Origin of the sequence: Cohnella sp. OV330, assembly GCF_900112065.1 — a bacterium.
Lineage (GTDB): Bacteria > Bacillota > Bacilli > Paenibacillales > Paenibacillaceae > Cohnella.
On record NZ_FOKE01000008.1, the window covers coordinates 115,344 to 230,686 of the forward strand.

The following is a 115,343-nucleotide window of genomic DNA, read 5'->3' on the forward strand; positions in this document are numbered from 1 at the left end:
GTCGCCGGATTGACGGGATATTTGACGTCGCAGATCGCATCGCATGCCGCCGGCGCGGGAGCGGACGCGAATCCGCTCGGCGCCGTCGTCGCGGGTTACGGCGACACGTTTTTCTTGTCCGCGTGCATCGTGACCGGCGGCGTTGCGCTGACGCTGCTGCTCCGCAAGCCGAAGCAGCAGGAAGAAGGCGCTGCAGGCGGGGACAAACCGGATCCCGCCATGATGGCGGGACACTAAGTTCGGTTGTCGTCGCGGGAACCGTTCCAGGAGGTTCGGCGAATATCGGTAGCGGTGCGTCCCGTCGTTTCCTTGACCAAGCGGGCCAAATGGTGCGAGGTTTTAAAGCCGCACCTTAGCGAGATCTCCGACACGGTCAGGCCCGTATAGGTCAGCAATTCAACGGCGCGGTTTACGCGATATTGCCATAAATATTGAATCGGGGACGCTCGCTCGTGCTTCTTGAACAAGCGGACGAGATGCTCGGGCGACGATCCGGCGGCGCTCGCGAGCTGGTTTAGAGACATTTCCTCGGCATAATGATCGTGGATCATCGCGAGCGCCGCGTAGACGGCAGGGTGCTTTTCGCGCTGCAGCATCGCCTTCGCGGATTCGCGCGGATAAAGATGCATCGCGGCGAGGCCGAGGCTCCGCACGTCCGCATCCGTCTCTGAGCCTTGGCGATTCAAGCGGATCATGAGATCGGTAAGGAGGTTCATCTCTTCCGATAGCGGCAGGCATTCGGGCAGGCCGTCCAGCGCTTCGACGGCCGCTGCAGGCAAGTCCTCGAAATGAACGGCGATCCAGCGATGCCAGGTGTCTTCGCTTTTCGAAAAGAAGAACGTCTCCTCGAAGCCAGGCTTCAGCAGGATGACGTGCCCGGGCTTTACGCGCAGCTGGCGGTCCGGCAAGGTCACGGTCATCTCTCCGGAATACAGCATGACGAGCTGGATGTCCTGCTGAACGCGCGGTCCGAACCTGCTGCCGGGCGGATAAACGATTGAACCGGCAACGGCATGGGTCAACCGGTCGAACGAAAAATCGGGCATTCCGGACGTCATGACGATCACCTCAATGCCTATCATAATGAGGTTTGCGCATCGAATCAACGAGAGATACAATGTTTGATTCGAGTAGCAAAAGAATGTCAATGACAGATACAAAAATGCTAATCCGATGCATGGAGATCTTCGATGAGAACCTTTACATTGGTACTATTCCGACCAGTAAAGGGAGCGTGTCCGGCATGCCTGTCTTCTATACGCCAAAATCGAGAGCCCATGATCGTCATCTTGTAACCGTCGAGGAATACAAGCATTATCATCGCGAAGGCTTTCTTATCGTCCGAGGGTTGCTCTCCAATGAAGTCATCGGAGAATTGTACGAGTTAGCCGAGCGGACGCGGTTGCAGAAAAAGCAGCAGGCCGCCGTGCAGGAAAACAGCCGGGATCCGTTGAAAGAAGAGTTTGCGCAAGCGACGCGCGTGCATATGCTCTCCCGGATCGATGCCGCCGCCGAGCGGGGCATGCTGAACGCTCGCGTTTTGGACGTCGTCGAAGCGCTGGTCGGCCCCGACGTTTACGCGCTGCAATCGATGATGTTCCTGAATCCGCCCGGCAAAGGCGGACAAGGCTGGCACCAGGACGCGTGCTACATCAAGACCCACCCGGACACGCTGATCGGCGCGTGGATCGCGCTCGAGCGGGCGGACGAGGAAAACGGCTGTCTGTGGGTCGTTCCCGGCTCGAATCATGAACCCGTTTATCCGCCGGAAGAGGTAGGCGGCGGAAACGTTCACGCGGTCGATGCCTTTCAGGATTTGCACGCGGTACGCAACGTCAGCCATCTGAACGACGAAGTGAACACATTATCTCGCGTAGTCGCCCGGTATCCGTCGCCGATACCGGTCGTGCTCGAGCCGGGAGACGTCCTGTTTTTCGATTCCCATCTGCTCCATCGCTCGTATCCGAACAAGACGGCGGATCGGTTCCGCCGATCCTACGTGTGCCATTACTGCAATGCGAGATCGTGGGTGCCGTGGGATCATGACGGGTTTGAAGGAGACTCGGGCAACGCCAAGCAGATACTCGCGCGCGGCGCCACGCATCTGCCGTATGCCTCGCCATCGTTCGGAACGGAGGTATATTTGGCGGAAAAGGGAGAGGAAGGCGGCGACGTGCGCATGATGGGGATGCCGAACGGCATGATGATGCCGGTCGCGGAAAGCAAGGACGAATAGCGATCGATCAAGAGAGGATGAATCGGGATGCGGCTTCTATTTTACAAAACGCTGTGGGGAATGGAAGGCCGTTTGGCCGAACAGACGACTCGCGCGGCCGAAGCGGGATATGACGGTATCGAAGCGCCGGCGCCGGAACCTGGGCTGGCCGAGGCGTTTAGCGCTTTGCTCGAGGCGCGCGGGCTCGGCTACATTGCGCAAATCTTTACGAGCGGGGATCACGCCGCCAGCTTCTCGGAGCAAGCGGCGTACGCCGCCGGCTTCAAGCCCGCGCTGATCGTCTCGCACAGCGCGCGCGACAGCATGACGGAAGCGGAGCAGGATCGTTTCTTCGAGGCCGCGCTGGAGACGGAGTCGCGTATTGGCGTTCCGATCGCGCACGAGACCCATCGGCAAAGAGCGATGTTCACGCCGTGGACGACGGCCAGGCTGCTTCGCAAGTTTCCGGAGCTGCGCATTACGGCCGATTTCAGCCATTGGATGAACGTGTGCGAATCGCATCTCGAAGATCAAGAAGAGCATCTGGCGCTGGCGATCGAACGCGCCGTCCATATTCACGGACGGATCGGCTATCCGGAAGGGCCGCAGGTGCCGCATCCGGCGGCTCCGGAATATCGAACGGAGCTTGCGATCTATCTCGGCTGGTGGGAAAGGATACTGGAAGCGAGGCGTAAAAGCGGTGCGGCGCAAGCTACGTTTACGGCCGAATTCGGACCCCCGGGCTATATGCACACGCTGCCGTTTACGAACGCGCCGGTCGCCGACCTTTGGGAAGTGAACCAGTGGATGACCGATTGCGTCCGCGAACGATTTGCCAAATAAACGAGGGCCGCCTTGCAGGTTGCAGGCGGCCCTTTTTTTTGCGTCCGCTTAGGCGGCATGCTCTGCCGGACGATCGTACGCCTCCGCCTCGGAGCGCATATAAAGCGTCAGGCCCGCGATGACGAACGCGCCGCCGGTCAGCTGCCAGACGCCGAGCGCTTCCCCGAACAGGAAAAAGCCCAAAATGCTCGCCCCGACCGGCTCCGCCAGCACGCTCATGGAGATCGTCGCCGGCTTGACGTAGCGAAGGAGCCAGTTGAAGATCAAGTGGCCGAAGACGGTAGGCACGATCGCGAGTCCCGCGAAGACGAGCCATTCGCGCCGGGGGTATCCGGTCATGTCCGCGCCCGTCCCGACATTATACAAATAGAAGCAGAGCGCCGTAACGGCGAAAACGACCAGGCTGTATAAGAAGGAAGGCACGCGCTCCAATATTCGTTTGGCGAGCAGCATGTTGACCGCGACGGCGACCGTGCCGAGCAAGGACAGCAGGTCTCCCGTAAGCGCGTCTTTGGAAAGGCCCGAATCGCCGGCCCCGACGATCGCGATGCCGATCAACGCGGCGGCAAGCCCTGCGAGCGCTTTGCGCGAGAGGCGGTCCCTGAACAGGAAGTAGGCGCCGATCATGACGAATACGGGCTCGAGCGACAGAATCAGCGTCGAGCTGGCGATCGACGTGTAGCTGAGGGAGGCCATCCAGAGCAAAAAGTGCAAGGCAAGAAAGAAGCCGGCCGCGAGCAGCAGCCACCAGTCGGCAAGCTTGATCGCCCGGAGCGCGCGAAACTGCTTGCCGCCGGTAAACGGCAGCATGAGGACAAGCGTGAACAGCATGCGCCACATGCCCTGCACGGATACGGGGGCGTCCGAATAGCGGACGAGGATCGGCGCGAACGAGATGGCGATCATGCCGACAAGCAGCGGAATGGCGGGGGCGACGGGCGGTTTTTGGGATATGGGGTTCAAAGAAGGCACGTTCCTTTCGGCAGGCAAGCATAAATTAATCATTTTATATGCGAAACGAGTCGTTCGCAACTGGAAGTTAAAACCAGAGAGCCGGGCGCGATGCGATGACGCCGGGGACCGAGTCGGTTGCTATTTTGCGCAGAATATCCATAATAAAAGGATCGGCTTCATCATTCTTTTTCAGTGGAAGTGATCGAAAACAGTGACTTCTTTTTTGCAAATGAATACGATCTTCATCAGCATGATCATGGAGGCCATCCCGTTCGTGCTGATCGGCGTGCTGGTGTCCGGCGTCATCCAGACGTTCGTGACGGAGGCGTGGATCGCCAGAATCATGCCTCGCAATGTCCTGCTGCGGACCTGCTTCGGCTGCGGCATCGGCCTGCTGTTCCCTTCCTGCGAATGCGGGATCGTCCCGATCACCCGCAGGCTCGTCATGAAGGGGATGCCGCTGAACGCCGGCGTCGCCTTCATGCTCTCGGGGCCGATCATCAATCCGATCGTCCTGTTCGCGACCTTTATCGCCTTCGGCAACGACTGGCGGATGGTCGGCATTCGCGCGGGACTCGCGATCGCGGTCGCCTTCTGCGTATCGCTCGCCGTCGCGCTGATCTTCCGCGGCCCGCAGCTTCGCCAATCGCCGGAGACCGCAGGCGCGTTCGTCGCGCCGGTCGCGGCCGCGCTCGAGCCGTCGATCGCGATCGCCGCCAAGCCGACGGTCGGCGCCAGGCTGTCCTCGGTCGTATCCCACGGCATCGACGAATTTTTCGATGTCGGCAAGTATCTGGTCATCGGCGCTTTTCTGGCCGCGGCGATGCAGACGTACATTCCGACATCTTACCTGCTCGAGCTGGGCAGCGATCCGCTCAAGGCGTCGCTCGTCATGATCGTGCTCGCTTTCGTCATGTCGGTCTGCTCGGAGGCGGATGCGTTCATCGCCTCGTCGTTCCGCAGCAGCTTTACGGTCGGATCGCTCTCCGCCTTCATGGTGTTCGGCCCGATGATCGACATTAAAAACACGCTCATGCTGCTCAGCGCCTTCCGCACGCGGTTCGTCGTCTCGTTGATCGCGCTCGTGGCGGTGTTTACGATTGCCGGCTCTTTGATCGTAGGGAGGTTGTTCGGATGATCCGATTCGCGATTCTTTTCGGCCTGGCGTTCATGTTTCTGCTGCTGCACCGGACCGGAGATCTCGACAAATACATCAACATGAGATACGCCTATTTGTCCGTCAGCGCGATCGTGCTGCTGGCGCTGCTCAGCCTTTATCAATTCGTCAAGGTGTACCGCGCGGAACGAAAATCCGAGGAAGCTGCGGCGCAAGCGGCGATGGCGGAAGCGGCGGGCGTCGTCGTGCGCGATGTTGCGCATTCGGACCATGACGATCACAGTCACCATGATCACGATCAACACGATCATCACGGTCATCACGATCATCGTCACGGCAACGATCATGGCCACGATCATGATGCGCATGCGGGCCACTCGCATATCGGACGTACCAAATGGCGGCGCGGCTTCACCTATCTCGTGCTTGCCGTACCGATCTTCACCGGCATCTTTCTACCCGTCGCGACGCTGGATTCAAGCTTCGTCAAGGCGAAAGGCTTTTCCTTTCCCGAGCTCGATCAGCGCCGCAAGGATGCCGGCTATCACCAGTTTTTGCGGCCGGATACGAGCGTGTTTTACAGCACGGAAAATTACGACAAGGTCAAGCAGAAGGACATGGCCGACTTTGCGGACCTGCCATCCGTCGAATTGAACGATACGAACTACTTGAAAGGCATGGAAGTCCTATACAATTACGCGGACGACTTCGCGGACAAAACGATAACGTTCGACGGCTTCGCCTACAAAGGAGAAGAGGTCGGGGCTTCGTCATACTTCGTGTTCCGCTTCGGCTTCATTCACTGCGTCGCCGATTCCGGCGTGTTCGGCATGCTCGTGCAGATGCCGGCCGGCACGAAGCTGTCGGACGACGATTGGGTCCGCGTTACCGGCAAGCTGACGCGCGAATATTACCAGCCGTTCAAGCAGATGATTCCGGTCCTCAAGGTCAAGGAATGGGAGCCGATCGACAAGCCCGACGATCCGTACGTCTATCGGAATTTCTGACGAAGAGCGCTTTCACTTCTCGGCGCGGGATGCTATCATGGTAGCAAGGCAAGGAGATGAAGAAGATGACAACCGACAACGAACTTAAAGAAGAGCAGCAGAACCCGGACGCGCAGGCGGCCGGATCGGACAAGACCGAAGCCGATAAGGCGCAGGAGCTCATCGCGGCCGTCCATTACAACGGCATGACGGCCTTGAAAATGGAATTCGGCGAGCAGCAGGTCGAAGGCCAGGTGATGAACCATGAGGCATACGGTCCGATCTTTACTTATATGGTGAAGTCGCCTGAGGGCAAGCCTTACGTCAGCGGATTTTTCCTGCGCGAGATGATCGCGGGCTTCCAGACGAAGCAGGATCCTTCGCAGTGGCTGTCATCGTTTTTCGTCGATTTGATGAAGTCGCCGGAGGGCAGGCTGCTGCCGATGCCTCCGCAGTCGGAGGACGAGGCGAAGGCGCTGATCGACAAGATCATCGTCCCGCATTGCGTCAAGTCGGTGCGCGAGGAGTTCGCGCCGGAGCCGGTGCATGCGGATCTCGAGCTTCACGAGGAGCACGGTCCGGTCGTAGAGGCGGGCTTCCCGTCGATTACGGAGGGGAACAACGTTTGCGCGATGCCGCTGCATTTTCTGATGGCGCATTATTTGCTTAACCGCGACCCGGCCGATTTGTTGATTCAAGGTTTGTACCGCATCCGCGAAGAGCACGGGCTCGATTGATTCGGCGGCATGCCAAGCCGGCGCCCCCTTCGATTAGCGAAGAGGGCGCCTTCTTTTTGCCGATCCATCGTTGCATTTGGCAGGAGAAAGGGGATTTTGCATGAACGGAACGATCGAATGGCCCTCGGGCGCGAGGCAGATCGTAGAGGAGGGGGCGGGCGAGGCCGGCGCAGCTGCCGGATTTTCCCTGTCGGCCACCATCGTATTCGGCATCGGGTTGATCGTCACCGTGCTGATCGTTATCTCGATCTACAGGAGACGCAGGAAATAAAAGAGACGAAACGATACATAGGCAAGGTATATTCGAAGCGTTCTCGCTGTAAGTTGGAAGGGCAAAGAACATCCGTATGAATCGGCAGGCGACCATCGCGACGGAGGTACGCAGGATGAGGCAGCTTAGCAGGCGGACAGGGCGAGCTTGGATCGCCATGACGACGATGTTTTTGGCATGGGGGGGCTATGCCTCGGCAGCCGTTCCGGCAGACGCTTCCGCGCCGCCGTCGGCGCAGAGCGAAGCCGCGATCCTCGTCGAACAGCATACGGGCAACGTGCTCTACGTTAAACACGGCGACGAACGGCTGTACCCGGCCAGCATCACGAAGATCGCGACGGCCATCATCGCTTTGGAGCAATCGTCGATGAGCGATATCGCGACCGTCTCCAAGACCGCGCGCGGCGAGGAGGGCACCCGCGTTTATCTTGCAGAAGGCGAACGGGTCACGATGGAGAAGCTGCTCTACGGCATGATGCTCAACTCGGGCAACGACGCGGCGACCGCGATCGCCGAGCAGATCGACGGCACGAAGGACAAATTCGCCGAGCGGATGAACGCATTTATGCGGGACACGATCGGGGCGTACGACTCCAACTTCGTCAACCCGTCCGGGCTGCCCGATCCGAATCAGTACACGACGGCTTCGGATATGGCCATGCTGGCCCGTTACGCGATGGACAACGAGACGTTCCGGCAGATCGTGTCCACGCGGAAGCTGCCTTGGTCGGGTCTGGAATGGACGTCGACGCTCGAAAACCACAACAAAATGCTGACCGACTATCCGGGCGCGACCGGCATCAAAAACGGCTACACGATCGCGGCAGGCAACACGCTTGTCGGATCTGCCGAGCGGGACGGCATGTCGTTAATCGGCGTCGTGCTGAAGGCCGGTTCGAAAAACATCGCCTATGCGGACATGGCCGCAATGCTCGATTACGGATTCGCGAACTTCGGCGTTCGGATGCTGTTCGCCGAGGGCGAGCGCTACAAGCTGCAGGACGAGGCGGGTGACGCAAGGGAGTGGATCGCCGACAAAGCGATTTGGGGCGTCTATCCGAAAAACGCATCGCCTGTATTGAAGGTCGACATGAGCGGTCAGGTCGTTTTAGAGAGCGAGCGGGGGACGTTTTTCGCCGGCGAGCTGTCGCCGGTCAAAAAAGAAGTCGCGATTTCGGCTTTTTCGGGTCAAGCCGAGGCGGAAGGAATGCAGGCCGAAAATACGGCCGCCGAGTCATCGAAGTCCCCGATTCCCGTCTATGCGCTCGGCGCCGGCGTTTTGCTGGCCGCCAGCGCAGCCGCAATGGCGCGTCGGCGCGCCAGGCGCGCCCGATATCCATTCATGCGCCCTTACGATCGCGACTAATCGATTTATAGAAGAGGAGAGCCGGCCTAAGCCAGCTCTCCTTCTAATACGGAGGCTTCCGCGTAGCTGATCGTTTTCCGAAGCGCGTTGGCCATGTCCCGCTTGATTTCTCCTCGCTCGTACAAAGCTTGAATCTCATCCCGTTCGACCTGGTAAGCCCGCAGCTGAATTTCCTGACGGAGCTTGCGCTGAAGCAGCTCGTCTTCCGGATCTTCGTTTTTGCGGGATATCGCCCGTATGATCTCCCGGTATTGGCCGATGACGTTCAGCGAAGCTTTGCGATTATCCTTCGTCATCTGCGCGCGGATCGAGCCAATGGCAGCCTGGCACGTTTTCAGCTTCGTTTTGCGGATGATGCTTTTGTCCAATCGGGGCTCGATTTCCTTCGGCTTGATAATCGCCGAACCCAGCTTTCTAAGTCCCCGCGTCAGGAGGAGAATGCGCATTCTCGAGCGCCGCGAGAGCGCCTCCTCGAGCGCCACGAACGAATCGTTGAACCGGTTCGCCACATAATCTGGAATTTCGCCGGCTTTGAACATCCGCGCGATTTCTTTGCGTTCCGCCTGGAGTCCGGTCAGGCGGGCCTGGTTTTCGGCGACGGCGAGCTCGATGCCTTCCGATTGTTCTTCTTCGTGCAGGGACAAGCGTCGCATTCTGGCTTCGTATTGGGCGATGACGGCATGTGAGGCATGGCGATTGTCCTCGTTCATCGATTCTGCAAGGAACCGCAGTGCTGCCTTGATCGTGGCGATGCGCGCCGCGTTGAGCTTTTCCTCTTCGTCTGTCGGGCCTTCGTCCGCATTGCGCGTAAGCAGCGGCAGGCAGATGCTGGCGACGAGGAGGCTCATCAAGATGACGCCGGCGGCCAGAAACAAAATGAGGTCGCGTTCAGGAAACGCGCCGCCGTTGTCCAGCACGAGCGGAATCGAGAAAGCGCCGGCCAGGGTGACGGCGCCTCTCACGCCGGACAGCGACGTCAGCACCGACATGCCGAGGCCTTCGCGCATCGAACGTCCGTTTTTCCGCGAAAATCGGTTTTCCCAGAACAAGTACACCCACAAAAAGCGAATGACGATGAGCGATACGAAAATGACGGCGATGTAGCCGATGACGATGCCGTTGTTAATCGGATTCTCGAAAAAGATGACGTTGACGACGTCGGGCACCTGCAGGCCGAGCAGCAGAAAGACCAGTCCGTTTAAAACGTATATAATGACGGACCAGGTGCTTTTCGATACGATCTGGAGCTTGACCATGCGGGACTCCATGCGGTCCTTCTCGACGGCATGGACGACGCCGCCGGCGACGACGGCGAGAATGCCGGACAATCCGAGTTCCTCGGCCGCGAGGAAGATGAGGAAGGGCGTAAGGATCAGAATGAGCATATGTACGGTGACGTCCTCCATGCCCCAACGCCTTAAAAACAGCCGCAGCCGGATGAGCAGCGCAGCGATAATCGTGCCGCACAGCAGGCCGCCCAGCGAGATCAGCAGGAAGCTCCAGGTGGCGTTAATAAGCGAGAAGGATCCGGTGACGGCGGCGGCGATCGCAAACTTGAACGCGACGAGACCCGATGCGTCGTTCATGAGCGCTTCGCCTTCGAGCAACCGCATGATGCGCTTCGGCAGCGATACGCGTCCGGCCATCGACGTCACCGCGACAGCGTCCGTCGGCGATAATATCGCGGCGAGGCCGAAGGCGGCGGGAAGCGGGATCGATGGAATCATCGCATGAATGATGTAGCCGACGCCAACGGTCGTGGCAAAAACGAGGCCCAGAGCCATCAGCAAAATGGGAACGCGAAGCGCCCATAGCTCGTCGCGCGGCGTCCTTTGTCCGTCGTTGAACAGCAGCGGAGCGATGAACAGCACGAAAAACAGCTCCGGATTCAGCGTGAAATGATGTTTGAACGGCAGCATCGCGAGCGTCATGCCCAGCGCGATTTGCACGAGCGGCAGGGGGACGGCGGGCAGGAGCCGATTCACGATGTTGGATAATGCGATGATCGCGAGCATGAATAAAATGATTTCGAACACTTCCATAAGCTAAACCTCCGCGCGCGATATCGGATAAATGATTTCCTACATATACTACCCGCAAACGGAAATTCAGATCAATTTCATGCATAGGAAAAGGACCGCCGGGGGCGGTCCTTCAGATGCGCTTAGATAGCACGCGACGCGTTATTTGGATTCGCCGTTCAAGTAATTGAAGAAGGGGACGTCCGTCCAGAAATCGTAGCTCTCCACGGACACGCTCGGATCGACCTCCCGGAAGCCAGCGGCCACGGCTTGCGAGTCGCTTTGAAGCGAGAACGACTGCGCATAATAATGGCCGTGCTCGATTTTGTTGTTCGCGATCTTCCGGTAGCCAGGCAGCTCCGTCAGGGAATAATACAGCGGCTGCCACCAAGAGCCGTACAGCAAGCCCTGTTGGTCTTCTTCGTTTTTCTTGGCATAGGCCGCCACGATGCCGTCGAACCGCTGCTTGTCGGCCGCGTTAGCGAATTCGAACGCGAGATCGTATTCCTTGGCATATTCAATGTAGTTGCCGTTCGCGATTTGCTTGACTTTGTACAGATCGGACTCGCCCGGTTCGCCCCATTCCTTCAGATAGATAAAGGCGGACGTTTTAGGCTCGAACTGTACTTTGGCGTCGATGCCTTCGCTGCGCAGCAGTCCGATCAGCTGAAGGGCGTGCTTCAGGTCGGAGTGGCCGTATACGAGGGACAGGCTGTCGACGAAGTTCGCTTCGTACCGGCTGTCCTTGAGATTGTAGCCGGTGACGATATCGCGTTCTAGCGCGGCATCCACGACCGCCTGCAGTTCTGGCGACTGAATGATGTCCGACTGTGAAAAGGCATCCTGAAGTTTAGCGTAGATATCGGCGTCGGAGGCATAGCCTAGGAAGTGCTTGTAGAGACCTTGAACGGTGATCGTCTGGCCGATGAGCACTTCCGCAAGCTCGCGAGATGCGATGCCCTTGAGCTTAATCTCTTTGTAATAGGAGGAAGGCAGGAGACCGGCGTCGATCGCGGCCGCCAGCTCTTGCGCGGCCGTCGTGCCGAGCCATTCGGGCTTCAGCTTGACCTTGGCCAGCGCGGCCGCCGTCTTGGAAGCGGGATAGGTATAGGCCAGCTCCTTGAGGCCGGCCGCTTTGACCGCGATTTGGACGGCGTTGATGGCGGAGAGTCTTTGTCCAGCGGCTACCGTATCGGACGTGATGACGCCAAGCGCGTACAACGCCGCCGCATCCGCGTAAAGCGGATCGGAGGCGCCGAGGTCGGCGAAGGTATGGGGCTTCTCGGCGGGCTGCGCCTTCAAGGCTTCGGCCAGCGCGGACAAAAACTCGCCTTTGGTCAGGCCTGCGGAAAGCGCGATCGAATATTTATCCTTTAAAAAAGAAGCGTACTCGGAGGCTTGCACTTCGTGCGCTTGGACTTGCGAAGCGGCCGGAGCCGCGGCCCATGCTTGCGAACCGCCGGCGATCGTCGCGGCGACGAGCGCGGATACGAGCAGCTTGCGAGAATCGATCGCGATTGTTTTCATGAATGTAGTCTCCTTCTCGACGTTAATCTGATAAAATATGTAGGAATAATTTGTTTAACATATTAGCAAGCCTTGCCTGTGTTGTCAATGAAATGTTGGCGTCTGCATCCATTGTTTTAAGCTTAAGCGAGGCGGGTATGGGATAAAAATCGGATTTTTTTGAATCTAAACCGGCTCTTTTTGCGTATGTATGAATTAGATCAATTTTGGACAATCCATTTGGAGCAGGAGGAGACTATCGTACGTGGACACAGAATCTGATTTACGCAGCTTAAGACCGCAAGTCAATCGCGCAGCAGCCATCGCCCGGCAGGCGATCGAAGGGGGTGACTGCGCGTGCTAGGACTGAATCTGGTTTGGGTTGCGTTGCTCATTCTGCTTACTGCCTTCTTCGTCGCTACCGAATTCGCGATTATTCGTATCCGGTCAAGCCGCGTCGACCAACTGGTCATGGAGAAAAGGAAAAACGCAGTCGCCGTACAACGGGTCATCGCGAATCTCGACGGCTACCTGTCGGCCTGTCAGCTCGGGATCACGATCACCGCGCTGGGCCTCGGCTGGCTGGGCGAGCCGACGGTAGAGAAACTGCTCGAACCGCTGTTCCATTCCCTGCATATCGGGGAGAGCGTGTCGCACGTATTGTCGTTCATCATCGCGTTCGCGCTCATCACATACTTGCACGTCGTGCTTGGCGAGCTGGCGCCTAAGACGCTGGCCATCCAGAAGGCCGAGGAGATCTCGCTGCTCGTCGCGCCGGTTATCGTCTGGTTTTATAAAGTCATGTACCCGTTCATCTGGGCGCTGAACGGCTCGGCCAACGGCCTTATCCGCATGTTCGGCATGAAGCCGGCCAGCGAGCACGAAGAGGCGCACTCCGAAGAGGAGATCCGGCTGATCCTGTCGGAGAGTTACGAGAGCGGCAAGATCAACGAAGAAGAGTTCGGCTACGTGAACCGGATCTTCCAGTTCGACAGGCTGCTCGCTCGCGATATTATGATTCCGCGTACCGACATGGTCTGCCTGTACCGCAATAAATCGCTCGCGGACAATCTAGCGACGATCAAGCGAGAGCAGTACACGCGCTTCATGGTCGCAGGCGAGAGCAAAGACGACATTATCGGCTTCGTCAATACGAAGCAGTTTTTCTTGAGTTACGACAACAATCCGGACTTCGACTTCGGCGCCCTGCTGCAGCCGGTGCTGTCCGTGCCCGACGCGATGCCGGTCAAGGATCTGCTCATCCGCATGCAGGCAGAGCGCAAGCATATCGCGCTGCTGCACGACGAATACGGGGGCACCGCCGGCCTCGTGACGATCGAGGATATCCTCGAGGAGATCGTCGGCGAGATCCGCGACGAGTTCGACGAGGACGAGATTCAGCCGATCGAGGAGATCGGCGAGGACAAGTATCTCGTGGACGGAAAGACGCTCGTCGACGAAATCGGCCGTTTGTTCGAGGTGCAGCTGCCGAGCGACGAGGTCAACACGATCGGGGGCTGGCTGTTCGCGATGCAGCCCGACTTGCCCAAGAACGTGCCTTGGATTTACGAGGAGGAGAACCTGGCGTTCATCATCCGCGACAAGGACCGCAACCGGATCCGCAAGCTGGAGATCGCGCGAAAACAGGAAGGTCAGGCTAGATTGACGTTGGTTGAAGGTTAAGTGAACGGACTGCCCTGGAGAGGGCAGTCTTTTTTATTGTAATTAAGATTAAAATATGGAAAATAAAAAGAAAGGAGTGAGCTTCGTGAAAAATAAATCGCTTATTGGATCGGCCGTATTCGGATGCCTCTGCGGCATGTTGTTCCTCGCATACGATCGCGACACGAGTGAGTCCCGCATCGTCACGCCGCTAGAACGAATCGAAAACGGAACCGCGCATATTCAATACGCATCTCCTTTGTTTGACGACATGCCGCCGGAACTTGCGCAAAAAATAAAACGAAACTGGTCCGTCGCAAAAGACCTTCTTTTACAAAATAACGTCATCGATAAAAACACGGCAGCGGAATGGAAATTGGTCAGCAGCGGTGATACGGCGATTGGAATCACGAATCAAATGCCGATGGAGGAAGCTTTCTCTTTTAACGACGCGATGATGAGCGACGTACGTAAAAAAGGCTTGCAAAAGGGCGACGCTTATCCAGCGATTTTGTGGAACGAGAAGGCTGGGAAAGCGATCTTTTTCTGGCTGCGCAGCAACGGCCATACGGCTGCCTATTTTACGATCGAGGCAGAGCAGGGGGAGAAAGAGGGCAAAGTGTGGAGAGTTACGAGCGTCCTGAACGAAGTTCAAAAGACATAAGTTCAAACTTCAAGCGAAGGACAGGGCCAAGCGCTCCGTCCTTTTTTGCATGAATTGATTTGAACGAAGGGCGTTCATCGTTTATTGTTATTCTCATCCGAAGTATCGCGGTTAGTACGATGGACATGTCAAAAACGACGTGCGTTCGCATACGATAAGGAAGCCGCGAGGCGTTCGCTTCGTTTTTGAAAGGAGAGCTAACGATTGGAAACGGCGCTGCTCGGCAGCTTCATATCCGCGATGGCGACGGTGCTCGGGGCCGTCCCGATCTTGTTCATCAAGCAGCTGTCGGAAAAGTGGAAGGACATGCTGGTGGCGTTCACCGCCGGCATCATGGTGTCCGCTTCGATGTTCGGACTGATTCCGCAATCGCTTAACGAATCGGGCATCGCATTGCTGACTTTGGGACTGCTCATCGGCATCGTTTCGCTCGATCTGATCGAGAAAAACATCCCGCACGTGGACGTCGAGAACGGTTCGCGCATACGAGGCTTCGACAGCAAGGCATTGTTAGTATTGGTAGCGCTCTTTATACACAATATACCGGAAGGGCTGAGCACGGGCTTCAGCTACGCCAGCGCTAGCGAGGGGCTCGGCACGATGGTCGCCGTCGCGATCGGCGCGCAAAATATGCCGGAAGGACTCGTGCTGGCGGTGTTCTTGCTCCGGTCCAACGTCGGGAAGCTCAGGCTTCTGGCGCTCGTGACGCTAACGGGATTGATGGAAGTCGTCTCTGCGGTCATCGGCTACTTCACGGCCAGCTACGTCGATTCGTTGATCGGGATCGGTCTTGCCTTCGCTGCCGGCGCCATGCTTTTCATCGCCTATAAGGAGCTCATTCCGGAAAGCCACGGGCACGGCTACGAACGTCCTTCGACCTATTCGTTTATCATCGGCTTGATCGTCATGATCTATATCGCGCATTGGTTCGGCTAGAAATGGAGGGAGTCGCATGGCCTTCGAATGGCCGGGTTACGATCCGCCGGGGTATGGCGACACGCGGTCGCTATTAGCGTTCATGGGCGACGATTTGGCGGGACTTCACGGGGCTCGAATTTGCAACGTTTATTCGGCCTGGGACATTCAAGCCGAGCGATGGTGCGCTTCGTCCCCGGTCGTATTCGAGCTGGAGGATTTTCGTCTGGAGATCGGGTTCGCAGGCGGTTTGCGAATTCGGTTGACGATCGACGAGATTCAAATGAGCGCCTCGATTGCGGGCGGCTGGTTCGCTGCGGCGGGCGTGCGCCGTCTGCCCTTCGAATGGCGGACGGATCGAAGCGAGCTGGCACCCTATGTCGGACGGTTCATACTCGGCGCCGACTTCTTGGAAAAGAACGACGGCGGGCAGGGGATCCTCGGCATCTGTATCCGAACCGACGGCGGGACGCTCGAGCTCGTCAATGTCGCTTCGGCGGGCGGCGTCGCGGTCGGGATTAATCCGCCGGGCTACGACACTGCCGCCATCAAGCGCATCATCGCGATTTGATAGATGAAGCGACCGGCCGCGTTAGAAGCTGACGAATATCATATGTTCTTCGGCCGGAGCGGTTTTGTCGTTTCGGTTATTTTCATATCATGTGAAGCGAATTTATAGAAGCTCCGATTGTGGTATAATGGATGCTTCGGCATTTTGAGCTGCCATATACGAGACAAGGTTGGAGGCAACGAAGCTTGAGCAAGCGCTATCCCTTCGAAGTCGTGAGCGGCAAACCTTTCGCCCTGCAAGTCGGGGAATGGGTCGCGGACGTTTTTTACGATATTTTGCCCGAGGCCGGGTTCGAGGTTCGGGACGAGCAAATTTATATGGCCTACCAAGTGGAACGGGCCTATGCGGATAAAAAAACGATTTTCGCCGAGGCGGGCGTCGGCACGGGCAAAACGCTCGTTTATTTGCTGTACGCGATCTGCTATGCGCGCTATACGGGCAAGCCGGCGGTCGTCGCATGCGCGGACGAGTCTCTGATCGAGCAATTGGCGAAGCCCGAAGGGGACCTCGCGAAGCTGGCGAAACATCTGGATCTGACGGTCGACGCCAGGCTCGGCAAGTCGCAGGACCGCTACTTGTGCCTGCAAAAGCTGGACGACGCGCGGCTCGGTTATGCGGATACGGAGCTGTACAAAGATATTTACGAAAGCTTGCCGCCGTTCGTGAGCAAGACGGAGGCGCTTCAGTCCTTCCATGCGTACGGCGACCGCAAGGAATATCCGGATCTGGACGACGTGCAGTGGGGCCGCATCGACTGGGACAGCTTTCGCGACTGCTTCGTCTGCGACAAGCGCCACCGCTGCGGGATGACGCTGTCGAGAGAACATTACCGCAAGGCGGCGGACATCGTCATCTGCTCGCACGATTTTTATATGGAGCATATATGGACGTACGAGAGCCGCAAGCGGGAGGGCCAGCTGCCGCTCCTGCCCGAGCATAGCTCGGTCGTCTTCGACGAAGGCCACCTGCTGGAATCCGCCGCGCAAAAGGCGCTCACTTATCGGCTCAAGCATGCGGCGTTCGAGGAGCTCGTCACGCGCCTGCTTAAAAACGATATTCGCGAGTCTCTCGCCGTACAGATCGACCTGGCGATCGAACGCAGCGAGCTGCTGTTCGATGCGCTGGCGGCGCGGAGCAACAAAGTCGCGGGTTCCGACCGGATGGAGATCAAGACGGATGCGGCGTTGCTTCGGTCGGTCTCGGAGCTCGATGCCGTCCTGGAACGGATCGAGGAAAATCTCGTGTTCGAGAGCGAGCTGTTCAATCTGGACGGTTATCAGCTGCGGATCGTCGAGGAGCACTTGGAAATGATGCGGACCGCGCTCGGCCTTTTCTCAAGTCCGACGCCGCCGATCTGCTGGACGGTCGACGCCTTGACCGGACTGACTTTGGTCATCATGCCTCGCACCGTTCGAGAGGTGCTCGGAGAACGAGTGTTCGCGAAGCCGATGCCGGTCGTCTTTTCTTCGGCGACGTTATCCTCGGGCGAATCGTTCGACTATCTCGCGCACAGTTTGGGCGTATCGCAATATTTGTCGTTCAGCGTCGCTTCGCCATACGATTATCCTGAACGGATGAAGGTGAAGGTCCCGCAAGCGCACCCCGTTTCTATTATAGAAGACATCGATTCGTTGACGGATTGGAAGGCCGCGTCGGCGCTCGCGGCCATTCGCCGTTCCGAGGGCGGCGCTTTGTTGCTGTTTCCGTCCAAAGAAGCGCTGGCCGCGTTTAAGTCGGCATACGGACGGGCGCCGGAAAAGGACGGGCGCCGGTTCCTGTTCGAGGGCGATCGGGAGATTACGGTATTGATTTCAGAGTTTCAACGCGATCCGAGCAGCGTGCTGTGCGCGGTCACGCTGTGGGAAGGGCTCGATGTCCCCGGACCGTCGTTATCGACCGTGATCATGTGGGCGCTGCCTTATCCGCCGAACGATCCGGTGTTCGACGCCAAGCGCCGGGAGGCGGGCGATCCCTACCGGGAAGTGGACTTGCCGTACATGCTTCTCAGATTCAGGCAGGGGCTCGGCCGTCTCATCCGAACGCGGGAGGACAGCGGAGAGATCGTCGTTCTGGAGCCCGCGCTCGCATTCGACGAACCGCTCGCGGCGGAGCTTCGCGCAGCGCTTCCAGCCGGCGTCGACCTGACGTTCGAATAACCGTTTGGCAAGCCGGAAACGATAAGAAGCAACCGAAAGCGGCCTTTAATCAGGCTGCTTTTTGGCTTGTTTAACGGATGTTCATAAAAGATAACGTCAATAAAGTTATGTAAACTAAATGCGAATCGATCTCGCATAAATCGTGCATCCGCATCCTTAAAAAAGTTTTAAAGAGCCAAGGATCGAGTGTTTCAGACAGAAGTCGCGTGGGTATATAACCGTGACAGCTGTGCGATGAATCCGACTTATGTTTTTGCTCGATATTCTATCGAAATCCAAGGAGGAGCGGAATGGAAGACGCCGCCCATATCTTGCTAGTCGACGATCGTCCGGAAAACCTGATGGCCATCGAAGCGATATTAGCCGGAGAGCCTTACGTTTGCGTACGGGCGTATTCGGGGATCGAGGCGCTGCGCAGTTTGCTCGAAAAGGAATTCGCCGTCATCGTCATGGATATACATATGCCCGACATGGACGGGCTGGAGACGGCAGCCATGATCAGAGCACGGGAAAAATCGCGCGTCGTACCGATTATTTTCGTTTCGCAGGACGCCCACGAAGGCCAATACGATTTCGACGGCCATGGCGGAGGCGCCATCGATTACTTGACGAGGCCGCTGGCACCTCATATTTTCAAATCGAAGATCGCCGGTTACGTCAGCATGTACGAGACGACCAAAGCCTTGCAAAGGCAGAGCGAGCTGCTGCAGCAGCAAACGAAACAGCTCGAGCGAACGAACCATGCGCTCGTGCAGGCGAAGGAGACGGCCGAGATCGCCCTTCGGGTCAAATCCGAGTTCCTCGCGGTCATGAGCCATGAGATCCGAACGCCGCTGAACGGCATCATCGGGATGTCGGACCTGCTGCTCTCGTCGGATCTGCCCGAAGAGTTCGCCAGCATGGTCGGCATCATACATACCAGCGGCAACGTGCTGCTGTCCGTCATCAATCATATTCTCGATTTTTCAAAGATCGAGTCGGGTAAAATGGAGCTGGAGGAAGAGCCGTTCGACCTCAGGCTGTGCCTCCTCGAGACGATCGATTTGTTCACGGCGGCTTCGCGCGAGCGCCATCTGGAGCTGATCGTCGTGCTCGATCCCGAGCTGCCGTCGATTTTGACCGGCGACAAAAACAGACTGAGACAAGTATTGATCAACATCGTAGGGAATGCCGTGAAATTCACCAAAAGAGGCGGCGTTTACATATTCGTCAAGCAATTGTCGGAGGAAGACGGCCGTCTGGTCGTCGAATTCACCGTGCTGGACACGGGCATCGGCATTCCCGCGGACAAGATCGGCCAGCTTTTCCATCCGTTCGCCCAGCTCGATACGTCGATGAACCGCAAGTTCGACGGCACCGGCCTCGGGCTCTCGATCAGCAAATCGCTCGTGGAGTTGATGGGCGGCGCGATCCGAATCGAGGATACGAAGGAGCCGGGCGCGATGTTTGTATTCACGGTGAAGGCGGGACGGGTGCCCGGGGACGCGTCGGACCCGATGCGACCCGAAGCGCTGGCCGTATTGCCCGAGCGGCAGGACGGGGATGCGAAACGGCTGCCGGAAGGATTGCGCGTGCTCATCGGCGAGCCTTGTCCGATCTACCGCGCCTTACTAGTACATATGCTGGACATGCTCGGTATCGGCGCGTCGGTCGTCACGGATGCGGAAGCGATGCGACAGGCGCTGCTCGGCGATGTCTTCGATCTCGTATTCGTCGACGAGGGGCTGGTGGCGACGGCCGTATCGCCGGGCGGCGCGGATCGGAAAGGGCGAACGAAATTCGAACCGAGAGAGCCTCCATACGTCGTCGCCTTGTGCTCCAGGCAGGAAGAAGCAGTGGATCGCGCAAGCAAGGCACCGGCAGCCGCCAATATCGATGACTATATACAAAAACCGATTTCCCTTGAGCGACTAAAACGCTTGATCGGCAACCTTTCAAATTAGAAAAGTTATTACTTATGCTTCATGGGGGATGAGGATACATGACGGATCGGGATTTGGAACAGCTGTCCGGGGACAATCTGCCGGACACCGGAGAACTGTTGAATGCGCTGATGGCTTGGAAAAAGGGGAATTTCTCCTATCGTATGCCTTATCACTATACTGGCGTAGCGGGCAAGGTCGCCGATACGTTCAACGAGATCATGGATATCCAAGAATCCATGGTTCACGAGATTCAACAGCTCGCGCGAGTCGTCGGCAAGGACGGCAATCTGTCTCGGAGATTCGCGCTGCAGCACAAAGGGGGAGCTTGGGACCAGACGGTCGAATCGTTAAACGGCCTGATCGACGATCTTACGCAGCCGACCAGCGCGATGGTTCGGGTCATCAACGCGGTCGCGCAAGGGGATCTTTCGCAAAAGGTCGAGCTTGAATTGGAAGGGAGGCCGCTGACGGGGGAATTCCAGCGCACCGCAGCCAATATCAATACGATGGTCGATCAGTTGTCGATGTTCTCGTCCGAGGTCACCCGCGTGGCGCGCGAAGTCGGCACGGAGGGCAAGCTCGGCGGGCAAGCGGACGTCAAGGGCGTCTCCGGCACCTGGAAGGACTTGACCGAGAGCGTCAACAACATGGCGAGCAATCTGACCGACCAGGTGCGCAACATCGCGGCCGTGACGACCGCCGTCGCAAAGGGCGACCTGTCCAAGCAGATCACGGTTAACGCAAAGGGCGAGATTCTGGAGCTGAAAAACACGATCAACACGATGGTCGACCAGCTGTCGATGTTCTCGTCCGAGGTTACGCGCGTGGCGCGCGAGGTCGGCACCGAAGGCAAGCTTGGCGGACAAGCGGACGTCAAAGGCGTGTCCGGTACTTGGCGCGACCTGACGGAGAGCGTAAATTACATGGCTTCGAATTTGACCAACCAGGTGCGCAACATCGCCGTCGTGACGACGGCCGTCGCGAACGGGGATTTGTCCAAGCAGATCACGATGGACGTTCAAGGCGAGATTCTGGAGCTGAAGGTCACGATCAATACGATGGTCGGGCAGCTGTCGACATTCGCTTCGGAAGTCACGCGGATGGCGCGCGAGGTCGGCACCGAGGGCATCCTCGGCGGCCAAGCGGAGGTCAGCGGCGTCGCCGGCACCTGGCGCGACCTGACCGAGAGCGTTAACTACATGGCTTCGAATCTGACTAACCAAGTGCGCAATATCGCGGAGGTCACGACGGCCGTCGCGAAGGGCGACCTGTCGAAAAAAATTACCGTCGATGCGAAGGGCGAGATTCTGGAGCTGAAGAGCACGATCAACACGATGGTCGATCAGCTCGGCAACTTCGCGTCCGAAGTTACGCGCGTCGCGCGCGAGGTTTCCAACGACGGCATCCTCGGCGGCCAAGCGGACGTCAAGGACGTCTCCGGCACCTGGAAGGACTTGACCGACAGCGTTAACTTCATGGCCGGCACGCTCACCGATCAGGTGCGCAACATCGCGGAAGTGACGACGGCGGTCGCGAAGGGCGACCTGACCAAGCAGATCACCGTCAATGCGAAAGGCGAGATTCTGGAGCTCAAAAATACGATCAACACGATGGTCGATCAGCTGTCCACGTTCGCGTCCGAAGTTACGCGCGTAGCCCGCGAAGTCGGCACCGAAGGGATGCTCGGCGGACAAGCCCAGGTTAAAGGCGTGGCCGGCACTTGGCGCGACCTGACCGAATCGGTTAACGACATGGCGTCCAACCTGACCGACCAGGTGCGCAATATCGCCGTCGTCACGACGGCGGTCGCGAACGGGGATCTGTCCAAGAAAATCACGGCCGACGTCCAAGGCGAGATCCTCGAGTTGAAAAACACGATCAATACGATGGTGGATCAGCTGTCGACGTTCGCATCCGAGGTTACGCGCGTGGCGCGGGAGGTCGGCACGGACGGCAAGCTCGGCGGCCAGGCGCAGGTCAAAGGCGTCGGGGGCACCTGGAAGGACTTGACCGAGAGCGTCAATAACATGGCCCGCAATCTGACCGACCAAGTGCGCAACATCGCGGACGTCACGACCGCCGTCGCGCGGGGCGACCTGTCCAAGAAAATTACGGTCGACGTCAAGGGCGAGATTCTCGAGCTGAAAAACACGATGAACACGATGGTGGACCAGCTCGGCAACTTCGCGTCCGAAGTCACGCGCGTCGCCCGCGAGGTCGGCACCGAGGGCAAGCTGGGCGTACAGGCGGACGTCAAGGACGTCTCGGGCATGTGGAAGGACCTGACCGATACGGTTAACTACATGGCGAGCAACCTGACGATCCAGATGCGCAACATCGCGGGCGTCACGACGGCGGTCGCGAACGGCGACCTGTCCAAGAAGATCACCGTCGACGTCAAAGGCGAGCTGCTCGAGCTGAAAAACACGATCAATACGATGGTGGACCAGCTCAACTCGTTCGCGTCCGAAGTTACGCGGGTGGCGCGCGAAGTCGGCACGGACGGCAAGCTGGGCGGCCAGGCGCAGGTTCGCGGCGTCGGCGGTATCTGGAAGGATCTGACCGACAACGTTAATATCATGGCCGCCAACCTGACCGACCAAGTGCGCGGTATCGCCAAGGTCGTGACGGCGGTCGCGAACGGCAACCTGAGGCTGAAGCTGACCGTCGACGCGAAGGGCGAGATCGCGGAGCTGACCGAGACGATCAACAACATGACCGACACGCTGGCGATTTTCGCCGACCAGGTCACGACCGTGTCCCGGGAGGTCGGCGCGGAAGGGAAGCTCGGCGGACAGGCGAGCGTGCCGGGCGCCGCGGGAACCTGGCGAGATCTGACCGACAACGTCAACTACATGGCGAGTACGCTCACGACGCAGGTGCGCGCGATCACGAACGTCGCCACAGCGGTTACGAACGGAGACCTGTCGCGCACGATCGACGTGGCCGCCGCCGGCGAAGTCGAGACGCTGAAGGACAACATCAACGAGATGATCCGGAATTTGAAGGAGACGACCCGGATCAACACCGAGCAGGACTGGCTGAAGACGAACCTCGCGAAGATCTCCCGTCTCATGCAAGGACAGCGGGATCTGTACGCCGTCTGCCGCATGATCCTGTCGGAGCTCGCTCCTCTCGTCTCGATGCAGCACGGCGTCTTCTATATGAACGATGTCGTGAACGGGCAAACGGTGCTGAAGCTGTTCGCGAGCTACGCGTTCCACAATCGCAAGCATTTGTCGAACGAATTCCGCGCGGGCGAAGGCCTGGTCGGCCAATGCCTGATCGAGAAGCAGCGCATCCTGCTGACCAACGTGCCCGGCGATTACGTGGTGATCTCCTCCGCGCTCGGAGAGGCGACGCCGCTCAACATCGTGCTGCTGCCGATCATTTTCGAAGAACAGGTGCTCGCCGTATTGGAGCTGGCCTCGTTCAGATCGTTCAGCGAGATCGATATCGCGCTGCTGGACCAGCTCACGGACTCGATCGGTATCGTCATCAACACGATGCAGGCGAACCGGCGTACCGAAGAGCTGCTCATCCAGTCCCAGTCGCTCACCGAGGAGCTGCAAAAGCAGCAGCTCGAGCTGCAGAACACGAACGAAGAGCTGGAGGACAAAGCCAAGCTGCTCGTCATCCAGAAGGCCGAGGTCGAGAGCAAGAACAACGAGGTCGAAGTCGCGAGACGCTTCCTCGAAGAAAAAGCCGAGCAGCTGGCGCTCACGTCGCGCTACAAGTCCGAGTTTCTTGCCAACATGTCCCACGAGCTGCGCACGCCGCTCAATTCGCTGCTGCTGCTCGCCGAGCAGCTCGCGGACAATCTGGACGGCAATCTCGCCGAGCATCAGGTCAAGTTCGCCAAGACGATCCAGGATTCCGGTCACGAGCTGCTTAATCTGATCAACGATATCTTGGATTTGTCGAAGATCGAGTCGGGCACCGTGTCGGCGGAGTACAGCGAGCTGAACATCAGGGAGCTGACGGACGGGCTCGACCGGTCGTTCCGCCATATGGTGGACGAGCGCCTGCTCGCGTTCCGCATCAGGGTCGAACCCGAGGTGCCGACGCGCATCGTCAGCGATCCGAAGCGGCTGCAGCAGATTTTGAAAAACCTGCTGTCCAACGCCTTCAAGTTCACGGATAAGGGAGAGATCTTGCTCCGGGTCCGCAAGGCGACGGAAGGCTGGAGCCAGGGCGCGGAGCGTCTAAACCGCGCGGCATCCGTGCTTTGCTTCACGGTGAGCGACACGGGCATCGGCATCCCGAAGGACAAGCAGCAGATCATCTTCGAGGCGTTCCAACAGGCGGACGGGAGCACGAACCGGGTTTACGGCGGCACCGGCCTTGGCCTCACGATCTCGACCGAGATCGCCGAGATGCTTGGCGGGGAGATCACCCTCTTCAGCGAGCCGGGCAGCGGCAGCGTGTTCAACCTGTACCTGCCGATCGACGCATGGGACGTTCAGGCGGAGCCCAAGACCAGGCATATGCCCGAGGTCATCGACGTCTCCCCGCCGAAGCGCATCCGGTTGACGCCGCCGACGCAGGGAGAAGAACTACAGGACGATCGCGACGCCATCGAGCCGGGCGATCCGGTCTTTCTGATCGTCGAGGACGACTTGAAGTTCTGCGAGATCGTCCAGGACGCGCTCGGCCGAAAGGGCATCAAGACGGTGATCACGTCCAAGGGCCTTCAGGCGCTCGAGCTGGCTAAAAAGTACAATCCGATGGCGATCACGCTCGACCTTCACCTCGGGGATACGGACGGCTGGCTCGTGCTGGAACACCTGAAAAACGATATGTCGGTCCGCCACATTCCGGTATGCGTCATTACAGTCGACGAGGATAAGACCGAGCTGCTGCGAAAAGGCGTGTACGATTACCTGTGCAAGCCCGTCACCAACGACGAGCTCGATCTCGCGCTCGAGAGCCTGAATGCGTTCGCGTCCCGCGGAGATCGTCAGCTGCTCGCCGTCGTGAAGTCGCCCGAGCGGAGGAAGCAGATCGTCGATTCGCTCGCGGGCGGCACGCTTAAGATCACGGCGGTCGACACGGCGCGCAAAGCGCTGAACCAAATCGGCGTGAAGCCGTTCGACTGCGTCGTCACGGAAGGCGACCTGACCGATATGCCGATGCCCAAGTTCCTTCGGGAGATCCAGAAGAAGTCGGCGGGCAGGCGCATTCCGATCGTCGTGGAAGGCGGCATCAAGCTGAGCGGCGAAGAACATGAGGAATGGGAAGAAATTTTGAAGACCTCCGTCGTGAAGGAGGTGCGCTCGGCCGTTCAGCTGATGGACGAGACGACGCTGTTCCTCCACCGGAGATCGGACGAGCTGCCGGCCGGTTCAAGGGAAGCGCTCGAGCGGATCTACCAGTCCGACGAGGCGATTCAATCGCGCAAGGTGCTCGTCGTGGACGACGACGTGCGCAACATCTTCGCCTTGACGACGATTCTGGAGCGGCACCAGATGACCGTGCTGCCGGCGGAGAACGGCCAGGCGGCGATCGATATCCTCGAGCGGACGCCGGACGTCAGCATCGTGCTGATGGACATCATGATGCCGGTCATGGACGGTTATGAGACGACCCGCGCGATCCGCGCGAACCCGGCGTTCGCTGAGCTGCCGATCATCGCGCTCACGGCCAAGGCCATGAAGGGCGACAGGGAGCTGTGCATAGAAGCGGGCGCCTCCGATTATATCACCAAGCCCGTCAACAGCGCGCAGCTGCTGGCGATGATGCGGAGCTGGCTGGACCGCGGAGACGGCAGCTAAGCCGTATGACGGTCTGTGCATTTTATTGAACGGGACTTACGCTTTTATAGAAGCAGGAACGCCTCCCGAATCATCGGACCGATGAAGGGTGGCGTTCCTGTTTTTTTTGCGTTTTGAAGCCGGTGGCGTGGCAGGCGCCGGCCGGCGAATGCGCAGCAGCAGACGACACGGCCCGCCAGCGGGACCGGATACTTGCAGGAATCCGTTGAATGACAACGCATGGAAAGGGAGAAGACGCGTTTTCGCACGCTTCGTCGACAAAGGAAATCTAAATATTCGTTGACGAATTGACATGTTTTTCAGGGGGCCGTCTGTACAATCTATCCTATATTCACGATTCGCTCGTCCTTCATCAAAAGAAGAGAGGTGCAGTTATGCGTGGAGATAAGAAGCGGTTCCCCCTTGTCGTATTGATCGTCGCGACGTTATTTGCAACGCTTGGCCTGACCTCGCTCGCAGCCTTGCAGGATCGCGCTCCGCTCGCCGTCGCCGCCCCGATCACGCAGCCGTCCCCCCTCGCGTCCGAGGCGCAGCGCGTGATGACAGACCCGCCGAAATCGGAAACTTCGCCTATCCTACCGCTCCCGGCCACGATAAATATGTCATACCTGGACGGCCCTTCCTCCGCCAATCCCAATGAACTGCCCGAAGATAACCGAAAAAAACCGCTTAAATTCACGCTCGACGAGGAGCTCGGGACGCTCAATGCCGGGACGATCGCCGACTACGACGAAAAAAACGGTTCGGATGCGCCGAAGACGACCCCGCGCTCGCCGTCCGTTTCGATATACGAAGTTACCGCTTATTATTTAAACGTGCGGGCCAATCCGTACAATGGTTCCAAGGTGCTGCGCGTCGTAGAGCGGGGCACGCGTCTTGAGGTTGCGGCGGTCACGGAGAAAGGCTGGCTTCGCCTGAACGAGGGCGGCTACGTTCACGGCGGATACGCATCGTTGATCGATCCTGACGAGCCGGTCGGTCGTGCCCCTGGCGACACCCCTCCGGTTCGGCAGGCGGAGCCTGCGAATACAGTGACGGAGAAGCTGGTTGAACCGAAGGAAGCTGTCGCGGCGGATCCGGACAACGCGAAGCAAGACCTTTCTGATCCGTCAAGCCCGACCAATCGGGTTCGATCGGACTCCGGATTGACCGAGGAACATATCGCCAAGCTGTTCAAGGGGACGGCGCTCGCCGGACACGGCATCGAGGACGTCGTCCTGGAGATCGAAGACGAGTACGGCATCAACGCCTTGTTCACGATCGCGGTCATGAAGCTCGAGAGCGGCAACGGCAAGAGCAAGCTCTCCCGCACCAAGAACAATTTGTTCGGGTTGAACGCGACATCGGGAGACCCGAACAATAAAGCGTTCAGCTTCAAGACCAAAGCGGATTCGGTGCGCAAGTTCGGACAGCTGCTGGCGGATAAATACGTGGACAAAGGGTTGACGACCATCGACAAGGTCGCCGCCAAATACTGTCCGGCGAGCTCAAGCTGGGCCGGGAAAGTCAGGGGAATCATGAAAAGCGATTACCGTAAACTGTAAACATGCGTTATACTTGCATTAGCATGAGGACTGTCGATTATTCGACAGTCTTTTTCGTTTTTCTTCAAGATGTTTGAAAATGGCTCGTTAGGGGTATAGACAGTCCGTGTAGACTTGAAACAGATCGGCGGACATGCGAAAGGGGTAAACGCGATGTCAGGCTTGCCGCAGTCCTTGCTCGGCACGGGGGAACACTGGTTTAAATTATCGCGTCACGGCATCGGGATCGCGGATGCCGCCGGCAGGTGGGTCGCGGTAAACGAAGCGCTGGTTAGCATGCTGGGATACGCCGAATCCGCGCTAGTCGGCCGCTCGGTCGAAGCGCTCTTCGATTCGGCCGTACGGGAGGGAGACGACCGTAGGGAGGCGCAGGATTTGGATAAGGGCGCCAAGGGCAGCGTAACGCTTATCGAAAGCGGCGGCAAGCCGGTGAGGTTCGACGCGACGGCATCGAAGTTCGTACCGGACGGCGGAGGGCACCCGCATACGTTATGGCAATTTTACGAGACGGAAGACAGAAAGCGTACCGAAGAAGAACTGGAGACGCTTCGGGAACGACAGCGTATCATCGGAGAAAATATCGTCGATCTCTATTACATATGTGACCTTGAAGGCCGAATCGTCGAAGCGGCGCCGAATGCATACGTGCTGTTAGGCTATCGGCAGGGCGAACTCGTCGGATTGCACGAGCGCATGCTTTTCGACGAGCAGGACCTGAAGCGCTACGAGATCCAAAGCCTCCAGACGTACGCGCTGAAGGAATATCGGCTCAAACGCAAGGACGGTAAAACGCTTTGGTTCGAAGCCGGCGTGAAGCGGATTCAAGATAAAGCCGGAAAGCCGTTCAAGCTGTTCGTCGGCCGCGAGGTCACCGAACGCAAAAAGCACGAGAGCATGTCCGCGGAGGCCGAACGAATCGCGGCGATCGGCAGCTGGGAATGGGAGGCGGAGAGCGGACGTTTCTCGCACTCGTCGAATTTGGCCCGCATTTACGAGAATGCCGGCGAGCGCGCGGCGGGCGACGAGCTGACCCTGCTAGGCTTGGTCGCCGCAGAGGATCGCGAAGCTTTTGCCGAGCTTGCTAACGAAGCCGCGAACGGCGGCGAACTCAGCTTTGAAACGCGCCTGCTCATGCAGGACGCTTCGATTAAGCACGTTCATATTCGCGGGACGGCCGTCTATTCGGATCAAGGAGAGGCATTAGGCCTCGTCGGCACCGTGCAGGATATCACCGACCGCAAGCTCGTGGAGCTTAAGCTGCAGGAAAGCGTCGAACGCTATACGTCGCTCAAGAAGTATAACCACGATGCCGTCGTGTCCATCGATTTGGAGGGGCGCGTCATTAACGCCAACCAGGTCGCCCAAGAGCTGACCGGGTATATGGTGAGCGAGATGATCGGTTATCCGATCGCCACGTTCACGGGCTGGAGGCGATTCGTCCCGCATCGCGGCAACGTGGACGCTTCCGAAGCGGAGATTCGCCAGAACGACAAAATCACGCATAAAGACGGCACCACGCGCGAAGTGCTGACGACTTTGGCGCCCATCATTATTCACGGCGAAATCGTCGGCTACTATTTGATCATCAAGGATATCACCGAGCAGAAAAAGCTGCTCATCGAAAAAGAAAGCGCCGAGTCGACGAACAAAGCGAAAAGCGAGTTTCTCGCGATGATGAGCCATGAGATCCGTACGCCGATGAACGGCATCATCGGCATGACGGACCTGCTGCTCGACGGCGACAACTTGACCGAGACGCAGCGGAGCTATCTGAACGTCGTCCGCAAGAGCGGAGAGACGCTGCTGGCCATCATCGGCGAGATCCTGGATTTTTCCAAGATCGACTCGGGGAAAACGGAGCTCACGATGGAAACGTTCGACATACGCGCCTGCGTCTTTGAATCGGTCGACGTCGTCTCGGCCAAGGCGAGAGACAAGGGCCTCCAGACCGAAGTGTCGGTCGATCCCGGCGTACCGAAGCTTGCCGTCGGCGACGAGAGCCGATTGAAGCAAGTATTGATGAACCTCCTCAGCAACGCGGTCAAATTCACGACGTCCGGCGGCGTGTACGTGACGGTCGTCCGGAGTGAAGCCGAGCGGGGCAAGATCGGGCTCAAGTTCACGGTGAAGGATACGGGGATCGGCATTCCGAAGGATAAGGCGTTCAAGCTTTTTCAGCCGTTCTACCAAATCGACAACCAGTTCACGAAAGAGACGGAAGGAACGGGCCTGGGCCTCGCGATCAGCAAAAAGCTGGCCGTTCTAATGGGCGGCGACATCTGGCTCGAACAGAGCGTGGAGCAGGGCGCGGCGTTTTCGTTTACGGTCGTGCTCGACCCTGCCGATACGTCCGGCGACTCGGCGGTCCAGCCGGCGAGCACGGCGCAGGATTTTGACGTCGCACGCCCGCTGCGGATTCTAGTCGCAGAGGACAACAAGATCAATCAGCTCGTCATGCTTAAAATTTTGGAGAAGCTGGGTCATCGCGTCCTAATTGCCGCGCATGGCATCGAAGCGGTCGAAGCGGCGACGCGCGATACGTTCGACCTGATCTTCATGGACGTGCAAATGCCCGGCGTCGACGGCATCGAAGCGACGCGGATGATCCGAGAACGCCTTCCCGCGGAGACGTGCCCGGTTATCGTTGCGGTGACGGCGAACGCTCTTAAAGGGGACCGGGAGCGGTTCATGGCCGCGGGCATGGACGAGTATATGAGCAAGCCGATCTATACGAGTCTCGTCAAGGAAATGATCGGCAGATTTTTCGGACGATGATCATGAACCAAGAAAGAAGCGATTGCGTTGACTGAGGACAGCAAGCTGCCGTTCCACCCCGTACTGTCCGCCTGGTTCGCTTCGACGTTCGGGGAGCCGACCGACGTACAGACAAAAGCCTGGGCTTCGATCGCCGAAGGACAGCACACGCTGATCGCCGCGCCGACCGGCTCCGGCAAGACGCTGGCGGCGCTGCTGCCGTGCCTCGACCGCATCGCGAGAAGCGATGCCGCAGGCAAGCGGCAGCCTGCCGTGCGAACGTTGTACATTACGCCGCTGAAGGCGCTCAACAACGATATTCACCATCACGTGACGGACTTCGCGCGCCAGCTCGACGCATGGGCCGCGGAGCGGGGCGAGCATTGGCCAGGCATCCGGAGCGAGGTTCGGACCGGGGATACGACGCCGGCGAAGCGGGCTGCCATGTTGCGCCGCCCCCCGGATCTGCTGGTGACGACGCCGGAGTCGTTCTATTTGCTGCTGACTTCGGGCAAAGGCCGGGACATGCTGGCGACCGTCGAGCAGGTCATCGTGGACGAGATCCACGACCTCGCCGCGGACAAGCGCGGCTCGCATCTGTCGCTCTCGCTGGAACGGCTGACGGCGCTATGCGCGCGTCCCGTCCAGCGGATCGGCGTGTCCGCGACGCAAAAGCCGCTGTCTCGCGTCGCGCAGTTTTTGGGCGGCTGGGAGGAATCGCCGCAGGAGAGCGCTGAGGAGGCGATGCAGCCTCGGCCGGTGGCGATCGTCGAGAGCGGCATGACGAAGCGCCTTAGCGTCAAGGTGACCATGCCCGAGCCGACGGTTCCATCGGCAGGACGGGAGGCCGTATGGAAGCCGTTGCTCGACCGCATCATGGAGGCGATGTCGGATAGCCGGTCCGTCCTGCTGTTCGTGAACAGCAGGCGGCTCTCGGAGCGGCTGACGCTCCGGCTTAACGACCATGTCGGCTACGAGATGGCGCGCTCTCATCATGGCAGCCTTGCGCGGGAGCGAAGGCTCGAGGCCGAGCGTCTGCTCAAGAGCGGCGAGCTAAGATGCATCGTCGCGACGTCTTCGCTCGAGCTGGGCATCGACATCGGCCATATCGACCTCGTCATACAGATCGATACGCCGCTCGCCGCCGACCGCGGCATTCAGCGGATCGGCCGCGCGGGGCATGCCGTGGGCGAGGAGAGCCGCGGGTTGATGATCGTCCGCGCCAAGGCGCTGCTGCCCGAGGCCGCCGTGCTGAGCCGGCTCGTCTCGCGGCGCGAGATCGAAGATATCGAGATCCCGTACGGGCCGATGGACGTGCTGTCGCAGCAGGCGGTGGCCATCGTATCGATGGACGATTGGCGCGCGGACGATCTGCTTCGCCTCGTTCGGCGAAGCGACAGCTATCGGGATTACGACGAGCGGCGGTTCAAGGAAATGCTGAAGGTGCTGTCCGGGTTTTATCCTTTCTTTAAGCCGCTGCTCGATTGGGACGCGCGCTCGGGCCTTTTGACGGCCCGGGCGGTCGGTCGCGCCGCTGCCGTGAGCGGGGCGGGCACGATTCCGCAAAGCGGCGGATACCCGGTGCATCATATGGACAGCAGAGCGCATCTGGGCGAGCTCGACGAGGAGTTCATCCAAGAAAGCCGCGTCGGAGACGTCTTTCAGCTCGGCGCGGGCTCGTGGATGATCCGCGAGATCAAAAACGACCGCGTGTACGTCGCCGAAGCGGCGAACCGGTTCAGCGAGGTGCCTTTTTGGCGCAATGAAGCGGGCGGGAGATCTTATGCGCTCGGCGAAAAAATCGGCGCGTTCTGGCGGGAAATCGCCGGGCGGCTGGGGCTTGAGGCAGAAGCGGAAGTCGTAGACGACACGGACGGCGAGAATGCCGCGCGGGAGCGAGCGTACGATGACGCGGTCGCGACATGGCTGCGCGACGGGTTCGGCATGGACGCGGCTGCTTCGGAATCGCTGATCGGCCATGTGCGCGCACAACATCGCGCAAGCGCGGTGCCGACCGATGCCCGTATCGTCGTCGAGCACTATCGCGACGTGATGAACCAGACGCATATGGTCATCCACAACTTTTTCGGGCGCAGCGTGAACCGGGCCTGGCTGCTGGCGCTTCAGCGGCAGTTCGAGCTGCTCATGCCTTACCGGCTGTACGGCAACGCCAAGGACAACGGCATCGAGATCGTGTTGCCGGAGTGGGATGCCTCCTGGCTGCGAATCTTGAGCCAGGTATCGACGGCGAACGTCGAGACGCTGCTATCGGAGGCGGTGACCGGCTCGCCGCTGCTCGCGGTCGCTTTCCGCAAAATCGCGGAAACGTCGCTGCTCCTCGCCCGCAGCTTCACGCGCACGCCGATGTGGCAGAAGCGTCTGCGGAGCGAGGAGCTGCTGCGCAAGGCGCTTCCTTACGGCGCGCAGTTCCCGTATCTCGGCGAAGCGATGCGCGAGGCGCTTCACGATTACCTCAGCTTCGGCGATCTGCGCCGGATGCTGGAGGCCGTAGACGAAGGGCGCATCGAGATCGTCGTCCGCGAGACGCCGTATCCTTCGCCGCTCGCCTCCCAGTTCATGGCCGATTACGTGAACATGCGGATCTACGAAGGGGACGGCCTGGACGAATCGACCCGGCGCCAAATCTTGCAGATCAACCACGAACTGGCCCGCGATCTGTTCGGCGGGGCGGATGCCGGCCCGGCCGTATCCGAAGAAGCGATGGCGCAAATGCAAGCGAGCCTATCGTCGCCTTCGAGAGATCCCGAAGGTCCGGCAGACCTCGCATCGCTGCTCAAGACCAGAGGCGATCTCACGGCCGGCGAGATCGTCAAAGCCGCCGGCGAACGCAGCCTGGCCTGGCTGAGCGGGCTTGAAGAGAGCGGAGCCGCCGTCGCGATCCGCATGCCGGGCGACGAGGAGCCTCGATACATCGCTTCCGACGAAGCGGAGCTGTACGCGCGATTCCCGGCTGACCCGGCTTCGGTCCTGTTCATCCTGGGGCGATACGCGGACCACCGGATGTCTTTCACCGAGGCGGATCTCGTCGAGCGGTATCCGATGCTGGACCTGCCCGGGGCGGCCGAAGCCGTACGACTGCTGCTCGAGCGCGAATTGATCCAGCGGGCGCCGCACGCCTCCGGCGAGGACGAGCGTTTGTGGACGAGCGTGCAGGTCGCCTCCAAGCTCGTCCGCTGGTCGGTTCGGCACGCCCGGTCCCAGGCCGAGCCGGCGGACGCGATCCGCTGGTGCAGCCAGATCGCGATGCTCCAGCATGCGCTTCCGGGCTCGCAGATGCAGGGGGGCGAAGGCCTGCTTGCCGCCATCGGCAAGCTGCAGGGCATTTTCCTCCCGCTGTCGCATTGGGAGACGCTGATTCTGCCCGCGCGCGTGCAAGGCTACCGCAAGGAAGACTTGGACCTGCTCTGCGCGACGGGCGAGGTGCTCTGGATCGGCCGTCGCGAGGAGGAGGAGCGGGAGGGCAAGATCGCCTTCTTCCTGGCTGACGACAAGGCGCTGTACGAACCGTATGCGGAAGCGGCGAAGCGGCAGGAAGCGAAGACGCGCCATCCGCAGCTGGCGAAGCTCATTCGGGAGAGCGGGGCGAGCTTTCTTACGAAGCTCTCCAGGGAGACGGATATGCGGCCGTCGGAGCTGCTGCCCGCGCTCATCGATCTGGCTTGGGAAGGTCTCGTCTCCAACGACCAATTCGCGCCGCTCCGGCTTCACACCGACCCCGCCGGGGCCAAGCGTCAGTTCCAAGGCCGGACGGGTTCGGGGCTTGGACGCTGGTACGCCGTGTCCGGCTTGCTTGAATCCGCGAGCGAAGACGATAATATCGACGACCATAGTCCGTCAAGCCGCAGTTCTTCCGAAGCGGAAGAATCGCCGGTGCTCGCCTGGACGAAGCACCTGCTCGATACTTACGGCATGGTGAACCGGGAGCTCGTCTCCAAGGTGTCGCCCTATCCGTGGGACGTCCTTCAAGGCGTGCTGCGGCAGCTGGAGGACTGGGGCCTGGTGACGCGAGGCGCCTTCATCCGCGGACTCGACGCTTTGCAGTTCGCTACGCCGGCTTTCCGCGATGCGGTCAAGCGTCCGGCCGGCAGCGGCGACGGCCAGCTGGCCGTGTTGTCCGCCGCCGATCCGGCCAATCCCTTCGGGCTGATCGCGGAATGGCCGTCCGGCGGCCAAGGCGTTTCCTTCGCGCGCAAGCCCGGCAATTTCCTGCTGCTGGACGGGGAGAAGTGGCGCTATTGGATCGAAAACAACGGCAAGCGCGTCTTCAGCCTGGAAGCGGATGCCGTCGATCTGAAGGCGCGGGGAGAGGCGGAGCGGCTTCAAGCCGCGTTCCAGACGATCATTCGCCGGCAGAAGCTCGTCAAGCTCAAAATGGACGAATGGAACGGCAAAGCAGCCGCCGAAACGGAAGCGGGACGCGCGCTGCTGTCCCATGGCGCGGAGAAGCAAATGCGCTCGCTCGTGCTTTGGTTAAAGACGTGACGCGCGATTGCGCTTAATGAAGGGGGATGCGCCGCCCGAATCCTGCTTCTCAATCGAAAGGGGTGGACGAATGAAAACCGATTATGTCGACGTTCTCGCGAAAATCTCCGATAAACTATACAAGTCCGGCATGGACGTGATGCAAACGGCCAGCCGGATGATTCCGGCCAATACGTTCTGCATCGCGAATCTCGATCGCGTGTCCACCGTCGTCCTCAATGCTTTCAACCGGGACAAGACCATCCTCACGGAAGGGCTAGTCGTAGCCAACGAGGAATCGTATTGCGCGTTGGTCACGGAGAAAGCCCGCGGACCGCTCCTCATCGAAAACAACCTGACGCATCCGTTGACCAAGGATATGCCCGCGACGCAATTCGTGGGCGGCTGTTCCTTTTTAGGCGTGCCGTTATGGACGCCCGGCGGTCAGATATTCGGATCGTTATGCGCTTTCGACGACCGTTTTTATTCATTCGAAGAGCGCGATGTCGAACTTATGCTGTCTTTGTCCAAATTTTTCACGGACGTGCTGGCCTTGGATGAATCCGTCAAGCAGCTGCAGGCGGCCCAGGCGCAGGCGATGCGCGCGCTCGAAGAAAAGGACAATCTGCTCGCCGTGTTGAGCCACGAGATCCGCACGCCAATGAACGGGGTGCTCGGGATGGCGAATCTGCTGCGTTCGACGGACTTGACCGAGGAGCAGCGGAACTACGTTTCCGTCATCGAAGACTGCGGCGACGGTCTGATGGCGATGCTGAACCAAATTTTGGAGCATTCCAAGATCGCGGCGGGAAGGATGAGCGTCGAGTCCGAACCGTTCAACCTGGCGGAATGCGCGGAGCAGGCGCTGCAGATCCATGCGTTCGAAGCCGGGAAAAAGAATATCGGGCTCCGCCTGTCCATCGACGACAAGCTGCTTGGCAATTATGAGGGGGACGGTCTGAAAATCAGACAAATCCTCATTAATCTCGTAAGCAATGCCGTAAAATTCACCGAACGGGGAGAAGTGTCGCTGACGATCGAGCGGTTAGACCGGCCGGTCAAAGACGGGAGGGTTTGGTTATCCTTCAGCGTGTGCGACACGGGGATGGGCATCTCGCCGGAGCGCAAGGATCAGCTGTTCCGCTCGTTTTCCCAGGTCCACGACAAATCGATCAAATGCAACTACGGCGGCATCGGCCTCGGATTGTCGATCTGCCGCCGGTACGCCGAGCTGATGGACGGGACCGTCGAGCTGACGGACACCGGTCCGGGCGGCTCTTGCTTCACGCTCACCGTTCCGCTTCGTTCCCGGCAGAGCAATCAAGCTTTTAACGCCGTCTAAGCACGCAGGACGACCGAGGTCGCCTGCGCGCTTGGACGGCTGCCGGCGCACGGCGCCGATTCGCCTTAACCCCACTTGATGCCGGTTTTAAAGCCCGCGCCGTGACCCGCCGCCTGGCCGCCGAGTTGAACGCCCGCGCCTTGCGGGCCCACATGCGCGCCGGCTTCCAGACCGACCCCGTACTTGCCTCCCACTTGGCCGCCAGCCTTCGCTTCGAGGCCTGCGTTGGCGCTCAATTGACCTTTCGCCTGAAGGCCCGCACCGTATTGGCCCCCTAGCTGGGCGCCGCCCTGGAACGAGGCGACTTGGCCGCCGCCGACTTGGGCGCCGGCCTGGATGCCCGCGCCGTTCGCGCCGGCGAATTGACCGCCTATATTGGCGTGAATGCCATGTCCGCCGCCGATCCCGCCGCCCGCTTGAAGGCCCAGGCCGTACTCGCCGCCTAAGTATGCTCCGGTATGGACGCCGGTTCCGTATCCGCCGCCGTAGTAACCTTGCGCGTGCATGCCCGCATCAAGCGGACCGATATGGCTCTGTGCCTGAAATCCCGCATGATGAGCCGAGCTGTCTGGACCGGTCTGCGTTGGCGGGAGCACGGGCATCGGCATCTGTTCGAGGCCAGGATATGGGGTGCCGGGCTGATACGAATCGGCGTAATAAGGACGGGAAGGGTAGCCCGCGGAATAAGAGAGGCCCGGATATCCATAATAATCGGGAACGAAGCCGTTATAGGATTGAACGTAGCCATAACCGAAGCCTTGACCGAACGAGCCTCGCGGATTGATGTGCATGGCGCTAGCCTCCATTGGTTTTCATGATGGGTTAGCCTATTCCGCGAATGCCGCCAAGGACACCCGCCCGGATAAAAATGGGCGTCGGCGGCAGGGTAGCAGGCGACGTCTTATCGGGTAAGGGACAGCATAGGCGCCCACAAATCGCCGCGAAAGAAGGGAGGAGCCGGCATGCCCGCATCGATCGCAGATGTCACGCAATGGCTCGAATCGCAAACGGACAAGGAATTGGTCGTAACCAAGCATGAGGATCGCGACCTCGACGAGGTCAGAATCCGGCTCGAGCGCATCGAGGGAAGAGGAGAGCGGAGCGAGGCCCTTGACGACTATACGAACGGCGCCTCGCTGCTGCTCATTGGGAGCGGGACGGTCGTCACGGAAGGCAGGGAAGAGCGCTTGCCGTCCGACGCCTTCGAGATTCCGCTCGAAGGACTGAGCCTGACGGAAACGGCCGAAGGCGTGGCTTTGCTCGTGACGGAGCGCGCCCGCTATTCGATCAAGGTTCTGGATTGAGCGATGAAAAACGCCCGCTGCCGAAATGGCGCGGGCGTTTTACGTATGGGATGGACGGGAAAAGGGGCTGCGCTTAATCCCCTGCGTCGATAGCGCTCTTGCCGCCGAACACGATGACGCCGCCGCCTACGAACATGCAGACGATCAGAATAATGACATAGGCCATTGCCAACACCTCCGGTTTTGGTTACCCTTATCGTAACTTATTCTTACCCGGTAAGGGTACCGACGAATTCGTGACAAGATCAGGCTGCCCGGCCGCTCGCACTCGCCCGAAGCCTTGCATCTCGCCGCGAATCGCTCCTTGGAGGAATGAAGATGACGGTCTATATCGCGCTGCTGCGCGGCATCAATGTCGGAGGCAACAATAAAGTGAAGATGGCCGACCTCAAGACGGCCTGCGAGCGGCTTGGGCTCGAAGGCGTGCGCACGTATATCCAGAGCGGCAATATCGTCTTCCGCTCCGACCGCTCCGAAGAAGCGCTGCGCGAGATGCTCGAGGCGGCGCTGCGTGACGAATTCGGCGTTAAAAAGGCAACGGTGTTGCTGCGAACGAACGACGAGCTGCAGCGTTTGCTGCGCGACTGCCCGTTCTCCGAAGCGCAAATCGCGGCCGCCAGTCAGCTGTACGTGAATCTGCTGGACAAGCCGCTGGATAACGATCAACTGTCCCGAATCGGCGAACTGTCCGCGGAGGGCGAACAGTGCGTCATCGGAGATCGGGCGATTTATTTGCTCCTCACGCCGAGCATCTTGGATTCCGCTTTCGCGGTCTTGTTTCAAAAGATGAAGCTCACGCTCACCTCCCGCAACTGGAACACGATGAACAAGCTGGGCGAGCTGGCTGCGCAAACGGAAATATAGCGCACAGAATCAGGGCTGCGTCTCGATGACGCGGTCCACGATGCCGTACGCGACCGCTTCCTCGGCGCTCATGAACGTGTCGCGGTCCATGTCCTTTTCCACCCGATCGAGCGGTTGCCCCGTTCGATCGGCGGTGATCTGGTTCAGCCGTTCCCGGATGAGCAGAATGCGCTTCGCGCTGATGGCGATATCGCTCGCCTGGCCTTGTACGCCGCCATGCGGCTGGTGAATCATGATCTCGCTGTTCGGCAGCGCGAAGCGCTTGCCTTTCTCGCCGGACAGCAGCAGGATCGCGGCAAACGACGCGGCCATGCCGGTACAGATCGTGTGCACCTCGGGCCGGATGAATTGCATCGTGTCGTAAATCGCCATGCCCGCCGTCGTCGATCCGCCGGGGCTGTTGATGTACATGTTGATCGGCTTTTCCGGATCTTCCGCAGCCAGGAATAGCATCTGCGCGACGATGGAGTTAGCCATCATGTCGTCGATCGCCGCGCCGAGGAATACGATACGGTCTCTCAGCAGCCTGGAATAAATGTCGTACGAGCGCTCTCCGCGCGCCGTCTGGTCGATCACGTAGGGGATATAGCCGTTCATTGGAGGTTCCTCCCGTCGGTTGGTGTGGACGTTCGATTCGGTAATCGTGCGTCCGCGGCGAAAAGATACGGCAGGCTCTGTATTTTACTGCACGTATCTTTTTTGCCTAGACGTTCGTTTACTTGTATAAACGGGCGAATCAGCTTAGGAAGCCCATCGCCATAGCCGTGAAAGGAGGATGTATGCATGATCGATACTGTCATTGACGTAGAGCGGCTGTCCGCCAGCGTAGGGAGGTATAGCTTGTCGCTCGTTCGTTCGAAGCCCGCTGCCGAAGACCTGGCGCAGGAGAGTTGGAGCCGCGCGCTGCCCGCGCTCCGGGAAGGCGGCGGCCATGCCAATCCGGAGGCGCTCCTTCTGCGCGTCGCTCGGAACGTATGGATCGACGGCTTGCGCCGCGACGCGCGCAAGGCGAAGCTGATGAAGGAGGCCCACTCGGAGGAAGCGGCGATCGATCGTCCGCTGCTGGCTATGGAGCTGGCGCCGGTGTTCGCCGCGTTGAACGCTTTTCTGCCGAAGCTGCAGCGGACCGTGTTTTTGCTGCGCGACGTCCTTGGCTATTCGATCAAGGAGACGGCGGCACGGCTCGGCACGTCCGAAGGCGCGGTCAAGGCCGCGCACGTCCGTGCCCGCAGGTCGCTCGCGCTTGTGCAGGGCGCGCTCTCGCGGGAGGAAGGGCCTGGACTTCCCGCGGACGAGAATGAACGGATCGAAGCGCACTTGATGGCCGACGCCTACGCGAGAGGCGATATCGGCACGCTGGTGGCGCTTGCCAACGGAGAGGCGCGCATGCAAGCGAGACAGATGCCCATGCAGGGCGCCGCGTCGCACGCAGCGCCCCGGAATCGTCGGGCAGCGCCCACCGAAGCGATGTGGTCGGCGGGAAGCCTGTCGCAAGCGGCTTAGCGAATGGACATCGCAATAAAAGAAAGCCGGAAGCGCGCATCCGACAGGATGTGGATGCGTTCCGGCTTTTTTTGCGTGGTACGATGACCCCGCTGCCAACCTAAACTTTTCCTAAATCTCTCTTTCCATGGATTGACAATACAGGTGTATGAAGGGCATAATACACACATGGTGTATGAACCGCTTAGTACACACACTCCAAGATAAGGCGAGGCAGAGCGATGGATAATCACGGCGGCTGGATGGAGACGGCGTTCAACACGCGAGATCCGGTATACCTGCAGGTCGTCCGGCTGTTCAAAGAACGGATCGTTACGGGCCTGCTGGCGGCGGGGGAGGCGATCCCGTCGAGGCGCGAGATCGCTTCGCTGCTCAAGATGAACCCGAATACGGCACAGCGAGCTTACAAGGAAATGGAGGAACAAGGCTTGATCGTCACGGAAGGCAATTCGCCAAGCCGAATAACGAGAGACGAAGACGTGCTCCGCAATATCCGGTCGGAGCTGCTGGGCGAAGCGGTCCGGACGTTCGTGGGCTCGATCCGCAACATGCAGGTGCCGCTCCAGGAGATTGTGGCATTGGTCCAAGAGGAATACGAATCGGATGCGCAGCGCCGGGATCGGAAGCCGGGAGGTGAAGGCGCGTGATTCGCATCGAAAACGCCCACAAGCGCTACCGCTGGCGCAAGGTGCTGGACGGCGTGACCTTTTCCGCGGAGAAGGGACAGATCACCTGCCTCGTCGGCATGAACGGCGCGGGCAAGTCGACGCTGCTGAAGGCGATCATGGGGCTAACTCCGTTGTCCAAGGGAAGCATCCGCGTCGACGGCGTCGGATCGAAGCGGGAGCTCTACGAGAAGGTTTCGTTTATCCCGGACCATGCGGCGATGCCGGGCGGCTACAGGCTCGAAGACGGCCTTCAGTTTATGGCGGACTACTATAAGAGGTGGAATGAAGCGCGAGCGAACGAGCTGATGGCATTTTTTCGGCTGGATCCGCGCGATCGCGTCGGCAACCTGTCCAAAGGGACGGCGGCCAAATACGGGCTGGTACTCGGTCTGGCTGCGGACACGGAGTTCGTGCTGATGGACGAGCCTTTTTCGGGGATCGACGTGTTCAGCCGGGAGATGATCGGCGAAGTATTCTCGAGCCGGCTGATCGAGGACCGCGGCGTGCTGGTGACGACGCACGAGATCGGCGAGATCGAGTACCTGCTGGATCGCGCCATCCTGCTGAAGGACGGCAAGGTCGCCCGCGACATCGATTGCGAGCAGGTACGGGACGAACAGGGGAAATCCGTGCTCGACGTGATGCGGGAGGTGTACCGGTCATGAGCCATTACTTCAAGCTGCTGGCGCTGGAGGTTCGCAGGTTCCGTTATATCCTGGCCGGCATGATGGCGTATGCGCTAATCGTGGAATGTCTGGCCGTGGCAAGGGAGATTCATAACTACGCAAACCGCTACGGCATCAAGGAAGGAACCCGCGAGCCTGGCGTCTTGCCCCAAACGTACTCGTTCGCGGACGTCATCGGGAATGTCCAGAGCGGTTTCGCGCTTGCCGTCGTCTTGCCGCTGGCCGCGTTGCTCGCCTACGTATTGCTCATATGGTACAGGGATTGGTTCGGGCGACATCCGTTCGCTTTCAGGCTGCTGATGGTGCCGGGCGGACGCATCTCGCTTTACTTCGCAAAGCTGACCGCGATTTTATTGTTCATTTTTTCGATGCTGGCCTGGCAGCTGGTTGCCATGGCGATTTTAAAGCTCGAATATGCGGTGGTAACGCCGGAGCTGTTGAAGGAATCGAGCAGGTTCACCGACGCCATGTACGCCAGCGAGATTTTTAAGCTGCTACTTCCGCTGCGCTTTACGCAATTCCTGATCAATTATGGCATGGGCCTGCTCGCCGTGATGCTCGTTTTTGCGGGGATCTTACTGGAGCGCAGCTACAGGATTCGAGGCATCGTTATTGCGGCGCTTTACTTGGCTCTTAACGTTACGTTGCTTGTCTTGGCGTCGATGTCCATCGAGCTTCCGCTTTACCCGTCGGAAACGGTGGCCGTGTGCTTGACGATATTCGGATTGGAGGTCGCTGGGGCGATATGGCTGAGCTTAAAGCTGATTACCGGCAAAGTGTCCGTCTAAAACGTAAGAGAATTTTTAGTTACGCGTGGGTTGGGCTGCTAGCGGCTTTTTCAATTGCTGCGCTGGCCGTTTATTACGGCTACGCTTCCGACGAACGGCTTCCGGGATTTCATCTGGAAACGATGGAGGGCGACGCTACGATTGGCTCGGCGATTCAGTTGGACGGCAGCTATGTCGGACGCAAGGGCAATCGAACGATGACGGTAGACGCCGAAGGTACGAATTACACCGACGCCAATAGGGTGGGCAGATTATTTATTTTGCCTTTCTCTAAAACATACAGCGCGGCGACTGCAGCGTTAATCAAAGAGCATCGCACATTTATGCGAGGCAAGGAATACGGTACGTTTGAACAAACCGATGACCTGCTCTTATATGTCGAGGTAGTCCCGAAGAAAGGCGAGGCAATCGTTAAGCTGTCCGTCCTGAACAAGAAAACGGAAAAGGCAGTGGAATATTCATGGGCAGCAGGCACGTGGAAACCGAGAGAGAACGTCGGACTCGCGGATCTGCAGATCGAAGGCAAGCATGCCCACTTCCTGCTAGAACGCTATGGCACGACGCAATCCAATATGCAGAGCGATCCGCAGCTTTTCGATTACGTATTCGATCTAACGGCCGGCCAGTTGATCGACACGCGAGAGATCAAGCTGCCTGTTCAAGCGGGATTTCACTTGTCGGTTGCCAATGATCGAGGGACAAGTATAAATTTGCTTCATGTCGTTCTCTTTGCTTCAAGGGAAGCGGGGGCGGGAAAAGAAGCAGGAGGCGATCAATCGACGCCTGCCGCTTCCGAAAAGGCGCAGATTATCGAATATGAACCGTTTATTTACGATTATGCCGACGGTCGATTACAACCGCTCGCTTTGACCATTCCAGTCAATATGGAGCATACGAACAACTATGTTGATGGCGATAAAATGTATTCAGTTACGATATCGGGCAATTCTACCGGATGGAGAGGGGAAAGCTTCGACATTACGGAGACGGATCTCCGAACCCAATCGGAGACCGCTGCTTACACGCTTCTTGCCTCGGAGCTAGGCGGCAAAGAGCTTCTTATGCCGAGATTCATGGACGGGAAATTTTACTTTGTCGTTCCAGGCGCGCAAGTGAACGGAGCGATGGGAAGAGTCTCTACGAAGGTGACCGTCATCGAAGCCGCGTCAGGGAAATCACTTTATCAAGGCCAGGTCGCGTACGACGGTCCGAGCAGCGAAGCTACCGCCGAGCTAAAAGATACTGTGCTGCTCAATCTGGAGCTGCGATCGTGAATCGCCGCATCGACATCCTCCGAGGCCTAGAACTCGAAGCCTACCGGATGGCATACTATTTGCTCGAGGCGGAGGAGCCGGCCTGCGAGGCGGCCAAGCGGGCGCTGCTCGCGCTCCACGGCGCGGGAGAGCTGGCGAGAGCGACGCAAGAGGAGCGCCGCAGACTGCTCAAGCGGCTCGTCATGCGCGAGGCGGTCTCGGGTTTCGGCCAAGCGACGGCCCGGGCGAACTAGCGATCAACGCAAGAAGGACGTGTCCGGACCCGGACACGTCCTTTTAACGTTTGCGGCGAGCTCTTTTCGCGGTGCGCGTCCTGCCCGCCGTTCGCGCGGCGGGGATGCGGCCGAGCGCCCGCGCGTACCGCATGACTTTGCGGTGCGTGGACTTATCCTTCAGATGCCTGAACAGATACGGATCCGGCGACGTGTTCAGCTCGATGATCCACGGACGAAGCTTGGTATCGAGGCCGATGTCGGCGCCGACCATGTTGATCTTGGGGTGGGCCCTCGCCAGCGCCCTCGCGGAACGAAGGCCGAGCGCCTTCAGCTTGCTTTCAGCTTGCCTCGCGCCGTTAGAACCTAATTTGGGCCGAAGCAGTCGGCTTAAGGCGACAGGCGTGCCTCCGTCATGATAATTCGTGACGGCCTTGCCTCTCTGGGCGACTCTCGCAATGACGCCGGTCGGCTCCCAGGCGCCGGCCGGATTTTTTTGCACCATGACGCGAATGTCGAAGCGCCTGCCGTTCGTCTTGAGCAGGTGCACGCCGCGCTGCGCGAGATACGGACGGCGCCGCTTCATCCGCGAGACGTGGCCGTAAAGCTTGTCGATGGACGAAAAGCGCTTTTTGCTTAGTCCCGCATGACAGCTATAAGGCAGCCGTTGCCCGGGCGTCCGTTCGATGCGCATCACGCCGCGGCCGCACGTGCCGGCGACGGGTTTGACGTAGATCATGCCGTACCGGTTCAGCATATTCGCGAGCGTCGTCCGATTCATCCTCCGCGTATCGGGCACGTGCGGAGCGACTGAGGGATCTCGCAGCGTCGCGACCGTTTTGACCCATTTGTTCGCGATATGCACGCCCTTGCGGTTTATCAAAGCGGCTCCCCCTCCGATCGCCATACTGTATGCTTGCCCGCCGTCGCCCGACACGGACAAGAGTTGGAAGATTCACGTCCCGCCGGCTTCGGTTAATGAATGATACCGGATCGATAGCGGCAACAATGCAAAGGGGGAGCGCGCGATGCAAACGATATGGAAGGGCGCGGTCAGCTTCGGGCTGGTCAACGTGCCGGTCAAGATGTTCACGGCCACCCAGGACAACGATCTACAGATGCGCATGCTGCACAAGGAGCTTAACGTGCCGATTCAATACCATAGAACCTGCCCGAAGTGCGAGGAAGAAGTGAAGTGGAGCGATATCGTCAAAGGCTACGAATACGAGCCCGGCCACTTCGTGACTTTCGACAAGGACGAGCTCGAGGAGATCGCTTCGGAGACTTCGCGCGAGATCCGCATTCTCGATTTCGTGGACCTGGAGGAGATCGACCCGATTTACTATCAGAAAACCTACTACCTCGCGCCGGAAAGCAACGGCACGCACGCTTACAATCTGCTCGTGCAGGCGCTGCTCGATACGCGCAAGATCGGCATCGCCAACGTCAGCATCCGCTCGAGAAGCAGCTTGGCGGCGATCCGCATCGTGGACGGCGTCCTCTCGATGTCGACCATGTTCTACGCCGAGGAGATTCGCAGCAAAAAAGAAATTCCGAACCTGCCGGAAGAGACGAAGGCGGACGAGCGGGAGCTTCAGATGGCCCGCATGCTGATCGACCAGCTCAGCGCGCCCTTCGAGCCCGAGAAGTACGAGGATGTCTACAAGGAACGGCTGATGGACGCGATCGAGGACAAGGTCAAGGGCAAGGAAGTCAAGTTCGCACCGGAAGAGAAGAAGACCAATGTCATCGATCTGATGGAAGCGCTGAAAGCAAGTTTGAAGCAGGCAGGACCGGATAAGGGACAAGCGGCCGACGCGGCCGCCGACAAGGAAGCAAACAAGAAAGAAGCGAAAAAGCCCGCGCGTAAGCGCAGCGCGACCAAAGCAGAAAAGGACGAGCCGAAGACGAAAGAGGGGAAACAGGAGGCCTCCGCCTCCAAGACGAGGACGAAGAAAACAGGGAGCTGACCGATGGAGCCATTCACCCCGATGTCTCCCGTGGCGGAGGAACGCACGCCGACGGGGAGCGCTTGGGTACACCAGCTCAAATGGGACGGTTATCGACTCATCGCCGAGGTGCGGGGCGATCGCGTCCGGTTGTATTCCAAGCGCATGCTGCCGCAAAACGATTCTTACCCCGAGCTGACGGCGGCGCTAGCCGGCCGTCCCGGGAACTACATACTTGACGGCGAGGCGGTCATTCTGGACCCGCATACCGGCAAGCCCAGCTTCCAGCTCATGCAGCAGCGGGGCAAGCTGCTCGGTGACCGGTTGGTCGAGGCCTCGGCCAGGCGTCATCCCGTCCAATATATTTTGTTCGACCTGCTCGAGGCGAACGGCGAGGATCTTCGGCGGCTGCCCTACGCGGAACGAAGGGAGCGTCTGATCCGCCTGACGCAGGGCTGGCAGTCGCCGTTTTACGTCGCGGACGAATTCGAGGACGGCGAAGCGCTTTGGCGATGGGTCGAGGCGAACGGCTGGGAAGGCGTCGTCAGCAAAAAGAGGGCGTCAGCCTACAAAGAAGGCAAGGAGCATCGCGATTGGATCAAGCGGAAGACCGTCCACCATATGGATGTCGACATCGTCGGCATCATTTGGAAGGAGGGACGCGTATCGAGCCTTGTCATGCGAAAAGGCGATCGGTATATGGGCCGCGTGTCGTCGGGGCTTAACGAGAAGGCGAAGGCTGCTCTGCGTAGGCTGCCCGCCGGCCGCTCCCGCGCCGACTATTGGGAGAGCTCGCCCGAAGGCTTGCGAGGCGCTGACGTCCGGTGGCTGGACGCGCCGCTCGCGGGCAGGGTCAGCGGCAGGGAGATGACGGATGCGGGCTTGCTGCGGCATCCCAAACTGATCGATCTGGAGGGGATTCCGCTATGAGTGCCGCGGAGAACTATTCGATCGAAGTCGAAGGCTTCGAGATCAAGGTGACAAACCCGGATAAGCTGATGTGGCCCGAAGCCGGCATTCATAAGGCGATGTATTTGCAAAAGCTCGTCGCGTTGTCTCCTTACTTGCTGCCCTATTGCAAAAACCGGTACATGACGGCCATCCGTTACCCGGACGGAGCGGGCGGGAAGGCTTTTTATCAAAAAAACGCGCCGGAGCCGTTGCCGCCTTTCGTGCGCACGGCGATAAAGGACGAAGTTCGCTATATCGTCGCGGACTCGCTGCCGACCTTGCTGTGGATGGGCAATCTCGCCGCGCTCGAATTCCATCCATCGTTCGAATACGTAGGCGGAGAGGAGCCGGCCGAATGGGTGCTCGACATCGATCCGAGCGAGGCGCTCCGCGGACGGCTGATGGAGGCGGTCTCGCTGATCGGAGAAGCGCTGGCTGGCATGGGCATCGCCTCCGTACCCAAGACGAGCGGCGCCACGGGCGTGCAAATTGTCGTCCCTGTGCGACCTGGCTACAGCTTCGATGAATTGCGAAAGGCGGGAGGTTTCGTCGGCAAGTATTTATCTGAAAAGTATCCGAAGCTATTTACGGTCGAACGGCTGATCAAAAACAGAAAAAACCTGATCTACGTGGATTATGTCCAGCATGCGGCGGGCAAAAGCCTTTCCGCGCCTTATACGCCCCGCGGGCGGCCGGAAGCGACCGTATCAACGCCGTTGACATGGGAAGAAGTGAGGAAAGGCGCCGATCCGCGCGACTTTACGCTTCATACGATCGAAGCGAGGCTCGCAGACAAAGGCGACCTGATCGCGGCGGCGCCGAAGCAGTCGCTGGAGGCGATCTTACCGTTTCTGAAATAAGTGCAGAGACTGCAATCTGTAACAATTTATGGCTATACGGTCCCGATTCTTATGATGTACACTATAAGAATCGGGAGGTGTGACATGGAGATAGGCGCGGCTTTTTTTACTAGCATCACCATCCTGATCACGTTTACGTTTTTATTTAACCTCATTTACAAATACGCGTTTCAGCATACATCGGACTACGTGAAGCAGGTCGCGATGATCGTCGGCTTTATCGCGCTAGGATGGCTTGCGATGAAGTTCGGCGTCCGGTACAACGGATCGGCCATCTTCGATCTTCGCAACGTGCCGATCATCTTCGCCACGCTCGTCTTCCGCGATCCGCGGACGATTCTGGCCATCGGCTTCGGCATTGCGCTGGCGCGATTCGGCATCAACGGGATGTCGGCGTCCGCGTTTACCGCTTTTTGCAACATCTCGACGCTCGGCATCGCCGGTTCGATACTTGTCGGCTTGTACAGGCGAAGACCGAAGTGGGGATACCCGGTCAAGGCGACTATCTCACTGTTGACGATCAACGCCCTTCAGGTCGGTGGCATCCTTGCCTACGGAGCGGTCGACCGCGTCAATTACGCCACCCACATTTTGCCTTATTCGCTGCCGGCCACGCTTTTGCTCGGCACGTTTTTTCTGTTTATCATTCGGGACTTTTTCCTCGACCAGCAGCGGGCGGTAAGGCTCAAGGAGACGAACGAAGCGCTCGAGAAGCGGACGCGGGAACTGCTCGATTCCCAGAAGATGCTGGAGGAAAAGGCGGAGCTTATCCTTCAGGCTTCCAAATATAAGTCGGAGTTCATGGCGAACATGTCGCATGAACTGAAGACGCCGCTTAACAGCATCATTTTGCTGTCGCAGATGATCGGCGAGTCCGAGGACGGGTTCCGTCCCGAGGACAACCGCCGGTACGCGAACATCATTCAGGCATCGGGCGAGCAGCTGCTGCACATGATCAACGATATTTTGGACCTGTCCAAAGTCGAAGCCGGCAAGATGGATATCGTTTGGGATATCCTGTCGCTTAGCGATACGGTCGAGCTGCTTCACCGCCAGATGAAGCCCCTGGCCGAAGTGAAAAATCTCGAGTTTCGCCTGAGCGTAGAGGAAGATGTCCCCCATACGTTGTTGTCCGATGGACTGCGATTGGGCCAGATCCTGCGGAACCTGCTCGTTAATGCCATTAAATTCACGGACGGCGGCTATGTCGCGCTGCTTGTCTCGACCGAGCGTCCGGCGAACGGAGCGGGCGACAGCCAAGTCGTCTTCACGGTGAAGGATACGGGCGTCGGCATTGAAAAGAGCAAGCAGGAGCTGATATTCGAAGCGTTCAGGCAGGAGGACGGTTCCATCAACCGCCGCTTCGGCGGGACCGGGCTCGGGCTGTCGATCAGCCTGCAGCTCGCGACGCTGCTCGGCGGGACGCTCTCGCTGAAAAGCGAAAAGGGAGAAGGCAGCGAATTTTCGCTGCGCCTGCCGATCGTGCAGGCGCTCGAGGCATCCGTATCGGCCAAACAGACGGCTGCGGCATTCGAATAGGGGGACTTGGCTAAGCCCCCTGCGCGCCTTTTTACATACCTTCGGCGGTTTGATACGCCGAGATAGGCGTGGTACAATTATAAACGCGTGTTCACGATAAATATTGAAAGAGGTGCTCGAATTGAAGTACAGAAAATTAGGGCAAACCGGCCTTAAAGTTAGCGAGATCAGCTTCGGCAGTTGGATGACCTACGGCCACACGGTCGGCCAAGACACCGGCGCGAAGCTGGTTGACCGCGCGTTCGAGCTAGGCATCAACTTCATCGATACGGCCAACGTGTACGAGCAGGGAGAGGCGGAGCGCATGCTCGGCGAAGTGCTGCCCCGTTATCCGCGGGAATCTTACGTGCTGGCGACGAAGGCTTTTTGGCCGATGGGTCAAGGACCGAACGACCGCGGCTTGTCCCGCAAGCATGTGTACGAGCAGCTGAACGCCAGCCTCAAGCGGCTGAAGCAGGATTACGTAGACATTTTCTACTGCCATCGCTACGATCCGGACACGCGTCTCGAGGAGACGCTGCGGACGATCGAAGATTTCGTGCGGCAGGGCAAGGTGCTGTACGTCGGCGTGAGCGAATGGACTGGCGCGCAGATTCAAGAGGCGCTTCAGGTCGCGGATAAATACCTGTTGGACCGGATCGTCGTCAACCAGCCGCAATATAACATGTTCTATCGGAACATCGAGAGCGACGTGCTGCCGGTCAGCGAGAAAAACGGGCTGTCTCAGGTCGTATTTTCTCCGCTCGCGCAAGGCGTATTGACGGGTAAGTATCGGCTTGGACAAAATTTGCCGTCGGACAGCCGAGCGGCGGATCCGAAGACGAACATGTGGATCAAAGGCTTCCTGACCGAAGCGCATCTGCAAAAAGTCGAACGGCTGGACGCCGTCGCCAAGGAATTGGACCTGTCGCTGTCGACGCTTGCGATCGCCTGGATATTGCGGCACGAGAGCGTGGCCAGCGCGCTCGTCGGCGCCACGAAGACGTCCCAGCTCGAAGAAAACGCGAAGGCGTCCGGCGTCTCGCTGTCGCAGGAGACGATCGAACGCATCGAGGCAATCTTGGCCTGATGCGTTCTGCCAGCCGGCTGTCACGCCGAGCGATACAGCCGGACTGATTCATCCCGCTCGCGATCGTCCAAGTTATTAGTAGACGATCCGACAGGAGGAATGGCTATGCCTTGGGACAAAGACGACTATCCGGATTCGCTTAAAAACTTCATGGCGCCTGTTCGCAACAAGGCGATCGACATCGCCAACGAGCTGCTGAAGGACGGTTACTCCGAGCGCCGGGCGATCTCGATCGCCACCGCCAAGGCCAAGGAGTGGGGCGAGGATCACGACAAGCAGATTCGCAAAAAAGGGCATTGACAAACAAGGGAGCGAACGTCCGCGAAGGACGGTTCGCTCCCTTGTTTGTCATCGGTCCGTTCAACCCGGCGCGGCGCCGTCTCACATCTTCAATCCGCCCATGAGCGGCATGATCGTCTTGATCATGTCCATGCCCATCTTCATAAGCGGCAGCGCCTTCTGCATGAAGCCCATCAGGTCGTCGAGTCCGCCGAGTCCGCCCAATCCGCTGCCGAGGCTGACGCCGCCGGCGCTGCCGGCGCCGGTTCCGGGTGCTGCGGCCTCCGCTGCCGGGACAGCGGGTGCCGCCGCTGCGCCCAAGGCGCTGATTTTCGCTTTTTGCCAAGACCGCTTCGCCGCCTGCGGATTCCACTTTTCCGATCCGCGTACGCCGGAGAGCGTGAGCTCGCCGCCTTTGATATCTCCGATCAGCCCGACGTAGTACGTCCCGTCCTTCATCAAAATGCACACGGGCTGGCCTTGGTAAGCCTGCAAGCTTTTGCGCGTCCGCGCGTTCGGCCGAACCGCCATAGCCGATCACCTCCTTTATTCGACGGCTCGAATCGTATAGGATAACTTTATACGGCATTCGATCCGTCTCCGGTTGAACGCATCGCCAGACGCTAGACGGCGACGGCGTTTTAACTTTGCTTCCTTCATGTTATGCGCGACGTACGGGATAGCTTGTGCATCTAACCATACCTGCCGGCGGTAAAGGCAGAAAGAAAGGGGATTGCCGATGACAGAGGAAGAAGCAGGCCTTCCGGCGCTCGCGACCTTCGCAGGCGGATGTTTCTGGTGCATGGTCAAGCCTTTCGACGAGCTGCCGGGCATCATCAGCGTCACTTCCGGGTATACGGGCGGCCACACCGACCGTCCGACCTACGAATCGGTCGGCAGCGAGACGACGGGCCATGCGGAAGCGGTGCAGATCGCCTTTTTTCCGAACCTGTTCCCGTACGAGCGGCTGCTCGACATTTTTTGGCAGCAGATCGACCCGACGGACCGCGGCGGTCAGTTTGGCGATCGCGGCAGCTCGTACCGGACGGCGATCTTCTATCACGACGAAGGGCAGCGCGAGCTCGCCTTGGCGTCGAAGCGGGCGCTTGAATCGAGCGGACGGTTCAAGTCGCGGATCGTGACGGAGATCGTGCCCGCCGGTCCTTTTTATCCGGCCGAGGAAGAGCATCAGCATTATTACAAGACGCACGTGCGGCACTACAAGCTGTATGTCGAAGGGTCCGGCCGCGAGGACTATCTCCGCCGCGCCTGGCGGACCAATCAGGACGAGGCGAGCCTTCGGCGCAAGCTGACGCCTCTGCAATACGAAGTAACCCAGCACGGCGCGACCGAGCCGGCATTCGACAACGCGTACTGGAACTTCTATGAACCCGGCATATACGTGGACATCGTCACCGGCGACCCGTTGTTCGGTTCCGAGGACAAGTTCGACTCGGGGACGGGCTGGCCCAGCTTTACGAAGCCGCTGCACGAAGGCTTGGTGCGAAGGGAGGCCGATTATAGGGGAGGCGCGGTACGTACGGCGATCGCGAGCCGGCTCGGCCGTACGAGACTCGGTTATTTGCTTTACGACGGACCGGGGCCCGACAAACTCCATTATCTCGTCAATTCGGCGTCGCTCCGCTTCGTGCCGGCGAGCGGGCAAGCGAACGCGGCAGCGCTGAAAGGCGATCGTTTCAAATAAAACGAACAAATGTTCGATAAAAGGTTGTAAATCCCGACGCGTCCCTTTAAAATGGAAAAGTATACGATTCCAATAGATGGAAAGGGCCGAAGACATGAACGTCCGATATGCAGAGATCGACGAGGCGATCGCCTACATTCATCAGAATTTGGACGAGCCTCTGCCGTTGTCGCGCCTCGCCCGTCACGTCGCTTTCAGCTCTTATCACTTCGCGAGGATTTTCAAGGAACGGATCGGCCTTCCGCCGCTGTATTACGTATCGTCGCTGCGCCTGGAGCGCGCCAAGGACCTGCTGCTCAACTCGAATCTGTCCGTCCGGCAGATCGGGCTCGAGATCGGACAGCAGAGCCTCGGCACGTTTACGACCCGCTTCACCGAGCGGGTAGGAATGACGCCGGGGGAGTTCCGCCAGTCCGAACCGGAGGCCGCCAGATACATGCGCGCGCTTCGCGAGCTGTCCGACTGGCAGGATCACGCCGCTGCCTCCGAGCCGGGAGGCATGCAGGTGAGCGGCACCGTCGTCGCCGACGAGCCGTTCGACGGCGTCGTGCTGATCGGCTTGTTCGCCAAGCCCATTCCCGAGGGGATGCCGATCTACGGCACGTTGCTGCCCGGGCTCGGCAGGTTCTCCTTCAGGGGCGTGCGGCCCGGCGTCTATTACCTCATGGCGACTTCGGTCGCCTGGGAGATGCAGGTCAAGGACTTTCTGCTGCCGCAGCGGACGCTGCGCACAAGGTCCAGGGCGCCGCTGTTCGTCGGACCGCTCGGGGAGCCATATCCGCAGCAGGTCAAGCTGTTTCCGCCGCGGCCCGACGATCCGCCGATCCTCATCTCGCTGCCGGTGCTCATGAATCAATTTTTAAGCAGAATGGGCAAATAATCGTTCAAGCTGGAGAGCGAAGCTTCGCGTACGCGCGAAGCTTTTTTTTCGTCGATTTAGGCGATTGCGACGGGGCGACTCATCCATGCGCGTATGGACGATCCGCAATAAGATATACGACGGGCGCCTCGACTGCTTCTCGGACCGTCCGGCCAATCGCCCTTCGAAAGGAGAATCGGCTTGCCTCCCATCGTGACCGTCGTCATTCCCTTTTACAACGACCCTTATATAAACGAAGCGATCGACAGCGTGTTGGCGCAAACGTACCGGCCGATCGAGATCGTCGTGGTCGACGACGGCTCCTCGCGGCACGCGGATCGCATCTTGCCGGCTTATGCCGGAAGCGTACGCTATATCGGCAAAGCGAATGGTGGAACGGCAAGCGCCTTGAACGCCGGCATTCGCGCGTCCACCGGCGAATATATCGCTTGGCTCAGCTCGGACGACCGGTTCAGACCCGACAAAATCGAGCGTCAGCTCAACTATATGCGCGAGCGGCACGCCAGGATCTGCTGCACGGACTTTGCCGTCATCGACGGGAGCGGTACGGTCGTCGACAGCCGCTACGGTACGCCATACCCGGACGGGCTCGCGCTCATGCGCCTTCTTGCCACTACGAATGCGATCAACGGCTGTACGGTCATGATGCGCAAAGACATCTTCGCGATCGTAGGCGAATTCAACGAATCGCTGAGGTTTACGCAAGATTACGATTTTTGGGCGAGGACCGTACTGAGCGGCATTCGCATCGACTATCTGGCCGTCCCTTTGACGGAATACCGGATGCACGGCGGGATGGGAACGGTTCAAAATAAGCCCGGGCTTATGGCCGAGTATGACGGTTTGCGCGCTTTTTACGGTCTCAGGATCGCGAGCTTGTTCGCGGAGGGAGGGACTTTCGGATGAAAATCCTGCTGGCCACCTACTGGCTGCTTCCGCATGTCGGCGGGGTGCATGCGTTCATGGAGCAGATTCGCAAAGCGATGTCGCTGCGCGGCCATCAAGTGGACCTGTTCGGACATAGTCCGGACTATAAAAGTTACCATATGTACAGCGACGGACGGACGTTCGAGAAGGCGCACGTCATGCCGATGATCGAATCGAAGCTGAGCGCCGCGACATCCGCGCCTTACTTGAACGATCCGGTCATTCGCCAATACGAGCTCGACCGCTACTGTCTCGAGCTCGCCGTCGCTTTCTTCGGCTTGAACGAATACGACGTCATCCATACGCAGGACGTTTTTTCCGCACGGTCTCTGGCGCGCGTCAAACCGAGGCATACGCCGCTCGTCGCGCATATTCACGGCTCGGTCGCCCATGAGCTGCGCGCGCATTTCCGCGATCACCCCGAGCTCGGCATCGGCGAGCAGTCGCCGGCTTGGCGGTATTGCCATGCGATGGAATATTACGGCGCCTCTTCCGCAGACATCGCCGTCACGGCGAATCAATGGATGAAAACGATTTTGACCGGAGACTTCGGCGTCGATCCCTCGCGCATCGAAGTATTTCCGTACGGCCTGGACACGGAGACTTTCCGCGCCAGAAGCATGCTCGCTACGCCGATAAACAAGCCGCCGGGCAAGAAGGTCATCGCTTGCTCCGCGCGTCTGACGTTCGTTAAGGGGATCGACCTTTTAATCACGGCGCTCGCCCAGCTCAAAAACGTACGGCAGGACTGGGTCTGCTGGCTGATCGGCGACGGCGAACTGAGGGGCGACCTGGAGCGACAGGCCAGAGCGCTCGGTCTTCAGGACGATATCGTATTTTGGGGCTTCAGACAGGACGCGCCGGCGTTGCTCGCCATGACCGACATTTTCGTCCATGCCTGCATTTTGGACAATCAGCCGATCTCCGTCATCGAGGCGCAGCTCGCGGGAACGGCCGTCGTCGTATCCGACGCGGGGGGGCTGCCGGAAATGGTCGAGCACGGCCATACGGGGCTCGTATTTCCGAGCCGCGACACCGGCATGCTCTGCGCCTATCTATACGACCTGTTGGAGCATGGCGCCTATCGCGCGCGGCTCGCGTACGCTTCGAAGAAATGGGCGGAAGCCCACTGGTCGATGGACGCGATGATCGAACGGCTTGCGGACGTATATGAAAGGGCGGGACGAATCGCTCAAAGCGGAGGGAGGGGAGTGCCGTGAAGCCCGACGAGATCGTCGTGCCCGGCGTGATGTACGCGGGATTGTTCGACCCCGCGGCGGCGCCCGGACCGGATATCGCCGTCAACTACGCGGTGTGGAACCGGATTTACCATGCCGTGCCGGACGGCTACAGGCTGCCCGACTTGCCTGTCGCGACGCTGCGGCTGCCGGGCATCGGTTAATAAACGCAAAAAAGCTGCGATTAGGCCATAGACGGCCATCGCAGCTTTTGCGCGTTACGAAGCGCGGATTAAAGCGATTCCTTAAACGCGATGCCGGACAGCATCCTGTCCCAATAGGGGTTGTTGCCTCCCCAGATGACGTCCGGGTGTCCGGGCAATTCGACCGTACAGACGCGTTCCAAAGGCCAATCGGTCTCCGTGAGCGTGTCCACGTCGGTATGATTCACGAGCAGAACGCGGTATTCGTGCCGGACGAGGCCCGACAGCACGCTTTGCAGGCCGATCGCTTCCTCCATCGATCCGCCGCATCGAACGAACAACAGCCGCCTAGCAGACGCTGCTTTTTCAAGCAGGCGAGCCGCTCTGCGTTCGTATTTGATTTTGACGGCAGGGTGATCCTCAAGCAGCTCCGGGGAATTGCGATGGACGAAAAAGTCGTGGTTGGAGAAGGCGTTGTATACGTTTTCCTTCACCAAGAACAGCTTGTCGCTCGCATGCTGCACGTACGTCAGATGATCGCGGTCCATGAAGCCTTCGAACCGGTTCGCCACCAGGCGGTTCACGTCGGCCAGCTGCGGCGTGCTCATCCAATCCAGCGGTCCAGCGAAGGGCCGGAGTCCGCACCGCTCGAGCTGGATGGACGACAGGCATAGTTCGCCCAGACTGAAGATACCGTCGTAGTCCCCTTTAATATCAGCTAATCGCATACGCGTTCGCCTCCCGGTTAACAGCATGTTTCATTTATAGTAATGCGTTCGGCGAGAGAAAGGTTTGGACGAACATCGGAGGGCGATAGCCGAATCTCGATGCGGACCCGGATAGATGCCTTAACCGAAAATACAAGCCGGAATATGGTATACCATCAAGCGAACAAGAAGGTGAATTCATGTCCGTCCTCAAGATGGAAGCCGGCGTCCAGTTGCCGATCGATTCGCGATACATTGGCGTGCTCGAAGTGGACATCGTGAACCGCGGCGCGAAGGACTTCAACATTTGGATCCAAATGTTGAATCCGGTCGGGCTCGTCTATGAGATGCTCATTAACGTCCAGGGCGGAGGGAGAAGCAAGACCCTGCAGGACATGCATACTTACGAGCAGCCTTTCACGCTGCTCATGATCACGAATACGAGGCAGTGCGATCAGATCGGAGTATCGATTCGGGTCAAAAATAACTGCCAATTGGTCGCATTATTTAACGAGGCGCATTTTGAACGGATTGATTGAAGCCGGAGGAGGTGCTCCATACCGTTGAAGCTACTATTCGCTTATTATGTGCCGAGCGGCGGCGTGGAAACGCTCAACAGGCAGCGGATCCGGGCGCTTCGCGAACGCGGGGCGGACGGACATTGCCTCTACTTCGAACCTGGAGCAGGGCTGCAGAACAGCGCGGGACTGCCGGTGACCGTCACGAGCGATGACATCGAGATCAAGCGGCTGCTGGACGCGGGACGGTTCGACGCGGTGGTCGTCACCTCCGATTATGTATCGCTCAAAAAGTTCAGCATGCTTGGTTACGACGGTCCGCTCATTCTGGAAGTCCAAGGCTTCGGGCCGAAAGCGGTCGCGCGGCGGGAACTGATGCAGGCCATCCCCTACGTTCAGCTGTACGCGTCGGCGCTGCTAAACCCGTACACGCCGCATATCGATGCGATTTTCGAGGAATTTTTTCCGCACGTACCCAAGTACCGGCTGCACAATTGCTTCGACTCGGACGCGTTCGCCTACGAATTCGCCGGCTTCGCCCCCGAGCGCGAGATCGCGTGGATCGGGCGGATCGAGGACAACAAAAACTGGCTCGAATTCCTCCTGATCGGCGCGCGCCTCATCCGGGATTTCGACAGGGGCATACGGCTGCGGATGTACGAGGATCCAGCGCTTGCGATTCCCGAGGAGCGGGAGCGCATGGAGCTATGGATCGACCGGCTCGGACTGAGAGACCGCTTGTCTTTTTTTCCTAACGTGCCGAACGCGGACATGCGCAAGCATCTTTCCTATATAGGCGACTCCGGCGGCTTTCTATGCTCCACGTCCAAGGTCGAAGGCGCCCCGTACGCGATTCTTGAGGCAATGAGCTGTCGCTGTCCGGTGCTGACGAGCGACTCGGACGGCGTATCCTCCTCGATCTATCACTGGCGGACGGGGATGTACTACAAGCTGGGCGATATCAACCAAGCCTATGAAGAGTCCGTTCGTCTCATGAGCGACAGCGGCCTTCGGGCGGCGATCCGGGACGAGGCGGCCGCGCACGTTCGAAGCCGGTTCGCGCCGCACATTTACTGCGACGGATTTCTGCAAATGGTTCGCGATTTGAACGACAGCGTCCGGAAGGGAAGGATCGGTCATGATCAAATATAAGCATAGCACCGGCACGGAGCAAGGCAGCTTCCCGCCGTTCCCGATTCGCGACGAGATCGTCCTCACGTCCGTCAGCCTGCACGGAATCGACCCCGGCGACGAGGTCGTCCTGCGCATTGAGATCGGCTGGTCCAATCCGGGCACGTTCGACATGGGCGAGCTTGAGGTGATCCTCAAAAAAGACGATCCGAATGGCGCAACGGTCGAATGGTCGCTCGAGTCTTGTTTTCTGAGCGCGGTCACCCGCCTCGAATACCGGACGACCGGAGGCATGCCGGACCAGGTTTATTATTTGTGCGTCCGTTCGACGGAAGGCCTCGCCGTCATGAACGGTCCCTACCGGTTCGAAGGCAGAGTGGAGACATAGGTCTCGGCGATTCCCGCAATGGCATCGTAAGCGGCGCTCCAACGCAGGATGCGCCGCGCCCTGCGGGGATCGAGTCGGCTGTGGCGGATATCCCCGGCTCTCGCGGGGGCGTGCCTGCGCGCGATCGGTACTCCCCTGCACTGCTCGAGCAGCCGGAGCAGTTCGTTGACCGACGTAGCGCGGCCGGTGCCGGCGTTAAGCGTCTCGCGGGCCCCGCGGTTCAGCGCGGCGAGATTGGCTGCGACGATGTCTTTGACGTAGACGAAGTCGCGCGTCTGCTCCCCGTCGCCGTGCACGACCGGCGAGTCGGCTTGACGGAGACGATCCAAAAATACGGCCACGACGCCGCCTTCTCCCTTAGGAGTCTGGCGCGGGCCGTATACGTTGCCGTATCTGAGGATCGTATAGTCAAGGCCGTGCAATTGGCCGTAGATTCGGATGTACTGCTCCGCCGTGCGCTTGGACAAGCCGTAGAACGATACCGGCTCGGCCTTGTCGCGTTCGGAGACGACCTCCTTGCCGACATTGCCGTATACGGCCGAAGTCGATGCGAAGACGATCTTCCGCGCTCCGCCTTCGCGGCAGGCGGCCAGTACGTTCAAGGTCCCCTCGACGTTGACGCTCGCGTCTTCCGCGGGATCGGCGATCGAGCGTTGGACGTCCGCCTGGGCGGCCAGATGGTAGACGATCTCCGGCCGAATGCCGGCGATGACGGCCCGCGTTTCCGAAGATCGGATATCCGCTTCGTGCAGGACGGCTCCGGCGGGCACGTTGGCGCGATAACCGGACGACAGGTTGTCGATGACGTGGACGGCCGACCCGGCGGCGAGCAGCGCTTCGGACAGGTGGGAGCCGATGAAGCCTGCGCCGCCTGTTACGGCTACGATCATGGCAGGATATCCCCTCGCTCGAATGTGGATTAATCCAATGTATGAACGAGGCCCGCGTCTTGTTATCCGCTCGCGAGCGTCATGCTATAATGTCGATAGTCTGGCTAGTCGAACAGGAGTGTCTGAAAATGGCGGATCGCCTTCATATATTGGTCGCGGAGGACGACGACGATATCAATCGGCTGCTCTGCAGCGTGCTTCGATCGAGCGGGCACGAGCCCCAGCCGGCTTATTCGGGGACGGAAGCGGAGCTTTACCTGGGGCAGCGCGAATGGGCGATGGTGCTGCTCGATCTGATGCTGCCCGGCAAACGGGGCGAAGCGCTCCTGGAGGAGATCGGCGAACGATACGGCTATCCGGTCATCGTCATCTCGGCCAAGAACGAGCGGCAATCGAAAATTTCGGCGCTTAAAACGGGCGCGGACGATTATATCACCAAGCCGTTCGACCTCGAGGAGGTCGACGCGCGCATCGATTCGGTGCTGCGCCGGCACCGGAGGCTGCCTCAGTCGCAAACGCAAGAACCGCAGCTGCTCGTCCATAAGGATCTGACGGTCGATCCAGAAGCGATAACCGCTATCGCCGGAGGCATTCAGCTGTCGTTGACTGCCCGGGAGTACGACATCCTGGCGCTGCTCCTGTCTTCGCCGAAGAAGCTGTTCGCCAAAGCGAACCTGTTCGAGAGCGTATGGGGCGAGGATTATCTCGGCGGCGGCGAAAATGTCGTCAACGTACATATGAGCAACTTGCGGAACAAGCTCGCGAGAGCGAATCCGGATGAGGAATATATCGAGACGATCTGGGGAATGGGCTATAGTCTTAAATCTTAAGCTTTTCTTATGAATCGGCTTTACCGAGTCTTATGAATCGGCCTCTACACTTGAAGACAGGAAGAGGAGGCTGAAACGAATGAATGAGTACGTGCTGCGAACGCATCAATTGACCAAACAGTACAAAAGCCAGACGGCGCTTGCCCGCGTGGATCTCTCGATTCGCCAAGGGACCATCTACGGGTTCATCGGGCAAAACGGGGCGGGCAAGTCGACGCTGATGAAGCTGGTGACGGGGCTGGCTTTTCCGACGTCCGGCTCGGTGGAGCTTTTCGGAGCCACGGGAGGCGCCGAACTCGTCAAGGCGCGCAGGCGGATGGGCGTTTCCATCGAAAATCCGGCGCTGTACCCGCAGCTGACTGCGGCCGAAAATTTGGAGGCGCATCGGCTGCAGCAAGGGATACCGGGCCGCGAGACCGTGAAACGTACGCTCGAACTGGTCGGACTGTCGGGCACGGGGAGGAAAAAGGCGAGAAACTTCTCGCTCGGCATGAAGCAGCGTCTGGCGCTCGGCGTCGCGCTGCTCGGGTCGCCCGAATTTCTCATTCTCGACGAGCCGACGAACGGGCTCGATCCGATGGGCGTCGTCGAGATGCGCGATCTGCTGACGAAGCTTAACCGGGAGATGGGCATCACGATTCTGATCTCCAGCCATATTCTAAGCGAGCTCCATCTGCTGGCCACGCATTATGGCATCATTCACAAAGGAAAGCTGCTAGAGCAGCTGACGAGCAGGGAGCTTCAGGAAAAGTGCAGGCAGTTCATTCATATCAAGGTCGATCGCCCGGAACGAGCCGCGGCCGTTATCGAGCGGGAGCTGGCGACGACTGCGTTCGAGGTGACGAACGACGGCTCCATCCGTTTGTTCTCGTATTTGGATCGTCCGGCGGCGGTCTCCGCGACGCTCGTCGGAGAGGGGCTCGCGCTCGAGCAGTTCATGCCGATGGGCGAGGACCTGGAGAGCTACTTCGCCTCGCGGATCGGAGGCGGCGAACATGCTTAATCTGCTGCGTTCCGAATGGTACAAGCTGCTGCGCAACCGTTCGTTTTGGCTGCTGCTGTCTCTGTTGTTCGTCTCCGCGACGGCTTACGTGCTGCTCAACTATTTCGACGACCCGAACGACGGGGGCGCGCTCTCCGGGACGACCGGCCTCGACATGCTGACCGCGGCGATGGGCGGCAACAATTACATCATCAAGATCGGACTTAGCGTCTTGGCGGGCTTTTATATATCGAGCGAATACGCGACGGGGACGATCAAACGGGCAGTCGCTTCCGGTTACAGCCGCGCCAAGTATATTACGGCGAAAATGATTGTTTTTATATTCGGTTCCATGCTGGCCGCGCTCGTATTTCCGGTCGTGAATCTTGCGCTTGGCGCCATGTTTTTCGGTATTGGGGAGATTCCTGGCGTGTCGGAGACGGGATTTATCCTTAAATCCTTTGCGCTGACGCTTGCGTTCGCAGCCGCCTTCGCAGCCGTGACGGGCGCTATCGCGACGCTGCTGACGGAAAGCGGCAAGACGATCGGCTTCGCGTTCGTATTCTATTTTTTCGCGGACGGACTGTACGTCATGGCGGGGCGACATCTTCCGTTCGTCGAGACGCTATACGAGCATTCGATATTTAACTTGATTAATCATTATGCGGATCCCGAGATGAGCGCATCCCGATTCGCTGAGAGTCTTTACGTTCCGGCGCTGGTCGCCATCGTTTTCGCAGCCATCGCCGTCGCGGTTTTCAGACGCAAGGAGATCAAGTAAAGACACCCGAAGTAACGGCGCACCAAAGGAAGGAGGCAGGAACATGCCGCTCGCCGTCATTATTGTCGCAGGGTTGGCGGCAGCGCTCTGCCTGCTGCGCCTGCTATTGTTCAAAAGAGAGATACGCGGGCTAACCAAGCAGCTGCGGCAGTATAATGAAGGCGAGTTCGCCGGGAAGCTCGCGATCGGCATGCCGGATCGCGACATGGAGGCGCTGGCGGCCGAGGTCAACCGGCACACGGATTTGATCGTTCGGGCGAATGCCGAACGCAGGCGCACCGAAGAGGAGCTCAGGCAGGCGGTCGCCAATATCTCGCATGACCTGCGAACGCCGCTAACGTCTATTTTCGGATACGTTCAGCTGCTCGATTCCCGGGAATTGTCGGTCGAGGAGCGTGACGAAGCGCTTGGCGTCATCCGCAAGCGGACGTTGCGACTCCAGGCTTTGCTGAACGATTTTTACGAATTGGCGATGATCGATTCGACGGACTATGCCTTGAAGCCGACGAAGCTAAGGCTCGACAAGCTATTGCCCGAGATTCTGATGGGCTTCCACGACCAGATGACGGAAAAGGGGCTCGCGCCGTCGTTCGAATTGGACGCGCGGAGCATCGAGGTCCGAGCCGACGAATCCGCGCTGCGAAGAGTGGTTGAAAATCTTGTCGTCAATGCGATCAAGCATGCTCGCGGCAAGCTTGACGTCCGATTGGAGGTCCGTTCGGACTCGGCGGTCTTCACGCTGGCGAACGAAGCTCTGCAGCTGCGCGGCACGGATACGGAGCTGTTGTTCAACCGCTTTTATATGGCGGATGCGTCCCGTTCGGGGATCGCTTCCGGCCTGGGGCTGTCGATCGCGCGCGGCCTGATGAGCAAGATGGGGGGCTCCTTGAACGCAGAGATGCGCGGGGATACGCTTTGCTTGATATGCAAGTGGCAGTTGATTTGAATCGGCCGGCTCAGCCGGCTTTTTTTGCGCCGTTAAGCCGTGGCAGAATGGCGTCATGCATGGATCGAGCGAAAGTTGCAAACAGTATGCGAGGACAAATGCCTTGATACCGGCTCGACGACTAACGACGATGAGGAGAAGGTTGCCGAAAATGAAGCAGGCCAAAGACCGTAGACAAACTGCGGCACTCCTTGCGCTATCCTCCATCCCGCTAATCATGACATTGGGAAATTCCATGCTGATCCCCGTGCTCCCTGCGATCGAGCGGGCGCTCGGCATTTCCGCGCTTCAATCGAGCTTGGTAATTACGGTCTATTCGATTATGGCGATCATTTTGATTCCCGTAGCCGGATATTTGTCCGACCGGGTCGGACGCAAGCGAATCATTATCCCGAGCCTGATCTTGGCGGCTGCCGGCGGCGGCGTCTGCATCTGGGCGGCGGGGATGAACAGCTACGGCCTGCTGCTCGCCGGGCGCGCGCTCCAGGGAATCGGCGCGGCAGGCGCCATGCCGATCGTGCTGCCGCTCGTCGGCGACATGTTCAAGGACGAAGAGCAGATTAGCACGGGTCTTGGACTCATCGAGACGTTCAATACGTTCGGAAAAGTACTTAGTCCGATTCTCGGTTCGGCGCTGGCCCTCATCGCGTGGCGGACGCCATTCTGGTCGATTCCCGTGCTTTGCGCGGTTTCCATCGTCCTTGTAGCGTGGCTCGTCCGTTCGCCGAAAACGGACAAGAAGGAGAAGCCGCCGAGCCCCAAAGCGTTTCTCCGCACCGTGTGGAAGCTGTACAAAGAAAAGGCCCGCTGGCTAACGGCTTTGTTTATCGTCATTTGCTTTACCATGTTTATCCTTTTCGGCCTTTTGTTTTATTTGTCCGAGACGCTCGAAAAGGAGCACCATATGAAGGGAATCATTAAAGGGCTGGTGCTGGCCATTCCCCTTGCCGTTCTCTGCGCGGCATCGTTCGCCGCTGGCAAATGGATCGGCAGACGTAAAAAATTGATGAAATGGACCGTTACGGTCGGTTTCTTCATCACGGCGTTGGCCGTAGCGGGTTGTCTGGTGTGGGACGTTACGGTGTGGCGTATTTCCCTCCTCAGCGCGGCTGGACTCGGAATCGGAGCAGCATTGCCCTGTTTGGACGCTTTTGTTACCGAAGGTATCGAAAAAGAGCAGCGCGGCTCGATCAGCTCGTTTTACAGCAGTATGCGCTTCGTCGGCGTAGCGGGCGGTCCGCCCGCGGCTTCCGTACTGATGCAGCAGTCCGTATCGTTGTTTTTTTGGGTCATGGTTGTTTGCGCCTTTGCGGCCGCGCTTCTGACGATGTTTTTAATTCGCCCAAAGGAAGACCCGCAGCCCGCGAAGGCTTGATTGGCCATACCTTTTCCAACGTTTTTCCCGAGGAGGTCCGTCAGGACCTCTGATTGGCGTTTGCCGCGGATTGCGACGGGGTAAAAGAGGCCATTCCGACCGTATCATTCGCAAGGAGGGAAGCGAATCGTGATGAGCGACGAACATCTCTCTTCATCAGATCTCGATCCGAAGAATTGGGATTGGAGCCCCATGTTGAAAGATCGACCGTTCGAGGCTTCGGACGCCGCCAAGCTCGTGCAAATCGGCAATATCGACCGGCAGCGTGACGCCGAGGAGCTCCGCTGGCTGCTTCAAGGCGTCCGGCGCGAAATCGGATTTTACGATGCCATTTATCCCGACGCACCGTTCGAGCGTGAGTTGGCGGCTGCCTTCGCGCGGCAGGTGGATAAACTCGACGGTCGAGCGGAATCTTTTATCGAACAACCGGCTGCCTGTACTTGGGACGCTTATTTGACCTTAAAGTACGAGATCCGCAAGCTATACAAGCAGCTAGGCGGCATCGTATCGGGCAGCGACTGGCAGACGCCCGGCAAGCAATCTCACGCGGGGCGGCAGACGCTCGCCGACGAAGCGGGCTTCGCGCAAGAGGAAGAGGGAACCTACCAGCGCTGTTACGGCAGCGAGGCGGTAAAAGAATACGAGGATGCCGCGATGCGAGCATTCTACGGCATTCCCGACCGGTTAAGGAGCCGCAGCTCGCTCTTGTTGACGACATCCGGCATGAAAGCGTTGGAGCTCGCCATCGCAGCTTATCGATCGTTTGCGGGCGAGCGTCTGCCTTGCGTCCTCCAGTCCGGCTTCTACGGCGAAGGCATCGAACTCGCACGCACGCTGCTGGACGACGTCCAGGAAGCAGGTCCGGACGACATTTACGCGATACTTGAGACGTCTCAGCCTGTCGGCTGTTTGATCGTCGATCCCGGACAATGCTGGCCGATCAAGCCGCCGGTCGACCTGCGAAGGCTATTCGATTGTTTACGTCGTCACCGGCCGTACAGGCAAGAGCTTCTGTTCGTCATCGTGGACAGGACGCTCACCGGCATCGCCAACCCGATGTTCGAGCGATATGCGGACAGCTTGCCTTCGCATATCATTCTTGTGAGCGTAGAGAGCGGGATCAAGTATTTACAGTATGGCTTCGACCTTGCCAATGTCGGCTATCTGGTCGCCAGCGGGCAACCGATGGCAGAGGAGACGCATCGATCCCGCTGGATCGACCTGCTGTCCATTATCGATGCCGGCGCCAGCCCGCTTGACGTCCGTCAGCTGCCGGCTCCCGACTTCGCTACGGTCTCAGCGCGACTCGTCCGCCTAAATCGAAACGCGCACTGGCTGAACGCGTTTTTGCAATATCTTCAAACCCAAGGCAGGATCAAGGATTTTAATTTATCCGTAAAAGCTTCGGACGAGTATTTGCTCGAGGGACAGCATTGGATCGGCACCGTATTCTACATCAGGCTGCATGGAGAGCTATCCGAGCAGGCTTATCAGAATCGCATCGATGCTTGCGCCGCTGCGGCACCGTCCGGCATGCATCTGATCTCAGGAGGCAGCTTCGGTTTCGATTCGCTCAGGCTGAACGCGATTCACGGAGATGCGCCCGAGGAAAACGCGCTCCGGCTATCGGCCGGCAGAGCGCCGCTCGATCAGCTGATGGCGTCCATGCGCGTTCTCGCCGAACTGCTATTGCATCCTTAAGCCGGTGGTCCGTGCATAATAGGCGGAAGTTTGCGAACGATAACCTAAATCCGCTATTGGGATTCCTGCATACTAGGCTGATTGGCGCAATATGCGCGCCGAGCGGCGCGTCCAAGCTTGACATTCGCATACCGTCCTATCAGAATATTGCCTAAGTGGCTTTTTATATCGATATAAGGCAGGTAGAAGCATGGGACGCAAATGGAACAACATTAAAGAAAAGAAAGCCTCCAAGGACGCGAATACAAGTCGCGTATATGCCAAGTTCGGCGTCGAGATTTACGTAGCGGCCAAGAAGGGCGAGCCGGATCCGGAAGCGAATCGCGCGCTCAAGGTCGTACTTGAACGTGCGAAGACATACAACGTACCCAGAGCGATCATCGACAGGGCGCTCGACAAAGCGAAGGGATCGTCAGAGGAGAGCTACTCCGAGCTGAGATACGAAGGCTTCGGTCCTAGCGGTTCGATGGTGATCGTCGATGCCCTCACGAACAACGTCAACCGAACGGCTTCGGCCGTCCGCGCGGCGTTCAGCAAGAACGGCGGCAACATGGGCGTGAACGGTTCCGTCGCCTATATGTTCGACGCATCCGCGGTTATCGGCGTCTCCGGCAAGACCGCTGACGAGGTGATCGACTTGATGCTCGAAGCGGACGTCGACGTCCGCGACGTCGTCGAAGAAGACGATACCGTCATCGTTTACGCCGATCCCGAACAGTTCCATGCCGTGCAGGAGGCGTTCAAGCAAGCCGGCATCTCCGAATTTGCCGTCGCCGAGCTCTCGATGATCCCGCAGAACTACGTGACGCTGACCGAAGACGCGCAGGCACAATTCGAGAAAATGCTTGATGCGATCGAAGATCTCGAAGACGTTCAGCAGGTTTATCATAATGTCGATACCGAAGAGTGAACATCGTTAAAGCCTAAACCCGCGCAAGCGGGTTTTATTTATTTCCGCTGCCGGCAGCCTGCGTTTTCTCGTTTGTCGCTACGGTACGCAACTCCCCATTTCACAGATTAGCACGATAATCCCCTTCGAACAGGGAAAACAGAGATTTGCGCTCCGTGGAATAAAAAGGTACAATGGGAACATATGATCTTGTTTGGGCGGGGGGAATAGGATGAGCGTTTCAAACCGTTTGTGCGAGCAGGCGCCGACTTTTTGCGAAGAAGATTGCGAGACTGCCCTTTTTCGTGCGAAGTGGCCTGACGGCTTTCGTTGTCCGCGTTGCGGGGGACTCGACTTTTATCGAATTGTTTCCCGCGGCCGCCGGTTGTTTGAGTGCAGCTCATGCGCCCGTCAAACTTCGCTCACGGCGGGTACGATTTTAGAAGGCACCCGTACGCCGCTCGTCAAATGGTTTCAAGCGTCGTATCTGATGCAGACAGGTATCTCGGCTAAGCTGTTGGCGGAGCTTATCCAGGTTACTTACAAGACGGCTTGGCTCATCAATCACAAGCTTCGCTACGCGATCCAAGTGCACGACGAAGGCCGTCTCCTTGCGGGGGATCTTCAACTGTTGGGGGATTTTTACGCGCGGCCGGCGACGAACAGACCGTCAGATCCGTTAACTTACCGGGATGAACCGGCCGTTGCGGGCGCTTCGATCGATGCGGAGAGCGGTGGGCTTGCGGAGGTTAAAATTAAAAGATTGTCCGCGAGGTCATTCAATCGTCGTACGTTCGACGTCGATTCGTTCGGCGCGTTTTTATGGCGGCATGCGGTGGACGACCGTGCAGGATATCGGCGCATCGAGATCGTCAAAGCGTCGGGAAGCGCCGGCGTGACGGAGCTGGGAGCAGTATGGCGCGGCGCCATCCGTTGGCTGGCGCGGACGTTCGGAGGCATCGGGCCTAAGCATCTACAGGCCTATTTGGACGAATACTGCTTTCGCATGAACGTAAAGACGGACGGCTATAATACGTTGCTGTCCCTCTGCGGCCGGATCGGCACCATTACGCAACCCGAGCTCGTGCGCAAGAGGCTCGGCGTCCGCTCCGTCCGTTTTACCGGTCTAAAGCATTCTGCGCAGCTGTCTCGTTCGCTCTGCGTTTCTTGATCTAGGACCGAGTTTCGTCTTTCATGTACCTTTGCTATCCTTATCGACTTGCGATTTTGAGTAACGCATTAGTCGCCACCGGCAGAAGCGGAAACAGAAGCGGCGAACAATCGCTTTTTCATTCATCCTGTGCGAAGGGGATATCGTTAAAATGCGAGAAAAAGCGTGTATTTGTCCTGGATTTAAACGAAATTCACGCGCTAAGCGAACGCAGAATGATTTCTAATAGGGTGGTTAGTGTGATAGACTCCAATAGAAGATGGGCGCGGGCGGAATGATATCGCTTATGCGCCATTGGGAGTGTCATGCATGTATGGAGCGCGATTGTTTCTGACTATTGGAAGCTTGTTTATGGCGGTTGTTTTTATATCGTCGTTCATATTTACGGTAGATGCCTACGGTTCTTTTGCGCAGACGCTTGCATCGACCGTTTGTTGCGCACTTGTAGCTTTGCTGATCGCGCATGTGCTGAACCGGCGGCTGGGGCGAAGGACGTTTCTCGTTTTGCTCGCCGTGGCCGGTCTGGGCGTTCGGATCGGATGGATTTGGTTTAACAATATGGTGCCCCGCTCTGATTTCCTGTTTTTGTATGAAGCGGCGCGCGAGGCTGCGGCAGGAAAATTCGGATTTGCGGATTCGGCTTATTTTACGAGTTTTCCCTATCAGCTCGGCTTTACGATGTACGAGGCCGCGATCATTCGCCTATTCGGCGATTCTATATTCGTTTTAAAGGTTATTGGCGCTCTGTTTAATATGGGAACCGCCGTTATCCTTTATTTTACGGGGGCTCGTTTATTCAACGAGACTTGCGGGAGAATCGCGGCGTGTTTTTACGCTTTTTATTTGCCGAATATTTTGATGTGTTCCGTGCTTACGAATCAGCACCTGTCCGTGTTTTTGTTTTTCCTGGGATGCTCGCTCTTATTGAAACGCAGAGGATCGCTGCTGTCGTGGTTGTGGGCGGGGCTCGCGATCGGAATCGGTCAATTGATCCGGCCGATCGGCGTGGTTTATCTGACTGGCATCGCACTGTTCGCTATGCTAGAGGTGTGGAAAAAGCTGCGCGAGGGAAGAAGGCGGAAAGCTTGGCGGCAAGCGGGCATGCTGCTCGCCATGATCGGGATCTATGCCGCGATTCAATGGTCCGCGAACGCATCGCTTCAGAACGCGGGTATTACGCAACGCGCCTTGTCGGATGGAGATAAGTATTGGAAGTTCATGGTAGGGCTTAATGCGGACGCCAATGGCGGTTGGAACAAAGAGGACGCCCAATATGCCAACGGCTTTGCGTTCGGCGACGAACGGCATGATGCGGAGCTTCAGCGAATCAAGGAAAGGCTTGAAAACAAAACGCAAGTGGCGGCGTTGATGGGCAGGAAGCTGGCGCTGATGTGGGGCAGCGGGGACTCGTCGGCCTATTGGAGCCTTGAAGGGTCCGGTCACAGCCAGCTTGAGCGTTCGCTTAGCATGGCCGAACGACCGCAATACGTCGTGTTTTGCGGCTTTGCGCTGTTTGCGTTACTTGCGCTTTGGAGAGCCGGCATGTACAGAGGGCCTCTGCTGTATATCTTGCTGCTGCTAATCTATGCGGGCGCGCACCTGGCGATCGAGATTCAGACGCGCTATCGGCTCGATTTGCTCCCGGCGGTCATGCTGCTCGTAAGTTATGGCGTCTGGCAGACTTACGGCTCGTTACGAAAGGCAGCGGCGTCTTTCGGTGAAACGTCCAAAGATACTGCAGGCGGATTTGGGGCTTGAAAGAAAAGAGCATGGCAATTAGCCATGCTCTTTTTTTCGCGCTCAGTCAAGTTCCCGATAGCATATGTCGCTCAGCATATAGCTCCAGTAATCATGGTTGCCGTTCCAGACGGATTCATGGTCTCCCGGCAGCTCCACCGAACAAACGCGTGCAAGCGGCCAGTCGGTCTCCTTGAGCGTCTTCGTGCTCGTCTCGCTTACGTGGAGCAGGTTGTAATCGTGCGAGACGAATTCATCGAGCGTATCCCGCAGCTCCTTGACTTCATCGAAGGTGCCTCCGCACCGGACGAATAGTAGGCGTTTGCCGTTAGCTGCGCGCTCCAGCAGCCTTGCCCGCTGGCGATCGTACTTCGTCTTGACGTAGGCATACATCTCAAGATTAACGGGATCGTTTTGATGCGCGAAAAAGTCGTGATTGGAGATTACGTTATAGGCGGTTTCTTTGACAAGATGGTGGGTACCGCCGAACGTATGCTCGAATCGTAAATGGCCGCGCTCCATGAAGCCCTCGCCGCGGTTGCGCAAGAACCGGCTGATGTCGGGCAGCGTATAGGAGGCGACAAAATCGATCGGGCCGGCGAAAGGCCGCAGTCCGTTTCGTTCCAGCTGAATTGCGGTCAAGCACAGCCAACCTAGACTAAATATACCATCGTAATCACCCTTGATATCGGCTAGCCGCATGCCGATTCCTCCTTCGGAACGTCGCCCTCTCCTAACAGTGAATGCCGGATGAAGTCTTATGGTATGGATGAAAGGAAGGGGAAGAAAGCCGCTTGTAAAGGATACTGTCGTTTTTGCAGCCCTGTCCATCGCCATAACGAATTCATAACTTGAAGGGAAGGGGAGAAGGGTTTCAGGGGAGGTGCGATATGAAGCAAAGGGTAGAAAGCGGCGCCGCGAAGGACAGCTTTCCGAGTTTCGCCGTGCAGGACGAAATCGTCCTGACCGCGGTGCAGGTGCAGCAAGTGGAGCCGACGGACGAGATCAGGATCGGCATCGAGATCGGATGGGACAATTCAGGCGTTTGGGACATGGGAGAGCTCGAGATCATGCTTCGAAAAGGAGGGCCGGACGGGGAAGTCGTGGAATGGTCGCTAGAGTCGTGCTTCGCGAGCGCCTTAACGAAGCTCACATACAAGGCGGTCGGGGGCGAACGATCGCAGACGTTCTATTTAACCGTGCGTTCGCCGCATGGGCGCGCGGTCATTAGGGGGCCTTATTGGCTGAAAGCAAGCGTCCGCGACGTTCGCTAAAAAGCCGCCGAACTAAGCGTTCAGCGGCTTCTCGCGGGCGCTGCGCCTGGCGGACCAGAGCCGCCAGCCGGTCAACAGCGCGCCGACCATGCAGATGGCCGAAGCGGCAAGAAAAACGACGTGCATGCCGGCGAGAAACAGATCGGAACTTACGGAGCCGAAATCTTTGATTCGGCTCCCGGCTTTCGCGCTCATGACGGCGAAGAGCGTCGTCGTGGCCAGCGTGATGCCAGCGACCATGCCGACGTTGCGAATGAGCGCATTGATGCTGCCGGCGATGCCTAGTTGCGTCTTGGGCACTTTGGACATGACAAGCGAATTGTTCGGCGACTGGAACAAGCCGCTGCCGAGACCCAGGAGCGCCATCCAGGCGCCCGCGAGCGCAATGGAACTGTCCCCGTCGAGCCTGGACATGCCCAGCTGCGCGACGACGAGTACGATGAGGCCGATGAACGTCAACAGTTCGGAACCGATCTTGTCGGAGAGAGCGCCGCTTAACGGCGCGACGACAACCATGACGATCGGGAAAAGCATCATGAGCAATCCCGCTTGGGACGGCGTCAAGCCGAGAACGTCCTGAACGTAAAAGGGAGCGACGATGTTAAAGCAGGAATTAGATACGAAAACGAGAAAACCGCATAAAATGCTGAGCGAAAAGAGCGGATTGCGAAACATCGACAGCTGCAAAAGCGGCGAAACGGTCCTTTTCTCGAAACGGATAAAATAAACGAACACGATTGCCGATACGACTAGCGACGACATGATCCAAGGCTGGCCGTACCCATATTGCTGCCCGAGCAGCAGGCCGGCGAACAGCAATAAAATAAAGACGGTGAACAAGGCGCTGCCGGCCGCGTCGATCTTGACTTTGAGCTTGGTGAGGTCCTCGGGAAGCTTCCGCCAGCCGATCGCGAGCGCTGCGAGTCCGACGGGAACGTTGACCCAAAATATATACTCCCAGCCGAGGCTGGATAAAATAATTCCGCCAAGACTCGGACCGGCGATAATGCCAAGAGAAACAAAGGTGCCGGTTAGACCCAATGCTTTCCCTCGTTCGCTGCCGGGGAAAATGTCCGTGACGATGCCCTGGCTGTTCGCCATCGTCATCGATGCGCCGAGCGCTTGGACGAGGCGCGAAGCTACGATCGCCGTCAGGCTGGTGCTGAGTCCGCACAATAAAGAACCGACCGTAAAGATCATCATGCCTAATCGAAATATTTTAATTTTGCCTATGATGTCGCCGAGCTTCCCGAAGAACAGAATTGCCGCGCAGATCGTCATTAGATAGGCGGTGACGATCCATTCGGTCTGCGCGACGGGAAGCCGCAGCTCCCGCGAGACGACGGGAAGGGCGATGTTGACGATGCTGCCGTCCAACGTAGCCATGAACGTGAACAGATTAAGGATGACGAGAATGAGCCAACGGTTTTTCTGGATGATCGGATCGTCCTGGTAAGTCATCGAATGCCAACCTTCCTTTTCGTTGCATGGTTGCGAACGCAACTAATTTGGGCAAGGCTAGTGTAACTCAATTTAGTTGCGACAGCAACTTATATGCGCTAAGCTATGACTATTCGATCGCAACGCCGGAAGGAGGCCAGACATGAGACCGTATACGGTAGGCAAGCTCATGTCTTTCATCAACCGCATCGCGCAGCGGGAGTTGGCTGAAAGGCTGAAGCCCCACGGTATCGGAAGCGGCGGGCAACACAGCTACCTTAAAGCGATCCTGGCGACGCCCGGCATGAATCAGGACAAGCTGACGAGCGTGGTCAAATTCGACAAAGCCACGACCACCAGGTGCATCCGGCAACTGGAGGAAGCAGGGTACGTAACGCGTACGGTCGACGAGCAAGACCGGCGGTCGTACAGACTTTATCCGACGGAAGTCGCTACCGCCTTCGAACCGAAACTGCAAGCGATTTTAGACGATTATAACCGGTTGTTGACGGCCCATTTAACCGCTGAAGAGATCGATGCTTTGCATGCCCTGCTCCAGAAGATGTATGACGGACTCGATGAGCCGCTGCTTTAAGGTTCGGATTGGATTTATGCCATGGTCATTTGGCATCATAAGGCGTATTCTTGCCGATCGCCGGCGAAACCAAGCGAGGTGCGGTTCATGAAGCTGTTATTTTTAGGCACGAGCGCGGGCCGGCCGACCGCGCATCGCAACGTGACGTCGATCGCGCTCGTCTTCCCCGAGGATCAAAACCGGTTTTGGCTATTCGACGCCGGCGAGGGCACGCAGCATCAGCTGCTGAAGTCCAAGCTGAAGCTGGGCAAGCTGAACCGGATCTTTATCACGCATATGCACGGAGACCATGTGTACGGATTGCCTGGCATTTTAAGCAGCCGTACGTATTATGAAGGCGCAGGGAAGCTGGAGATATACGGACCGCCGGGATTGCGCGCATATGTGGATAGCGTGCTCCAATACAGCGAAGCGCATTTGAATTATGAGCTCGAGATCCACGAGCTTGAAGGAGACGGCGAAGCGTTCGACGACGGGCGCTTCAGGATCGAGACCGGCGAGCTGGCGCACCGCGTCCGCAGCTTCGGCTACCGGATCGAGGAGCATCCCCGTTCGGGACAGCTCGATTTGGCGTATCTGGCCAGCCGCGGCGCGGCGCCCGGCCCGCTCTACGGCAAGCTCAAGCGCGGCGAGGATATCGTGCTGCCGGACGGCTCCGTCATCCGGGCGGCCGATGCCGTCGGTCCCTGCTCGAAAGGACGAATCGTCACGATTTTAGGCGATACGGTCAAATGCGATCGCGCAGCCCGATTGGCCAAGGATGCCGATCTGCTCGTCCATGAAGCGACTTTCGGCATCGGGCTGGAGGAAAAGGCGGCGCTATATGGCCATTCGACGTTCCTGCAAGCGGCGGAGACTGCCGCGGCGGCCGGCGCCAAACGGCTTGTCGTCAGCCATATCAGCGCGAGGTACGCCGACGAGGACGTCGAAGCGCTGATCGGACATGCCGGCGCGGTATTCCCGAATATCGAGGCCGCTTACGACTTCAAGGAAGTGTGCATTTAAAGCCGCAGAACGTAGGAGGAGATTCGGAACGATGAGCGCATCAGAAAAAATCAAATTGACCTCGCTGTCGAGCAAGGGCGGCTGCGGCTGCAAGATCGGACCCGGGGATCTGTCCGAGGTGATCCGAAGTTTGCCGGCAGGACCTGCTGATCCCAACCTGCTCGTCGGCATCGATACGAGCGATGACGCTGGCGTGTACAAGCTAAGCGACGAGCTGGCGATCGTGCAGACCGTCGACTTTTTCACGCCGATCGTGGACGACCCGTACGCGTTCGGCCAGATCGCGGCCGCCAACGCCATCAGCGATATTTACGCGATGGGCGGCAAACCTTTAACGGCATTAAATATCGTTGCGTTCCCGATCACCACGCTGGACAAGCAAATACTGGCCGACATTTTGCGCGGCGCAGGGGATAAAGTGCGAGAGGCGGGGGCGACGCTCGTCGGCGGCCACTCCATCGACGACAAGGAGCCCAAGTTCGGGCTTGCCGTCACCGGCGTCATCCATCCGGATCGCGTCAAGACGAACGCGGGCGCCAAGCCGGGCAACAAGCTTATACTGACGAAGCCGATCGGCGTCGGCATTCTCACGACTTCGATCAAAAACGATCGGCTGAGCGAGAGCGAGATCGCGCGCGTGACGCAAGTGATGGCCACGCTGAACAAGATTGCCGCCGAGACGATGGCCGGCTATACGGTGGACGCTTGTACAGACGTCACCGGCTTCGGGCTGCTTGGACATACGCTCGAGATGGCCAAAGGCAGCGGCGTGGGCATCCGTATTCGCCAAGCGGACGTGCCTGTGCTGCCTCGCGCGCGAGAGCTCGCGGAGAGCGGTCTCGTACCGGGCGGCACGAAAAAGAATTACGAGCACGTATCGCCGCACGTGACGTTCCCCGAAGCGATGGATCAGACCGACCGCTGGGTGCTTTGCGACGCGGTCACCTCGGGCGGCCTGCTCATCGCCGTGGCCGGCGAACAGGCGGAAGCGCTGCATGAAGCGCTGATCGCGGCCGGCGTCGAAGCGCGCATCGTCGGCGAGACCGTCGCCGAGCATCCGGGACAGATTGTCGTTGTTTGACGGAGGAGCGTACCAGCATGTTCACTGACATCCCATGGACCGAGCTGTCCGAAAAACGGCTGCACAAGCCCGTAACGCTCATCGACGTCCGTTCGCCCGGCGAGTTCGGGAACGCCACGATTCCGGGCAGCGTCAACATTCCTTTGTTCAATGACGAGGAAAGGGCGGAGGTCGGCACGATCTACACGCAGGTCGGCACGGAGGCCGCCAAGGAGCGAGGGCTCGAGCTCGTATCGGCCAAGCTGCCGGCATTTATCAAACAGTTTTCCGCCATCCCGGGCGATAAGGTCGTATTCTGCTGGCGAGGCGGCATGCGCAGCAAGACGGCCGCGACCGTGCTGTCGCTCATGGGGATCTATAGCCAGTGCCTCTCCGGCGGCTATCGCGCCTACCGCCAGTGGGTGACCGAGCAGCTCGAGACGCTCGCTTTTTCCCCGACGCCGATCGTGCTGCAAGGCTCGACGGGTTCGGGAAAAACGGAAATATTACTTCGGCTGAAGCAAGAGGGCTTGCCCGTCATCGATCTGGAAGGCATGGCCGGACACCGCGGTTCGATCTTCGGAGGGATCGGCCTTCGTCCGAACAATCAGAAGACGTTCGATTCGCTGCTGCTTGACGCGTTAATCGAATACCGGGACGAGCCTTTCGTCCTGTTCGAGGCGGAGAGCAAACGCGTCGGCAAAATCGTCGTGCCCGACGTGTTGTACGGCGCGCGTTCGCGCGGCTATCAGATCACGCTCGAGCTCCCCGTGGAGGTCCGCGCCGCTCAAATTTTGCGGGACTACGAGCCTTGGAAGCATGAGCAGGCCTGCATCGCCTCATTCTCCCGCATACGCGAGCGCATCCATACGCCGATCGCCGCCGAGATCGACGGTTGCCTCAGAACCGGACGTTACGAGCCGGCGGTCGAGCTGCTGCTCACGCATTACTACGATCCGCTGTATGCGCATTCGACCGCTGCCGCGCTCGATTCCGGCATCCGCAACATGACGGTGGCAGCGGATTCGATCGAGACGGCTTACGCCGAAGTGAAGCGCGCGATAGAAGCGATCATAGGCAACGCTCAAGCGCTTTAAACGGATCGAAAAGACGCTTCCTTCCCGCTATCGCGGAATGGAAGCGTCTTTTTTATACGAAGTTCAACTGCTAGCCGCTCGTCAGATTAATAGGCCGACCAGCCGCCGTCCGCCGTCACGACGGTGCCGTTGACGAACGCCGAGTCGTCGGAAGCCAGGAACAGCGCGACCGATGCGATCGCCGCCGGATCGCCGACTTCCGTACGCTGCAGCGCCATGCCGGTCATCGCTTGCTCGAGACCGAACGGATCCGGCTGGGTGCCGCCGATGCCGATATTCGTCGCGACCGCGCCGGGCGCGATCGCGTTGCAGCGGATGCCGAGCTTGCCGTATTGGAACCCGACGTTTTTGGTCAGGCCGACGACGGCATGCTTGGAAGCCGTATATGCCGCGCCTGCGCGGGAGCCGAACAGTCCGCCGACGGATGCGGTATTGACGATAACGCCTTTTCCTTGCGCCTTCATAATCGGCAGCGCTTTGCGAATGGCCCGCATCGGTCCCGTCACGTTGATGTCCATCACGCGCGTCCACATGTCGTCGGTGACGGCTTCGGCGGACATCATGCCGTCCATGATGCCGGCATTATTGACGAGGACGTCTAGGCTTCCGAAGCTCTCGACGGCCGCGTCGATCATGCGGGACACGTCTTCTTCCTTGGAGACGTCGGCGACGACGCCCTTGGCCTGACCGCCTGCCGAAGCGATCTCGGCGACCACTGCTTCGACGGCCGCGCCGTTGATGTCGGCGACGATGACCTTCGCGCCTTCTTGCGCGAACAACAAGGCCATCGCTTTGCCCATGCCCGAGGCGGCGCCCGTAATTACGACGGATTTGTCCTGCAGCTTCATTCGAATCATCCTCCGGAAATTGTAATGTAGGCGATGTTGTTTGGCGACATCGTGTCGCCTATAATAATAACGAACGGGACGGGCTCCCGGCGTACACTTTGCCCGAATGTGTAGTCTATCCACAAAAAAAAAGGAACTTCGCAATCGCGCGAAAGGGGAAATCGATACGGATGGCGCGTGCGCACGAGTCCGATACGAGGGTCGTCCGGTCCCGCAAAGCGCTGAAGTCGGCGCTGCTGCAGCTGCTGTCGGAGAAGCCGTTCAGCCTGATCAAAACCAATGAAATCGCGAAGGCGGCCGGCATCAACCGGGTGACGTTCTACGATCATTTTTCCACGAAAGAAGAACTGCTGGACGAGCTCGTCCACGACGTACTTTCCGAATACGGCGACATCATCGAGGCCAGTCCGGGAGATGCGAAGGGGCTGGCTTCCTCGGACGAGCTATACCATACGATTCGCAGCTCGGTCAGGCATATCCAGAAGCACGCCGAATTTTACCGGATCATGCTGCTCACCAACGGCGTGCCCGATCTGTCCAACCGGCTTCACGACCAGATGAGCGCCTCGCTTCATAAAACGTTTCGAAAAGCAGGCGCGCTCTCGTCCGCGATCGAATACGACCTGTATATCGATTGGATCATCGGCGGCGCGATCGGCATTTATAAAAACTGGCTGCAAAACGGCCTGCGGCAAACAGAGGAAGAGATCGCGAAGCAAATGCTGATCATCACGACAGCCTCGAGCCGCGGTCTCGATCAGCCTCGCATGCGCTAACCCATAAATCGTCGAGCCGCAACGTCCGGCGCGGCCCGGCGATAGCTTCGTTTGGCGCACGCGGCCGTCGTGTGGTACGATGCCAAAGAACAATGGCGGTTTCCATACGGTCTGACGATGGCCAAACCATAAATTAGACGGAAGCAGGTAATTTCGGCATGGCAGCGACGGACAGTCAGAAATACCGATTCAGCGAAGCGCCGGTCTGGGATCTCCAGCGCGCGTATTACGAGCAGTTGGGCTTGAAGGCTTGGAACAACGACCAGGTCCCCCAATACATTACAAGCAATCCGATGATCGGAGCGGCTTACGCGGAGTTGATCTTCGGCTTTTTGCAGGACCGGGCGGCACAAGGAGAGACGGAGGAGACGGTCACGCTCGTAGAGCTGGGCGCCGGCGCGGGACGCCTGGCGTATCACGTGCTGCATGAGCTTTCCCTTCTTAAGTCGTACGCGGGCATCGCATTGCCGCCTTTGCGTTACGTCATGACCGATCTCGCGCTTAAAAACGTGGAAGGCTGGCGCCGGCATCCGGCGTTGGCCGCTTTTATCGAGCAAGGCATACTCGATCTCGCGACGTTCGACGCGGAGCACGATACGGAGCTGAAGCTGCTCGTCTCCGGCGAGACGATCGTGCCCGGGCAGCTTCGCCAGCCTTTGCTTGTCGTCGCGAATTACTTTTTCGACGCCATTCCGCAGGAGCTTATTTACATCGGGGAAGGCCTTGTATACGATTGCGATGTCGTCGTCAGTCAGGCCGATCCCGATTCGGGATTGACGCTGTCGGAGCAGCTCAAACAAATCACGCTATCCTATGAGCACCGGCGGGCGCAGCGGTATGAGGAGGATCATTACCCCTATCGCGACGTGATCTCGCTGTATCAGCGGGAGCTTGAAGATTCGCACGTGCTTTTTCCGGAGATCGGCTTGCGGTGCCTGGAGCGGCTGGGGCGGCTGTCGCGCGCCGGCTTCGCGATGATCACGGCGGACAAAGGAGACCACCGGCTGGACAACTGGCGCTTCGCGGAGCCGCCGCAGCTCGTCCATCACGGCAGTATCTCCCTGACGGCCAACTACCACGCCATCCAGCATGTCTTCGAGAGCAGGGGGGCGGAAGCGCTTTTCACCGACCATCATTACAAGAACATCAATGTAGCCTGCATCCTTATGCTGGAATCGCCCAAGCGATACGTGAATACAAGACTTGCGTACCGCAAGAGCGTAGCACGGTTCGGGCCCGACGATTTCTTCAGCTTGAAGCTATTGGCCGACCGCGAGATCGAGACGCTGCGTCTACAGCAAATTCTCGCGTTCTGGCGCCTCGGCGGCTACGATGCGGAGTGGTTCATTCAGACCGCCAAGCGCATCTCCAGCCTGCTGGAGGACGCGAACGACGAAGAAAAGCTGGATTTGCGCAGCGGCATTCTCCGGATGTGGACGTCGTTCTATATCATGCCGCAGCGCTACGATCTGGCGCTCGACGCCGGCCTGATCCTTTTCGAGATGGACATGTACGAGGATGCCAAAACGCTGCTCGACGCTTCGGCTCAGGCCGACGACGATCCGATATCCACCGTGTACTTCTGCCTTGCGATCTGCAGCTTGGAGCTGGAGCGGGAGGACGAAGCGCGAACGTATCTGCAGCGGGCGCTTGCGCTCGAGCCCGACCATGAGGAGGCGCTCACGCTGCTGGAGGCGTTAGGTTGAGGGTTTTGAGCGATTAAAAGCTCTGCCCGCCACATAGGGGAATAGAAAAAACAGCCTTGGAGCGATAAGTCGCCCAGGGCTGTTTTTCGTATCGGTCCATACGCTCGGAAAAGGATCACGCAAGCAAAAGGGAAACGATTACTTCGTTTTGTATACAACCAGGATCGAAGCTCTTTGATGGACGACGCCTTGCGTCTGCGACTTCGCGTAAGAGCCATAAAGAATGTTGACGACTTGTTCTTCTTCCAAGCCGGCCAAAAATTCGTTGGCTCTTTTTTCTGCGAGCGAGTATTCGGTATCGAGGAATTCCTTTAGTTGGATCAAGCTTGAACGCTCCTATTCAAGGTAGGTTGAGAGATCTTCGTCTCATCATAGCACAAAATACGCGCATGTCCACCTTAACGAAGCGCAGTACGGCTGGAAGTTATGAAAGAATGATGTCAGTGTGTAATGCCGAAAAATCAAGCTTTGCAAGTTACATCTCATGTGAGTTATACTTTTGTGGATATTCGCTAAGGGGGAAACGATCATGTCGTCCAAAATCAGGATCGGAATCGTCGGCTACGGCAATCTGGGCCGCGGCGTACATAAGGCAATCGGTCAAAACGAGGATATGGAGCTCATCGCGATCTTCACGCGGCGCGACGCCGCCCGGATGAGCGCTGAAACGAACGTAAAAGCGAGATTCGAATCGATCTCCGATATCGAACGCTTCAGAGGAGAGATCGACGTGATGATCCTTTGCGGGGGCTCGGCGACGGATTTGCCGGAGCAGACCCCGGTGGTCGCCGCCCGGTTCAATACGGTCGACAGCTTCGACACGCATGCGAAAATTCCGGCGTTTTATCGCGCGGTCGACGAAGCGGCACGTCAAGCCGGGACCGTAAGCGTCATTTCGACCGGCTGGGATCCCGGACTTTTTTCGATGAACCGCTTGCTGGCTGAAGCGATTCTGCCGCAGGGCAAGGAATATACGTTCTGGGGGAAAGGCGTCAGCCAGGGTCATTCGGATGCGATCCGGCGCGTACACGGCGTCAAAGCGGGCGTCCAGTATACGATTCCGGTCGAAAGCGCGATCGCGAGCGTGCGCAGCGGGGAAAATCCGGAGCTTGCGACGCGGGACAAGCATGAACGCCTTTGCTACGTCGTCGCTGAGCCGGGAGCGGACACGGCCGCCATCGAGCGCGAAATCAAAGAGATGCCCAACTACTTTTCGGACTACGACACGACGGTCGAATTTATTAGCGAAGAGCAGCTGCAGACGGAGCATAGCGGCATGCCGCACGGCGGGTTCGTTCTCCGCAGCGGCGCGACGGGAGACGGCACGCAGCAATTGATCGAATTCGGCTTGAAGCTGGGCAGCAATCCGGCGTTCACCGCCAGCGTCTTGGTCGCTTACGCGCGCGCGGCGGCTCGGCTGTCCCGCGAAGGCGCCTCCGGCGCGAAGACCGTGTTCGACATTCCGCTCGGCCATCTGTCTCCTCATGCGGCCGAAGCGCTGCGCGAACGCTTGTTATAATGCCGGCTAGCGCCGTTATCGCGACTTGAGCATGGATTTGCTATAATATTGGCAATCTGCGATTAATGGAGAGCGAGTATGACACTACCGATTATTCTAGTCGTCGTCGTGATGGTCGCCGGCTTCGCGGCGACGATCGCGATCGGGCAATCGAGGACCAACAAAGAAGGCAATCCGGACTATTTTCGCCAGACGGGCAAGAAATGGGCGAACCTGAGCTGGATTTACGTCGTCTGTACGGTTGTCATCGTCGCCGTGCTGATTTATGCGTTAAACCGATAGTCTTTGTCTAGCGAGCCGCGCTTCGCGCGGCTTTTTTGCGTTCTTTTTTAGCGCTATAAGGCGCGTTTACATATTCGGATACCTCCCGGAATACAGTGAAGGATAGCAGCTTGTCTCGCGAAATCCGAACGCAAAGGGGTTGGATCGTAAGATGCGAACGATAGAGCCGTCGATCGAGATGCTCGGCATCGGGACCGCAGTGCCGCCTCACAAGCTGGACCAGCTCGACACGGCCCAGCGCTTGGCCGAAGCTCTTCGAGAGACGCCAGACGCGGCTCGTTGGGCCAGACGCCTGTTCAAGCAATGCGGCGTGTCAACCCGCTACACCTGCGAGCCTGCGCTGCTAGAGCCGGCGGAGAGCAACCGTTATTTCGCCCAGCTGTCGGGACTTCCAGTTCCTGTTACCTCTCAACGCATGGCAACCTACAAGGAGGCCTCGGTGCCGCTCGCGCTTCGCGCGGCATCCGCGGCGCTCGCGGACTCGCGCGTATCGCCATCAGAGTTGACGCATTTGCTGACGGTCAGCTGTACCGGTCAATATCTGCCGGGACTCGATACCGTGCTAGCCAAGCAGCTCGGATTAAGGGATACGGTCAATCGGATTCCGCTGACCTTCCTTGGCTGCGCGGCCGGACTCAAGGCGATCGGCATGGCGAGGGATATCGTGAGCGGGCAGCCTGACGCGGTCGTGCTTGTCGTTTGCGTCGAGCTTTGCACGCTCCACATTCAGCCCTCCGCCGAGAAGGAGGCGCTCTTCGGCGCGTCGTTTTTCGGAGACGGAGCGTCCGCCTGCGTGATCGGCGCAGCGGGAGACGACAGCAAAGAAGCGTTCGAACTGGGAAGGCCGATCAGCGCGTTGCTGCCGGAGGGCGAAGGAGAAATGGTCTGGGAAGTAGGCGATCACGGCTTCGACCTCTATCTGTCCTCTCGAATTCCGGCTTTGATTGGCCGGTACCTGCCGGACCGCCTGGCGACTTTGCTGGGCGAGCAAGAGTCGTTGCCCGGCATATGGGCGATTCATCCGGGCGGAAAAGGAATCATCGACGCGCTCGAAGCGGAGCTTGGACTAGAAGACAAGCACACCCGGTACAGCAGAGGCGTGCTGCGCGACTTCGGCAATATGTCTTCCGCGACGCTGCTATTCGTGCTGGACGCCATTCGGCTGGCAAAACGCGGTGAAGGCGCTCCATATACGGAAGGGATTTGTCTCGCGTTCGGGCCGGGGCTTTCCTGCGAGCTGCTGCCGATCGCGTTTCGGCCGGGAGAGCGGACTGCGGCGCATTCGGGGACGGTCCGCGGCAAAGAGCAAGATTGCGAGTCGAGCGATGAAACGAGGCTGGCCTCGCATGTTTAGGACGTTCGAGGCTCGCGCGAAAGCCTCCGAGCTGATGGACGATCTCGCGCAGGGCGGAGCCGAGCTGCGCGAAGCGCTTCGGCATTTGCGCAGGCTGAACCGGCTGTTCGCCGCCTCCGGCCGCACGCTGTTCGGCGTCGCCAGGCTATGGGAGCAAGCGGGACGTCCGAGACGACTGACGGTGCTCGACATCGGGGCAGGCGCGGGCGACGTCAACGCGGCGCTGCTCCGGTGGGCCGACGCGCGCGGCGTCGCGATCGGCATCACGCTCGTCGACCGGACGGAAGAAGCGTGCGCCGAAGCGCGGGCATTGTATGCCGGCGAGCCGCGCGTAACCGTCAAGCGGCGCGACCTGTTCGCGCTGGAAGAAGGGACGGCGGACATCGTGACCGCGTCCCAGTTCGTCCATCATTTTGAAGACGGGGAGCTGCCCGACGTCGCGAGAGCCATGCTGCGGGCATCCAAATTGGGCATCGTCATTCAGGATATCCACCGTCACTGGCTCGCTTGGACGGCCGTGTGGCTGGCCGCCAGACTCTTATCGGGCAATCGATACGTCGTAAACGACGGTCCGCTGTCGGTCGCGAAGGGCTTCCGGGCGGCGGATTGGGAGAGGCTTCGCGTGCGGCTCAACCAGAGCGGGTTCGATTACAGCTGGCGGCCGTTGTTCCGATACGTCGTTACGGTGCCGAAGGCGGCTGCTTCAAGGACGGGCTCGGACGGAACGGAGGCGGGTTGGCTTGAGCGAAGTCAAAGATAGCGAGTCCAAAGCTAGCGAAGTCATAGAAAGCGACGCCACATCTTACGAAACGATGGACGTGGCGATTATCGGCGCGGGCATTGCCGGCAGCGGACTGGCCAAAGCGCTTGCGGACCGCGGGCGGAAGGTGCTGCTGATCGACCGGAAAGCATTTCCCAGGCATAAGGTATGCGGGGAATTTCTGTCGCCGGAGTCGATTGGCATCCTGTCCGATCTCGGCTTCGCGCCGGCGATCCGGACGCTCGGACCGGCAGAAATTCGCGCGACGCGGATCCATGCCTTCGGCAGCGCGCCCTTGCGCATACCGCTGCCCGGCGTGGCCTGGGGGCTCAGCCGCCATGCCCTCGACGAGGCGCTTCATCGCGAAGCCCGTCTTGCTGGCGCCGAGATCGCGACGGGGACGACCGTCGTATCGATGCGGCGCGAAGCGGACGGCTACGCGCTGAATATCGTGCGCGGCGGCCGCACGCATGTCGTACGGGCGCGAGCCGTTGTCGGCGCATGGGGCGGAGGTGGCCGCGTACCCGATATGACCGGCGAGGAGCGAAAGAATAAACATCCAGGCTCGCCTTATTTAGGCGTCAAAATGCACTTTGCCGGCGTCGAAGTCGCGGATGAGGTAGAACTCTACTTTTTCGAAGGGGGATATCTGGGTTTGTCGCCCGCAGGGAACGGCATCGCGAATGCCGCCGCGATGCTCGACAGGCGCGCGATCCGGAATGCGCCGACCGCCGTGCACGAGTGGCTCGCGCTCGCGCGGTCTCGCAGCCCCGCGCTCGATCGGCGGCTTACCGGAGCGAGGCCCGTGCCGGGCACGCAAGCCGCAGTCGCGCCCGTACGGTTGTACGCCAAGCCGGTCCCGTGGGACGGTATCCCGCTCATCGGCGACGCGTGCGCAACGATACCGCCGCTGTGCGGGGACGGCATGTCGATGGCGCTACGCGCCGCGCAGCTGTGCGCGACGTCCGCGGAGCGCTACCTTTGCGGAGCGCTGTCCCTCTCCGAATGGGAGGAAGACTTCGCCCGCGCGATCCACGGCGCATTCAGCGGCCCGCTGCGCTGGGGGAACCTGCTGCAGCGCGCAGCCGGCCGACCGCTTCCGGCGCGAATCGCGCTGACCGCGGCGCGCTGCATGCCGGCGCTTGGCCGCCGGCTCGTGCGGGCGACCCGGCTCGGTCCGACGCCGCAAGTTTGACCCGTGTCGCGCGATCCGGTTCCATCCTGAAAAAGTACATCATCAAATGGGCGATCAACCGGTTTTTGCGATCTATCGCGCAAAAGTGCCTTGTAGCTCGCCTCTTTGAGCGAAACCCTGCGTTTTCAAGTGAAAATCCTGCACATTTGCGCGATAGGCGGATGGATGAGAGGTCGCTGCTCTCGAACGTGTACTTTTGCACGATAGAAGGTCTGGGATCGATAGTTCGGCCGTTCTATCAATTCAGGCGACTCGGATAACCCATACGGTTGTTTCGACATCGGGGTAGACGCCACCCTTATCCTGTAATATAATCGTGTCAAGTTCATATGCGCGGCGGAGAAAAGGAGAGCACGCGACTCAGGTCCCCCATGGGGACGAGTTCGTGATTTCCTTTTTTTCTTTTTATTCAAGGACCGAACGGAGGGGCTCCTTATGCCATTCAGCCGACAACGGATACTCCCCGCGGCGCGCAAGGTCAAGGATCTGGAGAAGTTGATCCGGCTGCCGTACGAGTACATCGTGCTGCTCGACATGCACGTCGCGCAGCTGCAGCCGATCGTGCAGCTCGCCAAGTCGAACGGCAAAAAGCCGATCGTGCACGCGGACCTGATCGAAGGGCTCAAAAACGACGAATACGCGGCCGAATTCATCTGCCAAATCGCAAAGCCCGCCGGCATCGTCTCGACCCGGGCGAGCGTCATCGCCAAGACCAAGCAGAACAAGCTTCTGGCGATCCAGCGGCTGTTCCTGCTCGACACCAACGCGCTCGAGAAAAGCTATGCGATGTTCGAGCGGACGAAGCCCGACTATATCGAGGTGCTGCCCGGCGTTATCCCGCATATGATCGCAGAGGTGCACGAACGGACGGGCATTCCCGTCTTCGCCGGCGGCCTCATCCGCACCGTGAACGACGTGGAGCAGGCGCTCGCGGCGGGCGCGTCCGCGGTCACGACGTCCAACATCGAGCTATGGAAGCATTACGAAAACGGGTTACGATAGGGGGAGCGCACATGGAACACCGCTATATTTTAGCGCTTGATCAAGGGACGACGAGCTCCCGCGCGATCATTTTCGACAAAGCGGGCCATGCCGTCGCCGTGGCGCAGCAGGAGATCAAGCAGTACTTTCCGAAGCCCGGGTGGGTCGAGCACGACGCCAACGAGATCTGGCTGTCCGTGCTGGGCGTCATCGCGCGCGTGCTGACCGACGCGGACATCCGGCCGGAGCAGATCGAGGCGATCGGCATCACCAACCAGCGAGAGACGACGGTCATATGGGACCGCCATACGGGCCGTCCGATCCATCGCGCGATCGTGTGGCAGTCCCGGCAGACCAACGATATTTGCGAGTCGCTGAGACAACAAGGTCTTGACGGCTTGTTCAGGCAAAAGACGGGCTTGCTCGTCGATGCGTACTTTTCCGGAACGAAGGCGAAGTGGCTGCTCGATCACGTGGAGGGCGCTAGGGAGATGGCGGCGCGCGGCGACCTGCTCTTCGGCACGATCGACACATGGCTCGTATGGAAAATGAGCGGCGGCAAAACGCACGTAACCGATTACTCCAACGCTTCCCGCACGCTGCTGTTCAATATCCATTCGCTCGAATGGGACGACGAGCTGCTCGAGATTCTGGAGGTACCGCGTTCCATGCTGCCCGAGGTGCGATCGTCCTCCGAAATATACGCGCATACGGTGGACCATCACTTCTTCGGCCGCAACATTCCGATCGCGGGGATCGCGGGCGACCAGCAAGCCGCTTTGTTCGGGCAAGCTTGCTTCGAGAAGGGCATGGTTAAAAATACGTACGGCACCGGTTGCTTCATGCTCATGAATACGGGCGCGGATGCGGTCGCGTCGAAGCACGGACTGCTGACGACGATCGCTTGGGGACTCGAGGGCAAGGTGGAATACGCGCTCGAAGGCAGCGTTTTCGTCGCGGGCTCGGCGCTTCAATGGCTGCGGGACGGCCTTCGCATGCTGAAGTCTTCGGCCGACAGCGAGACCTACGCCGCGCGGGTCGATTCGTCCGAAGGCGTATACGTCGTCCCGGCGTTCGTCGGCATGGGGACGCCGTATTGGGACAGCGACGTCCGGGGCGCGATCTTCGGCTTGACGCGGGGGACGACCAAGGAACATTTTATCCGCGCGACGCTCGAGTCGCTGGCCTATCAGAGCAAGGACGTGCTGGATGCGATGATCGAGGACTCGGGACTCCCGCTGCGGCGGCTGCGGGTCGACGGCGGGGCGGTCGCGAACGGTCTGCTCATGCAGTTCCAGAGCGACCTGCTCGGCGCGGAGGTCGAGCGCCCATCCGTCGGCGAGACGACCGCGCTCGGTGCGGCTTACCTGGCGGGCCTTGCGGTCGGTTACTGGCAAAGCAAGCAGGACATCGCGGACAGCTGGAGGCTCGACCGTTCGTTCAAGCCCGTCATGGGGGACGACGAGCGGGAGCGACTGTACGCGGGCTGGCAAAAGGCGGTTCGGGCCGCCATGGCTTTCAAATAAAACGACAAGTTCATATCCGGTCGGAGATCAGGAGAAACCACGATATCGGCCGCGCCACCAGGCGCGGTCTGCATGATCGTGGTTTTATTGCATTCGAAACGAAAGAAAGAAGGGCATAGACATGACGAACGGATTTGCGGCGACGAGCCGGCTAGCCAAGCTGGCGGAATTGGAAAAGGACGTATTCGACGTATTGGTCGTCGGCGGCGGGATAACCGGCGCCGGTATCGCGTTGGACGCGCAGCGGAGAGGAATGAAAACCGCGCTGATCGAGATGCAGGACTTCGCGGCCGGAACCTCGAGCCGGTCGACGAAGCTGGTGCACGGCGGCCTGAGGTACCTGAAGCAGTTCGAGGTCAAAATGGTCGCCGAGGTCGGCAAAGAACGGGCCATCGTTTACGAAAACGGCCCGCACGTCACGACGCCGGAGCGGATGCTGCTGCCTTTGTATAGGGGCGGTACTTTCGGCTGGCTGAGCACATCGCTTGGGCTTCGCCTCTACGATTTTCTGGCAGGCGTGAAGCGGGACGAACGGCGGCGCATGCTGAGTCCGGCGGATACGCTGGCGCTGGAGCCGCTGTTGAAAAAGAAAGGCATGCGGGGCGGCGGATCTTACGTAGAATACCGGACGGACGATGCGCGCCTGACGATCGAGGTGCTTAAGAAGGCGGTAGAATCCGGGGCCATTGCCGTCAACTACACGAAGGCCGAACAGTTTCTTTACGATGAAAAAGGCAGGGCGACAGGGGTGGCGGCCCGCGATCTGATCGGAGGGTGTGAGTATCGAATCAGGGCGCGCCAGATCGTCAATGCGACAGGTCCTTGGGTAGACACGCTGCGGGAGTTGGACCGGTCCAAGAAAGGCAAGACCCTTCGGCTCACGAAAGGCGTCCATCTCGTCTTCGACGGCGGCCGCTTCCCGCTTCGCCAGGCGATCTACTTCGACACGCAGGACGGCCGGATGGTGTTCGCGATTCCGCGAGACGGCAAGACGTACGTCGGAACGACGGATACCGACTACACGGGCGATACGGCGCAGCCGAGAGCGTCGCGGGAGGACCGGGACTATCTGCTGGCCGCCTGCAACGGCATGTTCCCGGAGCTGCGCCTCGGCGAGCGCGACGTCGAATCGAGCTGGGCGGGCTTGCGGCCGCTCATCTACGAGGAAGGGAAGTCGCCCTCCGAGGTGTCGCGTCGGGACGAGATCTTCGTTTCCCCATCCGGCTTGGTTACGATCGCGGGCGGCAAGCTCACCGGTTACCGCAAGATGGCAGAGACGGTCGTCGACCGGCTGGCGGCATCTTTGCGCGCCGATGGACGCAGGCCGTTCAGTCCCTGCGCGACCCGTGAGCTGCCGATATCCGGCGGCGAGGTCGGCGGCTCGGATCGGTTCGCGCAGTTCGCGAAAAAGGCGGCGGCATCCGGCGAAGCGGCGGGCCTGGCGACCGAATCGGCGCTGCGGATCGCGAGCCGGTACGGATCGAACGCAAGCGCCGTATTCGAGCGCATCGCGAGGCGGCAGGATAGCGGTGACGTCGCGGGGCTATCCGACGAGGCATATGGCATGCTCGCGTACGCGATCGAGGAGGAGATGGCGGTGAAGCCCTCCGACTTCCTGATCAGGCGCACGGGCGCGCTATTTTTCGATATCGGCTGGGCGCGTCGGAACATGGCGGCCGTCGTCGACTACATGGCGGACGCGCTCCGATATACCGATGCGCAGCGGGCCGAATACGCGGAAGAAGCGGAGCGAGAGCTCATCGCCGCATCGGAGATTTAGTGTTCGTCGAAAAATTCATTTTGCAAATGATCTTCATGAATGACCGCGGCTAGGGTAAGATTAATTGAACCGATAATCAGGCAAAGCGAGGAATCGCGCATGAAGATCGTGGTCGTGTCGGATACCCATATGCCCAGAATGAGCAAGCGGCTTCCTGCGGCGCTCCGGCGCGAGCTGGAGGACGCAGAGGCGATCGTCCACGCCGGCGATTGGACCCGGATGACGGTATACGAGTCATTGGCTGCCTACGCGCCGGTGTACGGCGTGGTCGGGAACAACGACGGACCCGAGATCGCGGCCAAGTTCGGCATGCGAAAGCTGCTGACGCTGGGCGGTTGCCGGATCGGCGTCGTTCACGGGCACGGGTCGGCGCTGCGGACGAAGACGGAAGCGCACGCGGTCGCGGCTTTTAAAGACGAACGGCTTGACGCGATCGTTTATGGACACTCGCATATTCCCGTTCTGCGGCGCGATGAGAAGAGCGGCATGATGATCTTCAACCCGGGCTCGCCGACCGACAAGCGGAGGCAAGCGCAATATTCCTTCGGCATCATGGAAGCCGTCGACGGCAAGTTAAGCGCAAGGCATGTGTTATACCCGGATAAAGGCTAGGCTTCGAAAGCAATTACAATGAAGCAAGCGAAAGGAGACGCTATGACGCATCCCAGTTCCACGACGGCGGCCGGCTGGCGCTTCGACAACAGCTACGCGCGTCTCCCGTCCTTTTTTTACTCGAAAATCCCGCTTCATCCGGTCGTCGCGCCGAAGCTGGCCGTGTTGAACGTTCGGTTGGCCGAATCGCTCGGCTTGAACGAGGAAGCGCTGCGCAGCGGAGCCGGCTTGGCAGTCTTGGCCGGCAGCGAGGCGCCTGACGGCGCCGAGCCGCTCGCGCAAGCATACGCCGGACATCAGTTCGGTCACCTGACGATGCTTGGCGACGGACGCGCGCTGCTGCTGGGCGAACAGATCTCCCCGGACGGAAGCCGCCGCGACCTTCAACTGAAAGGCTCGGGTCGTACGCCGTATTCACGAGGCGGAGACGGCCGGGCGGCGCTTGGTCCCATGCTGCGGGAGTACGTCATTAGCGAAACGATGCACGGACTGGGCATCCCGACGACGCGAAGTCTGGCCGTCGTGGCTACCGGCGAGCCCGTATTTCGCGAGGACGAGCTGCCGGGCGCCGTGCTGACCCGCGTGGCCGCGAGCCATATTCGGGTAGGGACGTTCCAGTATGCCGCAGGCGCGGGAAGTTCGGACCAGGTCCGCGAGCTCGCCGATTATACGATGCAAAGGCATTATCCCGAGGTCAAAGCCGGCGATTACTTGTCGTTCCTTAAGGCGGTCGTTCGCCGACAGGCATCGTTGATCGCGAAATGGCAGCTGGTCGGCTTCGTGCACGGCGTCATGAACACCGACAACATGGCGATCAGCGGGGAGACGATCGATTACGGCCCCTGCGCGTTCCTAGACGTCTACGATCCGTCTACGGTATTCAGCTCGATCGACGCCAACGGCCGTTACGCCTATAATCAGCAACCGCGGATCGCCGCCTGGAACCTGGCGCGATTCGCCGAGACGCTGCTGCCGCTCCTCGACGAGGACGAGGAACGTGCCGTCGCCTTGGCAGAGCAAGAGATATCGGCGTTTCCCGGTCTTTTCGAAGCCGAATGGCTGGCCGGCATGCGTGCCAAGCTGGGTCTGTCGGGCGAAGCGCCTGAAGACGAATCCCTTGCCCAGGACTTGCTTGAGCTGATGGAGACGCACCGAGCCGACTTTACGAATACGTTCGCGAGCTTGACCTTGGGAACGACGGCTGAAGGCCCGCTGTTCGAATCGGAAGCGTTCGCGAGCTGGCGCGGCAGATGGAAGGCCAGAATCGGCGATACGGACGATGAGGCCGCCGCCTCGCAAAGATTGATGAGACGCAGCAACCCCGCGGCGATCGCGCGCAACCACCGCGTAGAGGAAGCGCTGGAGGCGGCTGTCGAACGCGGCGATTACGGCGTCCTGAACCGGCTCGTCGAAGCGCTCCGCGATCCTTTTGCCTACTCGCCCGAGCAGGCCGCTTATGCCGCGCTGCCGGACGCTTCTTGCGGCAGATACAGAACGTTCTGCGGTACTTGATGATCATGTAAAGCGCATTATCGCTTAGCCCCTCCCGACATCGGGAGGGGCCTATTTTGCTTTTCCATAGATGCCATCTATGTCACTTGTCGGAACTATCAATTACCTTTATAGAGAATTTTTGATTTATATTGAATCCAGAGCTAGCGATAAGAGGAGGAGAACCATTTGACCATCCGTTTCGATTACAGCCATGCCCTTACATTCATGCAGCAGCACGAAGTCGATTATGCGTCCGAATTCGTATCTGCCGCGCACCGCATGCTTCACGATAAGCAGGGTCCGGGATCGGACTATCTGGGTTGGGTGGACCTGCCGCTTCAGTACGACCGCGAAGAGTTTGCCCGCATCAAGGAAGCGGCCGCCAGAATCCGCGGCAATTCGGACGCCTTGATCGTCATCGGCATCGGCGGCTCCTACTTGGGCGCCAGGTCCGCGATCGAAGCGCTCTCCCATACGTTCCATAATCAGATGGCGGGCCGCACGCAGGTTTATTTCGCCGGTCAAAACATTAGCTCCACGTACTTGTCGCACCTGCTGGAGCTGCTGGAGGGCAAGGATCTGTCGCTGAACGTCATTTCCAAATCGGGCACGACGACCGAGCCGGCAATCGCCTTCCGCGTACTTCGCGACTACATGGAGAAAAAGTACGGTAAAGCGGAAGCCCGCAAACGCATCTATGCGACGACGGACGCCGAAAAAGGCGCGCTTAAGAAACTGGCGGACGAGGAAGGCTACGAAACGTTCGTGATCCCCGACGATGTCGGCGGTCGCTATTCCGTATTGACTGCCGTCGGCTTGCTGCCGATCGCGACCGCGGGCCTTGATATCGACCGGATGATGGAAGGCGCCGCCGCGGCTGCGAAAAAATATGCCGACCCGAGCCTCGCCGCCAACGAAAGCTACCAATACGCAGCCGTCCGGAATGCGCTTTATCGCAAGGGTAAAACGATCGAGCTGCTGGCGAACTTCGAGCCGTCCCTGCATTACGTATCCGAATGGTGGAAGCAGCTGTTCGGCGAGAGCGAAGGCAAAGATCAGAAAGGGTTATACCCGGCATCTGTGGATTTCTCGACCGACCTTCACTCGATGGGTCAATACGTGCAAGAAGGGCGGAGGGATCTGTTCGAGACCGTCCTTGCCGTGAAGAAGGCGCGCGTGGAGTGGAAGATCGAGACGGACGAGGGCAATCTGGACGGCTTGAACTTCTTGGCGGGAATGACGATGGACGAGGTCAACCGCAAGGCTGCGGAAGGCACGCGCCTCGCTCACGTGGACGGCGGCGTTCCCAACCTGATCGTCGAGCTGGACGAGCTGAACGAGTATACGTACGGCGAAATGGTTTACTTCTTCGAGAAAGCGTGCGGCATCAGCGGCTTGCTGCTCGGCGTCAACCCGTTCGATCAGCCGGGCGTCGAAGCCTATAAGGTCAATATGTTCGCGCTGCTGGGCAAGCCGGGCTTCGAAGCGAAAAAAGCCGAGCTGCTGAAACGCTTGGGAGAGGCTTAAAAGACATAACTTCTTAAAAATAAGCGAGGCCGCTTGTTCGACAGTCCAGACCCGAAGGGTTGAAACTGACGGCAAGCGGCCTCTTTAGGCGTTTAAGACGGATGGCCTTCCGCCAGCTCCGCGAAGCGCGACCTCGCATTGCCCTGAACCCATCCGCCGTGGTAACAGATCACGCCTTCGATATCGAACGGGAGCAGCTTTTTGAGAGATGCCAGCGCTGTGGCCATGTCCGGCGTCACCGGCGGATTCGGGCCGATGAGCGCTCCGTCCTTGGCAACCGAGGCGTCGCCCGCGATGATCGTCTTGGATCCGTGGTGGTACAAGCAGACATGGCCCGGCGTATGGCCTGGCGTATGGATGACGGTCAACCCGCCGCCGAACGGGAGCGAATCGCCGTCCAAAAAGGCGAGATCCACATTAGGGCGAGCAGGGTGGAGGAACGTTCGTTCGAACTGCGAACGGACCTCGTCAGTCGCCTGCTGCAGGAAGCCCGCAAGCCGTTCCGGCGACATCTTGATCATCGGCGCGGTTCCGTTAATGGCCCCGGCGTCCGCAGGATGCGCGTATACGGTCGCACCGCCGCCGGTCGCTTCCAGCACGCCGGGCAAGCCTCCGATGTGATCCAGGTCCTGGTGCGTGAGCAGGATCGCCTTGAGCGGCCGATCTCCGATGCCGGCTTGCTTCGCAAGCTCCATGATCGCGGGCGCCGAACCCGGCATGCCTGTGTCGACCAACGTCCAAGAGTCCTCGTCAATAAAGATCGTCGGATGGATCGTCATCGGGCCCAACTTCAATTCCAGCATTTCAATTCCTTCGGCGATTCGCATCATCGCGCCGGACCGTCGTCGTTCGGCGTTCGAACGGCGGCTGCCGGCTCCCTCCCTTGTCCATATGGATGAAAACCAATGAGTTCAATATAAAACCCGCGTGTTTCAAAGTCAAAAGACGGCGCCCAAAATGATAGAATACCGTATAAAATGAGCTGAATTTGCAATCGAAACCCTTGCTTGCGCAGTCTAAAATATAGATAGAAACGACAAGTATGCAAGCGTCGCAATCGATACATAAAGGGGAATAATAAATCATGCTAAAGGTTGGCGTTATCGGAACGGGAGGCATTTTCAAGTTCGCGCATTTGCCAGGTTGGCTGTCCCACAAGGAAGTGGAGCTCGTCGCTTTCTGCGACGCCTTTCGCGCTTCCGCCGAATCCGCTGCGCTCGCTTTTCCCGGGGCGAAGGTATATGAAGATTACCGCGAGCTCATCGCGGATCCGTCGATCGATATCGTCGGCATCAGCACGCCGAATCTGTACCACTCCGAGATCGCGATCGCGGCGCTGCGCAAGGGCAAGCACGTATTTTGCGAAAAGCCGGATGCCGTGAACGCCGACGAAGCGCAGAAAATGGCGGATGCAGCGCGCGAATCGGGCAGGCTGCTGATGACGATGCGCAACAACCGCTTCAGCGAAGAGGCCAAGTTCATCAAGCGGCTCATCTCTCAAGGCAAACTCGGGGAAATGTACATGGGCCGGTGCGGTTGGATCCGACGCCGAGGCATTCCAGGGCGCGGCGGCTGGTTCACGACGAAGGGGCTGTCGGGCGGCGGACCGCTCATCGATCTGGGCGTCCACATGATCGACATGGCGATGTGGACCGCGGGCAATCCGAAGCCGGTCACCGTATCCGGCTCGACTTATCGCAAATTCGCGGACCGTCCGGACGCATCCGGCAACGTTCCCGAAGGAACGTTCGACGTCGAGGACCTGGCCGCGGGCTTTATCCGCTTCGATAGCGGCGCCTCTCTCCAGATCGAATTCAGCTGGGCTTCGAATATCGAAGAGGAGCAGAAGTTCCTCGAGTGGCGGGGCACGGAGGGCGGATTCAGCCTGATCAACGACAAACTGAAGCTCTATACGGAAAAAGAAGGCGTGCTGATCGACGAACAGCCCCGGTTTCCCGAATCCGCCGTCCCGCAGCATACGGCCAACATTCGTCACTTCGTCGAATGCGTGCTCGGGCACGAGTCGCCGATCTTCTTGCCGGAACATGGCGTGGATATGATCAAAATTTTGTCCGCCATTTATGAATCCGCCGAGCGCGGTCATGAGATCAGACTGTAACGACGCGGCTTTACCGCGCTTGCCGGCGCCAATCCCCCACCGTTCGCCATTAGGCGAACGATGGGGGATTTTTTTGTCGGATGGCCGAAGTTCGGGTGGGGCAAATTAAGCGAGGTCCGAATTCAAACTTACTCCGGGAGTGAAGCGTAGAAATGGGAATCTTAAGCGGCAATTCGAAGGACGAGCCATTGCACTATGGCGAAGTATTCGACATTTGGGCGGCGTCGATGGCAGCCAAGGGCTTCATCTCGGGCTATCGCGCGCTGAAGCAACATGCAGGAGACCACGATCTGAAAAAGATCATCGACCGATGCATCGATCAGGCGGAGCTCGAAGCCAGCGAATGCGACAAGCTGCTGCAAAGCAACGGGATCGTGCCGCCGCCGGAGCTGCCCCAGCGACCTGAAGCGAAGCTTGAGGAAATTCCGCCCGGCGCGCGGTTTTCGGATATGGAGATCGCCGCGACCCTTTCCGCAGACACGGCGGTTGGATTGGTGGCCTGCAGCCAGACGATGGGCAAGTCGATCCGCGAGGACGTCACTATGCTGTTCGGCAAGTATCATGTCACCAAAGCCGCGATCGGACTGAGCCTGCTTCGACTGAACAAAGAAAAAGGATGGCTCGTGCCGCCGCCGCTGCAAATTCAGCGCCCTGAAGCGGTTCATGCCTAACTAAGGAGGCACGTCCCATGAAGTTCGTACTGAAGTGGATCGTGAACGGCGTCATCGTGACGACTTTGCTCATGTACTATTCCAACGCCTCGTTCCTTGGCGCCGCGACGACCGCGACGATTCTTACAATTATCGCGTACATTTTGGGCGACCAGATTATTTTGCGCTCCACCAACAACGGAATCGCGACCGTATCCGACGGCATCCTGGCCTATCTGGTGCTGTGGATCGCGGCATCCGCGATGAATTGGACGATCAGCCCGGGGGAAATTCTCATTATCGCGCTGATTACCGGCGTCGCCGAATTTTTCATTCACCGGTATGTGTTCCAGACCCGGACGTCTTACCAACGCCAGCGCGCTTGAACCTATGCTTCTGATCGCTAGGAGTCCTGACCGCTAACTGTTAACGCCCGCGCCTTGGCGCGGGTTTTATTTGTTTTTTTAAAATCACTGACCGTTTCTGTCAGCGATATAGGCTTATACTTCAGATCGTAAAGACAACGATCATGGAGGTATAGGTATGTTCGCATCGATCGCAAATTTCGTAGAAGAGTGGGAACGCGAAGCGAAAATGACGGCCGGCTTGCTGGATTCGTTGACGGATGAATCGCTTAAGCGGCGGATCTCCGATGACCGGCGTACTTTGGGCGATTTGGCGTGGCATTTGATCGCGTCGATTCAGTTCATGAGCGCGCTCGGCCTGTCGTTCGACGGCGCCGGGGACGGAGACGGTACGAACAAGTCGGCCCCCGAATTCGCGAAGGCCTACCGGTCGATCAGCGACCGCTTTATCGAAGCGCTTCAAGCGCAATGGAAAGACGCTAATCTGGCGGATAAAATAGAGATCGCGGGAGAAGCATGGAAAAACGGCGATTCGCTTCGTTTCGCGCTCATGCATCAAGCGCACCACCGCGGACAGATGACCGTCCTGATGAGACAAGCCGGACTTCGGCCGCCGGGCTTGTACGGGCCGACCTACGAAACATGGGTCGAGCAGGGAATGGCGCCTCGGGCATGATTGACTTACAATAGGACGTAAAGGTTAACGACCAAGACGATCGGAAGCGGGTAGGCCATGACCAAAGCGGATAACATGCTGTCGATTTTGTGGATGCTGCGATCCGGCAGGCGCAAGACAGCGAAGCAATTGGCGGAAGCGCTCGATATTCACGTGAGGACCGTTTACCGTTGCATCGATTCGCTATGCGCCAGCGGCGTGCCGATCGTCGCGGATTCGGGGCCGAACGGCGGATACACGATCCTGAGCCGATTCGCCGATTCGCCTCTCGTCTTCGACGCCGACGAGCAGAAGGGATTGGTCCACGCTGCGATATTCGCCAAGGAAGCGGGTTATCCGCATTCGGACGCGCTGGACAGAGCGACGGACAAGCTGAAGCGATATGCGAACGACGAGCAGCTGGATGCGTTGGAGCGACACGGTCTCGGGCTGTCGGTGATCGAACCGCCGCTCGACGGCGCCTATCAGTCGTACTTGCAGTCGCTGGAGGAGGCCGCGGGCAAAGGACGCACGCTGGAAATGGATTACGACAAAGGGAGAGGCGAGACTTCGCCCGCGCGCCTGTTCGATCCGTACGGCATCGTCTATTGGAAAGGCACTTGGTATGCGGTCGGACTTTGCGGATACCGGGAGGACGTCAGAAGCTTCCGGGTTGACCGCATACGCGGACTGCGGCAGACGGACAGGCGTTTCGAGCGGCCGGCATCCTTTTCGGCCAAGGACTACTTGCTCGGTCAGCTGCTTCGGGATTCAAAAGATCAGGCGGAGTGGGAGACGGTTCGGATCCATAGCCAGGAGCAGGTGCTGAACGAGCTATGCCGGCATTGGCTGTTTGGACATGCCCTGACCGAGCGTGAGCTGGAAACGGCGACTTTTCGATTGGAGCGGTCGACGCTGACGACGTACGTGCCATATTTTTTGATGCCATACGGTACGGCCTTACGGATCGAATCCGCGCTGCTGGTCTCGCGGATGCGGGAAGCTACCGCGCGGTTGCTCGTACACTACGAGGCGATGCAGTCTTCGAATGAATGTGGAGAGGTGGAAAAACGATGAGCAAATTCGCGATGTTCGGAAAACTGACGGCCATACCCGGGAAGCGGGAGGAGCTCGCCGGCATGATGCTGGCGTCAAGCGATACGCTGAGCGGCATGGAAGGGTGCATTTATTATATCCTTCATGAGGCTGAGGATGAGCCCGACGTGCTGTGGATCACGGAGCTGTGGGAGAGTCGGGAAGCGCATGCTGCCAGCCTGCAAAACGAACAAGTGCGCGAGCTGATCGGCCGCTGCAGGCCGCTGATCGCGGAGGCGGGCGGAATTAAGGTCAAGCCGCTCGGCGGCAAAGGATTTTAATCATTCCGGGGCATCCTTAACGGAGAGGATTCCGCATTCAAACCTTGAACGGCGACGAGCCGTTCAAGGTTTTTTTGCGGGCGTAAGCGGCGAGGGCGGATTCCGCTCACCTTCGCAGCGTACCCGCGCGACGCCGAATGGCTGCTGCGCAAGCGGGAACGGATCAACCAGGCGATCCGGGACGCCGTCCGATAATCGCGTGAAATGGCGTTTTTCTCCGCCGCTCCTTTCCCTTATCACCCGTCTATCATTTTTCTTCTATTGAATGGAAAGAGTTGCCGCTCTATGATAGCAATAGAAACGATCGCATTCGAATCGATCGCGGTCGAATCGGTCGAAGCAGCTTCGATAGCGGACAACTCGAGCCGGGAGGCGGGAAAATGAAAATACGCAAATGGGCGATTCCAGCCCTGCTGTTCGTGACGGTGTTAAGCGGATGTAAAGGCGGCGGAAACGACCTAACGCCGGAACCGACGCCGGAGCCGACGGCCGAAGACGCGATCGGCGCCTACCTGAAGGATTGGCAGCAGCTCGATTATGCGGGCATGTACGCGATGCTCACGCCGGACGCCAGAACTAAGCTGACAGCGGAGCAATTCGCGGAGCGCTACGGCAAAATATACGAGGGCATCAAGGCGGAGAAGCTGGAGGTCGAGGATGTCTCCCCGGCGCCTGCGAGCTCGTCTTCGGCGTCGCCGGCCTCGACCGCTTCGGCCGGACCGGTCGTTCAGAAATTCCAATATGCCGTCAGCATGAATACGGTCGCAGGTCCCGTGACGTTCAAGCACGAGGGTACGGCGAGGAAAACGTTGGACGGCGAGGAACAGAAGTGGCGGATCGACTGGGATTCGTCGATGATATTCTCCGAGATGAAGGACGGGGACAAGGTTCGCGTTCAGGCGCTGGCCTCCGAACGCGGCGAGATCGTCGATCGCACGGGCGAAGGGCTCGCCGTGAACGGAACGGCGCCGCAGCTTGGCATCGTCCCGGGTAAGCTCGGAGACGACCCGGCGGCGGTCAAAGCCCAGGTCGCCGCCAAGCTCGGCATTACCGTGGCGGATATCGATCGCAAGCTCGGCGCTTCATGGGTCAAGCCGGAGCTGTTCGTGCCGATCGGCATCGTGGACGAGGCCGACATGGACGCGTTCGACAACGTGCCCGGCGTTCTTTTTCAGCAGAAGAAGCTCCGCGTATACCCGCTCGGCGAAGCCGCGGCCCATTTGACCGGATACGTCGGAGAGATCAACGCCGAGCAGCTCGCGCGTCTCAAGGACAAGGGCTACAAGACCGGGGACGTTATCGGCAAAGCGGGGCTGGAGCAAGTGCTTGAGGATCAATTAAGGGGGACGGACGGCGTCGTCGTGGCGATCGAAGACGCGAGCGGCCAGCGCAAATCGGTACTCGCCGAAAAGGCGGCCGTGCCGGGAACGTCGTACCAGCTGACCGTGGACGCGGGCCTGCAAAAAACGATTTACGAGGAGATTAAGGCGGATGCCTCGTCGGCTGCGGCGATCGAGCCTCGAACCGGCGAAGTGCTGGCGCTGCTCAGCAGTCCGTCCTACGATCCGAACGCCTTCGTGCACGGCTTGTCCGCCAAGCAGTACGCCGCGTGGAACGACGATCCGCGCCATCCGTTCCTGAACCGGTTTTCCAAAGGCTACGCGCCAGGCTCCTCGTTCAAGATCGTTACCGCCGCGCTGGGGCTGGACGCGGGGACGCTCGATCCGGACAAAGCGGTCGAGATCTCCGGTTTGAGGTGGACGAAGGACGGCTCGTGGGGCAGCTATTACGTGAAGCGGGTTCACGCCGTCAATCCGGTCGACTTGTCCAAGGCGCTCACTTATTCGGACAATATCTACTTCGCGCAGGCGGCGCTCGCGCTGGGCAAGGACAAATTCGCGGAGGACGCAGCCAAGTTCGGCATCGGCGAAGCGATCCCGATCGTCTATCCGCTGGCCAAGTCGCAGCTGTCCAACAAAGGCCTCAAAAGCGAGATTCAGCTCGCGGACTCGGGCTATGGGCAAGGCGAGGTGACGATGACTTCGCTGCACGTGGCGCTGGCTTTCTCGGCGATCGTGAACGGAGGCAATATCGCCTATCCGCGGCTGACGCTGGAGGACGATCCGGATTCGCCGCAGGTATGGAAGGCGGCCGCGATGACGCCCGAATCGGCGGACATCTTGAAGAAGGATCTCGTCCAGGCGGTGACGAGTCCAGAAGGCGTCGGTCACGGCGCTTATATTCAAGGGGCGTCGATCGCAGGCAAGACAGGCACCGCCGAGCTCAAGGCGAGTAAGGGCGTAAAGGGCGAAGAAAACGGGTGGTTCGTCGGCTTTGACGCGAACGATCCCAAGCTGCTGCTGGCCGTTATGGTTGAAGACGTCAGCGGGCGCGGGGGCAGCACCTATGTTACGCCGAAGGTCAAACGTATTTTTCAGCAAGCGATGAAAGGCTGAGCACGAACCCTTTCCCGCGGGCGTTTTCGATGGTGAGGACGGGACCCGTTTTTTTGCGGATCCGGTACAGAAGAGAGTTGATCTTTTCGGCGCCGGCCGCCGGGCTCCCGTCCTCGCCGGTTCGTTCGGGCCATACGCAGCGTGCGATTTCCTCTTTGCCGACGAATCTCCGTTCTCTTCGCAGGAGCAGCTCGACGCATTTGAACACTTTGTCCGTAAAAGGATAGGCCGAATCGCGGACGGTGAGCACCTGCCTGATCGGATCCAGTGCGACTTCGGCGAGGTCGGCTGCCGTTATCGGGGCATCGAGACCGATGTCGAGTTTCATCGTTTCTTAGTATCGTAAGGACCGAGATCGTGCGAAACGCTTTAAGAGGAGGGAATCGATGTGAAAATCGTGGTGCTTGACGGCTATACGCTGAATCCGGGCGACCAGTCTTGGCGCGGGTTCGAACGTCTGGGTCAAGTGGAAGTATACGATCGGACGGCTCCGGCATTCGCGGAGGAACGGGCTCGCGATGCGCGTATCGTGCTGACCAATAAAACGCCCCTCCGCGCAGAGCTGCTCGCGAAGCTGCCTGCGCTCGAATATATCGGCGTGCTGGCGACCGGGTACGACATCGTTGACGTCCGGGCGGCCGGCGAGCGTGGCATCGCCGTTACGAACGTGCCGGGTTACGGGACCGACTCCGTGGCTCAATCCGTGTTCGCTCTGTTACTCGAGCTTTGCCAGCACGCCGGGCTGCACGATCGCTCCGTCAAGGCAGGGGAATGGGCAAGCAGTCCCGACTTCAGCTACTGGAAAATGCCGCTCGCCGAACTGAGCGGCAAGACGATGGGAATCGTCGGCTACGGTCGCATCGGCGAAGCGGTCGCGCGCATCGCGCATGCATTCGGCATGAAGGTCGCGGCTTACAAGCGCCATCCCGACGGGCCACCGCCGTTCCAAGGCTTCGAATGGGCTTCCTTGCCCGAGCTGTTGGAAAGCTCGGACGTGGTCAGCTTGCATTGCCCGCTCACGCCGGAGACGGAAGAATTGATCAACCGCGACAGCCTCGCGCGGATGAAGCGATCCGCCTTCCTGATCAACACGGCGCGCGGCCGCTTGATCGCGGAGCAGGACCTCGCGGACTGCCTGAACGCCGGCGGCATCGCCGGCGCCGGGCTGGACGTTCTGTCCGCGGAGCCGCCGCCGGCAGACCATCCGCTGCTGTCGGCCGCCAACTGCATCATCACGCCGCATCAGGCGTGGGCGACCCGGGAAGCCAGAGAGAGGCTGATGGCGACCGCCGTCGGCAACCTGGAGGCATATTTGGCGGGGCAGTCGGCGAACCGGGTGGTGTGAGAGGGAGGCGGGCTGAATGCTTCTAACGGAGACTACTTCGGTGCGCCGGAGCGAGCGGCATCGTTTGTTTCTAGCTGAGACTTTTATCGAATACAGCAATCGAAGAGAAACGCGGTCGTTCGCGGCATGGTAGACTGATTCCATCTAATACGTTGGACGGAGGGATCGGTTTGAAGCTTGCGCATGTTCGACTGCTGGCGCCGAATATCCATGAATGTTTTTTGTTTTACCGCGATGCCATGGGACTCGAAGTCCGTCACGGGGATGAGACGACGCCTTTTGCTGAGTTTGCGACAGGAGACGTCAGCTTCGCGCTTGAAACGCCAATGGCAGACGACCCGATTGAAGTCAGATCGAGGACGCTGCCTTTCAGCGGGCGGGATCAAGTCGCGCTCGTTTTCCGCGTAGAAAATGTCGATGCGGCGTACGAGGAGCTGCGTTCGAAGGGAGTCCCATTCGTTCAGCCGCCTCGCGACACGCCGGAATGGGGCCACCGCGTCGCCTATCTCCGAGATCCCGCGGGCAATGTGATCGAGTTGAATCAAGGTATTTAATGATATTAATCTAACGAGCATGCAGCGTTTAATGCTGCGTGCTCGTTTTTTTGTTGCTGAGTCTGTTCGTTGAAACGGACTGTAAAGCCGTTATTTACGATTTTGAAGCCATTTTCATAGCTCAGCGGACCGGAGGTCCGTTATTTTATACAAAACCAGTCGAATATGCCATGAATAACTCGAATAACGGATTCTCTGTCCGAAAGCGAGCACAATTTCCTCATTTCAAGCCAAATAGCGGATCTACAGTCCGCCTACGGCCGCGGTTTGGGCGGATTAATTAGTTGGGGTTCTCCTTATTTCACCAAGCCGATAAAAGCATGAGCCGCGCTCGACAGCGGCATATTTCGCATCGTTAACAATCCCACGTGCGACGGCGGGAGCGGGATGTCGAGCGACACCTCGAATAGCGAGCCCTCCTCAAGCTCCTTGGATACGAACTCCCTGGTCACGTAGGAGATACCAAGCCCGCGCCGCGCGAACTCGATGAGCAAATCGACGCTGCCGACTTCGATCTCGGGCTTAATGGAGTAGCCGTAGTTGTGAAAGACCTCGGTAATCGTCATCCGGGCGCGGCTATTGCGGGAAAACAAAATAATGGGATATTGAAGCAGCGCGTCGAGCGTCAGCACTTCGTTTTTCAGCTCGGCATATCGGGAGCCGGCGACGAAGCAGTCCTGCAGTTGAAAGCTTTCCGTCACCTGCAGCTGCGGATCGACGATCGGCATGCGAACGACGCCGAGATCGATTCGGCCTTCCTTCAGAAACGTGATCACCTCGGGCGTCGTGCCATGGTTCAGATGCAGCTTGACGCCCGGATGACGCTCGTGGAATTGCTCCAGATACGGCAGCACGTAATGCTTGAACAGCGAATCGCTGCCGCCGATTCTGAGCTCGCCGCTGTCCAGGTTTTTGAGCGCGGCCATTTTTTCCTCCGCCAGCGTGATCAGAATTTGAGATTGCTCGATGTACGAATACAGCACCATGCCTTCCTGCGTCAGCTCGACGCCTTTGGAATTGCGATAGAACAGCGAGACGCCGAAGCTTTCCTCCAGCTGCTTGATCGCATGGCTCACGCTGGGCTGGGTCAAATACAGCGCCTTTGCCGCCTGCGTCAAGCTTCCCGTTTTCGCCGCCCAATAGAACACTTTGTACAGCTCGTAATTGTTACCCATAGACATGGTCTATATCTCCTGTGAAATATATTGATTACTTGTATGGCTTCGATTCGTATTATAGTGAAAATACAAAAAAGAAACCAGAGCGGATCCTCGCTCGGGGAAGGAGAAGGAAGATGGAGCCGACTACCTTTGTATTGTTCGGGGCAACCGGGGATTTAGCCAAGCGCAAAATCTATCCCGCCCTGTTTAACTTGTTCGTACGCGGCAAGCTGCCGCAAGCCTTCTCCGTCGTCGGACTCGGCAGAAGGGAATGGACCGACGAAGTATTCCAAGCCGCCGTCGAACGGTCGCTATATCAGTTTTCCAGAACGGAGCCCGCCGACAAGGAAAAGCTGAACGCATTCTTGGAAGCCTTCCGATACAGCGTGCTCGATATCGGCCGCGAGGAGGACTACCGCAAACTGCTCGCGCTCGTCGAATCGCGCGAACAAGCGCTGCAGATGCCGCCGAACCGGCTGTTCTACCTGTCCGTCGGACCCGAGCACTTCGAGCCGATCGCGGACAACATTCGGGCGAGCGGGCTCGGCTCGGCAAACGGATGGAAGCGGCTCGTCATCGAAAAGCCGTTCGGCCATGACCTTAAATCGGCCCGGGCGCTGAACGCGAAGCTATCCGAATCGTTCGCAGAGGAAGAAATTTTCCGCATCGACCATTACCTCGGCAAGCCGGTCGTGCAGCGCCTCGAATCGCTGCAGCAGGCCAACCCGGTCATTCAGGCGCTGTGGACCAACCGTTATATCGCCAACGTGCAAATCACGGCCAGCGAGTCGGTCGGCGTCGAGGAGCGGGCGGGCTACTACGATCACGTCGGCGCGATCCGGGACATGTTCCAGAACCACCTGCTGCAGCTGCTCATGATGGCGGCGATTCATCTGCCGTACGACAGCAGCTCCGAGAAAGTACGGTTTAAGAAGAAAAAGATCATGGAAGCGCTGGTCCCCGTGGCGAAGGAAGACGTCGGCTTGCATCTCGTACGCGGCCAATACGCGGCAGGCAGCATCGGCGGTCAACCGGTCGAGGGCTACAAGACCGAGCCGGGTATCGCGCCGGACTCCATGAACGACACGTTCATCGCCGCCAGACTGCGCATCGACAACGGCGATTGGCGCGGGGTGCCTTTCTACATTCGCACAGGCAAGCGCATGAACAAAAAATCGACTCGTATCGTCGTCGAGTTCAAGGAGCCGCTGAAGCAGGCTTGGTCGCAAACGGAAGACGGCGTCGCGCCGAACCTGCTCGTCATCGAGATCGGCCCCGGAGAGAGCATCACGCTCCGGCTGAACACGAAGGAAGCGGGCCCGCAAGGCGGTTTCAAGCCGATCCATATCGACCTGCATTCGACGCCGGCCGATTCTCCCGAAGCCTACGAAAACCTGATCGGCGACGCCTTGAAGGGCGATCCGACGTTCTTCGCGCATTGGGACGAAGTCGAGCTGTCCTGGCAGTATGTACAGCCGATGCTGGACGCGTTCGCCGAAAACTCGGTGCCGCTCCGCAGCTATGCCGCCGGCAGTCACGGACCGGCAGAGTCGGATGCGCTGCTCGCCGAAGACGGATACCACTGGTGGTACGACGAAGAATCCGAAGCCTTGCCTAAATCCGAAAGCAAAGAAGGAGCAAACTATGCCTATCACGCAAACCATTGAACAACTGTCCGTCGATACGATCCGCACGCTGTCGATCGACGCCATCAACGCGGCCAACTCCGGCCATCCCGGCCTGCCGATGGGGGCTGCCCCGATGGCGTACGCCCTCTGGTCCGAGCATTTGAATCATAACCCGTCGAACGCCAAATGGTTCAACCGCGACCGCTTCGTGCTGTCGGCCGGACACGGCTCCGCGTTGCTCTACAGCTTGCTTCATCTGTTCGGCTACGGGGTAACGATCGATGACCTGAAGCAGTTCCGCAAGCTCAACAGCAAAACGCCGGGGCATCCCGAGTTCGGTCACACGGACGGCGTCGACGCGACCACCGGGCCGCTTGGCCAAGGGATCGCCATGGCGGTCGGCATGGCGATGGCCGAAGCGCACTTGGCTTCGAAGTTCAATCAATCCGGCTTCCCGGTCGTCGACCATCATACCTTCGCGCTCGTCGGCGACGGCTGCCTGATGGAAGGCATCTCGTACGAAGCGATGTCGATGGCCGGACACATGAAGCTGGGCAAGCTAATCGTGCTGTACGATTCCAACGATATCTCGCTGGATGGCGACCTGAACCTCAGCTTCGGCGAAAACGTGAAGAAGCGCGCCGAATCCGCGAACTGGCAATACCTGCGCGTCGAAGACGGCAACGATCTGGCGGCGATCTCCGCAGCGATCGCCGAGGCGAAGGCGCAAGGCGATCAACCGACGATCATCGAGATCCGCACGATCATCGGATACGGCAGCAAGTCGGCCGGCACGCACAAGGTGCACGGCAACCCGCTCGGCCTCGAAGAAGCGAAAGCGACGAAGCTGAATTACGGCTGGGAATACGAAGAAGATTTCACGGTGCCGGACGAAGTCCGCGCGCACTTCGAACTCCTGAAACGTGAGGGCGCGGCCAAAGAAGAAGCTTGGCAAAAGCTGCTGTCCGCTTACGGCGAGGCGCATCCGGCGCTCGGCCAAGAGCTCGCTTCGGCGATTAGCGGCAAGGTAACGCTCGAAGACGGCGATATCCTGACATTCGACGCGGCGAAGTCGATCTCGACGCGCGTGGCGAGCGGAGAAGCGATCAACCACTACGTGAAAAAGGTGCCGTCCATCTTCGGCGGCAGCGCAGACCTGTCGCATTCGACGATGACCGACATCAAGGGCGAGCCGAAGTTCGCGATCGATTCCTACGCCGGTCGCAACGTCTACTTCGGCGTTCGCGAGCATGCGATGGGCGCGGCCGGCAACGGCATGGCGCTGCATGGCGGCGTCAATGCCTTCGTCAGCACGTTCTTCGTCTTCAGCGACTACCTGCGCCCTTCGATCAGGCTTGCCGCGCTGCAGAAGCTGCCGGTCGTCTATGTCTTCACGCACGACTCGATCGCAGTCGGCGAAGACGGTCCTACCCATGAGCCGGTCGAGCATCTGGCCGCGCTCCGCACGATTCCCGGCCTGACGGTCATCCGTCCGTCGGACGCCAACGAGACGGCGAACGCATGGGCGTATGCGCTGACCCAGCAGGAGGGGCCTGTCGCGCTGATCCTAAGCCGTCAGAATCTGCCGACCTTCGAGCAGACGAAGGCAAACCGCGAGCAAGTCGCGAAAGGCGCCTACGTGCTGACCGAGACGAACGCGCAGCCGGACCTTATCCTGATCGCTACCGGCTCCGAGGTATCTCTGGCCGTAAACGCGAAGGCGGAGCTAGAAAAGGAAAACGTCTCCGTCCGCGTCGTCGCGATGCCGAGCCGCGAATTGTTCGACCGGCAGCCGGAAGCCTACAAGCAATCGGTGCTTCCCGACGCGGTCTCGAAGCGCGTGTCGATCGAAGCGGGCATCTCGCTCGGCTGGGACCGCTATGTCGGCAAAGAAGGCAAAGTATTGTCCATCGATACGTTCGGCGCATCCGGCTCCGGCGGCGCGGTCATGGAGTACTTCGGCTTTTCCGCCTCTAATGTCGTCCGCATCGCCAAAGAACTGCTATAATTTGTAACGGCATGGTATTATCCAAACCTAAAAAAACGGAGGTTTTTGAATCATGAAGTTTTTCATCGATACCGCTAACCTGGCTGACATCAAAAAAGCGTACAAGATCGGCGTCCTGTCCGGCGTCACGACGAACCCTTCCCTGGTCGCCAAGGAAGGCGTGAAGTTCGAAGACCGCATCGAAGAGATCCTGAAGGAAGTGCCGGAGGTCGAATCCGTATCCGCCGAAGTCACGCCGGACGCCCTCACGGCAGAAGAGATGATCGCCCAGGCGAACGAGCTGATCAAGATCAACAACAATGACAAAAACATCACGATCAAGCTGCCGATGACGCTGGCCGGCCTCGAAGCTTGCCGTTACCTGACCAAGAAAGGCGTCAAGACGAACGTCACGCTGATCTTTACGGTCAACCAAGCGCTCCTTGCCGCGCGTGCAGGCGCCACCTACGTGTCGCCGTTCCTCGGCCGCCTGGACGACATCTCCGAAGACGGCGTCCTGCTCGTCGCGAAGATCGCGGAGCTGTTCCGCATCCATAATCTGGACGCGCAGATCATCGCGGCTTCCGTCCGTCATCCGGACCACGTCACCCGGGTCGCTATGGCCGGCGCGCATATCGCTACGATTCCGTTCTCGGTCATCGAACAGCTCACCAAGCACCCGCTTACCGAGCAGGGCATGGAGAAGTTCGCCGCGGATTGGAAAAAAGCGGTTCAATAATCGCATTTTGTTGCGGGAATGGCTTTAAACGAAATTTTCAATATAAACAGTTTCCATCAAATAGAGAGAGCATGAAGCACGGGAGGATGGGGAAAGATGAGCAAGCAGCAAATCGGCGTCGTGGGACTAGCGGTCATGGGCAAAAACCTGGCCTTGAATATTGAAAGCAAAGGATTCTCGGTCGCGGTATACAATCGTTCGCCCGAGAAGACGAAGGAACTGCTGGAAGAGGCGAAGGGGAAAAACTTCGTCGGCGCTTATAGCGTCGAAGAATTCGTTCAATCGTTGGAGACGCCTCGCAAAATCCTGATCATGGTAAAAGCAGGCAAGCCGACCGACGACACGATCGAGCAGCTGGTGCCATACCTGGATCAAGGCGACATACTGATCGACGGCGGCAATGCCTACTTCCCTGACACGCAGCGCAGAAATAAAGCCTTGCAAGAAAAAGGCTTCCGGTTCATCGGCGCAGGCGTATCCGGCGGGGAAGAAGGCGCGCTGCACGGTCCCGCGATCATGCCGGGCGGCCAAAAAGACGCTTACGCGCTCGTCGAGCCGATCTTGACGGCAATCTCCGCCAAAGTCAACGGGGACCCCTGCTCGACGTATATCGGCGCCGACGGCGCCGGTCACTACGTCAAGATGGTCCATAACGGCATCGAGTACGGCGACATGCAGTTGATCGGCGAAGCTTATCACCTGCTAAAGGACGTGCTCGGCCTCGGCGCCAACGAGCTGCACGAGATTTTCACCGAGTGGAACCAAGGCGAGCTGGACAGCTACCTGATTGAGATCACGGCCGATATTTTCTCCAAGACCGATCCGGAAACGGGCAAGCCGATGGTGGACGTCATCCTCGATTCGGCAGGTCAAAAGGGGACGGGCAAATGGACGAGCCAAAGCGCGCTCGATCTGGGCGTGCCGCTGTCCATCATCACCGAATCCGTCTTCGCCCGCTTCCTGTCGGCGATGAAGGACGAGCGCGCCGTTGCCAGCCGCAAGCTGACCGGACCGGAAGCTTCGAGCTACGACGGCGACCCTAAGGAATTCATCGAAGCCGTGCGCCAGGCGCTGTTCGCCAGCAAGATCGCTTCGTACGCCCAGGGCTTCGCGCAAATGCGCGCCGCTTCGGACGCCTACGGCTGGGATCTGAACTATGGCGGCATCGCGATGATTTTCAGGGGCGGCTGCATTATTCGCGCCGGCTTCCTGCAGAACATCAAGGATGCGTACGACCGCGATCCGGCGCTGCAAAACCTGCTGCTCGACGAGTACTTCGGCGGCGTCGTGCGCGACTATCAAGGCGCATGGCGCAAAGTCGTCGCCGCGGCCGTGACGAGAGGCATACCGGTACCTGCCTTCGCCTCGGCGCTGGCGTACTACGACAGCTACCGTACGGAGCGCTTGCCGGCCAACCTGCTCCAAGCGCAGCGCGATTACTTCGGCGCGCACACGTTCGAGCGGCTCGACCGCGAAGGCAGCTTCCATTACCAATGGATCGGCGGCCAGCAATAATACTAAGCGTTCAACATCTAAAAAGCACGCCGCGAACGCGGCGTGCTTTTTAGCGTACCCTAGCGTGCTTCTTAAAGCCGTAGCATAACGTGCCGATCTCATTCTTAGATACCGACCTCATTCTTCGATACCCTCGACCGACACGCTATATTCGTTCGACTTCGACGTGCCGGCATGCTCCCGGCCGTTCAATGCGAACGTATATCTTGCCGTCAAAAAGCCTTCGACCGATTCCAGCATCGTGTCCTCGGGAACGGTGACGCGGTAGCCGATCCTTTTGCTTTGATCCGGTTCTAGAGCGCCAAGCGCGGCCGAACCGTCCAGCAGTATCGCCGTCGGCGCGCCGTCGACTTGAATGCCGAAGCCCGCGAGCCGGGTGCCGGCAGGCACCAGCCCTTCCAGGAAGACGGATGCCGCGACATTGCCTTTGTTGGTCACCTCCGCACGGTAAACGATATCGTCTCCCGGATAAACCTCAGATGGATCACCCTTTACCCCGACGGCGATAAATGGCGAGACGACGCGGGTAATGACGGTATCGGACACGGCGACCGCACGCACCGCGCGTCCGTCGTTCAGCCGAAAAGCATAAATCAATTGCGCCTGATTCGTATATTCCGGCAGTTGACCGTCACCGCTTGCGAGCGGCGGGACACGCGCTTGAAAGGCGACGACGACCCGGCCGTCGGGGCTGATCGTGCCGAGCGGAACGCCGGTTCCGGGCGATGCGTAAGCGGCCGGGATGCCGGCGACGGTCACGCTGCCTGCGACAAATATTAGCCCCGCCGGCAAAAGATCCTGCAGCGTCGCTTCGATCGCGATGCGCGATGCGTTGTAGGCGACCAGCGTGTACGTAATCGGGTCGCCGGGCGCGGCCTGGTCCGGGCTGGCGGTCATCGTCAGCGTCGCCTCGGGCTTGACGACGACGACGGAAGCCGTGTTCGTGCCGGTCGAATCGATCTCGCCCGACGTCGAATAGAATACCAGCGCGTTTACCTGCAGGACGCTGCCGTCGGGCAGATCGCCGACCTGCCCGGCAAACGTCACGACCGCCGAGCCGCCCGCGGCGATCGTCCCGACCGCGATGCCCGATGCCGGAACAGCACCGGGCGCGCGGACATCGTCGACCGTGACGCTGCCGGCCAGAAAGGTCAAACCCTGCGGCAGCGACACGACGACATTAACGCCGGAGACCGGCCCCGCGCCTTCGTTCATCACGACCAAGTCGTAGTAGACGACGTCTCCCGCGAACGTCTGACTCCATCGCGTGCGGATCGACGCAGACACCTTGATGCCGATGACCTGAACCGTTACTTCGTTAGATTCCGCTTCGCCACGCGAGATTCTGCCCTCAGGCGTGGCGAAAGAGAATTCGGCGCGAGCCCGGTTGGCAATCGTGCGGGATTCGGGAATCGCGATTACGACGAGCTGGAACGAGACGGCCACTCGCCCGCCCGGCGCGAGGCTGCCGAGCGGAATTCCCGAAGGCGGATCCGCACCGGGCAGAGGCACGCCGTCGAGCAACACCGAGTTCGATACGACGGACGTGCCCGCCGGCAACGGATCGTACAGCGCGACGTCTGCGGGCGCATTGCCGTCGTTGGCGACGGCCACGCGGTAGACGATCGTGGACCCCAGCTCGGCTTGCGCGGCGTCAGCCGTCTTGCGGACGGTGATCGCCGGGCCGAACAACGGAATGGAGACGACGTTCGAATAGGCAATGGACGGGTATAGTCCCGACGTGAACCGGACATGCGATTGATTGCGCAAATACGGATCCGGCAGGAGGGGCGTCATATCGTAACGACCCTGACCTGGAACGTAACGGTGACCGTAGCGCCGGCCGCGATCGAGCCGACCGCGATGCCCGTATTCGGGTTGGCTCCGGGCCGCGCGGCGCCGTCGACCGTGACGCTGCCGTCTACGAATACCGTGCCGACGGGGACGGGGTCGACGATCACGACGTTATTCACGGCTTCGATGCCGCTGTTGGACACCAGGATCGTATACGTGATGACGTCGCCTACGATGGCGTCGATGGCGTCCGTGCTCTTCGTCACGACGACGTTCGGCGCGGACACCGGGATGATGAGCGTGTTCGAAACGGCGCTTCCCGTCAGCACGCGTCCGTCAGGCGGCGAATACGTGTAGGTGGCCGTCGCCTGGTTCGACAGCTGCTGCGGCGAAGGGAGCGCATCTACGGTCACTTCGAGCGTGACGGTCACATTGACGCTTCCGCCCGGGGGCACAAGGCCGACGGCTATGCCGCCGGACGGATCCGCGCCTGGCTGCGGCACGCCGTTCACAAGGACGCTGTTCGGCACGAATGCGGTACCGGCAGGAATCGTATCCGTCAACGTCAGATCGGCCGCCAGATTGCCCGTGTTCGTGATGTTGATGCTATAGATGACCGTATCGCCGACGGTCGCGTTCGTCGTACTCGCCGACTTCAGCATGGCGATGATCGGCTGGTAGACCGGCGTGACGACCGTATTGGAGAACGTCGTCGCGGAGAACGCGCCGGACGTAAAGCTGACGGAGGCGCGGTTGCTGAGCGAACTGGGATCCGGCAGCGAGGTGACATTGATCGTATACGCGACGGTCGTGCCGGCGCCCGGCGCGATCGAACCGAGCGCGATGCCGGCCTCCGGATTCGCGTTCGTCCGCGGTATGCCGTCGACGGTCACGCTGCCGGGGACGAAGATCGCGCCGCTCGGCGTCGGATCGTTCAGCAGCACGTTATTGATGGTCACGATGCCATTGTTCTGAATGGCGACCGTATAAACGAGGTTGTCGCCGACGACGGCGTCGGTCGCCGATGCGGACTTCGCCACGCCGACGTTCGGCGCGCTCACCGGCACGACGAGCAGATTCGATACAAACGCACCGCCGAACGTGCGTCCGTCCGGAAGCGTATAGGCATAAGTCGAGGAAGCCTGGTTCGACAGCAGTTGGCCCGGCGGAAGCGTGACGACGACGACGGAGAACGTGACCGTCGCCGTCGTAGCGACGCCGGGTACGAGGATGCCCGCGGAGGGATCGGCGCCTGCGGAAGGCTGCCCGTTGATCAGCACGCTGTTCGGCACGAGCGTCGTGCCTGCGGGAATATTGTCCGTCACCGTCACGTTCGCCGGGTAGTTCCCCGAATTCGATAAAGCGATCGTATAAGAGACGGTGTCGCCGACCGTCGCGTTGGCGGTGCTGGCGGTCTTCGCCGCGGACAGGATCGGGATGTATACAGGCGTCGTGACGGTATTCGAGAAGGTGACGCCTGAAAACACACCGGACGTGAAGGTCACCGTCGATTGATTGGATAGCGTTTGGGACGGCGGCAGCGAAGTGACGGTCACGTTAAACGCCACCGTCGCCGTCGCGCCGGGCGCGATCATCGGTATGCTGATCCCCGTCGCCGGGTTCGCGGCTGGACGAGGGACGCCGTCGACCGTCAGCGAGCCCGGCACGAATGCCGTGGTGGCCGGGAACGGATCGGTGAAAATGACGTTGTTCACGCTGGCGATGCCGTTGTTCGCGATGACTGTCGCGTACGTCACCGTATCGCCGATCGTCGTGGCAGCCGTCGGCGTACTCTTGGATACGGCGACGTTGGGCGCGGATACCGGTATCGTCACCGTATTGGATAAGGCGGACCCCGTTAACGTACGCGTATCGGGCAGCGTAAACGAATAGGCGGCCGTGCCCTGGTTGACGAGCTGCTGCGGCGAAGGGAGCGTGTCGATGACGACGGAAAACGTGACCGTGCGCGTCCCGCCGGCTTCGATCGGTCCGAGGGCGATACCGGTCGACGGATCGGAGCCGGGAATGGGAAAACCGCCGATGATGACGCTGTTCGGCACGAAAACGGTGCCCGCCGGCACATTATCCGTCAAGGTCGTCGTCGCGGGATAGTTGCCCGAATTCGATACCGTCAGCGTATACGTCACCGTATCGCCGACCGTGGCGTTGGCGGTGTTGGCCGCTTTCGATACGGAGATCTCAGGTTGATAGACGGGCGTGGAGACGACATTGGAAAAGGTCGCGGCCGAGAACGCGCCCGAGGTAAAGCCGACGGACGCTTGGTTGGCGATTTGAGCCGGCTCCGGCACCGAGACGACGCTGACGCTGAACACGACCGTCGCCGTTCCGCTCGGCGCGAGCGTGCCTAACTGGATGCCGCCCGACGGCACCGCCAAAGGAGCGGGAACGCCGTTCACGATGACGCTGCCGGGCACGAATGCCGCGCCGGCCGGCACAGGATCCGTCAACAGGACGATCGTGACGGCTTCAATGCCGCTATTAAGCACGGTCACGGTGTAAGTGATCGTGTCTCCGAGCGCCACGGATATCGAAGGCGTCGATTTCGATACGGAGACATTCGGAGCGGACACGGGGAAAGCGACCGTGTTGGACGTCACGTTCTGGGTGATCGTGCGGCCGTCAGGCGGCACGTAGGTAAGCACGGCCGAAGCCGTATTGGACAGTTGCTGAGGCGTCGGCAAAGAGGTGACGACGACGGAGAAGGTGACGACGACGGTCTGTCCTGGCACGACGATGCCGATCGGGATCGGCGAGGTCGGCGTGGCGCCCGGCTGCGGGACGCCGTCGACGATGACGCTGTTGGCCGAGAACGTGGTGCCCGCGGGGATCGTGTCGGTGACGGTCACGCTTGCGCCGAAGTTGCCCGAATTGGTCGCGGTAATGGTATAGACGATCGTATCGCCGACGGTCGCGTTGCTCGTGCTCGCGCTTTTGACGAGCGCGATCTGGGGCTGGTACACGGGAGTGACGGTCGTATTGGAAGCCGACGTGCCCGAAAAGACGCCGGATGTGAATCCGACCGTCGATTGGTTCGTGATCTGAGACGGTATCGCCATCGTGATTATCACCTCGAATGTGACGGTAGCCGAAGCGCCGGGGGCCAAGGCTCCGATTGAAATGCCGGACGACGGATTCGCGGACGGCCTCGCGGCGCCGCCCACGCGCACGCTTCCGGGCACGAACGAGACGTTCGCCGGGAGCGGGTCGCTGAATACGACATTGTTCACCGCCGCGATCCCGTTGTTCGTGACGACGGCGCTGAACGTCAGCGTATCGCCGACGATGCCTGAAGCCGGCGCGACGGCTTTGACCACGCGCACGTCGGGCGCGGAGACCGGAACGGACAGCGTGTTGGAAGCCGCCGAACCCGGTATTTGCCGGCCGTCCGGCAGCGCGTACGTATACGACGCGGACGCTTGATTGTCCAGCCGCTGGGACGGCGGCAGCGAATTGATCGTCACGACGAAACTGACGACGACCGTCTGCCCGGGGCCGACGGCGAGCGGAATGCCCGTGGCGGGACTGACGCCCGGCGTCGGCGTATCCCCGACCAAGACGCTGTTGGTCTGGAACGTAAGAGAAGGCGGCAGCGGATCGGTAATCGTCGTTTGCGCGGCGGCATTGCCGGCGTTGGTCGCCGTCACGAAATAGGTAAACGTATCGCCTACGGTCGTCCGCGTCGCGCTGGCGCTCTTCGTCAGCGTCAGCGAGGCTTGGTAAACGGCGGTGACGGCAGGCGCCGAAGCCGATGTGCCCTGGAACGCGCCGGACGTGAAGCCGACGGTTGCTTGATTGGACAGTTGAGCCGGATTCGGCAGCGAGACGACGGTCGCGCTAAAAACGACGGTGACTGGCGCGCCTGGATTCACCGTCCCGAGCGGCACGCCCGAGGACGGATTGGCGGCGGGCGACGTTACGCCGCCGATCGTCAGGCTGCCCGGCACGAAGGCCGCGCCGGCAGGGACCGAGTCGGTCAAGACCGCATTCGTCACGGGCGTTATGCCGTTGTTGGCAGTGACGATCGTGTAGACGATCGTGTCGCCGACCGCCGCGTTCGCGAAATTCGCCGACTTCGTTACGGTGACGTTCGGCGCTGAGGCGCCGATAGTCAGGGTGTTGGACAACGCCGAGCCGGCCAACGTTCGTCCGCTAGGCAGCTGGTAAGTAAAACCCGCGGCTCCTTGGTCCACGAGCGCCGGCGGAGAAGGAAGCGAGCCGAGCAGCGTCTGGAACGTCACGTTTACGGAACCGCCGATCGCGATCGTGCCGAGCGGAATGCCGGTCAGCGGCGAAGCGGACGGCTGCGTTACGCCGCCGACCGTGACGCTTCCGGGGACGAAGCTTGAGCCGGCCGGGATATTGTCGGTCAGCGTAACCTGGGCGGCCGCGATATTGCCCGAATTCGCGACTTTAAGCGTATAGAGGATGGTGTCTCCGACCGTAGCGTTCGTCCGGTCGGCGCTTTTCGCGAGCGTGACGATCGGTTGGTAGACCGGCGTCGTCGTCGTGTTGGACAGCGATTGGCCGTTGAACGTTCCCAAGCTGTAAGAGACGGTCGACTGGTTGCTCAGCTGCGCCGGACTTGGCAGAGACACGACCTGCGCCTGGAAGGTTATCACGACCTGGGCGCCGGCGGCGACGGTGCCTATAGCGATGCCGCTGGCCGGCGATGCGGAGGGGCGGGATTGCCCGGCGACGGTGACGCTTCCCGCTACGAACGAAGTCCCGGCCGGGAGCGCGTCGCTCAGAATCGCGTTCGAGATCGCTTCGGTGCCGTTGTTCGCGACGACCGACGTATAGGTCAACGTCTCGCCGACGGCGACGTCCGTCAGGCTGACGCTCTTGACGACGCTGACGTTAGGCAGTCTAACGGGGACGGTGACCGCGTTGGACGACGCCGAGCCGGATACGGTGCGCAGGTCCGGCGGCTGGAACGTGTACGTGGCCGTCGCCTGGTTGACGAGTTGAGACTGGGCGGGCAGCGCATTGACGCGCACCTGGAACAGCACCGTTGAGGTAGCGCCGGCCGCGATCGTGCCGATCGCGACCCCCGAGGCCGGATTCGCGCCAGGGACGAGCACGCCGTTCAATCGGAAAGTACCCGCTTCGTACGACGAGCCGGCCGGGATATTGTCGAAAAACGTCGTCGTCGCGCCGATATTGCCTGAATTCGCGATCGCGACTGTGTAAGTGACGAGACTGCCGACGGTGGCGTTTGCCGTGCTCGCAGTCTTGGTCATCGCCAGCACCGGCGAATAGACGGGAATCGTGTACGTATTCGATGGCACGACGCCGGACAGGTTTGGTCCGCCGCCGACGCTCTGGAACGTAAACGCTGCGTTGGCGATGTTGGACAGCTGCTGCGGACTCGGCAACGAAGCGACGCGCGCCTGATAGGTGGCCGTCACCGAGGCACCGAGCGCAATCGATCCCAGGGACACGCCGGTCGTGATATCAA

At 59.3% G+C, this 115,343-nt stretch carries 100 protein-coding genes (2 of these 100 cut by a window edge); 81 read left to right on the forward strand and 19 right to left on the reverse strand.

Features of this window, described 5'->3' with window-relative positions:
* Positions 1-237: the 3' end of an MDR family MFS transporter gene (locus tag BM235_RS19280; protein ID WP_090115856.1), read on the forward strand. Its footprint begins 1,257 nt before the window's first position; the window shows 237 of its 1,494 coding nt (coding positions 1,258-1,494); its start codon lies beyond the left edge, outside the window; it ends in the stop codon at positions 235-237.
* Here BM235_RS19280 and BM235_RS19285 read toward each other — a convergent pair.
* Positions 234-1,058, reverse strand: coding sequence for a helix-turn-helix domain-containing protein (locus BM235_RS19285; RefSeq protein WP_090115857.1), 825 nt, complete (start codon positions 1,056-1,058; stop codon positions 234-236). The two genes, BM235_RS19280 and BM235_RS19285, sit on opposite strands and share 4 nt — an antisense overlap.
* A 185-nt stretch (positions 1,059-1,243) precedes the next feature.
* On the opposite strand from BM235_RS19285, the gene BM235_RS19290 reads away from it, so the two are divergent.
* Together BM235_RS19290 and BM235_RS19295 are read left to right on the forward strand one after the other, a co-directional pair.
* Positions 1,244-2,236, forward strand: a complete 993-nt coding sequence (locus BM235_RS19290) for a phytanoyl-CoA dioxygenase family protein (RefSeq protein ID WP_090115858.1) — start codon at positions 1,244-1,246, stop codon at positions 2,234-2,236.
* Positions 2,237-2,263: 27 nt separating this feature from the next.
* Entirely contained in the window at positions 2,264-3,058 is a 795-nt protein-coding gene (locus BM235_RS19295) for a sugar phosphate isomerase/epimerase family protein (RefSeq protein WP_090115859.1), read from the forward strand.
* 48 nt (positions 3,059-3,106) lie between these two features.
* On the opposite strand, the gene BM235_RS19300 is transcribed toward BM235_RS19295, so the two are convergent.
* Positions 3,107-4,021: a DMT family transporter gene (locus BM235_RS19300; protein WP_255374477.1), complete on the reverse strand. Its 915-nt coding sequence runs from the start codon at positions 4,019-4,021 to the stop codon at positions 3,107-3,109.
* A 220-nt stretch (positions 4,022-4,241) separates the two neighbouring features.
* Between BM235_RS19300 and BM235_RS19305 the strand changes: the two genes are divergently transcribed.
* From BM235_RS19305 to BM235_RS19320, 5 genes are all read left to right on the forward strand, one after another.
* A complete protein-coding gene (locus BM235_RS19305; RefSeq protein ID WP_090115861.1) occupies positions 4,242-5,150 on the forward strand; it encodes a permease in 909 nt (302 codons plus the stop codon).
* The gene (locus BM235_RS19310; protein ID WP_090115862.1) at positions 5,147-6,136 is read left to right on the forward strand and encodes a TIGR03943 family putative permease subunit; all 990 of its coding nucleotides are present in this window, start codon (positions 5,147-5,149) and stop codon (positions 6,134-6,136) included. The genes BM235_RS19305 and BM235_RS19310 overlap by 4 nt, the downstream gene beginning before the upstream one ends.
* Positions 6,137-6,201: 65 nt before the next feature.
* Positions 6,202-6,852, forward strand: a complete 651-nt coding sequence (locus BM235_RS19315; protein ID WP_090115863.1) for a hypothetical protein — start codon at positions 6,202-6,204, stop codon at positions 6,850-6,852.
* 100 nt (positions 6,853-6,952) lie between these two features.
* Entirely contained in the window at positions 6,953-7,123 is a 171-nt protein-coding gene (locus tag BM235_RS32115) for a hypothetical protein (protein WP_158543815.1), read from the forward strand.
* A 115-nt stretch (positions 7,124-7,238) separates the two neighbouring features.
* Positions 7,239-8,489, forward strand: coding sequence for a D-alanyl-D-alanine carboxypeptidase family protein (locus tag BM235_RS19320; protein ID WP_255374478.1), 1,251 nt, complete (start codon positions 7,239-7,241; stop codon positions 8,487-8,489).
* Positions 8,490-8,515: 26 nt separating this feature from the next.
* Here BM235_RS19320 and BM235_RS19325 read toward each other — a convergent pair whose 3' ends face one another.
* Positions 8,516-10,531 carry a Na+/H+ antiporter gene (locus BM235_RS19325; protein ID WP_090115864.1) on the reverse strand — a complete coding sequence of 672 codons (2,016 nt, stop codon included), beginning with the start codon at positions 10,529-10,531 and terminating at the stop codon, positions 8,516-8,518.
* A 141-nt stretch (positions 10,532-10,672) separates the two neighbouring features.
* Positions 10,673-12,037 carry a hypothetical protein gene (locus BM235_RS19330; RefSeq protein ID WP_090115865.1) on the reverse strand — a complete coding sequence of 455 codons (1,365 nt, stop codon included), beginning with the start codon at positions 12,035-12,037 and terminating at the stop codon, positions 10,673-10,675.
* A 336-nt stretch (positions 12,038-12,373) separates the two neighbouring features.
* Between BM235_RS19330 and BM235_RS19335 the strand changes: the two genes are divergently transcribed.
* From BM235_RS19335 to BM235_RS19385, 11 genes are all read left to right on the forward strand, one after another.
* Positions 12,374-13,699 (forward strand): hemolysin family protein, encoded by a 1,326-nt coding sequence (locus tag BM235_RS19335; RefSeq protein ID WP_090115866.1) that lies wholly within the window; start codon positions 12,374-12,376, stop codon positions 13,697-13,699.
* Between the two features lie 85 nt (positions 13,700-13,784).
* Positions 13,785-14,342: a hypothetical protein gene (locus BM235_RS19340; RefSeq protein WP_143106705.1), complete on the forward strand. Its 558-nt coding sequence runs from the start codon at positions 13,785-13,787 to the stop codon at positions 14,340-14,342.
* A gap of 204 nt (positions 14,343-14,546) precedes the next feature.
* Complete coding sequence (locus tag BM235_RS19345) at positions 14,547-15,278, forward strand: ZIP family metal transporter (protein ID WP_090115868.1); 732 nt, start codon at positions 14,547-14,549, stop codon at positions 15,276-15,278.
* A gap of 16 nt (positions 15,279-15,294) precedes the next feature.
* A complete protein-coding gene (locus BM235_RS19350; RefSeq protein ID WP_090115869.1) occupies positions 15,295-15,828 on the forward strand; it encodes a hypothetical protein in 534 nt (177 codons plus the stop codon).
* A gap of 185 nt (positions 15,829-16,013) precedes the next feature.
* Positions 16,014-17,984 carry an ATP-dependent DNA helicase gene (locus tag BM235_RS19355; RefSeq protein WP_255374479.1) on the forward strand — a complete coding sequence of 657 codons (1,971 nt, stop codon included), beginning with the start codon at positions 16,014-16,016 and terminating at the stop codon, positions 17,982-17,984.
* Positions 17,985-18,274: 290 nt separating this feature from the next.
* On the forward strand, positions 18,275-19,927 hold the full coding sequence (locus BM235_RS19360; protein WP_090115871.1) for a hybrid sensor histidine kinase/response regulator: 1,653 nt from the start codon (positions 18,275-18,277) through the stop codon (positions 19,925-19,927).
* Between the two features lie 38 nt (positions 19,928-19,965).
* A complete protein-coding gene (locus BM235_RS19365) occupies positions 19,966-25,683 on the forward strand; it encodes a HAMP domain-containing protein (RefSeq protein ID WP_090115872.1) in 5,718 nt (1,905 codons plus the stop codon).
* A 374-nt stretch (positions 25,684-26,057) separates the two neighbouring features.
* Complete coding sequence (locus tag BM235_RS19370) at positions 26,058-27,227, forward strand: glucosaminidase domain-containing protein (RefSeq protein WP_090115873.1); 1,170 nt, start codon at positions 26,058-26,060, stop codon at positions 27,225-27,227.
* Between the two features lie 153 nt (positions 27,228-27,380).
* Positions 27,381-30,002 (forward strand): PAS domain S-box protein, encoded by a 2,622-nt coding sequence (locus tag BM235_RS19375; RefSeq protein ID WP_090115874.1) that lies wholly within the window; start codon positions 27,381-27,383, stop codon positions 30,000-30,002.
* A gap of 27 nt (positions 30,003-30,029) precedes the next feature.
* Positions 30,030-34,484, forward strand: a complete 4,455-nt coding sequence (locus tag BM235_RS19380; RefSeq protein WP_090115875.1) for a DEAD/DEAH box helicase — start codon at positions 30,030-30,032, stop codon at positions 34,482-34,484.
* Between the two features lie 70 nt (positions 34,485-34,554).
* Positions 34,555-35,805 carry a sensor histidine kinase gene (locus BM235_RS19385; protein ID WP_090115876.1) on the forward strand — a complete coding sequence of 417 codons (1,251 nt, stop codon included), beginning with the start codon at positions 34,555-34,557 and terminating at the stop codon, positions 35,803-35,805.
* A gap of 65 nt (positions 35,806-35,870) precedes the next feature.
* Here the strand turns inward: BM235_RS19385 and BM235_RS19390 are convergent, their stop codons facing one another.
* Positions 35,871-36,596 (reverse strand): hypothetical protein, encoded by a 726-nt coding sequence (locus BM235_RS19390; protein ID WP_090115877.1) that lies wholly within the window; start codon positions 36,594-36,596, stop codon positions 35,871-35,873.
* 171 nt (positions 36,597-36,767) lie between these two features.
* Here BM235_RS19390 and BM235_RS19395 point away from each other — a divergent pair, with 171 nt between their 5' ends.
* Together BM235_RS19395 and BM235_RS19400 are read left to right on the forward strand one after the other, a co-directional pair.
* On the forward strand, positions 36,768-37,109 hold the full coding sequence (locus BM235_RS19395) for a hypothetical protein (RefSeq protein WP_090115878.1): 342 nt from the start codon (positions 36,768-36,770) through the stop codon (positions 37,107-37,109).
* A gap of 318 nt (positions 37,110-37,427) precedes the next feature.
* Entirely contained in the window at positions 37,428-37,973 is a 546-nt protein-coding gene (locus BM235_RS19400; RefSeq protein WP_158543816.1) for a DUF1697 domain-containing protein, read from the forward strand.
* A gap of 9 nt (positions 37,974-37,982) precedes the next feature.
* Here the strand turns inward: BM235_RS19400 and clpP are convergent, their stop codons facing one another.
* Positions 37,983-38,615 carry an ATP-dependent Clp endopeptidase proteolytic subunit ClpP gene (gene clpP / locus BM235_RS19405; RefSeq protein ID WP_255374492.1) on the reverse strand — a complete coding sequence of 211 codons (633 nt, stop codon included), beginning with the start codon at positions 38,613-38,615 and terminating at the stop codon, positions 37,983-37,985.
* A 141-nt stretch (positions 38,616-38,756) separates the two neighbouring features.
* Here clpP and BM235_RS19410 point away from each other — a divergent pair, with 141 nt between their 5' ends.
* The 6 genes from BM235_RS19410 to BM235_RS19435 all read left to right on the forward strand — a co-directional run bounded on the left by BM235_RS19410 (position 38,757) and on the right by BM235_RS19435 (position 43,125).
* Positions 38,757-39,476 carry an RNA polymerase sigma factor gene (locus BM235_RS19410; RefSeq protein ID WP_090115881.1) on the forward strand — a complete coding sequence of 240 codons (720 nt, stop codon included), beginning with the start codon at positions 38,757-38,759 and terminating at the stop codon, positions 39,474-39,476.
* A 242-nt stretch (positions 39,477-39,718) separates the two neighbouring features.
* Complete coding sequence (locus BM235_RS19415) at positions 39,719-40,123, forward strand: GntR family transcriptional regulator (protein ID WP_090116069.1); 405 nt, start codon at positions 39,719-39,721, stop codon at positions 40,121-40,123.
* Positions 40,120-40,809 (forward strand): ATP-binding cassette domain-containing protein, encoded by a 690-nt coding sequence (locus BM235_RS19420; RefSeq protein WP_090115882.1) that lies wholly within the window; start codon positions 40,120-40,122, stop codon positions 40,807-40,809. The genes BM235_RS19415 and BM235_RS19420 overlap by 4 nt, the downstream gene beginning before the upstream one ends.
* Entirely contained in the window at positions 40,806-41,618 is an 813-nt protein-coding gene (locus BM235_RS19425) for a hypothetical protein (protein WP_090115883.1), read from the forward strand. Before BM235_RS19420 ends, BM235_RS19425 begins: the two co-directional genes overlap by 4 nt.
* Positions 41,537-42,892, forward strand: coding sequence for a hypothetical protein (locus BM235_RS19430; RefSeq protein ID WP_143106706.1), 1,356 nt, complete (start codon positions 41,537-41,539; stop codon positions 42,890-42,892). The genes BM235_RS19425 and BM235_RS19430 overlap by 82 nt, the downstream gene beginning before the upstream one ends.
* Positions 42,889-43,125 carry a hypothetical protein gene (locus BM235_RS19435; protein ID WP_090115885.1) on the forward strand — a complete coding sequence of 79 codons (237 nt, stop codon included), beginning with the start codon at positions 42,889-42,891 and terminating at the stop codon, positions 43,123-43,125. Before BM235_RS19430 ends, BM235_RS19435 begins: the two co-directional genes overlap by 4 nt.
* 43 nt (positions 43,126-43,168) lie before the next feature.
* Here the strand turns inward: BM235_RS19435 and BM235_RS19440 are convergent, their stop codons facing one another.
* The gene (locus BM235_RS19440) at positions 43,169-43,987 is read right to left on the reverse strand and encodes a YheC/YheD family protein (RefSeq protein ID WP_255374480.1); all 819 of its coding nucleotides are present in this window, start codon (positions 43,985-43,987) and stop codon (positions 43,169-43,171) included.
* Positions 43,988-44,132: 145 nt separating this feature from the next.
* Between BM235_RS19440 and BM235_RS19445 the strand changes: the two genes are divergently transcribed.
* The 6 genes from BM235_RS19445 to BM235_RS19470 all read left to right on the forward strand — a co-directional run bounded on the left by BM235_RS19445 (position 44,133) and on the right by BM235_RS19470 (position 49,772).
* Positions 44,133-45,074 (forward strand): non-homologous end joining protein Ku, encoded by a 942-nt coding sequence (locus BM235_RS19445; protein WP_090115887.1) that lies wholly within the window; start codon positions 44,133-44,135, stop codon positions 45,072-45,074.
* A 3-nt stretch (positions 45,075-45,077) separates the two neighbouring features.
* Positions 45,078-45,983, forward strand: a complete 906-nt coding sequence (locus BM235_RS19450; protein WP_090115888.1) for an ATP-dependent DNA ligase — start codon at positions 45,078-45,080, stop codon at positions 45,981-45,983.
* Positions 45,980-46,864, forward strand: coding sequence for a non-homologous end-joining DNA ligase (gene ligD / locus BM235_RS19455; protein ID WP_090115889.1), 885 nt, complete (start codon positions 45,980-45,982; stop codon positions 46,862-46,864). Before BM235_RS19450 ends, ligD begins: the two co-directional genes overlap by 4 nt.
* Before the next feature lie 84 nt (positions 46,865-46,948).
* On the forward strand, positions 46,949-48,403 hold the full coding sequence (locus BM235_RS19460) for an ATP-binding protein (protein ID WP_158543817.1): 1,455 nt from the start codon (positions 46,949-46,951) through the stop codon (positions 48,401-48,403).
* 121 nt (positions 48,404-48,524) lie between these two features.
* Complete coding sequence (locus BM235_RS19465; RefSeq protein ID WP_090115891.1) at positions 48,525-49,472, forward strand: aldo/keto reductase family protein; 948 nt, start codon at positions 48,525-48,527, stop codon at positions 49,470-49,472.
* A 105-nt stretch (positions 49,473-49,577) separates the two neighbouring features.
* On the forward strand, positions 49,578-49,772 hold the full coding sequence (locus BM235_RS19470) for a DUF2188 domain-containing protein (RefSeq protein WP_090115892.1): 195 nt from the start codon (positions 49,578-49,580) through the stop codon (positions 49,770-49,772).
* A gap of 81 nt (positions 49,773-49,853) precedes the next feature.
* Here the strand turns inward: BM235_RS19470 and BM235_RS19475 are convergent, their stop codons facing one another.
* Complete coding sequence (locus BM235_RS19475; RefSeq protein ID WP_090115893.1) at positions 49,854-50,282, reverse strand: hypothetical protein; 429 nt, start codon at positions 50,280-50,282, stop codon at positions 49,854-49,856.
* A gap of 208 nt (positions 50,283-50,490) precedes the next feature.
* On the opposite strand from BM235_RS19475, the gene msrA reads away from it, so the two are divergent.
* The 5 genes from msrA to BM235_RS19500 all read left to right on the forward strand — a co-directional run bounded on the left by msrA (position 50,491) and on the right by BM235_RS19500 (position 54,665).
* Positions 50,491-51,456 (forward strand): peptide-methionine (S)-S-oxide reductase MsrA, encoded by a 966-nt coding sequence (gene msrA / locus BM235_RS19480; protein ID WP_090115894.1) that lies wholly within the window; start codon positions 50,491-50,493, stop codon positions 51,454-51,456.
* A 94-nt stretch (positions 51,457-51,550) separates the two neighbouring features.
* Complete coding sequence (locus tag BM235_RS19485) at positions 51,551-52,336, forward strand: helix-turn-helix domain-containing protein (protein WP_090115895.1); 786 nt, start codon at positions 51,551-51,553, stop codon at positions 52,334-52,336.
* A 180-nt stretch (positions 52,337-52,516) separates the two neighbouring features.
* Positions 52,517-53,242 carry a glycosyltransferase family 2 protein gene (locus BM235_RS19490; RefSeq protein WP_090115896.1) on the forward strand — a complete coding sequence of 242 codons (726 nt, stop codon included), beginning with the start codon at positions 52,517-52,519 and terminating at the stop codon, positions 53,240-53,242.
* Complete coding sequence (locus BM235_RS19495) at positions 53,239-54,483, forward strand: glycosyltransferase family 4 protein (protein WP_090115897.1); 1,245 nt, start codon at positions 53,239-53,241, stop codon at positions 54,481-54,483. The genes BM235_RS19490 and BM235_RS19495 overlap by 4 nt, the downstream gene beginning before the upstream one ends.
* On the forward strand, positions 54,480-54,665 hold the full coding sequence (locus tag BM235_RS19500) for a hypothetical protein (RefSeq protein ID WP_090115898.1): 186 nt from the start codon (positions 54,480-54,482) through the stop codon (positions 54,663-54,665). The genes BM235_RS19495 and BM235_RS19500 overlap by 4 nt, the downstream gene beginning before the upstream one ends.
* 68 nt (positions 54,666-54,733) lie before the next feature.
* On the opposite strand, the gene BM235_RS19505 is transcribed toward BM235_RS19500, so the two are convergent.
* Complete coding sequence (locus tag BM235_RS19505; protein ID WP_090115899.1) at positions 54,734-55,372, reverse strand: DUF1796 family putative cysteine peptidase; 639 nt, start codon at positions 55,370-55,372, stop codon at positions 54,734-54,736.
* Between the two features lie 179 nt (positions 55,373-55,551).
* On the opposite strand from BM235_RS19505, the gene BM235_RS19510 reads away from it, so the two are divergent.
* The 3 genes from BM235_RS19510 to BM235_RS19520 are packed head-to-tail and all read left to right on the forward strand — an operon-like array spanning position 55,552 to position 57,388.
* Complete coding sequence (locus tag BM235_RS19510) at positions 55,552-55,890, forward strand: hypothetical protein (RefSeq protein WP_090115900.1); 339 nt, start codon at positions 55,552-55,554, stop codon at positions 55,888-55,890.
* Positions 55,891-55,914: 24 nt separating this feature from the next.
* A complete protein-coding gene (locus tag BM235_RS19515; RefSeq protein ID WP_090115901.1) occupies positions 55,915-57,021 on the forward strand; it encodes a glycosyltransferase family 4 protein in 1,107 nt (368 codons plus the stop codon).
* On the forward strand, positions 57,008-57,388 hold the full coding sequence (locus BM235_RS19520) for a hypothetical protein (RefSeq protein WP_090115902.1): 381 nt from the start codon (positions 57,008-57,010) through the stop codon (positions 57,386-57,388). The genes BM235_RS19515 and BM235_RS19520 overlap by 14 nt, the downstream gene beginning before the upstream one ends.
* Here the strand turns inward: BM235_RS19520 and BM235_RS19525 are convergent.
* A complete protein-coding gene (locus tag BM235_RS19525) occupies positions 57,358-58,278 on the reverse strand; it encodes an NAD-dependent epimerase/dehydratase family protein (protein ID WP_090115903.1) in 921 nt (306 codons plus the stop codon). The two genes, BM235_RS19520 and BM235_RS19525, sit on opposite strands and share 31 nt — an antisense overlap.
* Positions 58,279-58,406: 128 nt before the next feature.
* Here BM235_RS19525 and BM235_RS19530 point away from each other — a divergent pair, with 128 nt between their 5' ends.
* The 9 genes from BM235_RS19530 (at position 58,407) to BM235_RS19570 (ending at position 68,711) form a co-directional block, all read left to right on the forward strand.
* Positions 58,407-59,108 carry a response regulator transcription factor gene (locus BM235_RS19530; protein WP_090115904.1) on the forward strand — a complete coding sequence of 234 codons (702 nt, stop codon included), beginning with the start codon at positions 58,407-58,409 and terminating at the stop codon, positions 59,106-59,108.
* Positions 59,109-59,187: 79 nt separating this feature from the next.
* Positions 59,188-60,111 carry an ATP-binding cassette domain-containing protein gene (locus tag BM235_RS19535; RefSeq protein ID WP_090115905.1) on the forward strand — a complete coding sequence of 308 codons (924 nt, stop codon included), beginning with the start codon at positions 59,188-59,190 and terminating at the stop codon, positions 60,109-60,111.
* The gene (locus BM235_RS19540) at positions 60,104-60,871 is read left to right on the forward strand and encodes an ABC transporter permease (protein ID WP_090115906.1); all 768 of its coding nucleotides are present in this window, start codon (positions 60,104-60,106) and stop codon (positions 60,869-60,871) included. Before BM235_RS19535 ends, BM235_RS19540 begins: the two co-directional genes overlap by 8 nt.
* A 43-nt stretch (positions 60,872-60,914) precedes the next feature.
* Positions 60,915-61,817 carry a sensor histidine kinase gene (locus BM235_RS19545; protein ID WP_090115907.1) on the forward strand — a complete coding sequence of 301 codons (903 nt, stop codon included), beginning with the start codon at positions 60,915-60,917 and terminating at the stop codon, positions 61,815-61,817.
* A gap of 151 nt (positions 61,818-61,968) precedes the next feature.
* Entirely contained in the window at positions 61,969-63,192 is a 1,224-nt protein-coding gene (locus BM235_RS19550) for an MFS transporter (RefSeq protein WP_255374481.1), read from the forward strand.
* Between the two features lie 192 nt (positions 63,193-63,384).
* Positions 63,385-64,893 (forward strand): hypothetical protein, encoded by a 1,509-nt coding sequence (locus BM235_RS19555; RefSeq protein WP_143106708.1) that lies wholly within the window; start codon positions 63,385-63,387, stop codon positions 64,891-64,893.
* 190 nt (positions 64,894-65,083) lie between these two features.
* On the forward strand, positions 65,084-65,803 hold the full coding sequence (locus BM235_RS19560) for a YebC/PmpR family DNA-binding transcriptional regulator (protein WP_090115910.1): 720 nt from the start codon (positions 65,084-65,086) through the stop codon (positions 65,801-65,803).
* Between the two features lie 211 nt (positions 65,804-66,014).
* Positions 66,015-66,953, forward strand: coding sequence for a transposase (locus BM235_RS19565; RefSeq protein WP_090115911.1), 939 nt, complete (start codon positions 66,015-66,017; stop codon positions 66,951-66,953).
* 678 nt (positions 66,954-67,631) lie between these two features.
* Entirely contained in the window at positions 67,632-68,711 is a 1,080-nt protein-coding gene (locus BM235_RS19570) for an ArnT family glycosyltransferase (RefSeq protein ID WP_255374493.1), read from the forward strand.
* A 42-nt stretch (positions 68,712-68,753) separates the two neighbouring features.
* Here BM235_RS19570 and BM235_RS19575 read toward each other — a convergent pair whose 3' ends face one another.
* The gene (locus BM235_RS19575; protein WP_090115913.1) at positions 68,754-69,392 is read right to left on the reverse strand and encodes a DUF1796 family putative cysteine peptidase; all 639 of its coding nucleotides are present in this window, start codon (positions 69,390-69,392) and stop codon (positions 68,754-68,756) included.
* A 188-nt stretch (positions 69,393-69,580) separates the two neighbouring features.
* On the opposite strand from BM235_RS19575, the gene BM235_RS19580 reads away from it, so the two are divergent.
* Positions 69,581-69,964, forward strand: a complete 384-nt coding sequence (locus tag BM235_RS19580; protein ID WP_090115914.1) for a hypothetical protein — start codon at positions 69,581-69,583, stop codon at positions 69,962-69,964.
* A 12-nt stretch (positions 69,965-69,976) separates the two neighbouring features.
* Here BM235_RS19580 and BM235_RS19585 read toward each other — a convergent pair whose 3' ends face one another.
* Positions 69,977-71,425 carry an MFS transporter gene (locus BM235_RS19585; RefSeq protein ID WP_090115915.1) on the reverse strand — a complete coding sequence of 483 codons (1,449 nt, stop codon included), beginning with the start codon at positions 71,423-71,425 and terminating at the stop codon, positions 69,977-69,979.
* Between the two features lie 142 nt (positions 71,426-71,567).
* Between BM235_RS19585 and BM235_RS19590 the strand changes: the two genes are divergently transcribed.
* From BM235_RS19590 to mnmH, 4 genes are all read left to right on the forward strand, one after another.
* Positions 71,568-71,999 (forward strand): MarR family winged helix-turn-helix transcriptional regulator, encoded by a 432-nt coding sequence (locus BM235_RS19590; protein WP_090115916.1) that lies wholly within the window; start codon positions 71,568-71,570, stop codon positions 71,997-71,999.
* A gap of 87 nt (positions 72,000-72,086) precedes the next feature.
* The gene (gene rnz / locus BM235_RS19595) at positions 72,087-73,004 is read left to right on the forward strand and encodes a ribonuclease Z (protein WP_090115917.1); all 918 of its coding nucleotides are present in this window, start codon (positions 72,087-72,089) and stop codon (positions 73,002-73,004) included.
* A 31-nt stretch (positions 73,005-73,035) separates the two neighbouring features.
* Positions 73,036-74,085, forward strand: a complete 1,050-nt coding sequence (gene selD, locus BM235_RS19600) for a selenide, water dikinase SelD (RefSeq protein WP_090115918.1) — start codon at positions 73,036-73,038, stop codon at positions 74,083-74,085.
* A 17-nt stretch (positions 74,086-74,102) separates the two neighbouring features.
* Positions 74,103-75,161 carry a tRNA 2-selenouridine(34) synthase MnmH gene (gene mnmH / locus BM235_RS19605; RefSeq protein WP_090115919.1) on the forward strand — a complete coding sequence of 353 codons (1,059 nt, stop codon included), beginning with the start codon at positions 74,103-74,105 and terminating at the stop codon, positions 75,159-75,161.
* Positions 75,162-75,247: 86 nt separating this feature from the next.
* Here mnmH and BM235_RS19610 read toward each other — a convergent pair whose 3' ends face one another.
* Positions 75,248-76,009 carry a glucose 1-dehydrogenase gene (locus BM235_RS19610; RefSeq protein ID WP_090115920.1) on the reverse strand — a complete coding sequence of 254 codons (762 nt, stop codon included), beginning with the start codon at positions 76,007-76,009 and terminating at the stop codon, positions 75,248-75,250.
* 170 nt (positions 76,010-76,179) lie between these two features.
* On the opposite strand from BM235_RS19610, the gene BM235_RS19615 reads away from it, so the two are divergent.
* Positions 76,180-76,785 (forward strand): TetR/AcrR family transcriptional regulator, encoded by a 606-nt coding sequence (locus tag BM235_RS19615; protein ID WP_090115921.1) that lies wholly within the window; start codon positions 76,180-76,182, stop codon positions 76,783-76,785.
* Between the two features lie 158 nt (positions 76,786-76,943).
* Positions 76,944-78,491 carry a tetratricopeptide repeat protein gene (locus tag BM235_RS19620; protein WP_090115922.1) on the forward strand — a complete coding sequence of 516 codons (1,548 nt, stop codon included), beginning with the start codon at positions 76,944-76,946 and terminating at the stop codon, positions 78,489-78,491.
* A 138-nt stretch (positions 78,492-78,629) separates the two neighbouring features.
* Here the strand turns inward: BM235_RS19620 and BM235_RS19625 are convergent, their stop codons facing one another.
* Complete coding sequence (locus tag BM235_RS19625) at positions 78,630-78,815, reverse strand: sporulation protein Cse60 (protein ID WP_090115923.1); 186 nt, start codon at positions 78,813-78,815, stop codon at positions 78,630-78,632.
* A gap of 205 nt (positions 78,816-79,020) precedes the next feature.
* On the opposite strand from BM235_RS19625, the gene BM235_RS19630 reads away from it, so the two are divergent.
* The 11 genes from BM235_RS19630 to BM235_RS19680 all read left to right on the forward strand — a co-directional run bounded on the left by BM235_RS19630 (position 79,021) and on the right by BM235_RS19680 (position 91,521).
* A complete protein-coding gene (locus BM235_RS19630) occupies positions 79,021-80,010 on the forward strand; it encodes a diaminopimelate dehydrogenase (protein ID WP_090115924.1) in 990 nt (329 codons plus the stop codon).
* A gap of 78 nt (positions 80,011-80,088) precedes the next feature.
* The gene (locus BM235_RS19635; RefSeq protein WP_090115925.1) at positions 80,089-80,292 is read left to right on the forward strand and encodes a hypothetical protein; all 204 of its coding nucleotides are present in this window, start codon (positions 80,089-80,091) and stop codon (positions 80,290-80,292) included.
* A gap of 151 nt (positions 80,293-80,443) precedes the next feature.
* The gene (locus tag BM235_RS19640) at positions 80,444-81,646 is read left to right on the forward strand and encodes a type III polyketide synthase (protein WP_090115926.1); all 1,203 of its coding nucleotides are present in this window, start codon (positions 80,444-80,446) and stop codon (positions 81,644-81,646) included.
* Positions 81,639-82,406: a methyltransferase domain-containing protein gene (locus tag BM235_RS19645; RefSeq protein ID WP_090115927.1), complete on the forward strand. Its 768-nt coding sequence runs from the start codon at positions 81,639-81,641 to the stop codon at positions 82,404-82,406. The genes BM235_RS19640 and BM235_RS19645 overlap by 8 nt, the downstream gene beginning before the upstream one ends.
* Positions 82,387-83,601: an NAD(P)/FAD-dependent oxidoreductase gene (locus BM235_RS19650; RefSeq protein ID WP_255374482.1), complete on the forward strand. Its 1,215-nt coding sequence runs from the start codon at positions 82,387-82,389 to the stop codon at positions 83,599-83,601. Before BM235_RS19645 ends, BM235_RS19650 begins: the two co-directional genes overlap by 20 nt.
* A gap of 435 nt (positions 83,602-84,036) precedes the next feature.
* Entirely contained in the window at positions 84,037-84,603 is a 567-nt protein-coding gene (locus tag BM235_RS19655) for a glycerol-3-phosphate responsive antiterminator (RefSeq protein ID WP_090115928.1), read from the forward strand.
* A gap of 11 nt (positions 84,604-84,614) precedes the next feature.
* Positions 84,615-86,108, forward strand: coding sequence for a glycerol kinase GlpK (gene glpK / locus BM235_RS19660; protein WP_090115929.1), 1,494 nt, complete (start codon positions 84,615-84,617; stop codon positions 86,106-86,108).
* Positions 86,109-86,229: 121 nt separating this feature from the next.
* Complete coding sequence (locus BM235_RS19665; protein ID WP_090115930.1) at positions 86,230-87,888, forward strand: glycerol-3-phosphate dehydrogenase/oxidase; 1,659 nt, start codon at positions 86,230-86,232, stop codon at positions 87,886-87,888.
* 99 nt (positions 87,889-87,987) lie between these two features.
* Complete coding sequence (locus BM235_RS19670; protein ID WP_090115931.1) at positions 87,988-88,500, forward strand: metallophosphoesterase family protein; 513 nt, start codon at positions 87,988-87,990, stop codon at positions 88,498-88,500.
* A 42-nt stretch (positions 88,501-88,542) separates the two neighbouring features.
* Complete coding sequence (locus BM235_RS19675) at positions 88,543-90,012, forward strand: protein adenylyltransferase SelO (protein ID WP_090116071.1); 1,470 nt, start codon at positions 88,543-88,545, stop codon at positions 90,010-90,012.
* A 168-nt stretch (positions 90,013-90,180) separates the two neighbouring features.
* Positions 90,181-91,521 carry a glucose-6-phosphate isomerase gene (locus tag BM235_RS19680; protein ID WP_090115932.1) on the forward strand — a complete coding sequence of 447 codons (1,341 nt, stop codon included), beginning with the start codon at positions 90,181-90,183 and terminating at the stop codon, positions 91,519-91,521.
* Between the two features lie 92 nt (positions 91,522-91,613).
* On the opposite strand, the gene BM235_RS19685 is transcribed toward BM235_RS19680, so the two are convergent.
* Positions 91,614-92,324, reverse strand: a complete 711-nt coding sequence (locus BM235_RS19685) for an MBL fold metallo-hydrolase (protein ID WP_255374483.1) — start codon at positions 92,322-92,324, stop codon at positions 91,614-91,616.
* 281 nt (positions 92,325-92,605) lie between these two features.
* Here BM235_RS19685 and BM235_RS19690 point away from each other — a divergent pair, with 281 nt between their 5' ends.
* The 7 genes from BM235_RS19690 to BM235_RS19720 all read left to right on the forward strand — a co-directional run bounded on the left by BM235_RS19690 (position 92,606) and on the right by BM235_RS19720 (position 99,142).
* Positions 92,606-93,640, forward strand: a complete 1,035-nt coding sequence (locus BM235_RS19690; RefSeq protein ID WP_090115934.1) for a Gfo/Idh/MocA family protein — start codon at positions 92,606-92,608, stop codon at positions 93,638-93,640.
* A gap of 152 nt (positions 93,641-93,792) precedes the next feature.
* Positions 93,793-94,311, forward strand: coding sequence for a DUF3231 family protein (locus BM235_RS19695; protein ID WP_090115935.1), 519 nt, complete (start codon positions 93,793-93,795; stop codon positions 94,309-94,311).
* A 17-nt stretch (positions 94,312-94,328) separates the two neighbouring features.
* Positions 94,329-94,676, forward strand: a complete 348-nt coding sequence (locus tag BM235_RS19700) for a DUF2512 family protein (protein ID WP_090115936.1) — start codon at positions 94,329-94,331, stop codon at positions 94,674-94,676.
* Positions 94,677-94,833: 157 nt separating this feature from the next.
* Entirely contained in the window at positions 94,834-95,331 is a 498-nt protein-coding gene (locus BM235_RS19705) for a DinB family protein (RefSeq protein WP_090115937.1), read from the forward strand.
* A 57-nt stretch (positions 95,332-95,388) separates the two neighbouring features.
* Positions 95,389-96,387, forward strand: a complete 999-nt coding sequence (locus tag BM235_RS19710) for a helix-turn-helix transcriptional regulator (RefSeq protein ID WP_090115938.1) — start codon at positions 95,389-95,391, stop codon at positions 96,385-96,387.
* Entirely contained in the window at positions 96,384-96,686 is a 303-nt protein-coding gene (locus BM235_RS19715; RefSeq protein WP_090115939.1) for a putative quinol monooxygenase, read from the forward strand. The genes BM235_RS19710 and BM235_RS19715 overlap by 4 nt, the downstream gene beginning before the upstream one ends.
* Before the next feature lie 380 nt (positions 96,687-97,066).
* Complete coding sequence (locus BM235_RS19720) at positions 97,067-99,142, forward strand: penicillin-binding transpeptidase domain-containing protein (RefSeq protein WP_090115940.1); 2,076 nt, start codon at positions 97,067-97,069, stop codon at positions 99,140-99,142.
* On the opposite strand, the gene BM235_RS19725 is transcribed toward BM235_RS19720, so the two are convergent.
* A complete protein-coding gene (locus tag BM235_RS19725) occupies positions 99,108-99,470 on the reverse strand; it encodes a winged helix-turn-helix domain-containing protein (RefSeq protein WP_090115941.1) in 363 nt (120 codons plus the stop codon). The genes BM235_RS19720 and BM235_RS19725 overlap by 35 nt on opposite strands.
* A 60-nt stretch (positions 99,471-99,530) precedes the next feature.
* On the opposite strand from BM235_RS19725, the gene BM235_RS19730 reads away from it, so the two are divergent.
* The gene (locus tag BM235_RS19730; protein WP_090115942.1) at positions 99,531-100,487 is read left to right on the forward strand and encodes a D-2-hydroxyacid dehydrogenase; all 957 of its coding nucleotides are present in this window, start codon (positions 99,531-99,533) and stop codon (positions 100,485-100,487) included.
* A 170-nt stretch (positions 100,488-100,657) separates the two neighbouring features.
* Complete coding sequence (locus tag BM235_RS19735) at positions 100,658-101,041, forward strand: VOC family protein (protein WP_158543819.1); 384 nt, start codon at positions 100,658-100,660, stop codon at positions 101,039-101,041.
* Between the two features lie 296 nt (positions 101,042-101,337).
* On the opposite strand, the gene BM235_RS19740 is transcribed toward BM235_RS19735, so the two are convergent.
* Positions 101,338-102,216, reverse strand: coding sequence for a LysR family transcriptional regulator (locus BM235_RS19740; RefSeq protein WP_090115944.1), 879 nt, complete (start codon positions 102,214-102,216; stop codon positions 101,338-101,340).
* 119 nt (positions 102,217-102,335) lie between these two features.
* Between BM235_RS19740 and zwf the strand changes: the two genes are divergently transcribed.
* The 4 genes from zwf to gndA all read left to right on the forward strand — a co-directional run bounded on the left by zwf (position 102,336) and on the right by gndA (position 108,070).
* Positions 102,336-103,868, forward strand: a complete 1,533-nt coding sequence (gene zwf, locus BM235_RS19745; RefSeq protein ID WP_090115945.1) for a glucose-6-phosphate dehydrogenase — start codon at positions 102,336-102,338, stop codon at positions 103,866-103,868.
* Entirely contained in the window at positions 103,852-105,837 is a 1,986-nt protein-coding gene (gene tkt / locus BM235_RS19750; protein WP_090116072.1) for a transketolase, read from the forward strand. Before zwf ends, tkt begins: the two co-directional genes overlap by 17 nt.
* Before the next feature lie 52 nt (positions 105,838-105,889).
* Positions 105,890-106,555, forward strand: coding sequence for a fructose-6-phosphate aldolase (fsa, locus tag BM235_RS19755; protein ID WP_090115946.1), 666 nt, complete (start codon positions 105,890-105,892; stop codon positions 106,553-106,555).
* A 96-nt stretch (positions 106,556-106,651) separates the two neighbouring features.
* A complete protein-coding gene (gndA, locus tag BM235_RS19760; protein WP_090115947.1) occupies positions 106,652-108,070 on the forward strand; it encodes an NADP-dependent phosphogluconate dehydrogenase in 1,419 nt (472 codons plus the stop codon).
* Positions 108,071-108,187: 117 nt separating this feature from the next.
* Here the strand turns inward: gndA and BM235_RS19765 are convergent, their stop codons facing one another.
* On the reverse strand, positions 108,188-109,867 hold the full coding sequence (locus tag BM235_RS19765) for a COG1361 family protein (RefSeq protein ID WP_090115948.1): 1,680 nt from the start codon (positions 109,865-109,867) through the stop codon (positions 108,188-108,190).
* Positions 109,864-115,343, reverse strand: partial view of a DUF7507 domain-containing protein gene (locus tag BM235_RS19770; protein ID WP_255374485.1) — the 3' portion only. 1,282 nt of this gene lie beyond the right edge of the window; the window shows 5,480 of its 6,762 coding nt (coding positions 1,283-6,762); its start codon lies beyond the right edge, outside the window; its stop codon occupies positions 109,864-109,866. Before BM235_RS19770 ends, BM235_RS19765 begins: the two co-directional genes overlap by 4 nt.

Bases quoted from the DNA above. Each gene is read 5' to 3' on its own strand.
- BM235_RS19285 (WP_090115857.1), bottom strand. From the start codon at position 1,058: ATGACGTCCGGAATGCCCGATTTTTCGTTCGACCGGTTGACCCATGCC.
- BM235_RS19290 (WP_090115858.1), top strand. From the start codon at position 1,244: ATGCCTGTCTTCTATACGCCAAAATCGAGAGCCCATGATCGTCATCTT.
- BM235_RS19295 (WP_090115859.1), top strand. From the start codon at position 2,264: ATGCGGCTTCTATTTTACAAAACGCTGTGGGGAATGGAAGGCCGTTTG.
- BM235_RS19305 (WP_090115861.1), top strand. From the start codon at position 4,242: ATGAATACGATCTTCATCAGCATGATCATGGAGGCCATCCCGTTCGTG.
- BM235_RS19310 (WP_090115862.1), top strand. From the start codon at position 5,147: ATGATCCGATTCGCGATTCTTTTCGGCCTGGCGTTCATGTTTCTGCTG.
- BM235_RS19315 (WP_090115863.1), top strand. From the start codon at position 6,202: ATGACAACCGACAACGAACTTAAAGAAGAGCAGCAGAACCCGGACGCG.
- BM235_RS32115 (WP_158543815.1), top strand. From the start codon at position 6,953: ATGAACGGAACGATCGAATGGCCCTCGGGCGCGAGGCAGATCGTAGAG.
- BM235_RS19320 (WP_255374478.1), top strand. From the start codon at position 7,239: ATGAGGCAGCTTAGCAGGCGGACAGGGCGAGCTTGGATCGCCATGACG.
- BM235_RS19325 (WP_090115864.1), bottom strand. From the start codon at position 10,531: ATGGAAGTGTTCGAAATCATTTTATTCATGCTCGCGATCATCGCATTA.
- BM235_RS19330 (WP_090115865.1), bottom strand. From the start codon at position 12,037: ATGAAAACAATCGCGATCGATTCTCGCAAGCTGCTCGTATCCGCGCTC.
- BM235_RS19350 (WP_090115869.1), top strand. From the start codon at position 15,295: ATGGCCTTCGAATGGCCGGGTTACGATCCGCCGGGGTATGGCGACACG.
- BM235_RS19360 (WP_090115871.1), top strand. From the start codon at position 18,275: ATGGAAGACGCCGCCCATATCTTGCTAGTCGACGATCGTCCGGAAAAC.
- BM235_RS19365 (WP_090115872.1), top strand. From the start codon at position 19,966: ATGACGGATCGGGATTTGGAACAGCTGTCCGGGGACAATCTGCCGGAC.
- BM235_RS19370 (WP_090115873.1), top strand. From the start codon at position 26,058: ATGCGTGGAGATAAGAAGCGGTTCCCCCTTGTCGTATTGATCGTCGCG.
- BM235_RS19375 (WP_090115874.1), top strand. From the start codon at position 27,381: ATGTCAGGCTTGCCGCAGTCCTTGCTCGGCACGGGGGAACACTGGTTT.
- BM235_RS19385 (WP_090115876.1), top strand. From the start codon at position 34,555: ATGAAAACCGATTATGTCGACGTTCTCGCGAAAATCTCCGATAAACTA.
- BM235_RS19390 (WP_090115877.1), bottom strand. From the start codon at position 36,596: ATGCACATCAATCCGCGAGGCTCGTTCGGTCAAGGCTTCGGTTATGGC.
- BM235_RS19395 (WP_090115878.1), top strand. From the start codon at position 36,768: ATGCCCGCATCGATCGCAGATGTCACGCAATGGCTCGAATCGCAAACG.
- BM235_RS19400 (WP_158543816.1), top strand. From the start codon at position 37,428: ATGACGGTCTATATCGCGCTGCTGCGCGGCATCAATGTCGGAGGCAAC.
- BM235_RS19410 (WP_090115881.1), top strand. From the start codon at position 38,757: ATGATCGATACTGTCATTGACGTAGAGCGGCTGTCCGCCAGCGTAGGG.
- BM235_RS19415 (WP_090116069.1), top strand. From the start codon at position 39,719: ATGGAGACGGCGTTCAACACGCGAGATCCGGTATACCTGCAGGTCGTC.
- BM235_RS19425 (WP_090115883.1), top strand. From the start codon at position 40,806: ATGAGCCATTACTTCAAGCTGCTGGCGCTGGAGGTTCGCAGGTTCCGT.
- BM235_RS19445 (WP_090115887.1), top strand. From the start codon at position 44,133: ATGCAAACGATATGGAAGGGCGCGGTCAGCTTCGGGCTGGTCAACGTG.
- BM235_RS19450 (WP_090115888.1), top strand. From the start codon at position 45,078: ATGGAGCCATTCACCCCGATGTCTCCCGTGGCGGAGGAACGCACGCCG.
- ligD (WP_090115889.1), top strand. From the start codon at position 45,980: ATGAGTGCCGCGGAGAACTATTCGATCGAAGTCGAAGGCTTCGAGATC.
- BM235_RS19460 (WP_158543817.1), top strand. From the start codon at position 46,949: ATGGAGATAGGCGCGGCTTTTTTTACTAGCATCACCATCCTGATCACG.
- BM235_RS19470 (WP_090115892.1), top strand. From the start codon at position 49,578: ATGCCTTGGGACAAAGACGACTATCCGGATTCGCTTAAAAACTTCATG.
- BM235_RS19475 (WP_090115893.1), bottom strand. From the start codon at position 50,282: ATGGCGGTTCGGCCGAACGCGCGGACGCGCAAAAGCTTGCAGGCTTAC.
- msrA (WP_090115894.1), top strand. From the start codon at position 50,491: ATGACAGAGGAAGAAGCAGGCCTTCCGGCGCTCGCGACCTTCGCAGGC.
- BM235_RS19485 (WP_090115895.1), top strand. From the start codon at position 51,551: ATGAACGTCCGATATGCAGAGATCGACGAGGCGATCGCCTACATTCAT.
- BM235_RS19495 (WP_090115897.1), top strand. From the start codon at position 53,239: ATGAAAATCCTGCTGGCCACCTACTGGCTGCTTCCGCATGTCGGCGGG.
- BM235_RS19505 (WP_090115899.1), bottom strand. From the start codon at position 55,372: ATGCGATTAGCTGATATTAAAGGGGACTACGACGGTATCTTCAGTCTG.
- BM235_RS19510 (WP_090115900.1), top strand. From the start codon at position 55,552: ATGTCCGTCCTCAAGATGGAAGCCGGCGTCCAGTTGCCGATCGATTCG.
- BM235_RS19520 (WP_090115902.1), top strand. From the start codon at position 57,008: ATGATCAAATATAAGCATAGCACCGGCACGGAGCAAGGCAGCTTCCCG.
- BM235_RS19525 (WP_090115903.1), bottom strand. From the start codon at position 58,278: ATGATCGTAGCCGTAACAGGCGGCGCAGGCTTCATCGGCTCCCACCTG.
- BM235_RS19530 (WP_090115904.1), top strand. From the start codon at position 58,407: ATGGCGGATCGCCTTCATATATTGGTCGCGGAGGACGACGACGATATC.
- BM235_RS19535 (WP_090115905.1), top strand. From the start codon at position 59,188: ATGAATGAGTACGTGCTGCGAACGCATCAATTGACCAAACAGTACAAA.
- BM235_RS19540 (WP_090115906.1), top strand. From the start codon at position 60,104: ATGCTTAATCTGCTGCGTTCCGAATGGTACAAGCTGCTGCGCAACCGT.
- BM235_RS19545 (WP_090115907.1), top strand. From the start codon at position 60,915: ATGCCGCTCGCCGTCATTATTGTCGCAGGGTTGGCGGCAGCGCTCTGC.
- BM235_RS19550 (WP_255374481.1), top strand. From the start codon at position 61,969: ATGAAGCAGGCCAAAGACCGTAGACAAACTGCGGCACTCCTTGCGCTA.
- BM235_RS19555 (WP_143106708.1), top strand. From the start codon at position 63,385: ATGTTGAAAGATCGACCGTTCGAGGCTTCGGACGCCGCCAAGCTCGTG.
- BM235_RS19560 (WP_090115910.1), top strand. From the start codon at position 65,084: ATGGGACGCAAATGGAACAACATTAAAGAAAAGAAAGCCTCCAAGGAC.
- BM235_RS19565 (WP_090115911.1), top strand. From the start codon at position 66,015: ATGAGCGTTTCAAACCGTTTGTGCGAGCAGGCGCCGACTTTTTGCGAA.
- BM235_RS19570 (WP_255374493.1), top strand. From the start codon at position 67,632: ATGTACGAGGCCGCGATCATTCGCCTATTCGGCGATTCTATATTCGTT.
- BM235_RS19575 (WP_090115913.1), bottom strand. From the start codon at position 69,392: ATGCGGCTAGCCGATATCAAGGGTGATTACGATGGTATATTTAGTCTA.
- BM235_RS19580 (WP_090115914.1), top strand. From the start codon at position 69,581: ATGAAGCAAAGGGTAGAAAGCGGCGCCGCGAAGGACAGCTTTCCGAGT.
- BM235_RS19585 (WP_090115915.1), bottom strand. From the start codon at position 71,425: ATGACTTACCAGGACGATCCGATCATCCAGAAAAACCGTTGGCTCATT.
- BM235_RS19590 (WP_090115916.1), top strand. From the start codon at position 71,568: ATGAGACCGTATACGGTAGGCAAGCTCATGTCTTTCATCAACCGCATC.
- rnz (WP_090115917.1), top strand. From the start codon at position 72,087: ATGAAGCTGTTATTTTTAGGCACGAGCGCGGGCCGGCCGACCGCGCAT.
- selD (WP_090115918.1), top strand. From the start codon at position 73,036: ATGAGCGCATCAGAAAAAATCAAATTGACCTCGCTGTCGAGCAAGGGC.
- mnmH (WP_090115919.1), top strand. From the start codon at position 74,103: ATGTTCACTGACATCCCATGGACCGAGCTGTCCGAAAAACGGCTGCAC.
- BM235_RS19610 (WP_090115920.1), bottom strand. From the start codon at position 76,009: ATGAAGCTGCAGGACAAATCCGTCGTAATTACGGGCGCCGCCTCGGGC.
- BM235_RS19615 (WP_090115921.1), top strand. From the start codon at position 76,180: ATGGCGCGTGCGCACGAGTCCGATACGAGGGTCGTCCGGTCCCGCAAA.
- BM235_RS19620 (WP_090115922.1), top strand. From the start codon at position 76,944: ATGGCAGCGACGGACAGTCAGAAATACCGATTCAGCGAAGCGCCGGTC.
- BM235_RS19630 (WP_090115924.1), top strand. From the start codon at position 79,021: ATGTCGTCCAAAATCAGGATCGGAATCGTCGGCTACGGCAATCTGGGC.
- BM235_RS19635 (WP_090115925.1), top strand. From the start codon at position 80,089: ATGACACTACCGATTATTCTAGTCGTCGTCGTGATGGTCGCCGGCTTC.
- BM235_RS19640 (WP_090115926.1), top strand. From the start codon at position 80,444: ATGCGAACGATAGAGCCGTCGATCGAGATGCTCGGCATCGGGACCGCA.
- BM235_RS19645 (WP_090115927.1), top strand. From the start codon at position 81,639: ATGTTTAGGACGTTCGAGGCTCGCGCGAAAGCCTCCGAGCTGATGGAC.
- BM235_RS19655 (WP_090115928.1), top strand. From the start codon at position 84,037: ATGCCATTCAGCCGACAACGGATACTCCCCGCGGCGCGCAAGGTCAAG.
- glpK (WP_090115929.1), top strand. From the start codon at position 84,615: ATGGAACACCGCTATATTTTAGCGCTTGATCAAGGGACGACGAGCTCC.
- BM235_RS19665 (WP_090115930.1), top strand. From the start codon at position 86,230: ATGACGAACGGATTTGCGGCGACGAGCCGGCTAGCCAAGCTGGCGGAA.
- BM235_RS19670 (WP_090115931.1), top strand. From the start codon at position 87,988: ATGAAGATCGTGGTCGTGTCGGATACCCATATGCCCAGAATGAGCAAG.
- BM235_RS19675 (WP_090116071.1), top strand. From the start codon at position 88,543: ATGACGCATCCCAGTTCCACGACGGCGGCCGGCTGGCGCTTCGACAAC.
- BM235_RS19685 (WP_255374483.1), bottom strand. From the start codon at position 92,324: ATGCTGGAATTGAAGTTGGGCCCGATGACGATCCATCCGACGATCTTT.
- BM235_RS19690 (WP_090115934.1), top strand. From the start codon at position 92,606: ATGCTAAAGGTTGGCGTTATCGGAACGGGAGGCATTTTCAAGTTCGCG.
- BM235_RS19695 (WP_090115935.1), top strand. From the start codon at position 93,793: ATGGGAATCTTAAGCGGCAATTCGAAGGACGAGCCATTGCACTATGGC.
- BM235_RS19700 (WP_090115936.1), top strand. From the start codon at position 94,329: ATGAAGTTCGTACTGAAGTGGATCGTGAACGGCGTCATCGTGACGACT.
- BM235_RS19705 (WP_090115937.1), top strand. From the start codon at position 94,834: ATGTTCGCATCGATCGCAAATTTCGTAGAAGAGTGGGAACGCGAAGCG.
- BM235_RS19710 (WP_090115938.1), top strand. From the start codon at position 95,389: ATGACCAAAGCGGATAACATGCTGTCGATTTTGTGGATGCTGCGATCC.
- BM235_RS19715 (WP_090115939.1), top strand. From the start codon at position 96,384: ATGAGCAAATTCGCGATGTTCGGAAAACTGACGGCCATACCCGGGAAG.
- BM235_RS19720 (WP_090115940.1), top strand. From the start codon at position 97,067: ATGAAAATACGCAAATGGGCGATTCCAGCCCTGCTGTTCGTGACGGTG.
- BM235_RS19725 (WP_090115941.1), bottom strand. From the start codon at position 99,470: ATGAAACTCGACATCGGTCTCGATGCCCCGATAACGGCAGCCGACCTC.
- BM235_RS19740 (WP_090115944.1), bottom strand. From the start codon at position 102,216: ATGGGTAACAATTACGAGCTGTACAAAGTGTTCTATTGGGCGGCGAAA.
- zwf (WP_090115945.1), top strand. From the start codon at position 102,336: ATGGAGCCGACTACCTTTGTATTGTTCGGGGCAACCGGGGATTTAGCC.
- fsa (WP_090115946.1), top strand. From the start codon at position 105,890: ATGAAGTTTTTCATCGATACCGCTAACCTGGCTGACATCAAAAAAGCG.
- gndA (WP_090115947.1), top strand. From the start codon at position 106,652: ATGAGCAAGCAGCAAATCGGCGTCGTGGGACTAGCGGTCATGGGCAAA.
- BM235_RS19765 (WP_090115948.1), bottom strand. From the start codon at position 109,867: ATGACGCCCCTCCTGCCGGATCCGTATTTGCGCAATCAATCGCATGTC.